Below are 115,343 nucleotides of genomic sequence, written 5' to 3'. Positions count from 1 at the left end.
GCCTGGACCGGGCGTCCCGGGCGGAGCGCGAGGCGCGGGCCCGGGCGCAGCGCCGCCGGGCACGGCTCCGGAACGAGGCCGAGGTCGCCGGCGCCGTCGCGTCCGGCAGTAGGCAGTTGCTCGCCCACGTCGAGGCCTCGCTGGTGCGGGCGGAGGCCGAGCGCTCGGCAGCGGAACGGGCGAAGGGCGAGCGGGAGGGCGAACTCGCCGCGGAGCGGGACCGGGGCCGGGAGCTCAAGAGGGAGTGGGACAAGCTCACCGACTCGGTGCACCGCGGCGAGGTGCTCGGCGCCGAGAAGCGGATGCGGGTCCAGCAGTTGGAGGCGAAGGCCCTGGAGGAGATGGGAGTGGAGCCGGCCGGGCTGATCGGCGAGTACGGGCCCGACCAGCCGGTGCCCCCGTCGCCGCCGGAGGAGGGCGAGGAACTGCCCCAGGACCCGGCCCACCCGCGCAACCAGCCGGCGCCCTTCGTTCGGGCGGAGCAGGAGAAGCGGCTGCGGGCGGCGGAGCGCGCCCATCAGAAGCTGGGCAAGGTGAACCCGCTGGCGCTGGAGGAGTTCGCGGCGCTGGAGGAGCGGCACCAGTTCCTGAGCGAGCAGTTGGAGGACCTGAGGAAAACCCGGACCGATCTGCTCCAAGTGGTGAGGGATGTCGACGAGCGGGTACGCCAGGTCTTCACGGAGGCCTTCCACGACACCGCGCGGGAGTTCGAGGGTGTCTTCTCGCGCCTCTTCCCGGGGGGTGAGGGACGGCTGGTGCTGACCGATCCGTCGGACATGCTGAGCACCGGGGTGGACGTCGAGGCGAGGCCGCCGGGGAAGAAGGTCAAACGGCTCTCGCTGCTCTCCGGCGGCGAGCGTTCGCTGACCGCGGTGGCCATGCTGGTGTCGATCTTCAAAGCGCGGCCCAGCCCGTTCTACGTGATGGACGAGGTGGAGGCGGCACTGGACGACACCAACCTGCAGCGGCTCATCGGGATCATGCGGGAGCTGAAGGAGAGCTCGCAACTGATCGTGATCACCCACCAGAAGCGGACCATGGAGGTGGCGGACGCGCTGTACGGCGTCTCCATGCAGGGTGACGGCGTCTCGAAGGTGATCAGCCAGCGTCTCGGCTGACCCCGTGCCCAGCTTCACCTCTTGAAGGAGATTTCTGAGCCTTTTGTCTTACAACAGGATAGTCTCCAACTGTTGACTTCGAAACTTGAAGGAATAGTCTCGGCAACGTCGTTTTTCACTTCACATGGTGGTGCGCGGTCAGGCGGGCGCCCCGGAGAAGCGACCACCCCCATGCCCGGCACCGCCGCCGGGCCCCGCAGGAGAACACCTTGACGAGTACAGAGCAGGCAAGGCCGGAGCCCCCACGCGGTCGGCCCACCCACCTCACCCATGTCATCTTCATCGCGGCGTCGGCCGCGATGGGCGGCTTCCTCTTCGGCTACGACAGCGCTGTGATCAACGGGGCCGTCGAGGGAGTCCGCGGCAAGTTCTCGGTCGGCTCCGCCACGCTCGGGGCGGTGATCGCCATCGCCCTGCTGGGCGCCGCCCTCGGGGCGATGATCGCCGGCCGGCTGGCCGACCGGATCGGCCGGCCGCGGGTCATGCAGATCGCCGCCCTGTTGTTCGCCGCGAGCGGTCTCGGCTCGATGCTGCCGTTCACCCTGTGGGACCTGGCCTTCTGGCGGGTCCTGGGCGGTGTCGCCATCGGTATGGCCTCGGTGATCGCACCCGCCTACATCGCCGAAGTGGCGCCCCCCGCCTACCGCGGACGGCTCGCCTCCTTCCAGCAGGCCGCGATCGTGCTGGGCATCGCCCTCTCGCAACTGGTCAACTACGCCGTGCTCAACATCGCCGACGGTGACCAGCGCGGGAACCTGCTGGGCATCGAGGCGTGGCAGATCATGCTCGGCATCGAGATCATCCCCGCAGCGATCTACGGCTTCCTGGCCTGGCGGCTCCCCGAGTCGCCGCGCTACCTGGTGGCCCGCGGACGGTTCGAGGAGGCCAGGGCCGTACTCGCCGACGTCGAGGACAAGGGCGTCGACCTGGCCGCCCGGGTGCGCGAGATCAACGAGCGGATGCACAGCGAGCACCGGCCCCGGCTCAAGGACCTGCTCGGAGGCGGCACCGGCCTGCTGCCCATCGTCTGGGTCGGCATCGGACTCTCGGTTTTCCAGCAGCTCGTCGGCATCAACGTGATCTTCTACTACAGCTCCTCGCTGTGGCAGTCGGTCGGCATCGACCCGGAGAGCTCGTTCTTCTACTCGTTCACCACGTCGATCATCAACATCATCGGCACCGTCATCGCGATGGTCTTCGTCGACCGCATCGGCCGCAAGCCGCTCGCGCTGATCGGCTCCACCGGTATGGCCCTCTCGTTGGCGGTCGCCGCCTGGGCGTTCTCCTTCAAGGAGGGGACCGGCGACGACATCAGCCTGCCGGACGCCCAGGGGGCCGTGGCGCTCGTCGCGGCGCACTCGTTCGTGGTGTTCTTCGCCCTCTCCTGGGGTGTCGTCGTCTGGGTGATGCTGGGCGAGATGTTCCCCAACCGGATCCGGGCGGCGGCCCTGGGCGTGGCCGCCTCCGCGCAGTGGATCGCCAACTGGGCCATCACCGTGAGCTTCCCCTCCATGTCGGACTGGAACCTGTCCGGCTCGTACGTGATCTACGCCAGCTTCGCCGCGCTCTCGATCCCGTTCATCCTCAAGTGGGTGCCGGAGACCAAGGGCAAGGCGTTGGAGGAGATGGGCTGACCGACCCCGTTGCCCCTCTCCTCGGTACGCGGCTGCGGCCCGGACTCATCGGACGAGTCCGGGCCGCACCCGTGCCGCCCCGCTGACCCTCTGCCGTACGGTGCTGGCCGATACTGGACGGGTTGTGCCTCCTTCCGAGGGGGCTTCTCGCCCGACAGGACCGGTCGTACGACGGACAAGCCCTGCCCCCGACGCAGGCAACACCGAGGGAAACGATGGAACTCATCCTTGCCGCAGTCATCGCCGTGATCGCGCTCGCCGCGATCGGCGGACTCGTGATCGGCAGCCGGCGGAAGAAGTCGCTGCCACCCGACGCACCGGGGCGGCCCGGCGCCTCGGCGCCGCCGACCGAGCCGCGCGTCGGGGAGGACGCCGACGGAACCCCGGAGTCGCCGGGCCGGGCGCTGGAGGACGTGACGCTGCCCGGCGCCCCCGGGGAGCCGGTGGCCGTCGAACCTGCGCCCGAGCCGGCGGCCCCCGCGCCCGAACTGGAGACCCCCGAACCGGCGGCCGGCCGTCTGGTGCGGCTGCGCTCCCGGCTCTCCCGCTCCCAGAACTCGCTGGGCAAGGGCCTGCTGACCCTGCTGTCCCGGGAGCACCTCGACGAGGAGACCTGGGAGGAGATCGAGGACACCCTGCTCACCGCGGACGTCGGTGTCGCCCCCACTCAGGAACTGGTGGAACGGCTCCGGGAGCGGGTCCGGGTGCTCGGCACCCGCTCCTCCGAGGAACTCCGCACGCTGCTGCGCGAAGAGCTGATCACTCTGGTCGGACCGGACGAGGACCGGCTGGTCCGCACCGAGACCTCCGGTGCGGTGGACCGCCCCGGCGTCGTGCTGGTCGTCGGGGTCAACGGAACCGGCAAGACCACCACCACCGGCAAGCTCGCCCGTGTGCTGGTCGCGAACGGCAAGTCGGTGGTCCTCGGCGCCGCGGACACCTTCCGTGCCGCGGCTGCCGACCAGCTCCAGACCTGGGGCGAGCGGGTCGGTGCCCGCACCGTGCGCGGACCGGAGGCCGGCGATCCGGCCTCGGTGGCCTTCGACGCCGTCAAGGAGGGCACGGCCGAGGGGGCCGACGTGGTGCTGATCGACACCGCCGGCCGTCTGCACACCAAGACGGGGCTGATGGACGAGTTGGGCAAGGTCAAGCGCGTCGTCGAGAAGCAGGGCCCGGTGGACGAGGTCCTGCTGGTCCTGGACGCCACCACCGGGCAGAACGGTCTCGTGCAGGCACGGGTCTTCGCCGAGGTGGTGGACATCACCGGCATCGTGCTGACCAAGCTCGACGGCACCGCCAAGGGCGGCATCGTGGTCGCCGTACAGCGGGAACTGGGCGTTCCGGTGAAGCTCATCGGCCTGGGCGAGGGGGCCGACGATCTCGCGCCGTTCGAGCCCGAGGCCTTCGTGGACGCGCTCATCGGCGAGTGACCGCCGCAGCGGCCGGCCGGCCTCCGTCCGCGGGGCGCGGCCGGCCGGGCCTCCGGGGCCGAGGGAGGGGCCGTCCGGGACGCTGCTGGCACCGCGCCACGGCACGAGGCATGTGGCCGCAGAAGGTCCGCTCCGCCCGCTGACGGCGGCGCCACCTTCCTGCTGAATCCGCGCTCGCCGTCCCGGTCGTGCCGGGCGGCCTCCTCCCGCTGCCCGGCACCCTGCGAGCTGCGGAGCATGCCATGAACCCCGTACCCACCCCCGACCCCCGCGTCTCTCCGCCGAGGCAGACGCCGGTGCCCACGTCGGTGCCGAGGGAGTCACCGTCACCCGCGGCTCCCGGGCCGTCCCCAACGACCTCTCGGTCACCGTCTCCGCCCGGTCCCGGCTCGCCGTCGCCGGCGAGAACGGGCGCGGGAAGACGCTCGACCTCGACCCGACCCGCGTACGGCCGCCCGCGTCCGTACGCGGGCGGCTACAGTGCCTGGCAGCACGCCCGGCGCCGGGAAGTCCACGCTGCTCGCGGTGCTGGCCGGTGCGTCCGCTTCCACGCACGGGCGTGTCCTCACGGCGAGGGAGCGCGCGTCGTCCGGGTGATCCGGGAGACCGCGGTGCGGGACGACGCGGCCACCGCCCAGGAGGTGTACGACCGTCACGTCGGGCGGACGGCGTCCCGGGAGCGGCTTCCCGACGCGGAGGCCGTCCCGCTCGCGACGCCCGGGCTGCTGCTGGCCCCGGACGCCGCGGTCACGCCCGTCGCCCGGATGTCCCAGAGGCAGCAGCGGCGCCTCGACCTGGCGCTGGCCGAGCGGCACGGACTGGTCCTGCTCGACGAGCCGGCCCACCACCTGTCGGCGTCTCTGGCGGACGAGCTGACCGAGGCGCCGGAGCACACGGACGCCGCCGTCGTGGTGGCCACCCCCCGACCGGCAGCCGCTGCGGGACCTCGCCCGCTGGCCGGGCCTGGAGCTGACCGCACCGGCCTCGCCGTAGCGCGACGGTCGGCCCGGTGGGAGGGGGAGGACGCCCACCGGGCCGGCCCGGTGGGCTCACACGGCCAGGCGGTGGCAGACGTAGGCCAGGGTGCCGAGCAGCAAGCGGGCCTGCGGCAGCCGGCCGGCGCACTCGGGAGTCGGCGGGCGCAGCCACTGGACGCGGCCGAGGCCGCCCAGATCCGAGGGCGGCGCGGTGATGTGGTCGCCCCGGCCGAGGCACCGGAGGTCGAGTCCGGCGTCGTCCCACCCCATCCGGTAGAGGAGCCGCGGGAGTTCGGAGGCGGCACCGGGGGCGACGAGGAACCAGGCGCGGTCGTCCGGTGTGACGGCCACCGGACCGAGCGGCAGCCCCATGCGCTCCAGGCGCACGAGCGCCCGGCGCCCGGCCCCGGCCGGTACCTCCAGGACGTCGAAGGTCCGCCCGACCGGCAGCAGCAGCGCCGCGCCCGGCAGTTGGGCCCACACCTCGCAGGCCTCCTCCAGGCCGGCGCCCGCGGGTACCTCCACTCCGGCGTCCAGCGGGTGGGCGCCCGGGGCCGGGCAGACCCGCGACCCGCAGGAGCACTCGACCCGGCCGTCCGTCCGCAACGCGCGGGCGCCCGGCACGACAGCCCAGCCCCAGAGGCCGGTGCACTCGGCCACCGCGGTGCCCTCCGCCGCCCGGCCCCGCCGCTTGGGGCCGTGGTGAGCCAGCCGGTGGTCCCGAAACTCCCGCATGCCGCCGATCGTGAAGCCCATGCCCCCTCCAACGGGTCCCATGCGCCGATGGTTACGACACATTCACGCAGAGCGATGGCCGGTTGCGGAAGTGCGCTGACCGGCGCGTGCCGTCCCTCGGATGCATATCCGGCGCACCCGAGGGCGTGCGGCGAGATTCGTGCGCCCCTTGCGCACCTCGGTTCCTCCGGCGGTGATCGCTCCAAGTCAAGTGAAGCGCCTGTGCTCCGGGTTAAGTTCGTTCACGGGGGTGGCGAATGGTGGCGTTTCCGTGAATCCCCTCGCCGGAGCGGTGATCGTAGGATTACTTTCGGTGCACACAGCAGACGCCGGTCGCGGTCCACGGGTATGCCGGAGGCATGGACTGCCACCGAGGGAGAGTGGGGGCCTACCAGTGGGCGGCAACGGCAGCAGCGGCACATCGGCCGACAGGCGCCCGAACGAGCAGCTCGGCGACTGGTTCGTGCGCAGCGGCTGGTCGAAGGGGGAGCTGGCCCGGCAGGTCAACCGCAGAGCCCGCCAGCTGGGCGCCCACCACGTCAGTACGGACACTTCGCGGGTGCGCCGCTGGCTGGACGGCGAGCAACCCCGGGAGCCGATCCCGCGAATCCTCTCGGAACTCTGCTCCGAGCGGTTCGGCTGCGTGGTCGCGGTCGAGGACCTCGGGCTGCGCTCCGCGCGGCAGGTCGTCTCCAGTACCGGTGTCGACCTCCCCTGGGCGGGACCGCAGACGGTCACCCTGCTCAGCGAGTTCTCCCGGAGCGACCTGATGCTGGGCGGCCGGGGCTACCTCGGGCCCTCGCTGGCCGTCTCGGCCGGTCCGGCGCTCGTCGAGCCGATGCAGCGCTGGCTGGTCCCCCCCGTCGGGGCCCCGGCGAGCCCGGACGGAGGGCCCGCCCCCCCGGCCGAACTGCCCCGCCGGGCCGGGACGGAGCGCCGTGGCGGACTGTCCGGCCCGGAGACGGAGGTGCTGGAGCAGACGACCGTGATGTTCCGCCGGTGGGACGCGCAGTGCGGCGGCGGGCTGCGCCGCAAAGCGGTGGTGGGCCAGTTGCACGAGATCACCGACCTGCTCCAGGAGCGCCACTCCGGGGCCGTCCGCACCCGCCTGTTCTCCGTGACGGCGCAGCTCGCCGAGCTGGCCGGCTGGATGAGCTACGACATCGGCATGCAACCCACCGCGCAGAAGTACTTCGTGCTCGGCCTGCACGCCGCCAAGGAGGCCGGCGACCGGCCGTTCGGTGCCTTCGTGCTCTCCAACATGGCGCGGCAGATGATCCACCTCGGCCGCCCCGACGACGCCCTGGAACTCGTCCACCTCGCCCAGTACGGCAGCCGGGACGGCGCCGGTTCCCGCACTCAGGCCATGCTGTATGCGATGGAGGCCCGGTCGTACGCGAACCTGGGGCAGCCCAAGCAGTGCCACCGGGCGGCGAAGATGGCCGAGGCGGTCTTCTCCGAGACCGACGCCGCGGACCCGGACCCGGACTGGATCGAGTTCTTCTCCGAGGCCGAGCTGAACGCCGAGAACGCCCACTCGTATCGCGATCTCGCCTATTCGGCCGGCCGCAGCCACACCTACGCCTCGCTCGCCCAGCCGGCGATGGAGAAGGCGGTGGCCCTCTTCGAGCAGGAGTGCGCCGCCTCGGTGAGCGGCCACCACCGTTCGTATGCGTTGAACCTGGTCGGCATGGCCACGGTGCACCTCCTCCAGCGCGAACCGGAGCGCTGCGCCGCGCGCACGGTGCAGGCCATGGAGGTCGCCCAGCGGCTGCGCTCGGAGCGGGTCAACACCCGCATCCGCAAGACCGCGGCCAGTGCCGCCCGCGACTTCGGCGAGGTCGCCGAGGTGATCGAGCTCAACGAGCGGCTCGTCGGCGAGCTGCCGGCCTCCGAGGCCGTCGCGGTCTGACCCGCAGCCGCTCCTGTGCAGGGCGTCACCGGGCACTGGACGGGAGAACAAGCGGGCACGCGGTGCCGGGACCTCCGCTTCATCCGGCCGTAACACCCCGGACGTCTTCGTCACGGTGGCGAAACAGTGCGTCGCATCGAAGGAAACCGGGCCCCGGGATTCTGTGGCGCATCCTGCCCCCCACGCAACAGATCCTGCCCGCACGGGTCGTGACTTCGAGGAGACGTCCATTGAATGGCGCGGATACCGCATTCGTATTGATCAGCGCGGCGCTGGTCATGTTGATGACTCCAGGCCTGGCCTTCTTCTACGGTGGAATGGTCCGGGTCAAGAGCGCGCTGAACATGCTGATGATGTGCTTCATCGCACTCGGCGTGTCCACCGTGCTGTACGTCCTGTTCGGCTACTCGCTGACCTTCGGCGATGACATCGGCGGCGTGATCGGCAATCTGGACTACGTCGGGCTCAAGGGCATCACGCCCGAGACCACGACCGGAGAGGACGGCATCCCGGTCCTCGCCTTCGTCCTCTTCCAGATGCTGTTCGCGGTGATCACCCCGGCGCTGATGAGCGGCGCACTGGCCGACCGCGTCAAGTTCAGCGCCTGGACCCTGTTCATCGCCCTCTGGGTCAGCATCGTGTACTTCCCCGTTGCCCACTGGGTCTGGGCCGAGGGCGGCTGGCTCTTCGAGATGGGCGTCATCGACTTCGCCGGCGGCACCGCGGTGCACATCAACGCCGGTATCGGCGCGCTCGCCGCCGTCCTGGTGGTCGGCAAGCGACTCGGGTTCAAGAAGGACCCGATGCGCCCGCACAACCTCCCCCTGGTGATGCTCGGCGCGGCACTGCTGTGGTTCGGCTGGTTCGGCTTCAACGCCGGCTCCGCACTGGCGGCCGACGGCACCGCGGCCAACATGGCCGTGAACACCCAGGTGGCCACCGGCGCGGCCGTGCTCGGCTGGCTGATCTACGAGCGTGTCCGGCACGGCGCCTTCACCACCCTCGGCGCCGCCTCCGGCGCGATCGCCGGCCTGGTCGCCATCACCCCCTCGGGTGCGGCGGTCAACGCCTTCGGCGCGCTGGCCATCGGCCTCGTCGCCGGCCTGGTCTGTTCCTGGGCGGTCAGCCTGAAGTTCAAGCTCAACTACGACGACTCCCTCGACGTCGTCGGCGTCCACCTCGTCGGTGGCGTGATCGGTACCCTGATGGTGGGCTTCCTGGCCACCGAGGGCGCCGGCCTCACGCAGTTCGGGAAGCAGGCGCTCGGCGCCTTCTCGGTGATGGCCTTCACCTTCGTGGTCACCTGGCTCCTCGCGAAGCTGGTGGACATGACCCTCGGCTTCCGCGCCAGCGAGGAGGAGGAGACCGTCGGAGTCGACCAGGCCTTCCACGCGGAGAGCGCCTACGACTTCACCCAGGTCGGCGGTGGAACCCTGACCACCTCCTCCGCATCCGCAACGGCCGCCGAGAACAAGAAGGTTGACGCATGAAGCTCATCACCGCGGTCATCAAGCCGCACCGACTGGACGAAGTGAAGGACGCGCTCCAGGCGTTCGGTGTGCACGGCCTGACCGTCACCGAAGCCAGCGGGTACGGCCGTCAGCGCGGCCACACCGAGGTCTACCGGGGCGCGGAGTACACCGTCGACCTGGTGCCGAAGATCCGCGTGGAGGTGCTCGTCGAGGACGACGACGCCGAACAGCTGCTCGAAGTCGTCGTGAAGGCCGCCCGCACCGGCAAGATCGGCGACGGCAAGGTCTGGAGCATCCCGGTCGACACCGCCGTCCGGGTGCGAACGGGCGAACGCGGCCCGGACGCACTGTAGAGCGAAGCAAGGGAGTTGGGGCCTGCATGGCAACGGAGTCCACCGAGAACCAGGACCCGACCGAATCGGGACCCAGCGGCGCCTACGCGGCGGCCCGCCTGCGCCTCCTCACCGAGGAGGCGCAGGCCGGGCCGCCGCGTAGGGCCGCACTCGCCCGGCTCACCGACGACTGGCTCGCCGGGCTGCTCGGCCGGCACACCGGCGGAGCGGCCCTGGTCGCCGTCGGCGGCTACGGGCGCGGCGAACTCTCGCCGCGCAGCGACCTCGACCTGCTCCTGCTGCACGACGGCAGCCGCAGCAAGGAGCAGCTCGCCGCGCTCGCCGACCGCCTCTGGTACCCGATCTGGGACCAGGGCATAGCCCTGGACCACTCGGTACGCACCCTCGACGAGGCCCGCAGGACCGCCGCCGAGGACCTCAAGGCGCAACTCGGCCTGCTCGACGCCCGGCACGTCGCCGGGGACGCCGGCCTCACCGCACGGCTGCGCACCGAACTGCTCGGCCAGTGGCGCGCCCGCGCCGCCAAGCGCCTGCCCGAACTGCGCGAACTGTGCCAGGAGCGCACCCTGCGGCAGGGCGAACTCCAGTACCTCCTCGAACCCGATCTCAAGGAGGCCGGCGGCGGGCTGCGCGACGCCACCGCGCTGCGGGCGGTGGCCGCCTCCTGGCTCGCCGACGCACCCCGCGAGGGACTGGCGCACGCCCGCTCCGTCCTCCTCGACATCCGCGACGCCCTGCACCTCACCACCGGACGCGCGACCGACCGTCTGGCGCTCCAGGACCAGGACGAGGTGGCCGGCGCCCTCGGACTGCTCGACGCGGACGTCCTGCTCCGGCAGGCCTACGAGGCCGCCCGGACGATCTCCTACGCCGGCGATGTGACCTGGCGCGAGGTCGGCCGGGTCCTCCGGTCCCGATCGGCCCGGCCGCGGCTGCGCGGATTGCTCGGCGGCCGGCCCGCCGCCGGCCCCGAGCGCAGCCCGCTGGCCGACGGCGTGGTGGAGCAGGACGGCGAGGTCGTCCTCGCCCGCTCGGCCCGCCCCGACCGCGACCCCGCCCTGGCGCTGCGGGTGGCCGCCGCGGCGGCCCAGGCGTCCGTACCGCTCGCGCTGTCCACCGCGCGGCAACTCGCCCGCACCAGCGCGCCCCTGCCGGTCCCCTGGCCGGCCGAGGCGCGCGAGCAGTTCGTCACGCTGCTGGGCGCGGGGGAGGCGACCGTCCCGGTATGGGAGGCGCTGGAGGCCGAGGGGTTCATCACCGCGGTGCTGCCCGACTGGGAGCGGGTGCGCTGCCGCCCCCAGCGCAACGCCGTCCACCGGTGGACGGTGGACCGGCACCTGGTCGAGACGGCGGTGCGGGCCGCCGCGTTCACCCGCCGCGTGCACCGCCCCGACCTGCTGCTGGTGGCGGCACTGCTGCACGACATCGGCAAGGGCTGGCCGGGCGACCACTCGGTCGCCGGTGAGGTCATCGCCCGGGACATGGCGGCGAGGATCGGGTTCGACGCCGCGGACGTCGAGGTGGTCGCCACCCTCGTCCGGCACCATCTGCTGCTCGTCGAGACGGCCACCCGCCGCGATCTGGAGGACCCGGCGACCGTCCACGCGGTGGCGAAAGCGGTCGGCGGGCCCGGCACCCTGGAACTGCTGCACGCGCTGACCGAGGCGGACGCCCTCGCGACCGGCCCGGCAGCCTGGTCGTCCTGGCGGGCCGCGCTGGTCGCCGACCTGGTCCGGCGCGTGGCCGCGGAGCTCGCGGGCAAGCCCGCCGCCGAGCCCCGCGGGCACGTGAACACCGTCGAGGAGGAGCGGCTGGCCGTCGAGGCGTGGCGGACCGGCGGACCGGTGCTCGCCCTGCACGCGCAGACCGAATCCGCCGAGAGCGGCGCCGATCCCGAGCCGGGCTCGGAACCGGTCGGCGTGGAACTGCTCATCGCCCTGCCCGACCAGCCCGGGGTGCTGCCGGCCGTCGCCGGCGTACTCGCCCTGCACCGGCTGACGGTCCGTACCGCGGAACTCCGCGGCGCGGACCCGACCGGGGAGGGGAGGGTGCTGCTGCTCAACTGGCGGGTTGCCGCCGAGTACGGCTCCCTGCCGCAGGCCGCCCGGCTGCGCGCGGACCTGGTCCGGGCGCTGGACGGCTCGCTCGACGTCCCGGCCAAGCTCGCCGAGCGTGAGCGCGCCTACCGGGGCCGCCGCGCCGGCCTCACGGCACCGCCGCCCCGGGTCACGGTGGCCCCCTCGGGGTCCGAGCGCGGCACGGTCCTGGAGGTCAGGGCGCAGGACGCCTCCGGACTGCTGCACCGGATCGGCAGGGCGCTGGACCAGGCGGGTGCTGACGTGCGCAGCGCGCACGTCAGCACCCTGGGCGCCAACGCGGTGGACGCCTTCTACGTCACCGGCCCGGACGGTGCCCCGCTGTCCGACGGCACGGCCTCGGAACTGGCGCGCGCCGTCCAGCGATCCCTGGAGGCCTGACGGCAGGCTGACCGCACGCCCGGCGGACAGATACGCTTGGCGCAGCGTGCCTCGACGCCCCTGCTGGGCTTGCGGCGCCCGGCGCTGCTCCGTACGGCGGCGCCGAATCGACCGAAGGGGCCGGACGGCCACCGAACCGGCCGGTCCGGCGCCGGACCGGGGCTCCGGCGGACGCCGCCCGCCGGCCCCGCCGGGACGTCGGGTGATCCAGCCGGGACGTCGGGGCACGCCCGACCGCCGCTTTGCCCGACGACGTGAAGGATCAGCGACCGCCGTGTTCGACACTCTCTCCGATCGCCTCGCAGCGACGTTCAAGAACCTCAGGGGCAAGGGCCGGCTGAGCGAGGCGGACATCGACGCCACGGCGCGCGAGATCCGCGTCGCCCTGCTGGAGGCCGACGTCGCCCTGCCGGTCGTCCGCTCCTTCATCAAGCAGGTGAAGGAGCGCGCCGCCGGCGCCGAGGTGTCCAAGGCGCTCAACCCCGCCCAGCAGGTCATCAAGATCGTGAACGAGGAGCTCGTCGGCATCCTCGGTGGCGAGACCCGCCAACTGCGCTTCGCCAAGCAGCCGCCGACGGTCATCATGCTCGCGGGCCTCCAGGGCGCGGGCAAGACCACCCTCGCCGGCAAGCTCGGCCGGTGGCTCAAGGGCAAGGGCCACGCACCGCTGCTGGTGGCGTGCGACCTCCAGCGTCCGAACGCCGTCAACCAGCTCTCCGTGGTGGCCGAACGGGCCGGGGTGGCGGTCTACGCCCCGGAACCGGGCAACGGCGTCGGCGACCCCGTGCGGGTGGCCCGGGACTCCCTCGACCACGCCAGGACCAAGCAGTACGATGTCGTGATCGTCGACACCGCCGGTCGGCTGGGCATCGATCAGGACATGATGCAGCAGGCCGCCGACATCCGGGACGCGGTCAGCCCGGACGAGGTGCTCTTCGTCGTCGACGCGATGATCGGCCAGGACGCCGTCAACACGGCCGAGGCGTTCCGGGACGGTGTCGGCTTCGACGGCGTGGTGCTCTCCAAGCTGGACGGCGACGCTCGCGGCGGTGCCGCGCTCTCCGTCTCGCAGGTCACCGGCCGGCAGGTGATGTTCGCGTCGAACGGCGAGAAGCTCGACGACTTCGACGCCTTCCACCCGGACCGGATGGCGTCCCGCATCCTCGGCATGGGCGACATGCTCAGCCTGATCGAGAAGGCCGAGCAGACCTTCAGCCAGCAAGAGGCCGAGCAGATGGCCGCGAAGCTGGCGAAGGGCCCGAAGGAGTTCACCCTCGACGACTTCCTCGCCCAGATGGAGCAGGTCCGCAAGATGGGCTCGATCTCCAAGCTGCTCGGCATGATGCCGGGCATGGGCCAGATGAAGGACCAGATCGACAACCTGGACGAGCGGGAGGTGGACCGGACCGCCGCGATCATCAAGTCCATGACCCCCGCCGAACGGCACGACCCCACCCTCCTGAACGGGTCCCGGCGCGCCCGGGTGGCCCGCGGTTCGGGTGTGGACGTCTCCGCGGTCAAGGGGCTGGTCGAGCGCTTCTTCGAGGCCCGCAAGATGATGTCGAGGATGGCACAGGGTGGTGGCATGCCCGGGATGCCGGGCATGCCGGGTTCCGGCGGCGGCCGCAAGAAGGCCAAGCAGCAGAAGCAGGCCAAGGGCAGGCGGCGTTCGGGCAACCCCATGAAGCGCCGTCAGGAGGAGCAGGCCGAGGCCGAGCGCAGGGCCGCCGGCGCGGGCAGCGCCTTCGGGCTCCCGTCCGGCAGCGAGGCCGAGGACCCCGAGAACTTCGAGCTGCCCAAGGAGTTCCGGGACATCCTGCCGCCCAAGCAGTGACCCGTCCCGCCGAGCGGCGGCGGGCCCGGGACGGGGTGCGGCGGCGTGGGGACCCGTGCCCCGCTCGCTCCGCCGCAAAAGGGCCCGTCACGGCGCGGACGGGGCGTCGGTGCCGTCAGCTGCGGGCGATCACGTAGCGGAAGAGGTTCGGCAGCCAGACGCTCCCGTCCGGACGGAGGTGCGGTTGCAGCGCCTCGGCGAGTTCCTTCGCCACCTGGCCCTGGTCGGTGGCCCGCACCGCGGCGTGGAAGAGACCGGTGGAGAGCAGTCCGCGCACGGCGTTGTCGAGGTCGGTGTAGCCGAACGGGCAGGAGACGCGACCGGACCCGTCGAGCCGCAGCCCGGCCCGGCGGGCGAGTTCCTCCAGGTCGTCCCGGCCGCTGGGCCGCCACCCGGTGGGGTCGGCGCGTACCGGTTCGGCCAACCGGGTGCCGACCCGCAGCGCCGTGGTCGCGGCACAGCGCTCGGCCGGCCCCCAGTCGGCCAGGACGACCGGGCTCCCGGGCCGGCTGAGGGCCGCGGCCGCGACGAGGTCCTCCACCTTCGGCCGCCGGCCGAAGGCCGTGACGAGGGTGAACGGGCGCTCCTGCGCCGGGACCCGCTCCGGGCCTCCTCTCACCAGTTCCACCCGCCACGGGTGGGAGCCGCGCTGCGGCTCGGGTTTCAGTCGGCTGCGCGCCAGGTCCAGCCGTGCCTCGTCGCCGTCGAGTCCCACCACCGTCGCGCCGCGGCGGGCGGCGAGCAGCAGCGCGAGGCCCGTCCCGCAGCCGAGCCCGAGCACCCGGCTCTGCGGGCCCGTCTCGACCCGCTCGTACACCGCCTCGTAGAGCGGCACGAGCATCCGCTCCTGGATCTCCGCCCACTCCCGGGCGGATCGTGCGTGGTGTGTCCGGTCCAGTGTGGAAGTCATCTGGGCGCCCCTATCCGCCGGAATGTCGCCTGTTTCCATGCTGTACTGCCGCTGTTCCGGTGCCGGTCCGGTGTTGCTCCGAACGGTTCGGTCGCCGGTGCCGCCCCGGAGCCGGTCCGGCCGCGGGTCGCGGCAGCCGTGCCGGGCGGGCGTGCGGGTCGGCCCGGCACGGGCACGCGCGGGGCCGTGCGCCGGGCCCGCCGGGCCGCGTCCGCTGTGTGCCAGGGAACTGCGTGACGGGTCCCGCGGCCAGAGGCCGTACGGCCTCTTTGGCCGAACCGCCCGATTCACGATTCTGCGGCACGCGGACGTAACATGCGCGCGGTGGCGCCGGCAGTCGGCGCAGGGTCGCGGGGGGTTCGTCGCCGGACGCAGGGGGACGGGCGGGACGGAGCCGCGGTGCGAGACGTGGGAGGTTCTTCGGCCGTCCGGGTGATGGCGCCGGTGCGCGCGGCGCCCGCCGTGACGGACCCGGCCCCGTGGCGGGCGCACCGGCGTGGGTGCGGCGGAGCCGGCGGCGGAATCTGTGGCGGATCGGTGCGGTCGTCTCGGATGCCGGACGGCTGGATCCGGCAGCCGGTCGGCTGCGTCCGAGTTGCCGGGAGGGGGAGAACCGGTCTCCCCGGGTCTTCCGCCGGCTGGGCGCCCGGCGCGGGCGGGTGTCACGTGGGGCGCACGGGGCGCACGGGGAGTGGTGCCGCAGAGTACCCCGCTGATTTGCTCGGGTACGTCTGCCAATGGGGGAGCTGCGGGCCTCCGTCCACAGATCGGCCGACCCGCCCCCGTACGGGGGCGACGGAACGGAACTGACTAGTACGTGCAAAATATTAAAGATGCCCTGGAATCGGAACACCGGCGGCATCCGGCTCGTTGTCACGACGTGAGCACGACACCACCTGTCCTCGCCGCCGAGCTGGCAGCCGCGTGGGCCGACATTCAAAGGCACCACTCCGAGCTGCCGAATCTGGCCGCGCCCGAATCGCTGATCGGGGAGTCGTCGTCCGCCTGCGGCGCCGATCTCTCCTTCGAACGCCTGCTGCACGAGGCCGTCCATGGAGTCGCCGCCGCCCGCGGAATCCGGGACACCTCGCGTGCGGGTCGCTACCACAACCGCCGCTTCCTCAACGTCGCCGAGGAGATGGGGCTGGAGCACCCCGAGGAGCCCCACCCCAGCAGCGGCTTCTCGCTCGTCGTCATGACGGCCGAGGCGCGGCGGCGTTACCGCCCCACCGCCGAGCGGCTGCAGAGAGCCCTCAAGGCCCACCTGGCCGCGACCAGCAGTGAGACCTCGCGCAGTTTCCGCGGGCCGGCCGCCCGGCACGGCTCCTCCGGAGGCGGGGTCCGGGTCAAGGCGGTCTGCGACTGCGGGCGGAACGTCAGAGTCGTCCCCTCGGTGCTCGCGCAGGCTCCGATCATGTGCGGCGCCTGCGGCAAGCAGTTCCGTATCCCGGAGGCCGTGGCGGTCGGCTGAGTGTGGCAGAATGGGCGGCTGTACTCGACAGCCGCCCAGGATCCCTCTCTCCTCCGGCTGACGCGTCCATCGGACACTCGGGTACCACAACCCCACGTGCCATCCCGCCGTGTCCAACCACGTCAAGACCAGGAGACACCACACCAGTGGCAGTCAAGATCAAGCTGAAGCGTCTGGGCAAGATTCGCTCGCCTCACTACCGCATCATCGTCGCCGACTCACGCACCCGTCGTGACGGCCGGGCGATCGAGGAGATCGGTCTGTACCACCCGGTGCAGAACCCCTCCCGCATCGAGGTCGACTCCGAGCGTGTGCAGTACTGGCTGGGTGTCGGCGCGCAGCCGACCGAGCCGGTCGCCGCCATCCTCCGGGTCACCGGTGACTGGCAGCAGTTCAAGGGCCTGCCCGCCCCGGAGCCGATGAAGGTCGCGGAGCCGAAGGCGGACAAGAAGGCGCTCTTCGAGGCCGCGGCCAAGGCCACCGGTGACGAGCCCAAGGGCGAGGCCATCACCCCGAAGGCGAAGAAGGCCGACAAGGCCGACAAGTCTGCCGAGGCCGACGCCTCGGCCGAGTCCACCGAGGCCTGAGGATGCTCGAGGAAGTCCTCGAGCACCTGGTGAAAGGCATCGTCGACCACCCTGAAGAGGTGCAGGTCGAGGCCCGCAACCAGCGCCGCGGACGAGTGCTGGAGGTACGGGTCCATCCCGAGGACCTCGGCAAGGTGATCGGTCGCAACGGCCGGACCGCTCGTTCCCTGCGCACGGTCGTCGGTGCCCTCGGCGGCCGGGGCATCCGCGTCGACCTCGTCGACGTGGACGACGTCCGCTGAGCCGACGGCCGTCGTGAGCGACGAGCCGACCGCAGGACATGCGGCGAGTGCAGTGAACCCGGCACGGGCCGGGGACGGCAGGACCGTCCCCGGCCCGTGCCGCTGCTGCATCCGCACCCGTTCACCGCAGGAGCCGGGCACCACCGCAGGAGCCGGAAAGATTCGGAAGAGGAACACCCGTGCAGCTCGTAGTCGCGCGCATCGGCCGCGCCCACGGCATCAAGGGCGATGTCACCGTCGAGGTCCGGACGGACGAACCGGAGCTGCGGCTCGGTCCCGGTGCCGTCCTGGCCACCGAGCCGGCCGGGTCCGGCCCGCTCACCATCGAGTCCGGCCGGGTGCACAGCGGACGGTTGCTCCTGCGCTTCGAGGGCGTCAAGGACCGCTCCGCCGCCGAGGCGCTGCGAAACACCCTGCTGATCGCCGAGGTGGACCCCACGGAGGTGCCGGACGACCCCGACGAGTACTACGACCACCAGTTGGTGGACCTCGACGTGGTCACCGTCGACGGGGCGGAGCTCGGCCGGGTCTCTGAGGTAGCCCACCTGCCGGCGCAGGACCTGCTGGTCGTCGCCCGGCCGGGCGGCGGTGAACTGCTGATCCCGTTCGTGGCGGAGATCGTTCCGGAGATCGACCTGGAGGCGCAGCGAGCCGTGGTCGACCCGCCGCCCGGGCTGATCGACGAGAGCGAGTCGGTGTGAGGGTCGACGTCGTCACCATCTTCCCCGAGTACCTCGAACCGCTGAACGTCTCCCTGGTCGGCAAGGCGCGCGCCGGCGGACTGCTCGACGTACGGGTGCACGACCTGCGGTCCTGGACGCACGACCGCCACCACACCGTCGACGACAGCCCCTACGGGGGCGGCCCCGGCATGGTGATGAAGCCCGAACCCTGGGGCGAGGCGCTGGACGCGGTACTGGGCCGGCATGCTCCGGAGCCCGCCGGGAGCGGCGGCGCCGTGGAGCCCGACGGGGGCGGCGCCGGCGCAGCGGCCGTCGACGCACCGGTGATCGTCGTCCCGACACCGAGCGGCCGGCCGTTCACCCAGGAACTCGCGGTCGAACTCGCCGCACGGCCCTGGCTGGTCTTCACCCCCGCCCGCTACGAGGGCATCGACCGCAGGGTGGTCGAGGAGTACGCCGGCCGGGCCGACGTCCGCGAGGTCTCCATCGGCGACTACGTGCTCGCCGGTGGCGAGGCCCCGGTGCTGGTGATGGTCGAGGCGATCGCCCGCCTGCTGCCGGGCGTGCTCGGCAACGCCGAGTCGCACCGCGACGACTCCTTCGCCCCGGGCGCCATGGCGGACCTGCTGGAGGGGCCGGTGTTCACCAAGCCACCGGAGTGGCGCGGACGCCCGGTGCCCGAGGTGCTCGTGAGCGGCCACCACGGCAGGATCGCCCGCTGGCGACGCGACGAGGCCCTCGCCCGCACGAGCCGCAACCGGCCCGACCTGATCCGGCGCTGCGATCCGGCCGCGCTCGACAAGCAGGACCGCGCCACCCTGCGGTCCCTGGGCTGGGCCGAGCAGGAGGACGGCCGATTTGGGCGGTCCGGGGACGACGTGGAAGAATAGGCAGCTGTCTCACGCTCGGCGCGCGACCCTGCCACAGGGGGACCGACGCACGCCACTGCGGGGACGTCCCCGACACATCACCGAACACTTCCGCTGATGACCTGTGGCATCGGCGAGGAAAGCAGACCGTCATGTCGCACCTTCTCGACAGCGTCGACTCCGCGTCGATGCGCACCGACATCCCGGCCTTCCGCCCGGGTGACACCGTCAACGTGCACGTGCGCGTCGTCGAGGGCAACCGCTCCCGTGTGCAGCAGTTCAAGGGCGCGGTCATCCGTCGACAGGGCGCCGGTGTCCGGGAGACCTTCACCGTCCGCAAGGTCAGCTTCAGCGTCGGCGTCGAGCGCACCTTCCCCGTGCACACCCCGATCGTCGAGAAGATCGAGCTGGTGACCCGCGGCGACGTCCGCCGCGCGAAGCTGTACTACCTGCGCGACCTGCGAGGCAAGGCCGCCAAGATCAAGGAGAAGCGGGAGAACTGATCCCGCGACACCGACCGGCCGTCCGCCGGGCCGGATAGGATTCCGGTTCGATGGACACCGACGCACAGCCACCGAAGCGCGACCGCGCGCCCGGTCCGGACGAGGACCGCGGCCGCTGGTCGCGTTTCGTGCGCCCCGTGCTGCTGCTCGGCGGTCCCGCCGCCCTGCTGCTGTCGGTGCACCTCTTCGTCGTCCAGCTCTTCGTGATTCCCAGCGGCTCGATGGAGAACACGCTCCAGGTCGGCGACCGGGTGGTCGTCAACAAGCTGGCATACCGGTTCGGCAACCTTCCGGCCCGCGGGGACGTTGTGGTCTTCGACGGGGCGGGCTCGTTCTCGGACCCGTCGGGCGGCGACGGCCCTTCCGGCAACCCGGTCGCCGGCCTGCTGGACATGGTCGGCGCGGTCCTGGGCATGACCCGTTCGGGTGACGACTACGTGAAGCGCGTGATCGGAACCGGCGGGGACAGCATCAGGTGCTGCGACGCACAGGGGAGGATCGAGGTGAACGGTGAGCCGCTCGACGAGGGGTACCTGCACCCCGGTGACGCCGCCTCGGCCGTCGCGTTCGACATCCGGGTCCCCGAGGGGCGGCTGTGGGTGATGGGCGACCACCGTGCGGAGTCCCGCGACTCCCGGGACCTCCTCGGCCGCCCGGGCGGAGGCACGGTTCCGCTGGACCGGGTGATCGGGCGTGCGGACTGGATCGGCTGGCCGACCAGCCGGTGGACGTCGCTTTGGGACGCCCATGGGTAAGCGCGGACGTCCCCGCAAGGACACCTCCCGACCTCCCGCGGCTCCGCCTCCCGGCCGCTCCGGTGACCTCGGCGGGCCGCCTCCCGGTGCGGGCCCCCACGGGCCGCCGCCGGGCCACGGCGACCGGTACCGGCAGCCACCCGCCCCGGGAGGCCACCGTCCTCCGCCTCCCGGCCGCGACGAGTACGGTGCGCCGCCTCCCGGCCGCGAGTCCTCCTACGCGCCGCCTCCCGGCCGTGACCGCCGCAGCGAACCGCCCCCCGGTCATGCCCCGCCGCCTCCCGCCGCCGACCGTCGGGTGCCTCCCCGCGGCGGTGAGCGCCACCGGCCTCCCGGCGGTGGCGGTGAGCGCTACGCGCCGCCCTCCACACTGCGGGGCCCGGGGGAGGGCCGGGCCGACCGCCGACGGGCCGCGCGACGCGTCAAGCGCCGCCGGCGGCTGTCGACGACGAAGGAGATCCCCCTCCTCATCGGTGTGGCGCTGCTGATCGCGCTGGTGCTCAAGACCTTCCTGGTGCAGGCCTTCGTGATCCCCTCCGGCTCGATGGAGCAGACGATCCGGATCGACGACCGGGTGCTGGTGGACAAACTCACCCCCTGGTTCGGCTCGCGGGCCGAACGGGGCGACGTGGTGGTCTTCCGGGACCCGGGCGGCTGGCTCGACGGGGAGAACGTGCCCGCCGCCGAGGACCCGCCGGGGATCAAGCAGGGCAAGAAACTGCTGACCGTCATCGGCCTGCTGCCCTCGGCCGACGAGCAGGACCTGATCAAGCGGGTGGTGGCGCTCGGCGGGGACACCGTCGCCTGCTGCGACGACAACGGCCGGGTCACGGTCAACGGCACCCCGCTCGACGAGCCGTATCTGAACCCCGGGGACGCTCCCTCGCAACTGCCCTTCGAGGTACGGGTGCCCGAGGGCCGCATCTTCGTCCTGGGCGACCACCGGTCGAACTCGGCCGACTCCCGGGCGCACCTGGACGAGGAGGGCCGGGGTACCGTTCCGGAGGAACTCGTGCTCGGCAAAGCGGTGGTCATCGCCTGGCCATACGATCACTGGACCCGGCTGGAGGAGCCGGAGACGTATGCGTCGGTGCCCGACGCCCGTGGCGCGACGCCCACGGGAGCCGCGGACCGGGACAATCGAATCGTGCCGCTCCCGACTCCTGCGGAACTCCCGCTCGTTATGGGAGTGGTGGGCCTGCGCCGTTTCACGGCCGGGCGACAGCGCAGGGTGAGGAGTGGATGTGGGGGATGTGGCGATCGGTGCTCGTTCCGGTTCCGGCGGAGATGAGCCGGTCGACCGGCCGGGGCGGCCCCGGGACGACCGGTCCGGGCGGCCCGGACCGCAGGCGGAGCAGGGCCCGGCCACAGGGCCCGGCTCGGCGGATGGGCCCGATACGGCTGGCGCATCCGGGCAGGCAGGGGAGCGGGAGAAGGGCAGCGGGAACAGCGTGACGGGCAAGAAGCAGCGCTCCTTCTGGAAGGAGCTGCCCCTCCTGATCGGTATCGCACTGGTCCTGGCGCTCATCATCAAGACGTTCCTCCTCCAGGCCTTCTCGATCCCCTCGGACTCGATGCAGAACACCCTCCAGCGGGGGGACCGGGTGCTGGTGGACAAACTCACCCCCTGGTTCGGCGCCACTCCGGAACGCGGCGAGGTGGTCGTCTTCCACGACCCGGGTGGCTGGCTCGACGCCCCCACGGCGTCGGAGAACTTCCTGCAGAAGGGGCTCAGCTTCATCGGGCTGATGCCGTCCGCGACCGACCAGGACCTCATCAAGCGGGTGATCGCCCTGGGCGGTGACACCGTCGAGTGCGCCAGCGGCGAGAACGTCCAGGTCAACGGCGTGGAGCTGGACGAGTCGAGCTACCTCTACCCCGGGAACACCCCGTGCGGGGACCGTGACTTCGGACCGCTGAAGGTGGCCGAAGACCACCTGTGGGTGATGGGCGACCACCGGCAGAACTCGCTGGACTCCCGCTACCACCAGGAGAAGCCGATCACCGACGGTTCCGCCCGCCCGGACGGGAACAGCGGGCTGAACGCCGAGGGTGCCCCGACCGACGGCAGCGTCCCGGTGAGCGGCGTCGTCGGGCGGGCCGTCGTGGTGGCCTGGCCGATCGACCGGTGGAGCACCCTCTCCGTCCCGGACACCTACCAGCAGGAGCTCGCCGCCGCCGCGCCGGCCGCACTCGGCCTGCTCGGTGCGTTGCCGCTCGTCCTGTGGCGTCGCCGGCGGCTGTCGGCCGCCCTCTCCGCCGCGACCGGTGCCGGCTCCGGCGCTCCCGCGTCCGACCGGGACCGACCCGCCGGGGCGTCCCGGGGGTAGGGTGCTGCGGCAGAGCCCGCCGACCCGGGAGAGCCAGTGACCTGCACCGCGATACCCGGCCCCGCCCCGCGGGACCGGCGGTCCGGCAGCCTGCTGTCCTCCGTCGCGGTCGGCCTCGGCTGCGTCCTGTTCTTCGGCGGGTTCGGCTGGGCCGCCGTGCAGTACCAGCCCTTCGCCGTGCCGACGCCCTCGATGGCGCCGACCGTCTCAGCGGGGGACCGGCTGCTCGCACAGCGCGTCGACGGTGCCGCGGTGCGCCGCGGCGACATCGTGGTGTTCGAGGACCGCGACTGGTCCGACCTGCCGGTCCTGAAGCGTGTGGTCGCCGTGGGCGGTGACACCGTCGCCTGCTGCGACCGACGCGGACGGCTGGAGCTGGACGGGGAGCCGGTCCCCGAGCCCTACGTGCGGGGCACGCAGTCCGAAGCGCCGGCCCGCTTCGAAGTCGAGGTGGCGCAGGGCGAGCTGTTCCTGCTCGGCGACCGCAGGAACGGTTCGCTGGACTCGCGGGCCCACCTGGCGGCCGGCGGTACTGGAACGGTCCCCCGGGACGCCGTCCGGGCCCGCGTGGACGCGATCGCATGGCCGCTCGGCCGGGTGGGGCTCGTGGAGCGCCCGCAGGTCTTCGCCGACCTGCCCGGGGGAGTGTCCGCCCCCGGACCGCTGCTGCCCGCGCTGGCCGCCGTGGCCACCGGCGCGCTGCTGATCCTGGGCGGGGCGGTGTGGGGGCCCGTCGCACGGCGCGCCGGACGGCGGCGCCGGAGCTGACGCACAATGGGGGAACGTACGGCTGAAGGGGAACATGCCATGAGCGCGGAGGACCTCGAGAAGTACGAGACCGAGATGGAGCTGAAGCTCTACCGGGAGTACCGCGACGTCGTCGGCTTGTTCAAGTACGTGATCGAGACCGAACGCCGCTTCTACCTGACCAACGACTACGAGATGCAGGTCCACTCCGTCCAGGGCGAGGTGTTCTTCGAGGTCACCATGGCCGATGCCTGGGTCTGGGACATGTACCGGCCGGCTCGCTTCGTCAAGCAGGTGCGGGTGCTGACCTTCAAGGACGTGAACGTGGAGGAGCTCAACAAGAGCGACCTGAACCTGCCCGAGGACTCCGGCTTCAGCGGCTGACCCGCGCGGAGCGCCCCCGGGGGCGCTCGCGCTGCCGTTGCCGTGACCGCTGCCGTGCTCCACCCGGGTGACGGAGCTGTCCACAGACCCCGGCTGTCCACAGTTCGCGAGCAAGATCCACTCTCCTCGGCCGCTGCCGCCACAGTCGGCTGTGGAGGTGGGCAGATGAACGACAGAGAAGCACTGGGACGCTACGGCGAGGATCTCGCCGCCCGACGCCTGCGGCAGCGCGGCATGGCCATCCTGGAGCGCAACTGGCGCTGCCGGGAGGGCGAGATCGACATCGTCGCCCGGCACGCCGACGCCCTCGTGATCTGCGAGGTGAAGACCCGCAGGCCCGGCCCCTACGGCCATCCGGCCGCCGCGCTGACCCCGCGCAAGGCAGCCCGGCTGCGCCGGCTCGCCGCACGGTGGCTCAGCGAGCGTTGGCTGGCCCGCTACGGCCGCATCCCGAGCGGCGGTGTCCGGATCGATCTCGTCGGGGTCGTCCTTCCGCCGCGCGGAGCACCGGTGGTCGAGCACATCCAGGGGGTGGCCTGAGATGGGTTTCGCCCGTACGTGCTCGGTCGCCCTGGTCGGCGTCGAAGGGGTGCCGGTCGAGGTACAGGCCGATCTCGAACCCGGAGTGGCCGGGTTCACCCTGGTGGGGCTCCCGGACAAATCCCTGGTGGAGAGCCGCGACCGGGTCAGGGCGGCTCTGGTGAACTCGGGAGCCGAGTGGCCGCAGAAAAAGCTCACCGTCGGCCTCAGCCCCGCCTCGGTCCCCAAGGGAGGCAGCGGCTTCGACCTCGCTGTGGCCAGCGCGATCCTCGGAGCGGCCGGCCGGGTCGACCCCGCCGGCCTGGCCTCGCTGATGATGATCGGCGAGCTCGGCCTCGACGGCCGTGTCCGTCCCGTACGAGGCGTCCTGCCGGCCGTGCTCGCCGCCGCCGAGGCCGGGTACCGCCAGGTCGTCGTGCCCGAGCAGGCCGTCCCCGAGGCCTCGCTGGTCCCCGAGCTGGGCGTCCTCGGCGTCCGTAGCCTCCGTCAGCTCATCGCCGTGCTGGCGGGGGAGCCGGTCCCCGAGGAGGAGCAGCCGCGCGCGGAGGACTGCCCCGACCTCGCACGGGCCGGGCTCTGGTCCCCGGGCGCCGGTCTCTCGCCCGCGGTACCGACCGGCCGGGCTCCCGACCTGTCCGAGGTCGCCGGGCAGACCATGGCCCGCCGGGCCCTGGAGGTCGCGGCCGCCGGCCGGCACCACCTCTTCCTGAAGGGGCCACCGGGCGCGGGCAAGACCATGCTCGCCGAACGCCTGTCCGGCCTGCTGCCGCCGCTCACCTCGAAGGAGTCCTTGGAGGCCACCGCCGTGCACTCGGTGGCCGGGGCGCTTCCGCCGGGCGAACCGCTGGTCGTCCGGCCCCCGTACTGCGCCCCGCACCACTCGGCGAGCATGGCCTCCCTGGTCGGAGGCGGCTCCGGACTGCCCCGGCCCGGTGCGGTCTCGCTGGCGCACAACGGCGTGCTCTTCCTCGATGAAGCCGCGGAGAGCAGCGCCCGGGTGCTCGACGCCCTGCGTCAGCCGCTGGAATCCGGCCAGGTGGTGGTCGCCAGGGCACAGGGCATGATGCGGATGCCCGCGCGCATCCTGCTCGTCCTGGCAGCCAACCCATGCCCCTGCGGGCGGTACGGCACGATCGCCGGCGGCTGCGAGTGCCGCCCGGCGACGGTCCGGCGCTACCGGGCCAGGCTCTCGGGGCCGCTCCTCGATCGCATCGACCTGCGCATCGAGGTGGAACCGGTGGCGCGGGCCGAACTGCTCGCCGCCGCAGGGCCGTCGGAGTCCACCGCAGTGGTGGCCGCGCGGGTGCTGGCCGCCAGGGAACGGGCCGCGCACCGGTACGCCGACACACCGTGGCACACCAACAGCGAGGTCCCGGGGCACGAGCTGCGGAACAGGTGGGCCCCGGCTCCCGGAGCCCTGCAGCAGGCGGAAGCGGACATGGAGCGCGGCCTGCTCACCGCCCGTGGGCTCGACCGCGTGCTGCGCGTCGCCTGGACGGCGGCCGACCTGAATGGCCGGGACCGTCCCGTGGCCCAGGACGTCGAGTGGGCGCTGCAGATGCGGACGGGCGTCGGCCGGGGAGTCCCGCTCGCCACAGCCGCCACAGCCGCCACAGCCGCCACAGCCGCCACAGCCGCTGGAGCCGCCGGAGCGACGCGGTGACCGGCCGCGAGGCCGGCACCGCTGCGCCGGCCGGCTGCGCGCCCGACGCCTGGGCGCCCGGCCCGTCCGCGGCCGTCGTCGCGGAGGGCACGGCGCCCGCCCGGGCGGGCGGCGAGGAGACGCGGCTCGCCCGGGCTGCCCTGACCCGGGTCGGGGAGCCGGGCGACGCACTCCTCGGTCGCTGGGTCGACGAGTGCGGACCGGTGGAGACCCTGCGGGCGTTGCGCTCCGGGGAAGCACTGCCCGGTGCCGGCCCGGAACGCCGGGAGGGTCTGCGGGCGCGAGCTCTCGCCGCCCGCCCGGAGGAGGACCTCGCCGCGCTCGCCGCCAGCGGAGGGCGCTTCCTCTGCCCCGGCGAGCACGAGTGGCCCGGACAGCTGGACGACCTCGGGCACGCGGGACCGCTGGGGCTCTGGGTGCGCGGTGCGGCCTCGCTGCGGCTGTGCGCGCTGCGCTCCGTGGCCGTGGTCGGCGCTCGCGCCTGCACTCAGTACGGCGCGCACGTCGCCTCGGTGCTCGGATCCGAGCTGGCCGAGCGGGGCTGGTCCGTCGTCTCGGGGGCGGCCTACGGGGTGGACGCCGCCGCTCACCGGGGCGCGCTGGCGGTGGACGGCACCACCATCGGCGTGCTGGCCTGCGGCACCGACCGCGCGTACCCGCCGGGCAACGCCGAGCTGATTTCCCGGATCGCGGACCAGGGGCTGCTGGTGGCGGAACTCCCGCCGGGCCGGCATCCGACGCGCAGCCGGTTCGTGCTGCGCAACCGCGTCATCGCCGCGCTCACCCGGGGCACGGTCGTGGTGGAGGCGGAGCTGCGCAGCGGCTCCCTGGTCACCGCGCGGCGGGCCCAGGAGCTGGGCCGGCAGGTGATGGGGCTGCCGGGCCCGGTCACCTCCCGGCTCTCCGACGGAGTCCACCGGCTCCTGCGCACCGAGGGCCGGCTGGTCACCGACGCCGCCGAGGTGATCGAGTTGGTGGGCAGCATCGGGGAACTCGCCCCGGAGCGCCGGGCTCCGGAACGGATCCGGGACGTACTGCACCCGGCCACCGCCCAGGTGCTGGAGGCGCTCCCGGCGCGCGGCGCGGTCACCCTTGAGTGGCTCGCGCAGGCCGCCGGGGCGACACCCGAGCGCACGCGCGCCCGGCTGCGCGAATTGCAGGCTCTGGGCTTCGTGGAGCGGCATCAGCGCCACTGGCAATTGTCACCTCGTGCACACGGACACCCCGATCAGGTGACCGATCGGTGCTTGACCTGGAGCGATGGAGTGAAAGGGTGAAGGCAGGCACGCAGAACGGCAGATCCAGTCCGTCAGCCGTGCTGGTGGGAGGGCGCGCGCGTACCCCGGCGGGGCGGGCCGAAGAACGTATCTGCGCATGGGCGGGCGCCCGTCCACCGCGCAATGCGACTCACTCGTCACGCTACGCTCGCGAGGTTCTTCCTGCTGACTGATATACCGACCACGGCAGAACGGTTCTAGGTGACGAATGCCCCACCACACGTCCGGGTCTCCCTGCACGGCCACCGCGGTTCCGCCGCAGGCCGCCGCGGCCGAACGCACCGCTGCCCCGGCATCGCTGGACGAGATGTGGCGGTCGTACAAGGACACGGGTGACGACCGGCTGAGGGAACAGCTGATCCTGCACTACTCGCCGCTGGTCAAGTACGTCGCCGGGCGGGTCAGCGTGGGCCTGCCTCCGAACCTCGACCAGTCGGACTTCGTGTCCTCCGGGGTCTTCGGTCTGATCGACGCCATCGAGAAGTTCGACGTGGACCGGTCGATCAAGTTCGAGACCTACGCGATCACCCGGATCCGCGGAGCCATGATCGATGAACTGCGCGCACTCGACTGGATCCCCAGATCGGTGCGCCAGAAGTCGCGAGCCGTCGAGCGTGCCTACACCACGCTGGAGGCCTCGCTGCGCCGCACGCCCTCCGAGGCTGAGGTGGCCGGCGAGATGGGCATCCGGCTGGAGGAGCTGCGCGGGGTGTTCAGCCAGCTCTCGCTGGCGAACGTGGTGGCCTTGGAGGAACTGCTGCACGCGGGCGGTGAGAGCGGCGACCGGCTGAGCCTGATGGACACTCTGGAGGACACCGCCGCCGACAATCCGGTGGAGATCGCCGAGGACCGCGAGCTGCGCAGACTCCTCGCCCGTGCGGTGAACACCCTGCCGAAGAGGGAGAAGACGGTGGTGACGCTCTACTACTACGAGGGGCTGACGCTCGCCGAGATCGGGGAGGTGCTCGGCGTCACCGAGAGCCGGGTCAGCCAGATCCACACGAAATCCGTGCTCCAGCTCAGGGCGAAGCTCGCGGAGCTCGGCCGCTGAATCGTCCCTGCCGCGGACACCGCGCAGAATCCGCTCATGCGTGGTCCGCGCGTCGCGCGCCGACCGCGCGCCCCGCCCAGCCTCCTGCCGACCTGCCCCTGGGCTGCCCGGACCGCCCGGCGCGGAGACCGGCCCCGAGGCCGCTGCCGTGCCGCCCCTGCCCGGCCGCCCGGTCTCGTGGCCCACCGGGCGCCGAAGAGAGACAGGAGGGCGGCCGCGGCCCTGACGCTGCTTCGGCTCAGGCTCTATGGTGGGTTGGTGCCCAGGATTCGAGCGGCCTCCGTGGCCGAGCACCGGACCATGCAACGCGGCGCCCTGCTCGACGCCGCCCGATCGCTGCTGTCCGAGGGGGGAACCGAGGCGCTGACCTTCCCGGCCCTGGCCCAGCGGACCGGGCTGGCCCGCTCCTCCGTCTACGAGTACTTCCGGTCGCGTGCCGCGGTCGTCGAGGAGCTCTGTGCGGTGGACTTCCCGGTCTGGGCCGCCGAGGTTGAGTCGGCCATGGTGGCCGCCCCCGACCCGGAGGCCAGGATCGAGGCCTATGTGCGTCGGCAGCTCGCCCTGGTCGGCGACCGGCGGCACCGCGCGGTGGTGGCCATCTCGGCAGGTGAGCTGGACCAGAACGCCCGCGAGAAGATCCGCGCGGCGCACGGCGGACTGATCGCGATGACGGTCCAGGCGCTGGAGGACCTCGGCCACGAGCAGCCGCGTCTGGCGGCCATGCTCCTACAGGGCGTGGTCGATGCGGCCGTGCGGCGGGTCGAGCTCGGAGCGGCCGAGGAGCCCGAGTGCATCACCCGGGCCGCGGTCGACATGGCCCTCGGCGGCGTCCGCGGTCGCGGACCACGCTGAGCGGGACGCCCCTCTTCGCGCCACCCGCGCCACCCGCGCCCCTCGAACCCTCCGCGCCACCCGAGCCCTCCGCGACGGCCGAGGACCGCCCCCGGCCACGCCCGCCTGCCTGCCGCCCCGCGGACCGTCGCCCACCGACCTCCGTGACCTGCCGGACCGGTACCGGCCCCGGTCCGGCGGTGTGCCGCCCGGGCCCGAAGGGCTGGACGGCTCGCGCTCTGTTTGCGCCGCACACCCGCCGGAGGCGCCGGTGCGCCCACAGGGCCGCCGCGGCCAGGGCGAACGCCGCGGCCGTACTCCGCGGCCCCGCCCTCGGAGCCGCCGTAGCCGCCGTTCTCCGCACGGTCGGGGGACGGGTCGCACCGGGCGGGACCTTCCTCCCGTTCACCACCGATGCGCGCGTGGGGCGGTGCCCGGCTGCGCCCTCCCCGGGAGTGACGGTCCAGGCCGTCGCCTGCGTCGCCGGTACTCCGCCCGGGTGCGTGCCCGGCACCGAACTCCCGCCCGGCACCGGGACACCGTGCACGGGCAGCAGCACCGGTCGCCCGCCGCGCAGGAGCGCCATCGGGTCGAGGTACTCCGCGCCGCGCCGCAGCCCCCAGTGCAGGCAGGCCGCCGGGGCGCAGTGCGAGGGCGTACCGGACGTGACTGCCACCTTCGCCCCGGCGGCAACCCGCTCCCCGACGGGGACGGTCGGGCGCACCGGTTCGTAGCTCACCCGCAGAGGCGGGTCCCCGCTGCCGTCGAGTGCGATCACCAGGACGCCCCGGCCGGCCACCGGCCCGGCGAACACCACGCGCCCGGCCCCGACGGAGCGCACCGGCTGCCCGGCGGGGGCCGGCAGGTCGACGCCCCGATGCCCGGCACCCCACGGCGCGGCCGGCGGGTCGAAGTTCCGTACCGGTTCCCGATCCGGCACGGGCCACGCGAGCAGCAGTGCTGCCAGGAGTGAGAGCCACATGGGCACAGCGTGGACCGGACTGTCGGGTCCCGCGGAAGAGGACCGGAAACAGTGGACAACACGACCGTTGTGGACAACTTCGTCACTCCGGATGGCCGCGCCCGAGCCCGGCCCCGGCCACCCCCGGCCCCGGCCACCCCCGGCCACCCCCGGCCCCACCTCCTCGGCGCTCCGCCGCCGGCGCCCGGGCACCCGCCGCGCCCCCGCCGGAGGGGGACGGCGCCCGCCCGTCCGCCGTCCGCCGTGCCCGCTCCCGCGTACCGTGCGGCCCCCGGCACGAGGGTTCCCGGACCGGCCTCGCGGGTGTCGCGAGCTGCTTCGCGGGTCCCGTACACTTCACAAGGCGACCCGGGTCACCGGGTCGACTTCGCACGCCCCGCCTCCTTCACCGGAAGGCCGCGCAACTCGGTCCCGCGATCCGCACCCGTTCGGGTGATCCGCGGGCACCACGCGTAGGGGCGTCAGGAGCCGAGGCCGTCCGGCCGACGCTGACAACCGAGTACACCGAGGAGAACGGCCATGGCCGTCGTCACGATGCGGGAGCTGCTGGAGAGCGGCGTCCACTTCGGGCACCAGACCCGTCGCTGGAACCCGAAGATGAAGCGCTTCATCTTCACCGAGCGCAATGGCATCTACATCATCGACCTGCTCCAGTCGCTGTCGTACATCGACCGCGCCTACGAGTTCGTCAAGGAGACCGTCGCCCACGGCGGCTCCGTCATGTTCGTCGGCACCAAGAAGCAGGCCCAGGAGGCCATCGCCGAGCAGGCCACCCGCGTGGGCATGCCCTACGTGAACCAGCGCTGGCTGGGCGGCATGCTGACCAACTTCTCCACCGTGCACAAGCGGCTCCAGCGCCTCAAGGAGCTCGAGCAGATCGACTTCGACGATGTGGCCGCCTCCGGCCTCACCAAGAAGGAGCTGCTCGTCCTCTCCCGCGAGAAGGCGAAGCTGGAGAAGACCCTGGGCGGTATCCGCGACATGCAGAAGGTGCCCAGCGCCGTCTGGATCGTGGACACCAAGAAGGAGCACATCGCCGTCGGTGAGGCGCGCAAGCTCCACATCCCGGTGGTCGCCATCCTGGACACGAACTGCGACCCGGACGAGGTCGACTACAAGATCCCGGGCAACGACGACGCGATCCGCTCCGTCACCCTGCTCACCCGTGTGATCGCCGACGGCGTCGCCGAGGGCCTCATCGCCCGCTCCGGTGCCGCCGAGGCGAAGGGTGGCGAAAAGGTCACCGAGCCGCTGCCGGAGTGGGAGCGCGAGCTGCTGGAGCGCAAGGCCGAGGAGGCGGACACTGCCGCCACCGCGACCGACACCCCGGCTGAGCCCGCCGAGGTCGCCGCGGCGGCCCAGGACGCCGAGGCCGTCGAGGCCGAGGCCGTGGCGCCGGCCGAGCCCGGCAAGGTCGCCGAGGCCGGAGCACCGGCCGCGGCCCCCACGGAGGCGCCGGCCGAGCAGGCCTGACGCACCGGAAAACGTCTGAAGGGCGCGACGGCGGGGGCGCGGGGCCACGAGCACCGGCCCCCGTCGTCGCGCCCGCACAATCCGCTCCGATCGACTCAACCTCATCTACTTGAGAGAGACTCACCGACCATGGCGAACTACACCGCCGCTGACGTCAAGAAGCTCCGCGAGCTGACCGGCGCCGGCATGATGGACTGCAAGAAGGCGCTGGACGAGGCCGAGGGCAGTGTCGACAAGGCCGTCGAGGTCCTGCGCGTCAAGGGCCAGAAGGGCGTGGCCAAGCGCGAGTCCCGCACCGCCTCCAACGGCGCCGTCACCTCGCTGATCAGCGAGGACGGCGCCTCCGGCGTGCTGGTCGAGCTGAAGTGCGAGACCGACTTCGTCGCCAAGGGCGACAAGTTCCAGGCCGCCGCCGACGCGATCGCCCAGCACATCGCCGCCACCTCCCCGGCCGACACCGAGGCGCTGCTCGCCTCGGAGATCGACGGCCGGACGGTCCAGGCCTTCGTGGACGAGAAGAACGCCGAGCTCGGCGAGAAGATCGTGCTGGACCGCTTCGCCCAGTTCTCCGGCGGCTTCGTCGCCTCCTACCTGCACCGCACCATGCCCGACCTGCCGCCGCAGGTCGGTGTGCTGGTCGAGCTGGACAAGGCCGACGCCCACACCGCCAAGGACATCGCGCAGCACATCGCTGCGTTCGCGCCGACGTACCTGTCCCGCGAGGACGTCCCGGCCGAGACCGTGGAGAACGAGCGCCGCGTCGCCGAGGCCACCGCGAAGGAGGAGGGCAAGCCCGAGGCGGCCCTCCCCAAGATCGTCGAGGGCCGGGTGAACGGCTTCTTCAAGGAGAACTGCCTCCTGGACCAGGCGTTCGCCAAGGACAACAAGAAGACCGTCCTGAAGGTGCTGGACGAGGCCGGGGTCACGATGAAGCGCTTCGCCCGTTTCCGCGTCGGCGCCTGAGCCGCACCCGTACGCCGTGACGTCCGCGGCGATCCGGGCCCGGCCCCGATAAGGTCGGTCACACGGCAGCTTAATCGAGGAGGCCATTGCCATGAGGAACCGAGAGGATCCGATGGCAGTGGCCTCCTTCGCATGTGCACGAGGAGATCTTCATGAGCAGCAAGGACACCGAACAAGACGCCCCCCGCCGTTTTCTGCTGAAGCTCTCCGGTGAAGCGTTCTCCGGCGGCGGCGGACTCGGGGTCGACCCGGACGTGGTGCACAAGATCGCCCGGGAGATCGCGTCGGTGACCGGGGACGGGGCCGAGGTCGCCGTGGTCATCGGCGGTGGCAACTTCTTCCGGGGTGCCGAGCTCCAGCAGCGCGGCATGGACCGGTCACGTTCCGACTACATGGGCATGTTGGGCACGGTGATGAACTGCCTGGCGCTCCAGGACTTCCTGGAGAAGGAGGGCATCGACTCCCGGGTGCAGACGGCGATCACCATGGGGCAGGTGGCCGAGCCGTACATTCCGCTGCGCGCCATCCGGCACCTGGAGAAGGGACGGGTCGTCATCTTCGGCGCCGGGATGGGCATGCCGTACTTCTCCACCGACACCACGGCGGCCCAGCGGGCCCTGGAGATCCACGCCGAGGCGATGCTGCTCGGCAAGAACGGTGTGGACGGCGTCTACGACGCCGATCCCGCCAAGAACCCGGACGCGGCGAAGTTCGACGCGCTCTCCTACGACGAGGTCATTACCCGCGACCTCAAGGTCGCCGACATGACGGCGATCACCCTGTGCCGTGACAACAAGCTCCCGATCCTGGTCTTCGAGCTGCTCGCCGAGGGCAATATCGCGCGGGCCGTGAAGGGTGAGAAGATCGGCACGCTCGTCGGCAGCCGGCAGTCCCGCGGCTGACGGTCGCGGGCGGCACCCCGGCGGCACGTCCGTACCCGGCAAGCCTGCGGTACGGAAATGGACAAGAGCCTGCCGGTCCGACACCGTGCAGGAAACAATGGCTTTCCCGCTCATTCATCGAACCAGGAGCACGTGGTGATCGAAGAGACCCTCCTCGAAGCCGAGGAGAAGATGGAGAAGGCGGTCGTCGTCGCCAAGGAGGACTTCGCCGCGATCCGCACCGGTCGTGCGCACCCGGCGATGTTCAACAAGATCGTGGCCGACTACTACGGGGCGCCGACGCCGATCAACCAGCTGGCGTCGTTCTCGGTGCCGGAGCCGCGGATGGCCGTGGTGACCCCGTTCGACAAGAGCGCCCTGCGCAACATCGAGCAGGCGATCCGGGACTCCGACCTGGGCGTCAACCCGTCCAACGACGGCGTCCTCATCCGGGTCGTGTTCCCGGAGCTCACCGGAGAGCGCCGCAAGGAGTTCATCAAGGTCGCGAAGGCCAAGAGCGAGGACGCCCGGATCTCGATCCGCAGCGTCCGCCGCAAGGCGAAGGAGACCATCGACAAGGCCGTCAAGGACGGGGAGATCGGTGAGGACGAGGGTCGCCGCGGGGAGAAGGACCTCGACGACACCACCGCGAAGTACGTGGCGCAGGTCGACGAGCTGCTGAAGCACAAGGAAGCAGAGCTGCTGGAGGTCTGAGAAGCCGACGGGAGCACACAGGGTCACAGGTAAGGGCTGCGAATCAGTGAACGACTCATCCTGGGGTGCGACCCCGAGCGCCGGATACTGGGGTCCCCCGGATCGGGGGCCGGCGTCGTCGGCGGGTCCCGCGCACGCCGCGGGTGATACGGCGCAGACTCGGCCCATGCCCATCGTGCCCGACGACGACGGCTTTCGCGACGAGCGCGAGGGCCCGACGCCAGGCTCCGGCCGGCAGGACGCCGGTGCGCGTGCTCCCGGGGCCGGAGCCCCCGCCCCGACGCCCGCTTCCGCCCCGGGGGGCAGGAAGCGGGCGGGACGCGACCTCCGCGCCGCGATTGGGGTGGCTCTGGGCCTCGGCGCGGTCATCATCGCCTCGCTCTTCCTGGTCAAGGAGGCGTTCGTCGGTGTCCTCGTGGTCGCCGTGGTGGTCGGGCTCTGGGAGCTGACCACTCGGCTGGCAGACCGCAAGGGCATCCGTGCGCCGCTGGTCCCGCTCGCCGTGGGCGGCGCGGGGATGGTGATCGCCGGGTATCTCCGGGGCGCGGAGGGCGCCTGGACGGTGATGGCGCTCACCTCGCTCGCGGTTCTCGTCTGGCGGATGACGGAACCACCGGAGGACTACCTCCGCGACGTCACCGCGGGTGTCTTCGCCGCCTTCTACGTGCCCTTCCTCGCCACCTTCGTCGCCCTGATGCTGGCGGCGGACGACGGCGCGTGGCGGGTGGTCGTCTTCCTGGTCCTGACGGTCGTCAGCGACACTGGGGCCTACGCCGTCGGTTGGCGGTTCGGCCGCCGCAAGCTCGCGCCGCGCATCAGCCCGGGGAAGACCCGGGAGGGTTTGCTCGGCGCGGTGGTCTCCGCGATGGCGGCGGGCGTGCTGTGCATGGAGCTGCTGATCGACGGCGGAAGCTGGTGGCAGGGCCTGGTGCTCGGCCTCGCCGTGGCCGTCAGCGCGACCCTCGGCGACCTCGGCGAGTCCATGATCAAGCGGGACCTGGGCATCAAGGACATGGGCTCGCTGCTGCCGGGGCACGGCGGTCTCATGGACCGGCTGGACTCGCTGCTGCCCACCGCGCCCGTCGTCTGGCTGCTCCTGGTCCTCTTCGTCGGCGCCGGCTGACCCGGGCCCGGCACGTGAGCGGGTCTCCGTCCGAGCATCCCGCCCGCCCCGGACGGGCTGCACGGGCTCCACCCGGCCCCCGCCCTCCCGGCGGGATCGGGCACGGTTCCCCGTCTGCCACACTGGACGGACCATGCCTGTACCCGGAGAACTCACATTCGTCGCGCCGCGCGGGGCCAAGAAGCCGCCGCGGCACCTTGCCGACCTCAGCCCCGCCGAGCGCCGTGAGGCGGTGGCGGCGATCGGGGAGAAGCCGTTCCGCGCGAAGCAGCTCTCGCAGCACTACTTCGCCCGCTACGCCCAGGACCCGGAGCAGTGGACGGACATCCCCGCGGCCTCCCGGCAGCGGCTGGCGGACGCGATGCTGCCGGAGCTGATGAAGGTCGTCCGGCACATCTCGTGCGACGAGGACACCACCCGCAAGACGCTGTGGCGGCTGCACGACGGCACCCTCGTCGAGTCGGTGCTGATGCGGTACCCGGACCGGGTGACCATGTGTATCTCCTCGCAGGCCGGGTGCGGGATGAACTGCCCGTTCTGCGCCACCGGCCAGGCCGGCCTGGACCGCAATCTGACCACGGCCGAGATCGTCCACCAGATCGTGGACGGGATGCGGGCGCTGCGCGACGGGGAGGTTCCGGGCGGGCCGGCGCGCCTGTCGAACATCGTGTTCATGGGCATGGGCGAGCCGCTGGCGAACTACAAGCGGGTCCTCGGCGCGATCCGCCGTCTGACCGACCCGGAGCCGGACGGGCTGGGCCTTTCCCAGCGCGGGATCACCGTTTCGACGGTCGGTCTCGTCCCGGCGATGCTCCGGCTGGCGGACGAGGGCCTCAAGTGCCGACTCGCGGTCTCGCTGCACGCACCAGACGACGAACTGCGTGACACCCTCGTCCCGGTCAACACCAGGTGGAGGGTCCGCGAGGTGCTGGACGCCGCGTGGGAGTACGCGGAACGGTCCGGCCGGCGGGTGTCGATCGAGTACGCGCTGATCAAGGACATCAACGACCAGGCCTGGCGCGCCGACCTGCTGGGCCGGCTGCTCAAGGGCAAGCGGGTGCACGTGAACCTGATCCCGCTGAACCCCACGCCGGGTTCGAAGTGGACGGCCTCGCGGCCGGAGGACGAGCGGGAGTTCGTCCGGATGCTCCAGTTCCACGGGGTGCCCGTCACCGTCCGGGACACCCGGGGCCAGGAGATCGACGGCGCCTGCGGCCAGTTGGCCGCAACCGAGCGCTGACCGGAGGCGGTGACCGGCCGGGGGCGGCCCCCGGCTGGTATCGTTCGAACGGATAACCGCATACGTTCCACATCTCGTCCGACAGGGGAGCGCACGCAGCGCTGAGAGTGCAGCACCGTCCGGCTGCAGACCCTCGAACCTCGCCCAGGTCATGCTGGGTAGGAAGTTCGGTACCTCTCGTGTGCTGCTTTCGTGCGCCCGTATCCGAAAGCAGCTCCGATGAAGCGCACCTCACCCACCCTCGCCGCCACCGTGCTCGCCGCCCTGCTGCTCGGCGCCTGCGGGGGGTCGGACGGCTCGGACGCGTCCGGGAAACCGGAGTCCGACACCGTCACCCTGGTCACCCACAACTCCTTCGCCGCGTCCGAGGACGTGCTGGAGCAGTTCACCGAGGAGACCGGCTACCGGGTGGAGGTCCTGCGCGGCGGGGACGCGGGCGCGACGGTCAACCAGGCGATCCTCAGCAAGGGCAACCCGCAGGGCGACCTGCTCTTCGGCATCGACAACACGATGCTGTCCAAGGCGCTCGACGAGGAACTCTTCACCGAGTACCGGGCCGACGGCGTGGACGCGGTGCCCGAGGACCTCCGGCTCGACGACGAGGGCCGGGTCACCCCGATCGACACCGGTGACGTCTGCGTGAACTACGACCGGGCGTACTTCGAGGAACGGGACGTCGAGCCGCCGCAGACGCTGGACGACCTCACCGACCCCGCGTACGAGGACCTGCTGGTCGTCGAGAACGCCGCCACCTCCTCGCCCGGTCTCGCGTTCCTGCTGGCCACCGTCGGCGAGTTCGGCGAGGACGGCTGGCAGGACTACTGGAAGCGGCTCAAGGACAACGGCGTGGCGATGGTCGACGGCTGGGAGCAGGCCTACGACGGCCGGTTCACGGGTTCGGCGTCCGGGGGGAAGAGCGGCGACCGGCCGCTCGTCGTCTCCTACGCCTCCAGCCCGCCCGCCGAGGTGGTGTACGGCGAGGACCAGGAGCCCGCGCAGGCGCCGACCGGGGTCTCCACCGGGACCTGCTTCCGGCAGATCGAGTTCGCCGGGCTGCTCGACGGCGCCGCCAACGCCGAGGGCGGCAGGGCGCTGCTGGACTTCATGATCGGCAGGACGTTCCAGGAGGACATGCCGCTCAACATGTTCGTCAACCCCGTGCTTCCCGACGCCGAGCTGCCCGAGGTGTTCACCGAGTACGGGGAGCAGATCGACGATCCGCACCGCGTCGCACCGGAGCGGATCGCGCAGAACCGGGAGCAGTGGGTCAAGCAGTGGTCCGCGCTGCTGAAGTGAACCCCGGGGCGGAGACGGTCCTCCCGGGAGGCGCCGGGAGCGGAGCGCCGCGCGGGCGGCGATGGTGGCTTACCGAGGGGCGGCCCGCCGCGGTCCGGCGGTCCGCCGCCGTGCGGGCCGCGCTCATGACGCTGCCGCTCCTCTTCTTCGGGCTGTTCTTCGGCTATCCGGTCGCCGCCATCGTCTCCCGAGGGTTGTACGCCGACGGGCGCTGGCAGTTCGCCGGGGCCGCGGAGGTACTGACGGCCCCGGAGACCGGCCAGGTGCTGTGGTTCACGCTCTGGCAGGCGGCGGCGTCCACCCTGCTGACCCTGGCGGTGGCGCTGCCCGGCGCCTACGTCTTCGCGCGTTTCGACTTCCCCGGCAAGCACCTGATGCGCGCGGTGGTCACCGTGCCGTTCGTGCTGCCGACCGTGGTGGTGGGATCGGCCTTCCTCGGCCTGCTCGGCCGCGGCGGCCTGCTGGACGAGACCTGGGGCGTCCGGCTGGACGACGGGGTGTGGGCGATCCTGCTTGCCCACGTGTTCTTCAACTACGCCGTGGTGGTGCGCACCGTGGGCGGCCTGTGGGCGCAGCTCGGCCCGGGGCAGGAGGAGGCCGCGCGGGTGCTGGGAGCGGGGCGGCTGACGGCCTGGCGGCGGATCACCCTGCCCGCCCTCGCGCCCGCGGTCGCCGCCGCCGCCCTGATGGTCTTCCTCTTCACCTTCACCTCCTTCGGCGTCGTGCAGATCCTCGGCGGGGCGCGCTACGCCACGCTGGAGGTGGAGATCTACCGGCAGACCGCCCAGTTCCTCGACCTGCCGACCGCCGCCGTCCTGACCCTGCTCCAGTTCGCCGCGGTGCTCGGGCTGCTCGCGGTGCACGCCTGGACGGTGCGCCGGCGGGAGAGCACGCTGCGGCTGCTCGGCGGGCAGGCACGTCCGCCGCGGCCCCGGGGCCGCGGCCAGTGGGCGCTGCTCTGGTCGCAGCTGCTGGTGATCGCGTTGCTGCTGGTGCTCCCGCTCGCGGTGCTGGTGGAACGCTCGCTGGCCGGTCCCGACGGCTACGGCACGGTGTTCTACCGCGCCCTCCAGTCGCCGCCCGGGATCGACAGCACCTTCGTCGTCGCCCCGGTGACCGCGATCGGCAACTCCCTCGGCTACGCAGCCGTGGCGACCGTGATCGCACTGCTGGTCGGGGGCCTGGCTGCCGCCGCCCTCACCCGGCGCGGCGGAAGGCTGGTGCGCGGTTTCGACGCGCTGCTGATGCTGCCGCTGGGCACCTCGGCCGTCACGGTGGGCTTCGGTTTCCTCGTCGCGCTGGACGAGCCGCCGCTGGACCTGCGCTCGTCCTGGATCCTGGTGCCGCTGGCCCAGGCGCTTGTCGGCGTGCCCTTCGTGGTGCGGACGATGCTGCCGGTGCTGCGTGCGGTCGACGACCGGTTGCGGGAAGCGGCGGCGGTGCTGGGCGCCTCGCCGCTGCGGGCCTGGCGGGAGGTGGACCTGCCGCTGGTGCGGCGGGCGCTGCTGGTCGCGGCGGGCTTCGCCTTCGCCGTTTCGCTCGGCGAGTTCGGCGCGACGGTGTTCATCGCCCGCCCGGACACCCCGACGCTGCCGATCGCGGTGGAGCGCCTGCTCGGGCGGGCGGGAGAGCTGAACTACGGGCAGGCCATGGCGCTCAGCACGGTGCTGATGCTGGTGTGCGCGGTGACCCTGCTGGCCCTGGAACGGGTGCGCACCGACCGATCGGGAGAGTTCTGACCATGGCGTCCCTGGAACTGGAAGGCGTCACCGTGCGCTTCGGGAGGCGAACGGCGCTCGACGCGGTGGATCTGGCGGTCTCCGCCCGGCAGATCGTCTGCGTACTGGGACCGAGCGGCAGCGGCAAGTCCACGCTGCTGCGGGTGGTCGCCGGCCTCCAACGGGCGGACGCGGGCCGGGTGCTGCTCGACGGCCGGGACCAGGCGCACGTGCCCGTGCACCGCCGCGGGCTGGGGTTGATGTTCCAGGACCACCAGCTCTTCCCGCAGCGCGACGTCGGCGGCAACGTCGGCTTCGGCCTGCGCATGCGCGGGACGGGACGGGAGCAGCGGGCCGAGCGGGTGGCCCGGTTGCTGGACCTGGTGGGCCTGCCCGGGGCCGAGCGTCGGGCGGTCTCCGCCCTCTCCGGTGGCGAGCAGCAGCGGGTGGCGCTGGCCAGGGCGCTCGCCCCGGAGCCGGCGCTGCTGATGCTGGACGAGCCGCTCGGGCAGCTCGACCGCCATCTGCGGGAGCGGCTGGTGGTGGAACTGCGCGGACTCTTCGAGCGGTTGGGCACCACAGTGCTGGCGGTCACCCACGACCAGGGCGAGGCCTTCGCGCTGGCGGACCGGGTGGTGGTGATGCGGGACGGCGCGATCGCCCAGACCGGCAGCCCGCTGGAGGTCTGGCAGCGGCCCGCCTCGGAGTTCGTGGCCCGGTTCCTCGGGTTCGACAACGTGGTGCCGGCGGTGGTGCGGGGTGCGGTGGCCGAGTCGCCCTGGGGCCCGGTACCGGTGCCCGAGGGCACGGCCGACGGGGACTGCCGCCTGCTGGTGCGGCCGGCCGGGGTGCGTCTCACGGGCGGGGCGGGCGCCCTGCGCTGCACCGTGCGGACCCGCACGTTCCGCGGTGACCGGGTGGCGCTGGTGCTGGAACCCGTGTCGGGTCCGCCGCTGGAGGCGACCTGCCCGCTGCACACCGCCCCGGACCCGGGGGCGGAGGTGGGGGTGGCGTTCGATCCGGCGGAGGTGGTCCGGCTGCCCGGCGCGGACTGACGCCGTGCCGGGCAGCCGCGTGCCGGGCCGGGTGGGGCGTGCGGTCAGGCGGTGGCCAGGGGCAGCGCGGCGAGCTGGGCAAGGGCCCAGGTCAGCGGGCCGAGCACCGCGGCCAGCGCGGTGAGGCGCAGTGCCACGGAGCCGCGTCGCAGGGATCCCGGCGCCCCCAGCCGCCGCAGCAGGAGGTCGGCCGGGGCGCGTGCCGCGCGGGCGTCGGCGGCGGTGCCGAGCACGGCGGCGCTCGTGCAGACGAGGACCACGAGGCCGCCCAGGACAGTGAGCGGACCGAGGGCCTCGGTGCTGCCGTAGACGTGGAACGCGCAGACGGCGCCGGCCGCCACCGCGCAGAGCACGCCGAGCGGGCGGCCCAGGCGAGGAGCCTCCTCCTGAAGCGCCCGGCCGCCGAGCAGCCGGGCCGCTCCCGGCCGGCCCGCGGCCAGCAGCCTGCCAGCGAAGTGCATCAGGGCGGGACCCGCCAGCGTCAGCCCGAGGCCGACCAGGATCCAGCCCGCCGCGATGCCCGCAGGCAGGCCCTCGGCCGCTCCGGGAAGCGGCATCTGTGCCGCTTCCCGGCCGCTGAACGCCTCCAGTGCCAAGCCGAAGGCGATGAGCGCGGCCCCCCAGGGCAGCCCGTGCGAGGGATGCGTCCCGGACGGGCGCGACGGTTCGCCGGGCGCGGACCCGGGCTGCGGGGGACGCGGACGGAGCGCCACCGCGCTCGCCGCGGACGCGGCCACCGGCAGCACCAGCAGCAGGGTCAGTGCGGCGGGCACGGGCATCTCGCGGTCGGCGGCCACGAGTTCGTTCGCGGCGCCGTCGAAGGGGAGTCCGGTGAGATCGCCCCGCAGGTGGAGGTGGACGAGCAGGGCCAGCGCGCTGCCGAGCAGACAGGCGACCGCCGTGGAGACCGCAGCGAGCGCCGGAAGGCTGGGCGAGTCGGCGCCGGCGGCGTCCAACGCGGACCGCGCACCCGGGTCCGGGTGGGAGCGTGCCACGGTGACGGCGTAGTGCACCACCGCGGCCAGTGGGACCAGGCACCACAGGAGGCGCACGGCCGAGGCGCCGGCGCGGTCGGGGTACTGCAGGGCGTGGCTGAGGGCGGCGAGCAGCAGGAAACCGACACAGCCCGCGGCGGCCGCGAGCAGCAGGCGCCGGAACAGGGCCTTCGGCCGCGAACCGCGGATCAGGCGGAGAGCGAGCACGCGGCACGGTCCTTGGAGTCGTCGGTGCCGTTGCCGCCTCCGGGCGCGTCGGCCTGTGCGGTGCCCTCCGCTACCTCGGGGCCCGCGCCGCCCTGGTGCGGCGGGGCGGCCGGGGTGAGCAGGCCGTCGGCGAGTCGGTAGTCGCGGTCCGCGGACACCGTGCCGGCCTGTTCGGTACCGGCTCCGGCGCCGGGCTCGGGCCCGGTGAGCAGCACCGCGATGCCGTGCGAGCGGGCCGCGCTGGTCAGGGTGCGCAGCACCTGGGTGCGGTCCGCGCGGTGCAGCGGCGCGGCCGGTTCGTCGGCGAGGACCACGGCCGGGGCGTGCACCAGGGAGCGGGCGACGGCGACGCGCTGGCGGGTGGCGATGTCCAGGGCGCGGGGCCGGTGCCGGGCGCAGTCGGCGATGTCGAGGCGTTCGAGCCACTCGTACGCGGCGCGCTTGGCGGTGCGGTGCCGTACCCCTGCCAGCAGCAGCGGCAGGGCGGCGTTCTCCCACGCCGTCAGCTCGGGGAGGAGCTCGGGTCTGCTGCCGACCCAGCCGAAGCGGTCCCGGCGCAGGCGCTCCCGGTCGCGTCCCGGCAGTGCTGCCAGGACGCGACCCTCGCACGCCACCTCTCCGCTCTCCGCGGGCAGCCGGCCGGACAGGCAGGCCAGCAGGGTGCTCTTGCCACTGCCGCGGGGTCCGGTGACGGTGACGAGCTCGCCGGCTCCGACGCGGAGGGCCACGTCCCGCAGGGCGGGCGAGCCGTCGTACGAATACTGCAGTCCATGTGCCCGCAGCACGTCGTCGTTCTCGGGCGGGGCCACTTCGGCGGACACTGCTCACCTCCGGCTCGTGCCTCTCCCGTCGGGGTGAACGAGCGGCGGGAGTACTGGTCAGTGCACGGTACGCACGGCGGTCGGCCGACGGGGGGACCGGCCGGGCGGCGCGGCGCAGGTTGCTCCCTTCGGGTGGCGCTCCGCCGCCCGCCGTCCTTGCCGCTCCCCGCCGCTCCCGCCGCCGTCCCGCAGCCCGGGGCATCCGCGGAGCGGGCGGTTAGGGTGGGTGTCTCACCCATCGGACAACGGAGCAGGAGGGCGCCAAGTGACCACCGAGCTGCGTCGGCTGCGCAACTACATCGACGGCGAGTTCCGGGACGCCGCGGACGGGCGGACCACGGAGGTGGTCGACCCGACGACCGGCGAGACCTACGCCCGGGCGGCACTGTCCGGACCGACGGACGTCGACGCCGCCATGGCCGCCGCCGCGGCCGCCTTCCCGGCCTGGCGTGACGCCACTCCGGCGACCCGCCAGCTGGCTGTCCTGAAGATCGCCGACGCGCTGGAGAAGCACGCCGACGAACTCCTGGCCGTCGAGTGCAAGGACACCGGCAAGCCGCTGGAGCTGACCCGGCAGGAGGAACTGCCGATGATGCTCGACCAGATCCGCTTCTTCGCCGGTGCCGCCCGGATGCTGGAGGGGAAGTCGGCCGGCGAGTACATGGAGGGACTGACCTCCTTCGTACGCCGCGAACCGGTCGGGGTCTGCGCCCAGGTGGCGCCCTGGAACTACCCGATGATGATGGCGGTCTGGAAGTTCGCCCCGGCTCTCGCGGCGGGCAACACCGTCGTGCTCAAGCCCTCCGACACGACCCCCGCCTCGACGGTGCACATGGCGGAGCTGATGGGGCAGATCCTGCCCAAGGGGGTCTTCAACGTGGTCTGCGGCGACCGCGACACGGGTCGGCTGATGGTCGAGCACTCCACGCCGGCGATGGCGTCGATCACCGGCTCGGTACGGGCGGGCACCGAGGTCGCCACCGCCGCTGCCAAGGACGTCAAGCGCGTCCACCTGGAGCTGGGCGGCAAGGCGCCGGTGCTCGTCTTCGGGGACGCCGACCTCACCGCGGCGGCGGAGGGCATCAAGGACGCCGGGTTCTTCAACGCCGGGCAGGACTGCACCGCGGCCACCCGGGTGCTGGTCGACGAGCGGGTCCACGACGAGTTCGTCGCCGCACTGGCGAAGGCCGCCTCCCAGGTGCGCACGGGCGATCCGAGCGACGAGGACTGCGCCTACGGCCCGCTGAACAGTGCCGCGCACCTGGAGAGGGTCCAGGGCTTCATCGACCGGCTGCCCGCGCACGCCAAGGTGGAGACCGGCGGCGAACGGGTCGGGGAGAAGGGCTACTTCTTCGCTCCCACCGTGGTCTCCTGCCTCCGGCAGGACGACGAGATCATCCAGAACGAGGTCTTCGGCCCCGTCATCACGGTGCAGCGCTTCTCCGGCGAGGCCCAGGCCGTCGAGCGGGCGAACGACATCGACTACGCGCTGGCCTCCTCGGTGTGGACCAAGGACCACGCCCGGGCGATGCGGCTCTCCAAGGCGCTGGACTTCGGCTGCGTGTGGATCAACACCCACATCCCGCTCGTCGCGGAGATGCCGCACGGCGGCTTCAAGCGCTCGGGATACGGGAAGGACCTCTCCGCCTACGGCTTCGAGGACTACACCCGGGTGAAGCACGTGATGACGGCGCTCTGAGCCGGCTCCCCCGGCCGGGCCCGCGGGCCCGGCCGGGGGAGCGGCCGGTCCGGTCGTCACCGGGCCGGCCGCCGGGCGGGTTCAGGGCGACTGCCAGGCCGCCAGGTGCGCCGCGATCTCCGCGTTCAGCTCGGCCTTCTTCGCCTCCGGCATGAAGGAGGCCTCCACGGCGTTGCCGGCGAGGGTGGCCACGCCGGCGGCGTCCAGTTCCAGCAGACGTGCGGCGATCGCGTACTCGGTGTTCAGGTCGGTGCCGAACATCGGCGGGTCGTCGCTGTTGATCGTGACGGGGACCCCGGCCTCCACCAAGCGCCGCAGCGGGTGCTCGTCCAGGGTACGGACGGCCCGGGTGGCGATGTTCGAGGTCGGGCACACCTCCAGCGGGATGCGCTGCTCCGCGAGGTGGCGGAGCAGTTCCGTATCCTGCGCCGCGCTGATGCCGTGCCCGATGCGCTCGGCGCGCAGCGCGGTGAGGGCGTCCCGGACGGTCTCCGGACCGGTCGTCTCCCCCGCGTGCGGCACGCTGTGCAGCCCTTCGGCGAGCGCCCGGTCGAAGTACGGCTTGAACTGCGGCCGCGGGACCCCGATCTCCGGTCCGCCGAGTCCGAACGAGACGAGCCCCTCCGGGCGCAACGTGCAGGCGATCCGGGCGGTCTCCTCGGCCGCGGCCAGCCCGGCCTCGCCGGGGATGTCGAAGCACCAGCGCAGTGTGACGCCCAGTTCCGACTCGGCGGCCCGGCGGGCGTCCTCGATGGCCTCGACGAACGCGACGTCTGGGATGCCGCGGCTGGTCGAGCTGTACGGCGTGACGGTCAGCTCCGCGTAGCGGATGTTCTGCCCCGCCATCTCCCGGGCGACCTCGTAGGTGAGCAGCCGTACGTCCTCGGCGTCCGTGATCAGGTCCACCACGGACAGGTAGACCTCGATGAAGTGGCCGAAGTCCTGGAAGGTGAAGTACTCCGCGAGCGTGTCGGGGTCCGCGGGGACCCGGCTCGCGGGATGGCGGGCGGCGAGTTCGGCGACGATCCGCGGCGACGCGGAACCGACGTGGTGGACGTGCAGTTCGGCCTTCGGCAGGCCGGCGATGAATTCGGTGAGATCGGGAAGCGCGGACAACGGGGACCTCCGGTAGCGGGTGCCTCGCCATGGTATGCGGGCGCCTCGATCGCCCGCATACCATGCCGGGGAGCAACGATCATGGAGGGGTACATGTCAGAGCAACACCCGCGTCCGGAGGGGGCGGAGCCGAAGGGCCCGCCCGGACCGGGAGTGCCGCCCGTGCCGCCCGCTCCCGCCGACGTGCCCGGCCCGACACCGATGCCCTCCCCGTACCCCGGCCCACCCACGGGCCCGTACGCGCGGGGCGGCCCGTACACCACGGGCGGCCCGTACGCCGGGCCCGCTCCGTATCCGCACGGGCCGCACCCGCACCTCCCGCACCTCCCGCACCCCCCGTACGTGTCGCCCTACGGCGCCGGAGCTCCGCACGCCGGTCCGGTGCCGCCTGCGTACGGCTGGCGGCCGTACCCGCCGCCCCCGACCACCAGCCGGATCTGCACGACCGCGATGGTCCTCGGCGTCGTCGCGACGGTCCTCACCCTCACCGGGTGGGGTGCGCTCCTGGGCATCCTCATCGGTCCGGTCGCCCTCGGGACGGGTCTGACGGCACGCCGCCGGGTGGCCCGAGGCGAGGCCCACGGGGGGAGTTCGGCCACCGTCGGTTTCGTGCTGGGCATCATCGCGACCGTCGTCTCCGCCGTTCTCGTCGCGCTGCTGATCACGGTGATCGTGCACGAGACGGGGGAGGACCGCGACGGCCCGGCCCGGGTGGGGTACGACTACAACGCCCGCCCGGCGCTGTAGTCGTACCCCACCCGGGCCGGGCTGCCCCCGGTGTCCGCCCCGCCCCGCGCGTCACCGTCCGGCGCGTGCGCCCCGGGCCCCGCGCCGGGGCGCGTGGGAGCGGGGCGGAGAAAACCACCCGGGAGTGGCGTAAGGACGTCGGGCCACCCGCCTCTCCTCCCGTGACCGAACAGTCGCGACGCGCGGGCGGCCTCGACCGGGCCGCCCTCCAGGAGGCAATGACCATGAGCGGCAACGCGGGGGCCGAACGAGCGGTGGACTGGCTGGCCTCGGGGACGGAGGATCCGGCGGCCTGCCGCCGGGAGTGGGAGCAGAGCCCGCTCGGCGTGGCCCTGCTGCCCGCCGGACGGCTGTGGGACGTGCTCATCCTCACCGGTGAACTCGGCTACCCCACGCTGGACGTGCTCACCTGCTGCCTGGAACGGCCGGGCCCGGTGCTCGCCGACTTCGGGGAGTCCCGGATCGGGTTCCTCGTACCGCCCGGCACCGCCTCCCGCTGGTTGGGCACCGGAGTGCGCGGCGCCGGCCGCGGCACCTGGGTCGTGGTGCCCTCCCCGGGGCGGCGGACGGGCGGTGTGCGCTGGCTGATCCCGCCCGACGGCTCGGGCACGCTCACCGATCCGGCCGTACTGGAGATGGCGATGCACGAGGCCGCCGCCCGGCTCGCCGGGGAGGACGGCTGAGCAGGGCCACGGCCGCCGCCAGCAGCGCCCCTGCCAGGCACCAACTCGCCACCACGTCCAGCGGCCAGTGGTGACCGCACCGGACGAGTCCCGCACCGGTGGCGGTGACCAGCAGCACCGAGGTGGACCTCAGCGCCCACCGCACGGGCCGCCGGTACCGGCCGCGGGCGTACGGCAGCAGCAGGTGGGCGGCGGCGCCGTAGGCGAGGACCGCGGTGGCGGCGTGTCCGGAGGGGTAGTACCCGCCGCCCCCGAAGGGACCGGGACGGTCCACCAGCGCCTTGCAGAGCAGTACCGGGAGCGGGAGTGCCGCCGTCGCCGCACCGAGCACCAGGACCGGGCGCCACCGGCCGGTGCGCAGCACTCCGAGCACGGCCGCCGCGGCCAGGACCGGCAGTGCCACCCCCAGGCCGCCGAGGTCCGCGAGGAGTTCCGCCACCCCGCCCGCGGCGCCCGCGGGCTGCCGCCACCGGGCGGAGAGGCTCTCGTCGAGTTCCCGCAGCCGGCCGCCGGCCACGATCTGCCGGGTGAGTACCGCGAAGAGGAGGAGCAGCGCGCATACCGCGCCCGCTCTCGCACGGGCCGGGGCGCGGAGGACCGGCCGTCCGGGGCCAGGGGGGACGGCTCCCGGACGGCCGGCGGCACCGGTCACCGCACGTCCCGGGGGGTGTGGGACGGACGGCGCCCCGATCGCCGGGGAGCGCGCGCGAGAACCCGGCCCCTCCGGCGGGCCGCCGTCGCGGGCCGGCCGCCCCGCGTGTGCGGGCGAGCGGTGGCGGTGCGGGACTCCCGGTGCATTCGTCCGCACCCTACGCGGCGTCGGGAGGCGCGCGGGGGGCTGCTCACGGCACACCCATGCCCCCCGCACAGCACCTTCACCCGCGGAACCCCCGCCCCTGGAACGCGGCGGGCCGGACCGGAGGGCGCGGTGCCGGGTGCCGCTCGGGCCGGCCCTCGCACGTCGCGGGCCGGCCCTCGTGCGTCGCGGCGGTCACGCCTGTTCGGCGAGCGCGTTCTCCAGCACGTCCAGGCCCTCGTTGAGCAGGTCCTCGCCGATCACCAGCGGCGGCAGGAAGCGCATCACGTTGCCGTAGGTCCCGGTGGTCAGCACCAGCAGGCCCGCCCGGTGGCATGCCGCGGCCAGTGCGGCGGTTCGCTCGGGGGCCGGGTCCTTCGTGCCGGGCTCGACCAGTTCGATGGCGAGCATCGCCCCCCGCCCGCGGACGTCGCCGATGAGCCCGTACTGCTCGGCGAGCTTCTCCAGCCGCGGCTTCATCAGCTCCTCGATGCGCCGGGCCCGGGCGCAGAGGTCCAGCTCGCGCATGGTCTCGATCGCACCCAGCGCCGCCGCGCAGGCCACCGGGTTGCCGCCGTACGTGCCGCCGAGGCCCCCGGAGTGCGCCGCGTCCATCATCTCGGCGCGGCCGGTCACCGCGGCCAGCGGCAGGCCGCCGGCGATGCCCTTCGCGGTGGTGATGAGGTCCGGCACCAGGTCCTCGTCCTCGCAGGCGAACCACTGCCCGGTCCGGCAGAACCCGGACTGGATCTCGTCGGCGACGAAGACGATGCCGTTGTCGCGGGCGAACTCGGCGATCCTGGGCAGGAAGCCCTTGGCGGGCTCGATGAAGCCGCCCTCGCCCAGCACCGGCTCGATCACGATCGCCGCGACGTTCTCCGCGCCGACCTGCTTGCCGATCTGGTCGATCGCCTGGGCCGCGGCCTCCTCCGCGCAGTTCTCCGGGCCGGTCAGCCAGCGGTAGGGGTAGGCCACCGGCACCCGGTAGATCTCCGGGGCGAACGGGCCGAAGCCGTGCTTGTACGGCATGTTCTTGGAGGTGAGGGCCATCGTCAGGTTGGTGCGGCCGTGGTAGCCGTGGTCGAAGACCACCACGGCCTGCCGCTTGGTGTACGTCCGGGCGATCTTGACGGCGTTCTCCACCGCCTCCGCACCGGAGTTGAACAGTGCCGACTTCTTGGCGTGGTCGCCCGGAGTGAGCCTCGCCAGCTCCTCGGCCACCTCCACGTACCCCTCGTAGGGCGCCACCATGAAGCAGGTGTGGGTGAATTCCGAGAGCTGCGCCGAGGCCCGACGGACCACGGCCTCCGCGCTGTTGCCGACGCTGGTCACGGCGATCCCCGAGCCGAAGTCGATCAGGGCGTTGCCGTCCACGTCCTCCAGGATCCCGCCGCCGGCCCGCTTGGCGTAGACGGGCAGGACGTTGCCCACCCCGTCGGCCACCGCGGCCTGCTTCCTGGCGTGCAGCTCCTGCGACGCGGGGCCCGGGATCGCGGTGACGAGGCGCCGCTCCTGGGGGAGGCCGGGGCCTCCGGACATGGCAGACATCGGGGTCGTAGAGGTCATCGCGCTCTCCTCGGGAGGAAACGGGGGTGTGCTCGCTCCTCGCAGGCTAGGGGCAGCCAAGGGGGTGGGACATGCACCGGTGCGGAGAAGTGGCCGTGTCGTGTTGGCCGCGGCGGACAAGCGACCGTCCGCGGGCGGCGGCGCCGTCCCCCGCCGGTCAGTCGGCCCGCCCCGGACGCGCGCCAACTGACCGGCGGGGGGACTAGATTGAACCCGCCACGCGGTGGAATGCACAGGTTGGACAGTGTTCGGGCAGGGAGCAGGGGCGGCGGATGAGCGCGCACGAGGACTGGCGGAGCAAGCAGGCGGCGGTGCCGAGGCAGACCACCGCCCCGGTGCCGCCGATGCCCGGGGAGCCGCCGACCGCGGCGGCTCCGCTGGTGGCCTGGCTGCGGGAGCCGCGTCCCGAGGCGCCTCCCGGCATCTGGCGGCAGGGGCACCGGCCCAAGCCGGACGAGCCGCCGGAGGAGGTACCCGAGCGGCAGCTCCTCGGCGGTGCCGCGCTGACGTTCGCCGTCGCGCTGCTGGTCTGGTCGCTGGTCATGAACGGCTACCTGCCGTTCATGGGCTGGATCTACGCCGTGCTGCCCCCCGCCTGGTACAGCGGGGACTCCCGGTTCGTCGTCACGGTGGTCAACTACGGCGTCTACGCCGTACTGCTGGTCCCGCTACTGTGGATCGCGGGCCATTTCGGGCGCTGGCGCCGGGTCTGGGACCGGCACGCCCCGGAGGGCGCCCGGCGCCGGCTGTGGGCGGCCACCGGCTGGTCGGCCCCGCTGCGGGCCCACCGCCGGGCACTCGCCGCGCTGTTGGGGGCCGCGCTGGTGTGGGGGCTGTGCTTCAGCGAGGGCGGCTGGCGGTTCTGGCTCGACCCGCTCCTGTGGGTCACCCCGGAGAGCTGGCGCACCCCGGTCGAGACCGGCGGCTACGTCGCCGCGTACAACACCTACTACGTGCTGTTCACCGCGGTCCTGCTGCTGGCCGCGGCCCGGATCGGTCGCTGGCGGCAGGTGCTGCGGCGCGGACCGGGGCCGCAGCAGCCCGCCGCGCAGGAGTGGACGCCGATGCCCGAGCGGCCGGCCGAGCGCCTCGACGAGTGGCCGGAGCTGCGGGCCGCCGGCGAGACCGCCGCTGCGGACCGGCTGACCGCGGCGGTCCGCTCGGGGGCTGCGGGCGACCTGGACTACGTCCGCATCGAGGGGGTGTGGCGCACCGTGCGCTCGCACCCGGCGGGCGTGCGCCGGTTCGCGGGTGTCGCGCTCGACGAGGGTCCGGCCGCCTTCACCCACCCCTCCGGGGCCCGGGACCTCTCGGTGCGCACGGCACCGCACGACCTGCTCACCGGGCAGGTCCGTGTCGGCCTCGCGCTGGACGATCCGCGCAACCCCTACCGGCACCGCGGGTGCCGGCTTGCGCTCGACCCCGAAACCCTGGGCACCTCGCTGCTGGCCGTCGGCCCGCCGGGCTGCGGCAAGACGGCCCGGATCGTCCGCCCCGCCGTGGAGGCCCTCTGCCTGCGCGCGCTGGCCGGGCAGGCCGCCGTGGTCGCGGTGGGGGCGGCCGGCGCCGGTCTCGGCGCCGACGACGCCTTCGACGTGGTGATCCGGCTCGGTGACCCGCGTTCGCGGCACGACCTCGACCTGTACGGCGGCACCACCGACCCGGACGAAGCGGCGGTCCTGCTCGCCGAGGCGCTGCTCGGCGCGGAGGCGGGCAGCGCGAGCGACCCCCGGGCCGCGGCCACCGCCCTCGCGCAGCTCCTCGGCCCGCACCGGGCGGCGTACGGACGGTTCCCCTCCGTACGGGAGCTGCGCGAGCTGCTGGACGGCTCACCGGTGGCGCTGGCCGGGTTGCGGGAAGCGCTGGACACCGCGGGGGAGTTCGGACAGCAGCGCGAACTGACGGTGCGGGAGCGGCAGTCGGCCCGCCCCGGGGACATCGGGGGGCTGCTCGCCGACCGGCTGTCGTTGCTCACCCGGCCCGCCTTCGCCGACTTCTTCGGCGGTGCGGCCGAGACCGGTCACCGCGCCGGGGCCGGGAGCGGCCCCGGCGGCGACGGCCGCACCGGGCCGCGCCCGTTCTCGCTGCGCGATCTCGCGCACCCGCTCCGGGTGCGGATCGACCTCCCCGCCCGGGGGCACGCGGAGGCCTGCCGCGTCCTCACCCGGCTGGTGCTGGCGCAGTTCGCCGCGGCCGCCGTCGGACGGGAGGACCGCTCGCTGTTCACCTGCCTCGTCCTCGACGACGCCTCGCACGCGGTCACCGCCGAAGCGGTGCGCGGGCTGCGGCAGTTGCGCTCGGTCAACGCCGGCGCCGTGCTCACCCTGCGCAGTCTCGACGACGTGCCCGAGCGGTTGCGCAGCCCGCTGCTCGGCACCGTGGGCTGCAAGGTCGTCTTCTCCGGCGTGACCACCTGGGACGGCGAGGTGTTCGCCCGGGCCTGGGGCGAGGACTGGGTGGAGACCGAGGACGTCACGCGGAACCCGGACCACTCCGGTGGCGGCCTCAAGCGGGTCCTGCGGGGGGTGCGCACCCTGTTCACCGGCGTGCGGGCGACCACCGAGTCGGTCACCGTGCGGACGGTGCAGCGGGCCAGGTGGTCTTCCTCGGAGCTCGCGCACAAGGTGCCGCCGGGCCACGCGGTGTTCTCGGTCACCTCCGTCCGCGGCCGGTCCGGGCCCCCGGTGCTCGCCCGGCTCGGTGAGCAGTAGCGGCCGGTGGTCCGCAGGGCGGCGGCTCCGGCGCGGTGCCCCGGAGAGGGAAGGGCGCCGGGCCGTCCCCCGGTGCGGGGCAGTTGTACGCTGAGTACCAGGGCCCGTCGGTCCGCACTACGGTACGGCCCAAGAACCCCTGCACCGTCCGCCAGAAGGCAGGCAACGACCGAGCCATGCAGCCCACCCTCGCTTCACTCGTGCAGCACTCCTCGCTGAAGCTGTCCGTACTCGCGGGAGAGGGCCGCCTCTCCGTGCCAGTGCGCTGGGCGCAGGTAAGCGAGCTGGCCGACCCGGTGCCCTACCTGGACGGCGGTGAGCTGCTGCTGGTCACCGCGCTGAAGCTGGACGCCGAGGACCCGGAGGCGATGCGCCGCTACCTGGGTCGGCTCTCCGGCGCCGGGGTGGTCGGCCTGGGGTTCGCGGCCGGGGTGAACTACGAGCGGGTACCGAAGGCGCTGGTGGACGCGGCGCGCGCGGTGGACTTCCCGCTTCTGGAGGTGCCCCGGCGCACCCCGTTCATCGCGATCACCAAGGCCGTCTCGGCTGCGATCGCCGCCGAGCAGTACCGCTCCGTCACGGCCGGGTTCGAGGCCCAGCGGGAGCTGACCCGCGCGGCGCTCTCCGCGGAGGGCCCCACGGCACTCCTCGCCCGGCTCGCCGCGCACGTGTCCGGCTGGGCGGCCCTCTACGACGTCTCGGGCGCCCTCGTCGCCGCCGCCCCGCACTGGGCGCAGCGCAGGGCGGGACGGATCACCGGGGACGTCAGGCGGCTGCGCGATCGCCCCGCCCCCGCGAGCGCGGTGCTCAGCGGGGTCGAGTCCGACCGGGTGGAGTTGCAGACGATCGGCACCGGCCGCCGGGTCCGCGCGGTCCTCGCCGTGGGCACCGACGCTCCGCTGGGCACCGCGGAGCGGTACGCCGCCAACTCCGCGACCGCGCTCCTCACCCTCACCACCGAGCGGTCCCGGGCCCTCCAGGAGGCCGAGCAGCGGCTCGGCGCCGCGGTGCTGCGGATGCTGGTCTCCGGCGAGGCGGAACACGCCCGCGCGGTGGCCGGCAACCTCTACGGGACGCTGCTGGACATACCGCTGCGGGTGCTGGTGGCGGAGGCGGTCCCGCAGGCCGCGCCCGCCGACCCCGGGCCCCTCGAACTCCTCGCCGACGCCGTCGAGTCCGGTGCCGCACGCAGCGGGGAGTCGGTCCTCGTGGTGCCGGACAGTACCCGGCTCGTGGTGCTCGCCGCGGACGGCGGCGCTGCCGTGGCGTCCTGCGCCGAGTACGTCCGCGGGCTGGGCGAGGAACTCGCGGTCGGGGTCTCCGCCCCGACGGGCATATCCGCCGCGGCGACCGCGTTCAAACAAGCCGACCAGGCGCTGTCCGTCGCCCGCCGCCGGGGCGCTGCGCTGGTGGAGCACGAGGACATGGCCGCCGGTTCGGTGCTTCCGCTGCTCGCCGAGGACGCCGTCCGGGCGTTCGCCGACGGGATGCTGCGGCCGCTGCACGAGCACGACGCGAGCGGCCGCGGCGACCTCGTCGCCTCGCTGCGGGCCTGGCTCTCCCGCCACGGGCAGTGGGACGCCGCCGCGGCCGAGCTGGGCGTGCACCGGCACACCCTGCGGTACCGGATGCGCCGGGTGGAGGAGATCCTCGGACGTTCGCTGGACGACCCGGACGTCCGGATGGAGCTGTGGCTCTCCCTCAAGGCCACCCATGTGCCCCGGGTGACAGCCGGGCCCTGACGGGAGCGGGGGCTCCACCGGCCGGTGACGGCGACCCGCGGCCGCCGTCACCGTCGTACGCCCGGAACGCCGTCAGGCTGTGCAGTACTGCGCCTCCTTGCCGATCGAGCGGTACATGCAGTCGGCGTTCTCCAGCAGGAGCAGGACGGCGTCGCGGTTGCGCCGCGTCTCGCGCGCGATGACGCTGCCCGGCGGGTAGAAGCCGTCCGGGTGCCCGGACGGCGGGTACATCTCGAAGGTGTAGGAGAAGATGCGTTGGTCGCCCCACATCCAGTCGCCCACCGAGCCGTCGGTGACGTAGAGGTCGCTGGACTGCTGCGGCGCGTACCCGTTGCTGTCGGCGAGCAGGCTGCCGATCGCGGCGTGGGCGTCCCGGTCGTCGCGGGTCAGGCCGGGAGCGGTGTCGGAGTAGGTGTAGCCGTAGGGCCAGAGCACGAGTTCGCCGTACGTGTGGAAGTCGATGTGCGCGGCGATCTGCTGCTCGCCGCCGACCACCCGGCTGCGCACGAAGTCGGCGACCACCCCGGTCTCCGGGGCGGACTCGCCGGAGCTGCCGCGGTAGGTCTGGCTGCCGGGCGAACCGGAGGAGCCGCCGCAGCAGCCCCAGCGGTAGTCGAAGTTGCGGTTCAGGTCGGTGCCGACCGACGAACTGCCCGCGTTCGGCTGGCGGTTCTTGCGCCACATGCGGAAGGTGCCGGAGTCCTGGTCGTAGACCTTGCCGTCCGGGTTGACCGTGGGGATGACCCAGACCTCGCGCTCGTCCAGCATCCGGGTCACCCGGCTGTCGCTTCCGTAGCCCGAGGTGAACTCCCGCATCAGGTAGAGCGCCATCTCGGTCGTCAGGTGCTCCCGGGCGTGCATGTTGTGCGTGAACAGCACCTCGGGCTTGTCCCGGTCGCTCCGGACGTCGGAGCTGATCTTCACCGCCAGGATGTCGCGGCCCTGGTGGCTGCGGCCGATCACCTGCCGGCTCACCAGCTCCGGGTGGTCGCGGACGAGCGCGTCGACCTCCCCCGTCACCTCGGCATAGCTGTGGTAGTCGGACGGCGCCGCCGCCGCGACCTCGCCGCCGCGCTCGGCGGGGGTGCGCAGCGCCGTCGTCCGGTAGCCCCGCTCGTGCAGGGTGTCGAGCGCGGCGGCGTCCGCGGTGACGAGGACCGAGCGTGCGCGGACCTCGTCCACGGCCACGCCCAGGGCGGCCAGCGCGGAGCGCTGCTCCCTGGTTTCGATGCCGGTGACCTCGTACTGCCGCAACCGCTCGTCGGCGGTGGGCGCCTCCCGGTCGGCCGCCGGTGCGGCCGCGGGCGGGGAGGCGGTGGCCTGTGCGCCGAGCGGCAGCGCCAGCGCGAGGGTGAGGAGGACGGCTGCGGAGGTGGTCCGCCGGCCGCGGGACGTTGTGCGCATCGCATCTCCTGGGGTGTCCAGTTCGAGACGGGTGGGGGTTGCGCGTGCGGCGACATCGTTCCGCAGCGCCGTGAGGCCGGCAAGAAGGTATTCGGACGTTCCCGAGGCCGGTACCGCCGTTCGTGCCGGTCCTCGCGGCCGGCCCGCGTGCCCGGGCGACGGTCCGTCCGCCGGTGCCCGGCGCTCGGTACCGGCGGGTCGGCCGCCCGTTCGAAACGCCTGCCGAAGCGGAGCGGCGGCCGCGGGGAGTGCGCCGCGTCGGACAAGAGGCCGGAGGTGACGATGCCCCTACGGTGGGCAGCAGGCAGCATCTCCACGACCCTTCGGAAGGCCGGTACCCGCAGTGACCTCACCGACTGCAGCGTCTTCGTCGACCCCCGCGTCCTCGTTCTGGCTCGCCGGCCGCGCGGCAACCGGCGACGACACCCTCGACGTCTCCTCACCCTGGGACGGCCGGATCGTCGGCCGTGCCGCCGTGCCGACCGACGAGCAGGTGGAGGAGGCGGTGGCCGCCGCGGCGGCGGTGGCCGACGCGTTCGCCGCCACACCGGCGCACGTCCGGGCCGCGGCGCTGGACCACGTGGTGCGCCGCCTGGGAGAACGCACCGAGGAGATCGCCGCGCTCATCTCCGCGGAGAACGGCAAGCCGATGAAGTGGGCCCGCGGCGAGGTCGGACGCTGCGTCTCGGTCTTCCGCTGGGCCGCCGACGAGGCGCGCCGCTTCAACGGGGGCGAGGTCCAGCGGCTCGACTCCGACGCGGGCGGCGCCGGTCGCCTCGCGCTGATCCGCCGCTTCCCGATCGGGCCCGTCCTCGGGATCGCGCCGTTCAACTTCCCGCTCAACCTGTGCGCCCACAAGGTCGCCCCGGCGCTGGCCGCCGGCACCCCGATCATCCTCAAGCCGGCCCCGGCCACTCCGCTCTCCGCGTTGCTGCTCGGTGAACTGCTCGCCGAGACGGACCTGCCGGACGGAGCCTGGTCGGTGCTGCCGGTCGCGAACGACCGGATGCCCGCCCTCGTCCAGGACGAGCGGCTGCCGATCATCTCCTTCACGGGCTCGGCCCCGGTCGGCTGGTCGATCCTCGACTCGGTGCCCCGCAAGCGGGTCACGCTGGAGCTGGGCGGCAACGGCGCGGCCGTGGTGCTCGCCGACTACGCCTCCGGGGCCGACCTCGACTGGGCGGCCCAGCGCATCGCCACCTTCTCCAACTACCAGGGCGGCCAGTCCTGCATCTCGGTCCAGCGGGTGATCGCCGACACCACCGTCTACGACCGGCTGCTGCCGAAGGTGGTCGCCGCCGTCGAGGCGCTGAACACCGGGGACCCGGCCCTCGACACCACCGACGTCGGCCCGCTGGTGAGCGAGGACGCCGCCCGGCGGGTCGAGACCTGGGTCGACGAGGCGGTCACGGCGGGGGCGACGCTGTGCACCGGTGGCAAGCGCGACGGCGCGACCTACGCCCCGACCGTGCTGGAGAACGTCCCCGCCGACACCAGGCTGGGCTGCGAGGAGGTCTTCGGTCCGGTGGTGTCCTTCGTCCGGGTCGAGGGCGAGGAGGCCGCGCTCGCCGCTGCCAACGACTCGCAGTACGGGCTCCAGGCGGGCCTGTTCACCCACGACGTCCAGGCCGCCTTCCGGGCCCACCGGGCGCTGGAGGTCGGCGGCGTGGTCGTCGGCGACGTGCCGTCCTACCGCGCTGACCAGATGCCGTACGGCGGTGTCAAGCAGTCCGGCGTCGGCCGTGAGGGCGTCCGGTACGCGATGGAGGACTACACCTACGAGCGGGTGATGGTCCTGACCGGCCTGGAGCTCTGACGGACCTGGAGCTCTGAGCGGGAGCGTCTCCGCCCCGGGTACCCGGGGCGGAGACGCTCCCGCTCAGTCGAGGACGGCGACGGCCTCCACCTCGACCAGGTAGTCGGGCGAGGCCAGGGCTGCGGCGCCCAGACCGGTGAGCGGCGGGAGCGCGGTGGTCCCCAGCTTCGCCGCCGCGCGGGCGATCCCCTCCTGGCACAGGGGCATCTTGTCCGGCGTCCAGTCGGTGAGGTGGACGTTCAGTTTCGCCACGTCGTCGAAGGACGCGCCGACGGCGGCCAGGGCGGTGCCGACGTTGAGGTAGCACTGCTCGATCTGGGCGGCGAGGTCGCCCGGCCCGACCGTGTTCCCCTCCGCGTCGGTGGCGACCTGCCCGGCGAGGAAGACCAGCCTCGATCCGGTGGCGACCGACACCTGCCGGTAGAGGTCGGTCTTCGCCAGTCCGTCGGGGTTCACCAGGGTGATGGGCATGCCGGCTCCTTGCTGGGAGAGCTCGCGCGCGGGTCGGAACCAGGGGTTCGCGTCCCCCGCCGGAGCGCTCGTGGTCACTTGTGGTTACTGGAGAACCGTAGGAGAGTGTGCGCTGACATGGAAGAACGCACTTTTCAGTGACTGGGGAACCTCATGGTGACCAAGCAGGTCGACGGCTCGCAGGACGAGGCGGATCTGATGCGCGCGGACTCCCTGGCCCGGGAGATCTTCTCGGACCTCGCCAACAAGTGGGCGTTCCTGCTCGTCGAGTCCATCGGCGACCGCACCGTGCGCTTCAGCGTGCTGCGGGACGAGGTGGCGGGGATCAGCCACAAGATGCTCACCCAGAACCTGCGGATGCTGGAGCGCAACGGCCTGGTCGAGCGGACGGTGCACCCCACCGTGCCGCCGCGGGTCGAGTACGCGCTGACCGAACCGGGCCGCGCTCTCCGGGCCGTCGTCGACGGCATGTGCGGATGGACCCACCGGTACATCGGCAGCATCGAGGAAGCCCGCCACCGCTTCGACACCTGAGCGACCCGCGCGCCGCGCCCGTCACGCGCGGCCCGTCCGCCCTTGCCCACGGCCCGTGTTCCCCCGCCCGCGGGCCGGGAAGGAGTGCCGCCGCGGCGTCCCGGGGGGCGTACCCTCGTCCGGTGGATCCCGACCGCGCCCCCGAACGCCTCCGTCCGGCCGCCCCGACCACTCCCCGTGCCCCGGCGCCGCGGGACCGACCCACGGTCCGGGTGCTGCTGCTCGACCCGGACGAGCGCGTGCTGCTCTTCCGCGGTCACCGCGAGACCACCGGGGAACCCTTCTGGTTCTCGGTGGGCGGCGGCACGGAGCCCGGAGAGGCGCCGGAGGAGACGGCTCTGCGGGAGCTGCGGGAGGAGACCGGGCTGACCGGCGCCGTGCTCGGCCCGGAGGTGTGGCGGCGGGACCGGATCGTGCCCTGGCGGGGCGCCCCCCACCTGTTCCGGGAGCGGTACTATCTCGCCAGGACGGAGTGCACCGCCGTCGACACCTCCGGCTTCACCGAGGAGGAGCGGCGCACCGTCACGGCCCACCGCTGGTGGAGCCGGGCCGCGCTCGCCCGGACCGCCGAGCATCTGGCACCGCCCGACCTGGCGGAGCGGCTCGCCGCACTGCTGGACCACGGGCCGCCGCAGGAGCCGATCCGGCTGCCCCGCTGACGCTCCCCGCCGCCCGCCGCCCCGGTCCGCCGCCGTCCGGACTCGGCCGCACCCGTCCGGAGCCCGGCCCGTCCGTTTCCCGCCCCGGTCCGCACCCGTACGGGTACCGGTCCGGGCGCCGGGCGGCATGGATCGGGCAGAACGGGTACCCACGGACGAGTGGTACCGGTCGGTAGCTCCGGCCGGGAGGACCGAACCCGACGACGAGCGGCGAGGTGAGCACCATGTCCGCGGCACCCGACGGATCCGGCGACTCCGCCCGCGGCGCGCCCCAGGTCTCCGAGCGCGAGGCGCGGGACGTGGCGGAGGCGGCACGCGAGCAGGACTGGCGGAAGCCCAGCTTCGCGAAGGAACTGTTCCTCGGTGACTTCCGACTCGACCTGATCCACCCCCATCCGGAGCCCGAACCGGAGGACGTGCGCCGGGGCGAGGAGTTCCTGGTCCGGCTCCGGGAGTTCTGCGAGAAGCGGATCGACGGCGCGCGGATCGAGCGGGAGGCCCGGATTCCCGACGAGGTCGTCACCGGACTGCGCGAGCTGGGCGCGCTGGGGATGAAGATCGGCACCCGGTACGGCGGCCTCGGCCTCGGCCAGCTCTACTACAACCGCGCCCTGGCACTGGTCGGCTCGGCGAGTCCGGCCGTCGGAGCCCTGCTCTCCGCCCACCAGTCGATCGGCGTGCCCCAGCCGGTGAAGGCGTTCGGGACGCAGGAGCAGAAGGACCGGTACCTGCCGCGCTGCGCGCGCCACGACATCTCCGCCTTCCTGCTCACCGAGCCGGACGTCGGCTCCGACCCGGCGCGGCTGGCCACCACCGCCGAACCGGACGGGGACGACTACCTGCTCGATGGCGTCAAACTGTGGACCACCAACGGCGTGGTCGCGGACCTCCTCGTGGTGATGGCCCGGGTACCGCGCTCCGAGGGGCACCCGGGCGGGGTGAGCGCCTTCGTCGTCGAGGCGGACTCGGAGGGCGTCACGGTGGAGAACCGGAACGCCTTCATGGGACTGCGCGGCATCGAGAACGGGGTCACCCGCTTCCACCGGGTCCGGGTACCCGCGGCCGACCGGATCGGCCCGGAGGGTGCCGGACTGAAGATCGCCCTGACCACGCTGAACACCGGCCGGCTCTCGCTGCCCGCGCTCTGCGTCGGCGCCGGGAAGTGGTGCCTGAAGATCGCCAGGGAGTGGGGCGGCGAACGGGTGCAGTGGGGGCGTCCGGTGGCGGAGCACGAGGCCGTCGGCGCGAAGATGTCTTTCATCGCCGCGACCACGTTCGCGATGGAGGCCGTGCTGGACCTCTCCTCGCAGATGGCGGACGAGGAGCGCAACGACATCCGCATCGAGGCGGCGCTGGCCAAGCTGCACGGTTCCGAGATGGCCTGGCTGATCGCCGACGAACTGGTCCAGATCCGCGGAGGCCGGGGCTTCGAGACCGCCGAGTCGCTCGCGGCCCGCGGCGAACGCGGCGTCCCCGTCGAGCAGATGCTGCGCGACCTGCGGATCAACCGGGTCTTCGAGGGGTCGACGGAGATCATGCACCTGCTGATCGCCCGGGAGGCGGTGGACGCGCACCTCTCCGTCGCCGGGGATCTGATCGACCCGGAGAAGGCGCTGCCGGACAAGGCCAGGGCCGGGGTGAGGGCCGGCGGCTTCTACGCCCGCTGGCTGCCGAAACTCGTCGCCGGGACGGGGCAGCTCCCCCACGGCTACGGGGACTTCGCCCAGTTGGCGCCGCACCTGCGGTACGTCGAGCGGCACGCCAGGAAGCTGGCAAGGGCGACCTTCTACGCGATGTCGCGCTGGCAGGGGAAGATGGAGACGAAGCAGGGCTTCCTCGGCCGGATCGTGGACATCGGCGCCGAGCTGTTCGCGATGAGCGCGGCCTGCGTCCGGGCGGAGAAACTGAGCCGGGAGGGCGCGCACGGGCGCGCCGCGCGCCAGTTGGCCGACGCGTACTGCCGGCAGGCGCAGCTCCGCGTGGACGAGCTGTTCGGGCGCCTGTGGCGGAACACCGACGACCTCGACCGGAAGGTGGTCCGCGGCATCCTGGAGGGTGCCTACACCTGGCTGGAGGAGGGCGTCGTCGACCCGTCCGGCGAGGGACCGTGGATCGCCGAGGCGCCGCCGGGCCCGTCCCGGAGCGAGAACCTGCACCGTCCCGTCCCCTGACCCGCTTCCCCGCCGCCCGTCCGGTGCCGGACGGGCGGCGGGCGTGCGGGAGGCGGGCGGACGGCGCACCGGGGCACCCCGCGCCGGAGCCGCGACCGGACGGGCAACAATGGACCCATGACCGACTCCCTCGCTGACCCGCATACCACCTTCCCGGCGGCCGACAGCACCCACGACGGCCCCCGGGACATCGTCATTCTGGGGTCCACCGGCTCCATCGGCACGCAGGCCGTCGACGTGGTGCTGAACAACCCCGGACGCTTCCGGGTGACCGGGCTGTCCGCCGCGGGCGGCCGGGTCGAGCAGCTCGCCGGGCAGGCGCACCGGCTCCAGGTGCGCACCGTCGCCGTCGCCCGGGAGGACCGGGCCAACGCGCTCCGCCAGGCACTGCGCGCGCAGTACGGGGTCCGGGAGCCCATCCCCGAGGTGCTGGCCGGTCCGGACGCGGCGACGGAGCTGGCGGCGTCGCCGTGCCACACCGTGCTCAACGGCATCACCGGCTCCATCGGGCTGCGGCCCACGCTGGCCGCCCTGGAGTCCGGCCGGGTACTGGCCCTGGCCAACAAGGAGTCGCTGATCGTCGGCGGTCCGCTGGTGCGGGCGGTGGCCGCCCCCGGGCAGATCGTCCCGGTGGACTCCGAGCACTCCGCCCTCTTCCAGGCGCTGATGGGCGGGGCCCGGCACGAGGTGCGCACGCTGCTGGTCACCGCGTCCGGCGGCCCGTTCCGCGGACGCACGCGGGCCCAGCTCGCCGACGTGACCCCGAAGCAGGCGCTGGCCCACCCCACCTGGGAGATGGGTCCGGTCATCACCGTCAACTCGGCGACACTGGTGAACAAGGGGCTGGAGGTCATCGAGGCGCACCTGCTCTACGACGTGCCCTTCGAGCGGATCGAGGTGGTCGTCCACCCGCAGTCGGCCATCCACTCGATGGTGGAGTTCACGGACGGCTCGACCCTCGCCCAGTGCGGGCCCCCCGACATGCGGCTGCCGATCGCCCTCGGGCTCGGCTGGCCCGAAAGGGTGCCCCAGGCGGGCCCGGTCTTCGACTGGAGGAAGGCGATGAGCTGGGACTTCTTCCCGCTCGACGGGGACGCCTTCCCTGCCGTGCCGCTCGCCTGCGAGGTCGGCGCCAGGGGCGGCACCGCGCCGGCCGTCTACAACGCGGCGAACGAGGAGTGCGTGGATGCCTTCCTGACCGGACGGCTGCCATTCACCGGCATCGTGGATACGGTTGCCGCTGTGGTCGAGGAGCACACCGACACGTCCGGATCCGCGGTGACCCTGGAGGCGGTCCTCGACGCAGAGACCTGGGCGCGGAGACGCGCCCGTGAGCTGGCGTCGTCGGGCGCCACGAACGGCACAGCGGAGGCCCGCGCATGACGGCACTGATGACGATCCTCGGCATAGTCGTCTTCGCGTTCGGCCTGCTGTTCTCGATCGCCTGGCACGAGCTCGGCCACCTCTCCACCGCGAAGCTCTTCGGCATCCGCGTCCCGCAGTACATGGTGGGCTTCGGCCCGACGATCTGGTCCCGGAAGAAGGGGGAGACGGAGTACGGGATCAAGGGCGTCCCGCTCGGCGGCTACATCCGCATGATCGGCATGTTCCCGCCCGGGGACGACGGCAAGCTCCGTCAACGTTCCACCTCCCCCTTCCGGGGGATGATCGAGGACGCCAGGGCGGCCGCCTACGAGGAGCTCCAGCCGGGCGACGAGAAGCGGCTGTTCTACACCCGCAGGCCGTGGAAGCGCGTCATCGTGATGTTCGCCGGCCCGTTCATGAACCTGATCCTGGCCGTGGTGATCTTCCTCGGCGTGCTGATGAGCTTCGGCATCAACACCCAGACGACCACCGTGGCCAGCGTCTCGGACTGCGTCATCCCGGCGAGCGCGTCGAGCGACAAGTGCCCGGCGGGCGCGCCCGACTCGCCCGCCAAGGCGGCGGGCCTGCGGGCCGGCGACCGGATCGTCGCCTTCGACGGCGAGCCGATCGAGGAGTGGAGCGCGCTCCAGACGCAGATCCGCGAGGCACCGCAGACGGTGACGGTCACCGTCGAGCGGGACGGCCGCCGTCTCGACCTGACCGCCGAGCCGATCCAGAACAAGGTGCTCAGGACCGACGGCGACGGCGCCTACGTCGAGGGCGAGTACGTCGACGCCGGGTTCCTGGGCTTCGCCCCCGCCTCCGGAGTCGTCCAGCAGTCCTTCCCGCAGGCGGTCGACCGGATGGGCGGGATCATGGAGAACGGCTTCCGGGCGCTCGTCGCCCTGCCGTCCAAGATCCCGGACCTGTGGGACGCGGCGTTCACCGGCGGCGAGCGCAAGGACGACTCGCCGGTCGGCGTGGTCGGCGCGGCCCGGGTGGGCGGCGAGATCGTCACCCTGGACATCCCGGCGTCGCAGCGGGTGGCGACCATGCTCTTCCTGGTGGCCGGCTTCAACCTCTCGCTGTTCCTGTTCAACATGCTCCCGCTGCTCCCGCTGGACGGCGGCCACATCGCCGGTGCCCTGTGGGAGTCGCTGCGCCGCGGCCTGGCCAAGCTCTTCCGGCGGCCCGACCCGGGGCCGTTCGACGTGGCGAAGCTGATGCCGGTGGCCTACGTGGTCGCGGGGGTGTTCATCTGCTTCACCCTGCTGGTGCTCGTCGCCGATGTGGTGAATCCCGTAAAACTGGTCGGTTAGCGCCTCGGCCGCAGGTGGTGTCCGGCGTGTCGTCCCGCCGGGCACCACCCGCGGTGCGGCGGGCGCGCCCCGGCGAGCGGGCGGGGTGTCCGCGGTGCCCCTCGGGTGGCGTAATCTCGGGTGCCGGAGCCCGCTGATCTCGGGACCGAGAACCACACCATGGGGTTGCGCCAGATGACAGCCATTGCGCTGGGAATGCCGTCCGTACCGATCAAGCTCGCCGAGCGGCGCGTCAGCCGCCAGATCCAGGTCGGTAACGTGGCCGTGGGCGGCGACGCCCCGGTCTCCGTCCAGTCGATGACCACCACCCGTACGTCCGACATCGGTGCCACGCTGCAGCAGATCGCCGAGCTGACCGCCTCCGGCTGCCAGATCGTCCGGGTCGCCTGCCCGACGCAGGACGACGCCGACGCGCTCGCGGTGATCGCCCGCAAGTCGCAGATCCCGGTCATCGCGGACATCCACTTCCAGCCGAAGTACGTCTTCGCCGCCATCGACGCGGGCTGCGCCGCCGTCCGGGTCAACCCGGGCAACATCAAGCAGTTCGACGACAAGGTCAAGGAGATCGCGGACGCGGCCAACGCCGCTCGCACCCCGATCCGGATCGGGGTCAACGCCGGCTCCCTCGACAAGCGGCTGCTGCGCAAGTACGGCCGGGCCACCCCCGAGGCGCTGGTGGAGTCGGCGCTGTGGGAGTGCTCGCTCTTCGAGGAGCACGGCTTCCGCGACATCAAGATCTCGGTCAAGCACAACGACCCGGTCGTGATGGTCAACGCCTACCGCCAGCTGGCCGCCCAGTGCGACTACCCGTTGCACCTCGGCGTCACGGAGGCGGGACCGGCCTTCCAGGGCACCATCAAGTCCTCGGTGGCCTTCGGCGCGCTGCTCTCCGAGGGCATCGGGGACACCATCCGGGTCTCGCTCTCCGCCCCGCCGGTGGAGGAGGTCAAGGTCGGCAACCAGATCCTGGAGTCGCTCGGCCTGCGCGAGCGCGGCCTGGAGATCGTCTCCTGCCCGTCCTGCGGCCGCGCCCAGGTGGACGTCTACAAGCTGGCCGAGGAGGTCACCGCCGGCCTGACCGGGATGGAGGTCCCGCTGCGGGTCGCCGTCATGGGCTGCGTGGTGAACGGGCCCGGCGAGGCCCGCGAGGCCGACCTCGGCGTCGCCTCCGGCAACGGCAAGGGGCAGATCTTCGTGAAGGGCGAGGTCATCAAGACCGTCCCGGAGTCGAAGATCGTCGAGACGCTGATCGAGGAGGCGATGAAGATCGCCGAGCAGATGGCGGACGACGGCGTGTTGTCCGGCGAACCCGAGATCTCCGTCGGCTGACCGGCCTCCCGGGTGTGCGGCAGCACTCGGCGGTATGGTGCGGAGAAGGAACGCTGTACTCCCCACCCGTCTCCGGGCCGACACGACAGGGCATCACCGCACGTGCTGACGACGACCACCACCCGGGCCCTCGGACCAAGTGATCTGGACGAGGCGCTCGCTGTCCTGCACCGCGACCCGGTCGCCAACGCCTTCGTCACCGCCCGGGTGCAGGATTCGGGCCTCGACCCGTGGCGCCTGGGCGGCGAGATGTGGGGCTGGTTCCGGGACGGCCGCCTCGGCGCACTCTGCTACGCCGGAGCCAACCTGGTCCTCATCGGGGCCGGTCCGGAGGCGGTGCACGCCTTCGCCGAGCGTGCCCGCCGGCAGGGACGGCGCTGCTCCTCCATCGTCGGCCCCGCCGGGCCGACGGACCAGCTCTGGGAACTGCTCGCACCGCACTGGGGCCCGGCCCGCGAGGTGCGCCGCAACCAGCCGCTGATGGTCACCGGCACGCCCGCCGCCGACGTCCCCGCCGATCCGCTGGTCCGCCGGGTCCGCAAGGACGAACTGGAGCGGGTGATGCCCGCCTCCGTCGCGATGTTCACCGAGGAGGTGGGCATCTCGCCGCTGGCCGGTGACGGCGGACTCGTCTACCAGGCCAGGGTCGCCGAACTCGTCGGTTCCGGCCGTGCGTTCGCCCGCTTCGAGGACGACCGGGTGATCTTCAAGGCCGAGATCGGGGCGGTGACCGCGCGCGCCTGCCAGATCCAGGGCGTCTGGGTGGCCCCGGACCGCCGCGGCGAACGGCTCTCCGAGGGTGGCATGGCCGCGGTGCTGCGCTACGCGCTCAACGAGTTCTCGCCGGTGGCCAGCCTCTACGTCAACGACTTCAACACCGCTGCCCGCGCCTCCTACCGACGGGTCGGCTTCCGCGAGACCGGCGCCTTCATGAGCGTGCTCTTCTGACCCCAGTGGCGCCGGACCGGGACGCGGCCTCCCCCGTACGCGGCCCCCGGCGGCCTCCCTCCACCGGTGACGTGCCGCGGGACGCCGTCGCCCAGTAGGGTTCGCCCATGCAGATGGACGTCGTGGTCGGCCCCCTGGACCTGGCCGCCCGGGTGGACGAGGCACTCGCCGTGCAGGCCCTGGCCTTCGGACTCACGGACGACGAGATCGAGGTGCGTCGCCCGTTGGTGCTGCGCCACCTCGCCGTCCCCGGGGCCCGGGCGCTGGGCGCCACCACTCCGGCCGGCCGTCTCGTCGGCTTCGGCTACGGACTGCCCAGCGATCCCGCGCACTGGTGGTCGACCGTCGTCGCACCGTGCCTGCGCCGGGAGGGCCACGAGGACTGGCTCCGCGACTCCTTCGTCATCACCGAACTGCACGTCCACCCGGCGTTCCACCGGCGCGGCATCGGCCGCCGGCTGATCACCACGCTCACCGCCGGCACCGACCGCCCGCGGTCGCTGCTGTCCGCGGTGGACACCGAGAGTCCCGCCCGGCGGCTCTACGCCGGCCTCGGCTACGCCGACCTGGCGCGCGGGGTGCTCTTCCCCAGCGCGCCCAGCCCCTACGCCGTGATGGGGGCGCCGCTGCCGCTGCGCCGCCCGACGGCATAGGCTTTCTCTTTTCCACCGTTACGGTCCGCAACCAGGAGAACCACCATGGCAGCCCGAGTCCAGCGCCTGTCCCGCTCGATGCTCAAGACGCTGCGCGACGACCCGGCCGACGCCGAGACGCTCAGCCACAAACTGCTGGTCCGCGCCGGCTACGTCCGGCGCACCGCGGCGGGTGTCTGGAGCTGGCTGCCGCTCGGCAAGCAGGTGCTGGAGAACGTCTCGCGGATCGTCCGCGAGGAGATGGACGCCATCGGTGCCCAGGAGGTCCTGCTGCCGGCGCTGCTGCCCAAGGAGCCCTACGAGGCCTCCGGCCGCTACGAGGAGTACGGCGACCTGCTCTTCCGGCTCCGGGACCGCAAGGGCGCCGAGTACCTGCTCGGACCCACGCACGAGGAGATCTTCACCCTGCTGGTCAAGGACCAGTGCACGTCGTACAAGGACCTGCCGGTGATGATCTACCAGATCCAGACCAAGTACCGCGACGAGGCCCGCCCCCGGTCCGGCATCCTGCGCGGACGCGAGTTCCAGATGAAGGACTCCTACTCCTTCGACGTGACCGACGAGGGTCTCGCCGGGTCGTACGCCCTCCACCGCGAGGCGTACACCCGCATCTTCAGCCGCCTGGGCCTGGACTACCGCATCGTCTCGGCGGTCTCCGGCTCGATGGGTGGTTCCGCGTCCGAGGAGTTCCTCGCGCCCGCCGAGGCCGGTGAGGACACCTTCGCCGACTGCCCCGCGTGCGGCTTCGCCGCCAACACCGAGGCCGTCGGGACCACCGTCGAGCCCGGCCCGACCGAGCACCACCCGGCGGTCGAGGAACTCGACACCCCCGACACTCCGACCATCGAGACGCTGGCCGCGCACCTCGGCGTCCCCGCCTCCGCCACTCTGAAGAACCTCCTGGTGAAGGTGGACGGCGAGATCGTCGCCGTCGGAGTGCCCGGCGACCGCGAGGTGGACCTCGGCAAGCTCGGCGAGCACCTGGCCCCGGCCGCCGTCGAGCTGGCCACCGCCGAGGACTTCACCGACCGGTCCGATCTCGTCCGCGGTTACGTCGGCCCGCAGGGCCTCAACATCCGCTACCTCGCCGACCCGCGGGTCGCCCCCGGCACGTCCTGGATCACCGGCGCGAACAAGGACGGCAAGCACGTCCGCAACGTGGTCTGCGGCCGGGACTTCGAGGTCGACGCGTACGTGGACACCGTCGTCGTCGAGGCGGGCGACCCCTGCCCGAACTGCGGCGCCGGACTGCACCTCGACCGGGCGATCGAGATCGGCCACATCTTCCAGCTCGGCCGCAAGTACGCCGACACCTTCCAGCTGGACGTCCTGGGCCGGGACGGCAAGCCCGCCCGGGTCACGATGGGCTCGTACGGCATCGGCGTGTCCCGCGCGGTGGCGGCACTGGCCGAGCAGAGTGCTGACGGGCAGGGGCTGTGCTGGCCCGCCGAGGTCGCCCCGGCCGACGTCCACGTCGTCGCGGCGGGCAAGGCCGCCCAGATCGAGCTCGCCGTGGAGATCGGCGACAAGCTCGGTGCCGCCGGGGTGCGGGTGCTCGTCGACGACCGCGCCGGGGTCTCGCCCGGGGTGAAGTTCACCGACGCCGAGCTGATCGGCGTGCCGAAGATCCTGGTCGTCGGCCGCGGTGCCGCCCAGGGGCTGGTCGAGATCAAGGACCGCCGCAGCGGCGAGCGCGAGGAACTGCCCGTCGAGGAGGCGCTGGCCCGCTTCACCGGCTGACGCGCCAGGCGCACCCCCGGACCGGCCCGGGGGCACGCGTCTGCGGTCCCGCACCCGGTCCGTATCGAGCCGCCGTGTGCGCCCGTGCCGCCGGGGCTACAGCCAGCCGGCGAACTCCAGCAGGATCTCGCCGTCCTCGTGCTCGCCGGACCGCAGGTGCCGCACCCCCGATTCCACGGCGCGGAACCGTGACCAGCGGCGCAGCCGCTCCGGATCGACGTCCAGCGCGTCCGCGAGCTTGGCGACCCGGCGCCGGGCCGCAGCCGGGGCACCGGGCGAGGCGACCAGGTCGTGCAGCCGGTCCCGTGCCGACCGGGCCAGGTCGAACGAGGGGTCGCCGACCAGCGGGTCCGGCCCCACGGCCAGCCAGGGCGTCCGCTTGTCCTCCGGCCCGGCCCCCGGGCCGGAGGAGAGCACCGCCCCCTGGCGGAACTCGCCGTGCAGCAGCACCTGCGGGTGCTCGTCCGCCAGCAGCTCGGCGCGGTCCGCCAGCGCCTCGTCCACCAGCGGACGGACCGCCTCCGGAGCGTCCTCGCGCAGCATTCGCGCGGCCCGTCCGGTGTGCTCGGCCACCGTGGTGAACCGGTGCGCGCCCGGGGGGACCCACAACCGGCGTAGCGCGGAGACGGCCTCCAGGGTCGCCTTCGGCTCGGACAGCGAACGCAGCGACACCTCGCCGTGCAGCCGCTCCAGCAGCAGCGCGCCCGTCTCCGGTGCCGCGCCCAGCAGCCGCACGGCGCCCAGCCCGTCCCAGGCGGTCAGCGCGGCGGCCTCGGCGGCGGCCTCGGGCCCGCCGCCGGGCCGCAGTTTCAGGGCGACGGGGGTGCCGTCCTCCCGTCGGGCCAGCAGCACCGCGCTGTTCCGGCCCCCGGGGACCGCGGTCCGCTCGACGGTGAGGTCCCACGCGGAGACCATCCGCGCGACCAGCAAGGGGAGTTCCGTCAGCCAGGGGTCGTCCGCGCCCCGGGCGCGCACCAGTCGCTGCGGGGTTTCGAAGTGCGGGGCGGAGACCATTCCTGCGGGCTGCCTTTCGTCGGTCGGGGAGCCCCCGGGGCGGACCGGAGTGCCCGGACCCGTGCCCGCCACCGGCCAGCGGGAGCGGCACGGGCCGGGGCAGCGCGGCTACCGCGCCTCCGGGCCGCGTTCGGCGAGCCCAGGGAAGGCTACGCCCGTCCCGCGCCAGCGCGCGGACCGCACCGCGGCCTCCCGCAGCGCGGCGGCGGCCTCCCGGCGCCGGTCACCGGAGGCGGCCCGCACCAGGTCGGCGTACACGCCCGCGACGCGTTCCTCCAGCTCGACCGCCAGCCGGACCGCCGCGGCGCTGTTCGCCACCTCGAACGGCAGCCGGTACCCGGCGGGCGCCGCCGGCGGCTCACCGCCGAGGTCGCGCACCGTCTGTCGCAGCGCGTCCCGCCGGGCGCGGTGCGCGTCGTGGGCCTCCCGGGCCTCGGCCCGGCGCTCCTCGCCGATCCGGCCGCCGACCACCCCGTACCCGTACACCGCGGCGTGCTCCGCGCCGAGTGCCGCCCGGGCCGCGTCCAGCGCGCTCCGCTCCGGGCCTCCGGTCGACTCCGCCATCGTCAGGACTCCTCGGTCGTGAGTTCGGTGAGCAGGTAGGAGTGGACGCTGCCGGCCGCGGCCAGCGAAGCCAGCAGCCGGGCCGCCTCGGGCGGCGCGTCGACGAGTGCGGCGGTGCGTGCGTCCGCGAGGCCCCGCTCGGCGGCGGCCAGTTCCGCCAGCGCTTCCTTCGGCGTGTGGCCGACACCCGGCGCCAGGCCCTCGGCCGGGCTGGTGACGGCCTCCGGGGACGCGGTGGCGCCGGAGGGCGCCGCGGATCCCGTGCCGGGGCTCGCGACGGTCCCGCCGACCGCGTCGCGGTGGGCGGACACGTTCCGGCGGAGCGGCAGCAGCGGTTCGTCCAGCGCGGGGTGCGCCGCGACCACGGCGTCGTAGCGGGCCAGCAGGCCTGAGCTCTCCCGTGCCGTCCGCTGGGCGAGCGCGCGGACGGCGGCCTCCCGCGCCGACCGGCTGCCCGCAGCCCCGGGGTCGCCCCCGGAGCAGCCGGTGAGCAGCGCCGCGGCGCCCACCGAAGCTGCCAGCAGGCTTCGCCTGCGCGGGTTGAGTGGCACAGATCACTCCACGGAGTAAGGATCAGCAGGTGAGGGCGGTGTCGGAACAAGTGATCACCATTTGGTGAGACTACCTGGCAGCGGAGCGGGTACCCGTGGGCCGTCCCCGGCACGCCGGGCGAGGCACCCGTGCGGCCCCGGGAGCCCCGGACTGCCGCTGGTCCGGTCAGCGCCGCTCCGCACAGGCGCTAGGCTTTGCCGGACACCCCTGAGACATGCTGTCTTCCGCCCCAGTCCCCTACAACAGCACACGCGGCCGAGGAGTCATCCGGATGAGCACCACCCAGATCGAGAGGCTGCGCGGGCTGGTCGAGCCGCTCGTTTCCGAGCGGGGACTGGACCTGGAGGAGCTTCTGGTGACCCCCGCCGGTAAGCGCCGGGTCCTGCGGATCGTCGTGGACTCCGACGAGGGCGTCCAGCTCGACACCTGTGCGGAGCTCAGCCGCATCCTCTCCGCCGAGTTGGACGGGAGCGACGTGATGGGCGGCCTGCCGTACGTGCTGGAGGTCACCTCGCCTGGCGCCGACCGGCCGCTGACCGAGCGCCGCCACTACCGCCGCGCCCTGGGGCGCCTGGTACGGGCGCAGTTGCACGAGGGCGGCGAACTCACCGCGCGGATCAACGGCGTCGACGAGAGCGGACTGGACGTCGAGGTGCCCGGGGTCAAGGGCCGCAGGCCCACCTCCCGGCGACTGGCCTTCGAGGAGATCGCCAAGGCCCGCGTCGAGCTGGAGTTCAAGCCCCGGGACCGGGACGGGCACGCTGCGCAGGACGAGAACACCGAGCGGGAAGAGGAGGCGTAGGCGTGGACATCGACATGAGCGCTCTGCGGGGTCTGGTCAGGGAGAAGGAGATCTCCTTCGGTCTGCTGGTCGAGGCGATCGAGTCGGCCCTCCTCATCGCCTACCACCGGACCGAGGGCAGCCGCCGACAGGCGCGCGTCGCGCTGGACCGGGAGACCGGGCACGTGACGGTCTGGGCCAAGGAGGACGCGGGCGCCGGAGGCGAGTTGGCGGAGGGCCAGGAGCCCAGGGAGTTCGACGACACGCCTTCCGGTTTCGGCCGGATCGCCTCGACCACGGCCAAGCAGGTCATCCTCCAGCGGCTGCGCGACGCCGAGGAGGAGATCACCCTCGGCGAGTACGCCGGCCGCGAGGGTGACATCGTCACCGGGGTCGTGCAGCAGGGCCGGGACCCCAAGAGCGTACTGGTGGACATCGGCAGGCTGGAGGCCATCCTGCCGCCGCAGGAGCAGGTACCGGGGGAGGACTACAGCCACGGCACCCGGCTGCGCACCTACGTGGTCCGGGTCGCCAAGGGAGTCCGCGGCCCCTCGGTGACGCTTTCCCGCACCCACCCGAACCTGGTGCGCAAGCTCTTCTCGCTGGAGGTGCCGGAGATCGCCGACGGGTCCGTCGAGATCTCGGCCATCGCACGGGAGGCGGGGCACCGCACCAAGATGGCGGTGCGCTCGACCCGGTCCGGGCTGAACGCCAAGGGCGCCTGTATCGGCCCGATGGGCGGGCGGGTCCGCAACGTGATGGCGGAGCTGCACGGCGAGAAGATCGACATCGTGGACTGGTCGGACGACCCGGCCGAGTTGGTGGCCAGCGCGCTGTCGCCGGCACGGGTCAGCAAGGTCGAGATCGTGGACCTTGCGGCCAGGAGTGCCCGGGTCACCGTGCCCGACTACCAGCTCTCGCTGGCCATCGGCAAGGAGGGCCAGAACGCCCGGCTCGCCGCCCGGCTGACCGGCTGGCGCATCGACATCCGTCCCGACAACCCGACCGGCGCCGACGAGGCCGACGCCCCGGACGCCGGCGCCCGCGCGGCGGAGTGACCTGGAACCCTCGCGGGTGTCCGCCGGGGCGGGAGCTCCGCCGGGGCGTGCACGGAACGGGCCGGGAGAACGCCCGAACGGGCCGCGGGGCGTGGGTGCGGCTCCGCCTCCGGGCGGTGCACCCGCCCTCCGGGCCGAGCGGCCCCCTTCGTTTCGGTAATCGCGCTCTCACCCCCTGCGGGGAAGGTCGGCGCAGGGAGGTAGACTGAGAAGTGTCTGGCCGGACGCATGGCCGAGGCTGCCCGGAGCGCACCTGTGTGGGTTGCCGGGTGCGGTCGGACAAGGCTGATCTACTGCGTGTGGTGAGGGTCGGTGGTCAATGCACCCCCGATCTTCGCGGTACGCTGCCCGGCCGGGGTGCTTATCTGCACCCGGTCCCAGCCTGCCTGGACCTGGCGGTCCGCCGCCGGGCGTTTCCCAGGGCCTTCCGTGTCAAGGGAGGCCGGGAGCCGCTCGACACCGCGGAACTCCGCCGGTACGTGGATCAGGCGACACCGTAAGACGACCCGCACGAAGTCACGTGCGGGGAGTGGTACCTCGCGAGTCGGAAGTAGGTCGAGATTGCGATGAGCACTCGATGAGTACGCGATGAGTACGCCCATGTACAAGTAGCGAAGGTCCGGCGGACGACCACCCCGGACCGTAGAAGGAGCGAAGTGGCTAAGGTCCGGGTATACGAGCTCGCCAAAGAGCTTGGAGTGGAAAGCAAGGTCGTCATGGCCAAGCTCCAAGACCTCGGTGAATTCGTCCGTTCGGCGTCCTCGACCATCGAGGCGCCGGTCGTTCGTAAACTGACCGACGCGTTCGACGCGGGCAGTGGCGCCGGTGGCGCCAAGAAGTCCGCGGCGAAGCCTGCGGCCCCCAAGCCGGGTGCCGCAGCCCCCAAGCCGGGAGCCCCCAAGCCGGGAGCCCCCGCCCCCAAGCCCGGCGCCTCGGCGCCGAAGCCGGGCGGCGCCGCCCCGAAGCCGGGGGCGCCCGCGCCCAAGCCGGCTGCCGAGCCCGCCGCCCCGGCGAGTGAGCCCGCCGGCGGCGAGACGCCGAAGAGCGAGCCCGCGAAGAGCGAGCCCGCCCGCAACGAGGGCCCCAAGCCCGGTGGCACGGCTCCGAAGCCGTCCCCGGCCAAGCCCGGCCCGACGAAGCCGGAGTTCACCGCACCGCCGCCCGGCCCGGCGGCCCCGCGCCCCGGTGCCGCGAAGCCCGGTGGCGGTGCCCCCAAGCCGGGCGGTCCCAAGCCCGGTGGCGCCAAGCCCGGCGGCGCACGGCCGTCCGGCCCGCGTCCCGGCAACAACCCCTTCACTTCCGGTGGTTCCACCGGTATGGCCCGCCCGCAGTCGTCCCGTCCCGGCGGTGCCGCCAAGCCCGGAGCCCGTCCCGGCCCCGGCGCGCAGGGCGGCCCCACCGGCGGTCCCCGCCCGCAGGCACCTGGCGGCGGTCGCGCCACCCCGGGCAACATGCCCCGTCCGCAGGGCGGCGGCGGTGCCGCGCCGGGCGGTCCCCGTCCCGGTGGCGGCGGTGGCAGCCGTCCCAACCCCGGCATGATGCCGCAGCGTCCAGCTGCCGGCCCCCGGCCCGGTCCGGGCCGCGGCGGTCCCGGCGCCGGCGGCGGTCGTCCCGGCGGCGCGGGCCGTCCGGGCGGCGGCGGTCGTCCCGGCGGCGGTGGCGGCGGTTTCGCCGGTCGTCCGGCCGGTCCCGGCGGCGGTGGCGGCGGTTTCGCCGGCCGTCCCGGTGGCGGCCGTCCCGGTTTCGCGGGTCGTCCCGGCGGCCCCGGTGGCCGCGGCGGCACCCAGGGCGCGTTCGGCCGCCCCGGCGGTCCGGCGCGTCGCGGCCGCAAGTCGAAGCGGCAGCGCCGTCAGGAGTACGAGGCCATGCAGGCCCCGTCGGTCGGCGGCGTGATGCTGCCGCGCGGCAAGGGCGAGATGGTCCGGCTGTCGCGCGGTGCCTCGCTCACCGACTTCGCGGAGAAGATCAACGCCAACCCGGCGTCCCTGGTCCAGGTGATGTTCAACCTGGGCGAGATGGTCACCGCGACCCAGTCGGTTCCGGACGAGACACTCACGCTCCTCGGTGAGGAGATGAACTACGTCGTCCAGATCGTCAGCCCGGAGGAGGAGGACCGGGAACTCCTGGAGTCCTTCGACATCGAGTTCGGCGAGGACGAGGGCGGCGAGGAAGCACTCGTCTCCCGTCCGCCGGTGGTCACCGTCATGGGTCACGTCGACCACGGCAAGACCCGCCTGCTGGACGCGATCCGCAAGACGAACGTGATCGAGGGCGAAGCCGGAGGCATCACCCAGCACATCGGTGCCTACCAGGCCAAGACCGAGGTCAACGGTGAAGAGCGCAAGATCACCTTCATCGACACCCCCGGTCACGAGGCGTTTACCGCCATGCGTGCCCGCGGTGCCAAGTCGACGGACATCGCGATCCTGGTGGTCGCGGCGAACGACGGCGTGATGCCGCAGACGGTCGAGGCGCTGAACCACGCCAAGGCGGCCGGCGTGCCGATCGTGGTCGCGGTCAACAAGATCGACGTTCCCGGAGCGGACCCGACCAAGGTGCGGGCCCAGCTCACCGAGTACGGTCTCGTCGCCGAGGAGTTCGGCGGCGACACCATGTTCGTGGACGTCGCGGCCAAGCCGGGCACCAACATCGAGGGGCTGCTGGAGGCCGTCGTCCTCACCGCCGACGCCTCGCTGGACCTGCGCGCCAACCCGGGCCAGTACGCCCAGGGCATCGCGATCGAGGCCCACCTGGACCGCGGACGCGGTGCGGTGGCCACCGTCCTGGTGCAGCGCGGCACACTGCGGGTCGGGGACACGATGGTCGTGGGTGACGCCTACGGCCGGGTGCGCGCCATGCTCGACGACAAGGGCGCCAACATCGAGGAAGCCGGCCCCTCCACTCCGGCTCTGGTGCTCGGTATGACCAACGTGCCCGGCGCGGGTGACAACTTCCTGGTGGTGGACGAGGACCGCACGGCACGCCAGATCGCCGAGAAGCGTGCCGCCCGGGAGCGCAACGCCGCGTTCGCCAAGCGCACCCGCCGGGTGTCGCTGGAGGATCTGGACAAGGTGCTCAAGGCCGGCCAGGTCGAGCAGCTCAACCTCATCATCAAGGGCGACGCCTCCGGTTCGGTCGAGGCGCTGGAGTCCTCGCTGCTGCAGCTGGACGTCGGCGAAGAGGTCGACATCCGGGTGCTGCACCGCGGCGTCGGTGCGGTGACCGAGTCGGACATCAACCTGGCGTCCGGTTCGGACGCGATCGTGATCGGCTTCAACGTCCGCGCCGAGGGGCGCGCCACGCAGATGGCCGACCGCGAGGGCGTCGACGTCCGGTACTACTCGGTCATCTACCAGGCGATCGAGGAGATCGAGGCAGCGCTCAAGGGCATGCTCAAGCCCGAGTACGAGGAGATCGAGCTCGGCACGGCGGAGATCCGCGAGATCTTCCGCTCGTCCAAGCTCGGCAACATCGCCGGTGTGCTCGTGCGCTCCGGGGAGGTCAGGCGCAACACCAAGGCCCGGCTCCTCCGTGACGGCAAGGTGGTCGCGGAGAACCTCAACATCTCGGGTCTGCGCCGGTTCAAGGACGACGTCACCGAGATCCGTGACGGCTTCGAGGGCGGTATCAACCTCGGCAGCTTCAACGACATCAAGATCGACGACGTCATCGCCACCTACGAGATGCGGGAGAAGCCGCGCGGCTGATCCGGCGAGCACGTGGCAACCGGTCTGGGCCGGTCGTCGGGGCGCCTGCGCTCCGACGACCGGCCCAGGCCACGTGGCACCCTCGCCGCACGGTCCGGCAGCCACAGCGCGTCGATCGACGCAGGCCGGGGCGTGTACCGTGCGAGGAGTCACGTGCGAGGACCCACCGGTGCCGGGCACCGCGCGGAGAATCCAGCAGCACGCACCACCCCCGAGGCCTCCCGGGTCGGCTCTGACCCGTACCGCATGCATGTAGGGACCCTGTCCTTCGACCTCCTGCTCGGCGACGTCCACTCGCTCAAGCAGAAGCGGTCCGTCGTCCGCCCGATCGTCGCCGAGCTGCACCGCAGGTTCGCGGCGAGCGTGGCCGAGGTCGGCGATCAGAACCTCCACCGGCGGGCCCGGATCGGCGTCGCCGTGGTGTCCGGGGACGCCTCGCACGTCCGCGACGTCCTGGACCGGTGCGAGCGGCTGGTGGCCGCCCGCCCCGAGGCGGAGCTGCTGTCGGCAGGACGCCGGCTCCACCGTGACGACGATGAGTAGTCTCCACCCCACACCACCCCGTCCAAGAGGAAGAGTGAGCACATGACCGACACCGCGCGGGCACGCAAGCTGGCTGACCGCATCCGGGTCGTCGTCGCGGAGACACTCCAGCGGCGGATCAAGGACCCGCGGCTCGGCTATGTGACGATCACCGACACCCGGGTCACCGGCGACCTGCGGGAGGCGACCGTCTTCTACACCGTCTACGGCGACGAGGAGGAGCGGGCCGCCTCCGCCGCGGCGCTGGAGTCCGCCAAGGGCGTCCTGCGCAGCGAGGTGGGGCGCCAGACCGGGGTGCGGTTCACCCCGTCGCTGGAGTTCGTCCCGGACGCGCTGCCGGAGAACGCCCGCCAGCTCGACGACCTCCTCGCCCGGGCCAAGGCCTCCGACGAGGAGGTCCGGCAGGTCTCCTCCGGAGCGACCTACGCCGGGGACGCGGACCCGTACCGCAAGCCCGCCGAGGACGAGGACGAGGACGCCTGACCCGTGGCACAGCAGCAGGACGCCGGCCGTCGGCCCGGCAAACGACAGGGCGGTGGCCCGGACGGCCTGGTCGTGGTCGACAAGCCGGCCGGGTTTACCTCGCACGACGTGGTCGCCAAGATGCGCGGCATCGCCCGCACCCGCAAGGTCGGGCACGCCGGCACCCTGGACCCGATGGCCACCGGGGTCCTGGTGCTCGGCCTCGGCAGGGGCACCAAGCTCCTCGGCCACCTCGCACTGACCGAGAAGGAGTACGTCGCCACGATCCGGCTCGGCCAGACCACCGTGACCGACGACGCGGAGGGGGAGTTCACCGGCTCCACCCCGGTCGGCGCACTCGGCCGGGAGGCGGTCGAGGCGGCCCTCGACACCCAGCGGGGCGAGATCCACCAGGTGCCGTCCAAGGTCAGCGCCGTCAAGGTGGACGGCAAGCGCTCCTACGCACGCGTGCGGGAGGGCGAGGAGTTCGAGCTGGCCGCCCGCCCGGTGACCGTCTCGGACTTCCGTCTGCACGACGCCACCCCCGGCACTGCCGAGGACGGCACTCCCGTCTTGGACCTGCTCGTCTCGCTCACCTGCTCCTCCGGCACCTACGTGCGGGCCATCGCGCGGGACCTGGGCGCGGAACTGGCGGTCGGCGGGCACCTCACGGCGCTGCGCCGCACCCGGGTCGGCCCGTACGGGGTCACCGCGGCCCGGACCCTGGAGCAGCTCCAGGAGTCGCTGGAGCCGATGCCGCTCGGTGAGGCCGCCGCCCGGGCCTTTCCGCGCTGGGACGTGGACGCACGGCTCGCGAAGCTGCTCGGCAACGGCGTACGGGTCGATACGCCCGTGCTGCCGGCCGGTCCGGTCGCGGTCTTCGGCCCGGGTGGGGACTTCCTCGTCCTGGTCGAGTCCGACCGCGGACGGGCGCGGAGCCTCGCCGTCTTCGTCTGAGCCGTCCCGCCGACCCTCTCGCCGTCCTGCCGCACGGAGGGGCCTCGGTGGAGCCCCGCCTCCCCGGTGGCGGAGTTCACCCCTTCGGCCGAGCGCTCGGAGCGAAGGACGGCGCGCTCGGGGGCGCGTTGGCCGCAGGCACTGGCACCGCCGCCCCGCCCCCGCCTACCGTCAGGAGCCTCTATCAGGAGGTTCGGCAATGACGGCAGACGCGGACTCCGCGCTCGTGCGGATCTGCGACCTGGCCGGGCGCCCCAGGGGCACCGGCTTCGCCGCCGACGCCGCGGGCACCCTGGTCACCAGCCACGAGGCGGTGGACGGACTGCGCCGCCTGCTGCTGCGCACCCCCGACGGGCACACCCGGCTGGCGGAGGACGACGACATCACCCCGCTGCCGGAGTACAACCTGGCCCTGGTCCGCTCGGGGGCGCTCGGCATGGCCGCACGGCTCCTCGCCCCTGCGCCGCTGCCGGGCACCGAGGTGCGGGTCCTGGCCGGCCACTGGCGCCGCACGTGCCTCACCGGCACCTGCGACGCCACGTACACCTCGGTGGACGGCTTCCAGCCGGTGGAGGACGCACTCCAGCTCCCGCTCCCCGAGGAGGCGCTGGCCCCGCTCCGCCTGAACCCGGCCGCCACCGGCTCCCCGGTGCTCGACGCGGAGACCGGCGCCGTGCTCGGTGTCCTGTGCACCGCGATGCACAACGGCGTGCCGGGCACGGGCCTGGCGGTACCCGTCCGGGGGCCGCTGCACCCCGCCCCGCTGCGGGACCTCGCCGCCCGCAACGGCGCCGACGTCCCCGGGTTCGGCGGCGACCTCAACCCGGCCGGCGTCCTCGCGCTGACCCGGGCGGCCATCGCCGCGGACCCGCCCCCGGCCGCACCGCCGGGCCGGACCCGCCGACCGGAGACGGACGCGGAGTTCCACCGCTTCGCCGAGGGCTCCACCTGCGTACTGGCGCTCGTCGGGCAGCCCGGCACCGGGCGCACCACCGAACTCGCCGGGCTCGTCGCCGACCGTCCTTCCGCCCAACCCGCCCTGTGGCTGCGCGGGGCCGACCTGCGCGCCACCGACCGCGGCCTGCGGGACGCCGTCGGCCGGAAACTCGCCCGGGCAGCGGCGCTGCTCGCCGCGGAGCACGCGGCACGCGCAGACGCCGGCACCGCGGCACAGCTCCGCGCCGAGGAGGGCGCCCCCGACCCGGACCTCGCCGCCCGGATCGCGCGGGACGCGGGCCGCCCCCTCCTCCTGGTCCTCGACGCACCCGAGGAGATGCCCCCGGCGCTCGTGCAGGGCCTGCGCCGCTGGGCCGCCGGCTCCGCCGGCTGGCTCTGCGCCTCCGGGGCCCGGCTCGCGCTGGCCTGCCGTCCCGAATTCTGGGAGCAGACCGGCGCGCACTTCCCCGCCGACCTGCTCCACCGGCCCGCCGCGGCCCCGCCGTCCTGGCGGGCCCTGCCGGCCTGCGTACGCCTGGACGATCTCCCCGGAGGCCACCCGCTGACCCTGCGGATGCGGGCGCTGCTGCCCGACTGCGGTCCGGACACCGACCGCGCGGAGATCTTTGCCGGCTGGCTGGACCGCGCCGCCTGCCGCATCGCCGGACGCGTGGCCGCCCACCGTGCCCGGCAGCCCTCCGGCCCGGCCGCCCCCACCGGGAACGAGCTGCGGAGACTGGCGACGCGGGCCGCCGGCCGACTGCACCGGGCCGCACGCAGCTGTCTGGGGCCCGGTCACGGCGTCCTCGACGGAGAAGCCTTCGAGGACGCCTTCCCCGCCGCGGGCGGCTGGCGGGCCGCGGTGCTCGCGGAAGGCGTCCTCGTGCCGTCCGGTACGGGCCACCGCTTCGCCGACGAGGAGTTCGGCGAGTGGGCCCAGGGCTGGCACCTGGATGTCGATGCCGCACTGGACGCACTCGTGCACCGCCGGCTGCCCGAGGACCCGCACCCGGTGCCGCACCACCGGATCGGCACGGTGGTGCACGGCCTGCTGCTCCTCGGCCGGACGGCGGGCCCGGACGCGCTGCTCGACCGGCTCCACCCGCTGGTCACCCCGGCCGTCCGGACGACCGCCGCTCCGGGGCCGGCCGCGGAAGCCGCCTGGTGGGCGTCCCACCTGCTCGGCGAGGCCCTCCTCGCGCTGCCGGACGCCACCGCCTGCATGCCGCTGCTGCGCAGACTCGCCGCCCGCCTGGTGTGCGCCGCGGGGGCGGCCGACCTGGCGGACGCCGGGCGGTCCCCGGCGGACGGGGGAAGCGGGCCACGGCAGCTCACCGCGTCGCCGGAGCGCCTCCGCCCCCGGCCGGGCGCCGGCGCCCCGGCGCCCGGCCGGGCGCCGCAGCCGGTGCCGGACGCGTGCCCGCCGCGGAGCGTCGGACACCCCCTGGGCCCCTCGTTCTGGACCCGGCTGCCGCTGCCCGTCGCCCACCGCTGCGAGCTGTTGCGCCAGCTCCTGACCGTCGACCCGGCCGGGGCCGAACCGGGGGAGCGGTTCCTGGACGCCGCGGCCGGACTGCTCGCCGCCGCCCCCCGGGAGGTCCAGCCCTTCGTCTGCCGCTGGTTCGACGACACCCGACCGCTGCGGATGCCGGGAGCGACGGTCGACACGGCCGCCCAGGCGCTCCTGCACACCCACCGCGCTCTCGCGACCGACGCGCTGCTGGAGTCGCTCCGGGAGGCGGACCACCCGCGGGCGGAGGAACTGCTCGGCGAACTCGCCGCGGACACCCCCGCTGCGCTCGGCACCGCGGTCGAACGCTGGTCCCGGGACGGCCGCGCGGAGGTGCGCGCGGCAGCCGCCTGCTCCGCCCTGCTGCTCGCCGCCGGGCCCCGGCAGCGCGCCGAACCGGAACTCGTCCGGGCCCTCGCCGGACTGCCGGTGAGCGTGCCCACCGCCCATTCCGCCGCCCGTCTGGTGCGCGACTTCGCGGCTGCCCGTCCCGCGGCGGCCCGGTGGCCGCTGACGGAGCTGGTGCACCGGCTCCTCGTCCGACCGCCCGCGGGCCCCGCCCTGCTCCGGCTGCTGGCTCCCCCTCATCCGGACGCGGAGGAAGGGGCCCTCATCGCGCGGGCGCCCGATCCGCGGGCCGATGTCCGGGGCGCCGAGCCGGGCGGATGGCTGGCGCTGCTTCTCGGGCCCGAGCGGCGGGAGATCGGTCCGCCCGGTGGGTCCTCCCTGGACACGGCCGCCCGGCGGCCATCCGCAGCGTGGGACGGCGGTGGGCCCGGCAGGCACCGGGCCCCGGTGGAGCTCGCCCCGCGCTGAACCTCCCCGAGCGCCGCGCCCCGAGCCCGGCGACCGTACCGGAGCGCGGCGACCGTACCGGAGCGCGGCGGGCGCGGCCGGGGCGCGCCGGGCGGGCAAGCGGCTCCCGACGCGGGCACGGTGCTTCGCGCATGACACCCTGGGACCGGCAGGAATCCAATCGCATGCAGCGAGGAGCGGGCACAGTGCAGCGCTGGCGTGGCTTGTCGGACATCCCCGAGGACCGGGGACGCAGCGTCGTCACCATCGGCTCGTACGACGGCGTCCACCGGGGACATCAGCTGATCATCGGGCGGACGGTGGAACGCGCCCGGGAGCTGGACGTTCCCGCCGTCGTCGTCACCTTCGACCCGCATCCCAGCGAGGTGGTGCGGCCCGGCAGCCACCCGCCCCTGCTGGCGCCCCATCCCCGCCGGGCCGCGCTGATGGCGGAACTCGGCGTGGACGCGGTGCTGGTGCTGCCGTTCACCCAGGAGTTCTCCACACTCTCGCCCGACGACTTCGTGGTGAAGGTCCTCGTCGACCGCCTGCACGCGTGCAGCGTGATCGAGGGGCCCAACTTCCGGTTCGGGCACCGCGCGGCGGGCGACGTCGCGGTCCTCACCGAGCTGGGCCGGACCCACGACTTCGACGTCAGGGTGGTGGACCTCTTCGAGCACGGCAACGCGGGCGGCGGGGAGCCCTTCTCCTCGACGCTGGTGCGGCGGCTGGTGGCCGAGGGGGACGTGGCCGGGGCCGCCGAGGTCCTCGGCCGTCCCCACCGGGTGGAGGGCGTGGTCGTCCGGGGGGCGCAGCGCGGCCGGGAACTGGGCTTCCCCACGGCCAACGTGGAGACCCTCCCGCACACCGCGATCCCCGCGGACGGTGTCTACGCGGGGTGGCTGAGCGTGCCGGCCCCCGACGGCGAGCCGATGCCCGCGGCTGTCTCGGTCGGCACCAACCCGCAGTTCGACGGCGTCGAGCGGACGGTCGAGGCGTACGCCGTCGACCGCGTGGGGCTGGACCTCTACGGTATGCATGCCGCGGTGGACTTCCACGCGCGGCTGCGCGGTCAGGAACGCTTCGACACGCTGGACGCGCTGCTCGACCGGATGGCCGTCGACGTACAGATCTGCCGGGAGCTGCTCGCCGTCCCCGTCCGCGAGGGCTGACCCCCGCCTCACCGTCCCGCGTCCGGCGCGTCCCCCGAGAGGGACGCGCCGTCAGTGCTGCGGTGGCCCCGGCGGATACGGCGGGCCGCCGCCCTGTCCCGGGTGTTGCGGCGGCGCCGCGTACCCGGGCTGCTGGGGAGCCGCGCCTCCCCAGTGCCCGTGGTGCGGCGGCTGCGCTGCTCCGCCCTGCCCCGGGAGCGGCGGCGCCATCTGCGGAGGCGGGCCGCCCGCCGGGCCCTGGGTCCACAGGCCCTGCGCCTGCTGGTGCCGGGCGATGTCCTCGGCGATGAGCGCGGACAGGTCGAAGTAGGCGTCCCGTGTCCTGGGCCGCATCAGGTCCAGATCCACCTCGGCCCCGGCGGAGAGGTGTTCGTCGAAGGGCACCACCACGACGTCGCGGCAGCGCGTCCTGAAGTGGCCCACGATGTCGTCGACCTTGATCATCTTTCCGGTCTCCCGCACTCCGGAGATCACCGTCACGCTGCGCTGCACCAGGTCGCCGTAACCGTGCGCGGACAGCCAGTCCAGCGTGGTGCTGGCGCTGCTGGCGCCGTCCACCGAGGGCGTCGAGACCACGATCAACTGGTCGGCCAGGTCGAGCACTCCGCGCATCGCGGAGTACAGCAGCCCGGTGCCGGAGTCGGTGAGCACGAGCGGGTACTGCTTGCCGAGGACGTCTATCACCCGGCGGTAGTCCTCGTCGTTGAACGTGGTCGAGACGGCCGGGTCGACGTCGTTGGCGAGGATCTCCAGACCGGAGGGCGCCTGCGAGGTGAACCGGCGGATGTCCATGTAGCTGTGCAGGTGCGGGATGGCGGTGACCAGGTCCCGGATGGTCGCACCGGTCTCCCGGCGCACCCGGCGCCCGAGCGTGCCCGCGTCCGGGTTGGCGTCGATCGCGATGACCTTGTCCTGCCGCTCGGTGGCCAGCGTCGCCCCCAGCGCGGTCGTCGTGGTGGTCTTGCCCACGCCGCCCTTGAGGCTGATCACGGCGATGCGGTAGCAGGAGAGCACCGGCGTCCGGATCAGTTGCAGCTTGCGGAGCCGCTCCGCCTCCTCCTTCTTGGCGCCCAGCCGGAACCGGGAGCCGCCGCGTCCGGTGCTCTGCGGGCGGGGCCTGCGCTTCTGGTTCAGCAGCCGGTCCGAGGACAGCTCCACCGAGGCGGTGTAGCCCAGCGAACCCGGCTGGGCGTAGGCCTGACGCGGATCGGGCATGCCCTGCCCCGCCCCGGGTGCGGCCGGAACCTGCTGGTCCGCTCCGCCGCCCGGGTACTGCGGCGGATACGGCTGCTGGACTCCGGGCTGCTGGGGAGGGATGTGGTGGCCCGGGGGCTGCTGCGGCTGTTGGTGGTAGGGGTGCTGCTGGGACTCCGGCTCGGGGGCGGGCGGGGCCGGGCGGGGCCGGCCGGCCCCGCCCGGCACGGTGTGCGGTCCGCTGGCGCCCTGCGGCGCCTGGGCGGGCGGACAGCCGTAGCCCTGACCCGGAGCCGGGCTCTGAGCGGCGCGAGGAGTCTGCTGCCCCTGCGGTGCCTGCTGCCCCTGCGCGGGTTGGGCGGGCTGCGGTGCCTGCGGGGGCGTTGTGGGGCCTGCGGCGTGTGGAGCGGTGCGGTCGACCGGGGGAGGGAAGCCGTAGCCTCCCGCTGCCTGCTGCTGCTGCGGCGGGGCGGGCGGCGCCGGCGGCACCGGCGGGGCCTGCGCGGGCCGCGGCGGCACCACGGGCCCGCCGACCCCTCCCGGTTGCGGCTGGCCGGCGCCGGCCAGGGGGAAGTCCCCACCGGAGCCGTAGCCGGACCCGGGGCCGGAGCCGGGGCCGTGCCCGGTGGGCGCTGCCGTGGCTCCGGGGGCAGACGGGTGCCCGCTCGGCTGCCCCGCGGACGGGGCGGCGGGACCCTCGTGCGGACGGCGACCCTCCGGCTCGCCCCCCGGAGCGGGGCCGGAGTCGGCGGGAGCGGGCCCCGCAGGTCCGAAGCCGACGGGGGACGCGGTGTGGTCCGGCCAGGGGGCGCCGCTCGTCGAAGGCTCCGCCGCCCGGTACTGCGGCGGCAGCGGCGGCAGATTCGCCGGAGGCCCGGACGTCGTCCAGGGGGCGGCCCCGCCGGAGGACGGACCGCCCGGCGGCGGGGTGCCCGGCGCCGATGCGTCCGCGGCTTCCCCGCCGCCCCGCCCAGGCCAGGGCCAGGCGTCGGGCGCGGCGGCCGAGGGGGCGGCGGCCGCCGCGTCCCGCTGCGCGTGCTTGCGGCGCAGCGCGTCGGTCGGGATGCGGACGGTGTGCGGGCTCCGCGACTCCACGACCTCCGGTTCGCCCTGAACGCTCCACCCGTTCGGCTCGGGCGCCCGAGCCGGGGACGTCGCTGCCGCCGCGGGCGGCGGCGGGGCCACGTCCGTGTCGTCCGCGGGAGTCCCCGGTACGGGACCGCTCTGCTTGGCTTCATCCGATCGGGTGGTTTCGGAGGCGAGGCCCACGTCGGACTGCTCCTGCACGCCTTCCTGCGCCGACGTGAAGGCCTCCGCGGGCCGCTCGCCTCCGACTGCGGGCCGTCCGACGGGCTCCGGGACGCCGGACCGGCCGCCGTCCTCGTCCGCACCGCCCGGGTGTGTGCCCGTGCCGCCGCGGTCCGGGCTCCCGCCCCTCGCGGCGCTGCCGTCGCCGGGGGCCGCGGAGTGCGAGCCGTCGGCGGCGTCCGCTCCGGCAGGTTCCGCCGCGTGGGGTGCCGCGCCCGCCGCGGCGTTCGACGGCTCGCCCTGGCCCGGGCCGGGCCCGTCCTCCGGGCCCGCTGCCTCGGCGTCCGCCGCCACCGGTTCCGCGGGTCCGGTCAGTGCGGGCGGGGCCGACGGGAAGTGCCCCGGGGGAGGGGGCGGGGCACCGAAGGGGCCGCCGCCCCCGGCGTCATCGCGGCCCACGGTGCCGCCGGAAGCGGCGGAACCGCGGGTGTACCAGGCCGGAGGCGTGTAGTCGATGGTGAACTCGCCCGTGTGCTCCTGCTCGGAGTCGGGCTCACTGCCGGGGACGGTTCCGTCGCCGCGGATCTCGTCCCGGTCGTTGTTCACAATGCCCTCCCGCAAGAATGGTCCGCTCACCCCGGCTGCCGCGCACCGTCGGAAGACCCCGCGTGCGGTGCGCGACGCGCGCGACCCAGCCTAAGGGCCACAGCCCGGGCAGCGTCAGTCCGGCCCGGAACCAGGGCCACGCCCCGCGCGGGCCCCGGGCCGCCGGAGGGCGAACCGCACGGCGGGTACCGGACACCGGGAGCCGGGCGACGCGCGACGGACGGCAGGCATAGTGGGGGCGGCACTCGCTCGGATCCCCTCACCCACCGGAGAACGACGTCGTGACGCCTTCCGCCCGTCCCACCCGCCACCTGCTCGTGTTGGCCCTCGCCGTGCTGTGCGCGGCGGCCTGCGGCAGCACCGAAAGCACCGACAAGGCGGCCGACGCCGGCGGCAGCGGGGCCGAAAGCCTCGTCAGGGAGGCCAACGAGGTCATGCGGACGACGGCCTTCCGGGCCAGCGGCCCGACCACCGTCGTCAGGGGCGGTGTGCAGCGGACGAGTTGGGACCCGGACAAGGGGCTGAGAATCGTGACGAGCGGTACCGCCGAGGGTGAGATGTACTGCAAGGACGGCATGAGCTACCTGAGCGCCTCGCTCCTCGCCGCCTCGCTCAACGACTCGGGGCAGGACGTGCGGGTTCCCGAGGACCTTGCCGACGCGTACGTGTCCACCGAGACCGGCGGCCGCTGCGACGCGCTGTTCAGGATCTCCGAGAGCGCCGAGCGGCTCCCGGAGAAGGACACCGAGGTGGACGGCACGCCCGCCAAGGCGGTCACCGTCGGCGACAGCCGCACCGAGGACGTCTACTACATCGCCGCCTCGGGCACCCCGTACCTGCTCAAGAGGGAGTCCGCCCGCGACGGCCGCAACAGCCCCACCATGTACGAGGACTTCGGCGGCAGCCAGGACATCGCCATGCCGCCGTCCGAACGGATCGTCCCGATGGACGAGTTCCAGCAGGGGATCGCCGCCGGCTGACTCCGGTTCCGGCAGCGGCCCGGACCGCCGCGTCCGCCCCGGGGGCCGGGCCGTGCTCCGGGGCCGGCCGGACCCCGGCCACCCGTGCGACGCTCCCGCGGACGTCAGTCCAGCCGGCGAGCGACACCGAGCAGGCCGGACTCCGCGTCCGTGGGCTGGATCATCGTGAACTGTCGGCCGCCGGGGGCGCACCACAGGGTGACGCCCTCGCCCAGCGAGGGCAGCGCCGCCACCTCCCGTTCGGACAGCGACAGCAGACGCCCCACCTGCCCGGCCTCCTGCGGCGACACCCGCTGGACCCCCGCCAGCGCCGCCCCGCGCAGCAGGCGCGGCGCCGCCGGACTCAGATACGGCAGCAGGGTCAGCACCGACTGCCACGGACCCGAGCTGACGCGTCCGCGGGGCGGCTTCATCCCGCAGTCCCGGACGACGACGACCGGACTCGAGACCGTCGGGCCCAGCGGCGGGACCCGGCCCACCTCGTGCACCGACATCGCGCCCGCCTCGCCCCCGACCGCCTGCACCAGGTTCAGCCACGCCTGCGGGCGCCCCGTCTCCACTGCGATCCTGGCTCCGGTCGCGGCAAGCCGGAGGGCGAGCACCTGCGCAGTCCACAACCCGCCGATCAGCGCCACGTCGTACGCGCGGGGGTGGTGGAAACCCAGCACCGCCGCACGGCCGTCGGGGTCCGTTCCCGCCACCACGCCGTCGTCCCCCACCGGGAGCGCGAGAGCGCCGAGTTGCTCGACGGCCACCACATGCCGGCCCGTGCCCGGTCCGCGTACCATCAGCGGGCCCCTCCCAGCGGCATCGTGGCCAGGACACCCGGCACCTGCTCCCGGTCCAGCCGGATCAGGGACACCTTCACTCCGCGCGCCATCCGTTCCAGTTCCCTCCGCAGAGCGGTGAGTTCGTCCGCGCTGCCGCCGGTGATCCGCAGATGTCCGGCAAGGTGAGCGGTCTGCCGGTCCGCAGCGCTCAGCGTCAGACTGAACACCGTGGCCAGCGAGGGCAGCGAGCTGAGCAGCGCCGCCAACTGCGGCAGCGGCGCACCGCCCGCACCGAGCTGCGGCCAGCGTCCGACCGCGTAGACCGTCTGCCACCGGTCATCACAGCGCCACGCACGGGAGGACTCCGCCGTCCGCTGCGCCGGGGCCGAATCCGGCTGGCTCGACTGGGCCGTGACCAGCGGGTCGGCCACGGCCGAGGTGGCCAGGCTCGCCACCAGTTCCTGCTCGGTCAGTACCGCGGAGCGGAACCCCGCCCCGGTGAGCCGGCTCGCGAGCTGGTCCGCCACCCGCACAAGGCAGCGCTGCACCCCCTCGACGCCCCCGCCCCGGGCCTGGACGGCGTCCCGGCACAGCTCCGGATCGAGCTTGAGCGCCACCCACGTCAACCGGACGGCCGGAGCCCCCGAGGCGGCCTGAAGAGGCCGGTAGCTGGTCGCGGCCACCGACCCCTTCGGCAGCGTCGGAGCGGGGGCGGGCTGGGTGTGCTGCACGACCTGCACCGACTCCAGCCGGATACCGTCCACATGGAGTGCGTCGTGCAGCAGCGACAACGGCAGCGAGCGTTCGATGCGGTCGGGGCGCAGCGCCGCGGCGCCCGGCTCCACCCGTAGCACCGCGGTCAGGAACGTGCCGTCCCCGACCATCCCCACCGAGCGGCGCGTCCGGTCGACGTACGTGCGGCTGCGCAGCGCGGGAGCGCACTCGACCGCGGGTGCCAACCCGGCGTCCACCGAGGCGTCCAGCACCGGGCCGGCCTGGCGGAGCCGACCGCGCAGGGCCAGCACGCTGCGCAACCAGTCCGGGAACGACCGCTTGCGCCGCCGGGCGACCGCCAGCACCACCAGCGCCGCCGCCACCGCCCCGGCGGGGACGAGCAGCACCCGGTCCACCACCCAGGCCACCAGCAGCAGCGCCAGCGCCACCTCGACCAATACCAGCTGTTGCAGTCGGAACGGCCCGAAGCGGCCCGCCCCGGTCTCCCGGTGCAGCACCACGCCGGCGCCCGGACCGGCGGACGGCGTCGCGGATGCGTCCCCGCCCCCGGCGCCCCGGCGGTCTGCTCCGGTACCGGTCTCGCCGCCACGTGCACGGGTAGCGGTCCCCATACGCGCTCAAGCCCCCTTGTGTCCGCGTTCGCCGCCGGAAGGCAGGGCGATCGACGGGCGCTCACCCTACCCGAGCACCGTCCGCCCGCCCCCTGCGGGCACAACGGACCCGGGCCGCCCGCCTGTCGGCGGCACCGCATACCCTTTCGGAGCCGAGCCACGGGGAAGGCCCGGCGCAGGCAGCCCACGGGGAGGGCGGGTACCGATGGCATCCAGGCGTGACGAGCTCAACGCCTACACCTTTGCGAAGAAGCGCACCGTCGCCTCCTTCCTGCAACCCTCGCCCAGCGGTTCCGAGGAGGGCGCGCCGCGGCTGCTGCGCGGCTTCCTGCCCGGTGTCGTCGTCGGTGCCCTCGTCCTCGCCGGGTTCGGGGCCTGGGGTATGTTCAAGCCGCAGGCACCGAAGGGATGGGACGAGCCCGAGAAGAGGGTCATCGTCGCCTCCGACTCCACCACCCGCTACGTGGTCCTCAGGACGGGCAAGGGCAAGAAGGTGCAACTGCACCCGGTGCTCAACCTCGCCTCCGCCCGGTTGCTCCTCGACCCCGACCAGTACGCCGTGGTCAAGGTCGCGGAGAAGGAGCTCGACAACGGGAGCATCCCGCACGGCCCCACCATCGGCATCCCGTACGCACCGGACCGTCTGCCCGGCGCCGAGGAGGCGGGTCGTGCCAAGCGCTGGGCCGTCTGCGAGCGCCCCGGCCCCGGCGGCGAGACCGAGCGCGCCACTCTCGTACTCGCCGACCGGGACGCCGGGCGCACCGACGACGACGACCGGCTGCGCGGAGGCGAGGTGATGTACGTCGAGGACGACGAGGGCGCGCAGTACCTCGTCGGCGCGGACGGCACCAAGTACGCCATCGGCGAGGAGGACCGGGGCGACCAGGAGGCGGACGAGCGCCGCCTCCTGGTGCGGCTGCTCACCAGCGGCGAGCCGCAGCAGGTGTCCGACGAGTGGCTGGGCACGCTCCGGGACGGCTCACCGCTGACCTTCCCGGAGGTCGAGGGCACCGTCGGTGAACCGGCCGGCGTAGCCGGGCTCCCGGAAGCGGCCGACCGAATCGGCACGGTGCTGGCGGCATCCACCGGCAAGGGCAGGCAGCAGTACCTCGTCGAAGCGGGCCGGGTCGTGCCCGTCAGCGACTTCACCGCCCACCTGCTGCTGAACAGCCCGCAGACGGCCGAACTCGCCCAGGGCGGCGAGGCCCGCAAGGTGGGCGCCTCCTCGATCACCGACCCCGCCGAGGCGCGGGCGGACGCCGCCGAGGACTGGCCGACCCGCCAAGCCGTGCAGGCCAACACCGCGTCCCGCGGCACCGTGTGCAGCGTGCTGCGCACGGTGCACACCGGCGGCGGTGCGAAGGGCGGCACCACCCTCTCCACCTGGGCCGGCGACGACTACCCGGTCCCCGTGCCGGTGGGCACCACCAGCGCCTACGTCACGCCGGGTTCGGGGGTGCTGTTCCGGCAGTACCAGGGCACCGACACCAAGACGGGCGGCGTCTTCCTCGTCACCGACACCGGACTCCGGTACGCCGTCCAGTCGAACACCGACAGCGGCGCGGCCGAGAACGCGGCGCAGGCCGGCGGCGAACCGAGCGAGGAGGAGCGCGCCGAGGTGAACACCGCGCAGATCCGGCTCGGGTACGAGAGCGTCGAGCCCGTCCCCGTCCCGGCGCACTGGGCCCAGTTCCTCTCCAAGGGCCCCCGGCTGGACACCACCGGCGCCAAGCAGCCCCAGGGGTCCTGATGGCGAAGCGCGTCCCCGCCCTCGTCCTCGCCGCGCTCGTCTGCGCGGTCGCCGTCGGCCCCGCGCCCGGCGCCCCGGACACCACGGGAACCGCGGGCGCCGACAGTACGGTCCGGCCCGCCGCCCTGCCTGCGGCGACCGGCCGGTGCGAGTACCCCGCGAAGCCCGTCCTCGGGCGGCCGTGGGCACTGCAACGGGTGCAGCTCGACCGTCTCTGGGAGGTCACCAGGGGCGAGGGTGTCCGAGTCGCCGTCGTCGACAGCGGGGTGGACGTGGAGAACCCGCAGCTCGAACCCGCGGTGGACGTCGGCGCGGGCGCGGACCTGCGCTCGGACGAGGAACGCGAGCAGGACGTGCCGGAGGGCCCGACCACCGACCTGGTCGGCCACGGCACCAAGGTGGCGGGCATCATCGCCGCCCGTCCCTCCGCGGACACCGGCTTCGTCGGCCTGGCGCCGGAGGCCATCGTCGTCCCCGTCCGCCAGACGGACGGAGCGGGCAAGGCCCTGGCCCTGGCCGACTCCGTCGACCACGCCGTCGACCAGGATGTCGACGTCATCAACATCTCCTCCGACACCGAGGGCGCCCTGGGGCCGGGGACGCGGCTGCACGCCGCCGTGCAAAGGGCGCTGGACGCGGACATCGTCGTCGTGGCGTCGGCCGGCAACGACGGAGCGGACGGCAGGTCCCGGAAGACCTACCCCGCCTCCTACGACGGCGTCCTGGCGGTCGCCGCCTCGGACCGCAACAACGAGCGCGCGCGGTTCTCCCAGTCCGGCGACTTCGTGGGCATCGCCGCCCCCGGCGTGGACATCGTCTCCACGGTCCCCGGCGGCGGACACTGCCTCGACAACGGCACCAGCTTCGCCGCCCCGTACGTGGCGGGGGTCGCGGCACTCCTGCGCGCGAAGCACCCCGACTGGACGCGGCAGGAGATCGTCGCCCAGATCCAGCACACCGCCGAACGCGCCGTCAGTGGCCGGGACCGCCACATCGGCTGGGGCGTCGTCGACCCGGTGCGCGCCCTGACCGAGGACGCCGAACCGGTGCAGCAGCCCTCCGCCCGCGACGGGGTGCGCAAGGCACCCGAACCGGAACCGGCGGCCCTGCACCTGGGCGAGACCTACGCCGAACGCAACGAGCGCATCGGCACCTACGTACTGCTCGCGGGCGCTGTGCTGGTGAGCATGCTGACCGGTGCCTCCCTCGTCCACCGGGACTGGCGGCGCCGACGCCACCCGGGCGGGTGAGGAGGCGACCACGTGCGGTGAGTCACCCTGCCGGGTTCGCGGTTGGAACCGACCGCGCGTGTGCATAGAGTGACCGGGGCAGAGAGGACGCCACTGACGACGTGGGGGACACGGGGCCATGGGGAACGAGCGCGACCCCGGCGACAGCCGCCCGGGCACGGGCGACCTGTCGGTCGAGGACGAGAAACCGGCGGGCTTCGGCACCACGTCGAGGAACTCCTGGTGCACCTGCGGACCTCGCCCGCGGGCGAGGTCCGGGACCAGACCCTCACCCGCGACGCCTACGGAGGCGCCGCCTTCGGCGCGGCGGACAGCCTGCACGGCCACGTACCGGCGCGCCCACGGCCGCATGGAGACTTTCGCCCAGCTCTTCGGGGAGCAGATCGAGGCGGTGGGCGTCGCCGTGCAGGTGACCCGGCACGGCTACGACGGGGTCGAGGCCGACCAACTCGCCCGGCTGCGGGCGATCAGCGCCAACACCCAGCAGCACTACGCGGCACCCGACGCGCCCAGCAAGAGCAGCGACCAGCAGGGCACCGGGACCGACAGGGACGTCACGTACGAGAACCGGGGGAACGGGAGCGGTGGAGAGCGGAGAGTTCGAGGGAAGAACGCACGAGGAGCTGCGCGCGATGGTCTCCGACGCCTGCCCGGAGCACCTGTCCGGCAGGGGAAGCGCCCTCTTCGACGCGGGCAGCGACATCCTGGGCATCGGGCAGGACCTGATGCGCTACCTCGAACGCGTCGGATGGGGCGGTGAGGGGGCCGAAAGCTTCCGCGCCTGGGGCGCGCAGTTCGCGCGCGAAGCCGTCCGCCTCGGCACCCACGGCATGGGACTCGGCGAAGGCATGGTGAACGCGGGGCAGGGCCTCGCCGAGGTCAAGGCCGCGATGCCCGAACCGTCCGTCTCCGCCCCCTTCGGCCCCCGGTCCGCCCTCCGACGCTCGGCCCCGGCGAGAGCGGCCGCCAGGAGGCCCTCCACCAGATCGCACGCCTCGACTCCTACCACCGCGTCGCGGCGGCAGAACCGCGCGCTCAGGAAGAGTCCGACTTCAACCCGTTGGGCCAACGGCATCTGCCCGGCGAACAGCCTGGCGGTTCCTTGCCCGACACCGCTGCTTCCGCCGTCATGACGGGCACACCACGAGCAACCGGCGAAGACGTCGGGAGCGCCAGGGGCGGTGGCGAGGAGCACCGCCCGGACCGACGCCACGTCCCACCACCGGAGGGCGAGAGGCAGAAGGCGCGAGGAACGGGCCCTCGCGGGGCAACGGCTCGTTTCGCGGCGCTGTGGGCAATGGAGTGTCGGGCGGTCACGTACGTCCGATCAGCAACGCCCCTCGTCCCTCCCACATGCCGCGTGGCTTGGTGGCCGGTGACGGCGAACAGGGACAGCCGGGCCGGTCGCTGTACGGAGGGCAGGGCGCCGCTGGTGCCGGCGCTCCGACGTCGGGTGGAGCGAGCAGCGGACGTCGCTGCACGTCTCAGCCAGGCGCGATCGCGGGCACGCCTGCCATACGCAGCTCGGCCCGCAGTGAGTTCACACGGGGCGGCTCGGGTCTTCCCGTCCGCGAGATGGACTCTGGCAGCGGTCCGCCCAGTAGGCCCGGGACGGCCAACCGGGTCTCGGAAGAGCGGCGCAGGGGCGACAGGCGACCGGACTACCTCGAGGAGGACGAGGCAACGTGGGCGGCGCGCTCACGGAACAGCGTTCCCCCTGTCGCGGACTGATCAGGGAAAAGCAGAGATGCAAGGAGCTCCCGTGCCCACTTCGACGCGACACCCACCGTGTCGCCCGTACAGCTTTCTGACTGCCCTTGCTGTTGCTCTGTCCTCTCTCGGGCTCTTCGCTCCACCCGCCGCTGCTGAATCGACGCGGGACTTGCAGTGGTACCCCGACGCCATGAGAGCCCCGGAGATGTGGGGCGTCAGCATGGGAGAGGGCGTGACTGTCGCGGTCATCGATTCGGGAGTCGACCCGTCACTTCCGGAATTGCGCGGCCAAGTTCTCGACGAAGCGGACTTCTCCGAGGCTTCGGGCGATGTGCACATCGACAAGACCGGTCACGGGACCACCATGGCGGCTCTGATCGCCGGAACCGGTGCAGCAGGCGGAATCAAGGGTTTGGCGCCGAAGGCTCGGGTTCTGCCGGTGCGCAACTTCGAGACCGAGTGGTCCTTCGGCGAACAGAAGTCCCTTGCACGGGGGATTCGATACGCTTTGGAGCAGAGTGCTCAGGTGATCAACGTGTCTCAGGGATCAGTCGTCCCGGACGATGCCTCCGACGAGGTTCAGGAGGCCGTTGACGAAGCCAATCGGCAAGGGGCCCTGATCTTTGCCAGCTCCGGCAACGAAGGCGACAACGGAAACAACCGCGCCTTCCCCGCCGGCCTTCCCGGGGTGGTGGCCGTGGGAGCCACGGGCGAGGACGGCAAGGTCACCGACTTCTCCTCCTACGGCCCGCACCTCTCCCTCACGGCTCCAGGAAGCGACATGGCGATTCGCTGCGACCGCAACACGACCACCTGCGAGTCCCGCGGCGGTACGAGCGGCGCCTCCGCCCTCGCCTCCGCCTCCGCCGCGCTGATCCGGTCCGCGCACCCTGACTGGACGGCCAACCAGGTGCTGCGGGCGCTGATCGAGACCACGAGCCGGTCGGAGGCGAACCCGGGCGACCCGCCGAGCAAGTACATCGGCTACGGGGCCGTCCGACCGCGGGCGGTGCTGGTCGACCTGCTCCTCGGTGCGGGCGGTACGTCCTGCACCGGCGCAGGCAGGCGCCCCGTGGCTGGGCCGAGGCCACCCGCGCCGGTCTCGACGGCGGGCGCATGGAGACCGCCACCTGCATGTCCGCGGTACTGAACACGCACTACCGCCCTACGGAAAGGAACGCCACCGATGGCAACAGAACAAGAGAAGGACGAGCTCTACGCCCTCGACATCTCCGATGTCGAATGGCAGAGCGCGCCGGACAGCCCTGCCGAGGAGCGTGTCGAGATCGCCTACCTCCCCGGCGGGGGAGTGGCCATGCGCAATTCCGCCGACCCCGACACCGTCCTGCGCTACACGGAAGCCGAGTGGCGGGCGTTCGTTCTCGGCGCTCGGGACGGGGAGTTCGACATCACTCCTTGAGGGGAATCGACCGGCGGCCTGCTCGCCGTTCCGGCTGAGCAGGCCCGCTCTCCCGAGCCGCATCGCCGCGTGTTCCTCCTGCAAAGGAGTGGCGTGGTGCATACCGATGGACGCCCGTCACCGTCGTGGGGAGGCGCGGAGCGGAGCAATAGACCATTGCACCGCGGGCGGAAGGCCGTCATGCTGTCGGAGTCACCGGCCGGGGGGCCGGTTCGTGTCCGGTGCAACTACCGGGATGCGGCGGAGGGTTCCGCTCCACTACCTTGCAGTCGGAACAGCTTTGTCATGCGGCTAGAGTGACCAGGTACGCCGCGTGTTACGGGGACGGCTCAGGCCAGGGGGACTGGATGCTGGACGACGGCAACGGGGGGCTTTACGCCCCCGCAGCCGGTGCGAAGGACTTCAAACGAGCAGCGGAGACTCTCAAGGCCTTCAAGAAGCGGGTCGACGCCATCCTGGAGAATCTCGAGAACTCGGAGGCGTCCCGGACCCGGATCAGCCGCCACGAGGTCGCCCGTGATTCCTTCGGCACGGGTTTCGGCGAGGCCCAGGACCTGCACCTCCAGTACGCGCAGGTGCACAGCCAACTGACCCGGCTGTCGAAGACGTTCGGAGACCAGATCGAGGCGATGGGGATCGCCGTCCAAGGCGCGGACATCGGCTTCGACAACCTTGAGGACGACCTGCGCGAGCGCTTCTGGTCGATCCAGAAGCAGACGAAGGACGGCTACGAGCCCCGGCCGGCCGGCGACTCCGACAAGGAGCGCAGCGGGGACGCCACGGGCGCAGACATCCGGCTGGAATAGGAGCCCAACGCATGGCAGAGAGCGAGGGACGACCGGAGGTGCCGGATGCTGCACCGCAGCTTGCCGTCACGGATGTGCGGCGGGTCGTCTCGTCCATCGTGCCCCTCGGCACGGGGGACGGGAACCTCGGCCGGACGAACTTCGAGAACCGCAGGCTGAACGAGATGGTCGCCATGGTGGAGAACGCCAAACCGGCCGACCTGGAGGCTGCTGCGGATGCCCTGTGGCGGGCCGCCGGAGACATCGACGACATCGGTGAGGACATCAAGAAGTACGCCGAACGGGTGGACTGGGAGGGCGATACCGCCGACGCGTTCCGCCGCTGGGCAACCGACCTGGCGAAGAACACCCTGCAACTGGGGGAGTACACCAGCACCGCCGGGATGCAGCTCAAGGCAGCGGCGATGGGCCTCGCCTCGGTCAAGAGCGGAATGCCGCCGCGCGACCCCACGGAGGGCCTCGGTTTCGGAGTGCTCCTGAGTGAGGTTCCGACGCCCGCGCAGGTCGACGGGAACCCGGCGTACGAGGCCGCGAAGGAGCAGGCCGCCTCGAAGCGGGAGGAGGGCCGTCAGGAGGCGATCATCCAGATGAACAAGCTCAGCTCCTACTACCAGGTCTCGCGCGACACCATGGCAGCCCAGAAGCCCCCCACCTTCGCCCCCATGCCCGACGTTGGTGTGCCTTCCGCAAATGACACGGTGCGTGACTCCGTGATCCTGAGCCCCTCGGGCGGTCCGCCGCCAGTCGAGCGGGTGGCTCGTTCGGGGCCGGAGGGAGCGGGCCACGTGACCGCGCCGGAAGGCGTTTCGGCGTCCTCTGTCCAGCCTGCTGACAGCGTCGTTCGCACTGAGATGAACAGCGCCACCTCCTCGGTACTGAACTCCGCCGATTCCGGTCCTCGCAACGGCCCAGGAGAAAGTGGGGCCGGCGTGGCAACCGGGGGTTCCTCGGCGCCGACAGCGCTGCCGGCGGGCCCTGCTTCTCTGCTCCGTCCCGGGGGGCGGAACGCCGCAGTCCAGGGGGGACGCCCAATGGTTTCGGGAGCCTCGGCAACCGGGAGCATCGATCCACGCGGCATTGCCGGTGGGAGTGCTCCCGGAGCCGCTGGCCGCCAGGGGGCCTCGGGTATTCCTGCGCGCAGCGGCCGGACCGAAGGCATCTTCGGCGGCACGTCCAGTCGAGCTGGGGAGGGCCCGGTCGGCGGGCGAGGTGCTGGTTCCGGGCACCCGATGACGAGCCGGGGGCCGGTTGGGCCCGTTTCGGATGGTGCCGGAAACAACGCCGGGCGTCGCGTCGCGTTCGATCGAAGTGGCGTCGTCGGCAATTCCGGCTCGGCCTCCTCCGCCGGTGGCAGGGGCAGAGGTGAGTTCACCCCTGGTGGCACTGGGCTGGCCCGAGGAGCGCCCGTCAACACCGACACGTCACGCCGGGCCGGTGCCACCGGGATTGGCGCTCGGAGGCCCGGAGCCAAGGAATCCACTCCGGACGAATCCAGGCGCCCCGACTACCTGGTCGAAGAAGCGGAGACGTGGAAGGACCGCCGGAACACGGCCCCACCCGTGGTCGACTGATGCGAATGAGTGCACGGATGAGAACAGGAATACGAGCGATGTCGGCGACGGTGTCGGTCTCGGCTGCGCGTCGCGGCCTTGCCTGCGTGGTGGCGGTCCTCGCGGCAAGTGTGCTGGGTCTCGCCTCGGCGGGGCCGGCATCAGCCGAGGACATCAGCGCCCAGCAGTGGTATCTCGAGCCCATGGAGGCCGCGGAGATGAGGTCGGTGAGCACAGGGGAGGGTGTCACGGTCGCAGTGCTCGACTCGGGGGTGAACCCGTCGACCGCGACGCTTGAAGGGCGGGTGCTCTCTGGGCAGGATGTCACTGACGCCTCCGGCGGCGCGCACGATGACTACACGGGCCATGGGACCACCATGGCGGAGTTGATCGCAGGTTCCGGGGCCGAGGGCGGAGTGCAGGGATTGGCACCGGGGGTGAAGATTCTCCCCATCCGGACCGCGGTTGAGGGGATTCCCGGCGTGGAGGACAAGGACACGCTCTACAAAGCGCTGCGGGTCGCGGCGGACAGTGACGCCCAGATCATCAGCATGTCAGTCGCCGGGTACCCCTACTCGAAGCTCGAGGATGCGGTGGGATACGCCGCCTCCAAAGGCAAGCTGATGTTCGCCGGTGCCGGAAACGACGGGGAGAGCGGAGAGACCACCGGTTATCCGGCCTCCTACGATCAGGTGGCCGGCGTGGCAGCGTTGGACAAGTCGAGCGTCGGCGCCGATTACACGCAGGCTGGCGACATCACCCTGGCTGCTCCCGGCTCGGCCATCCCCGGATGGTGCAACAGCAGTCTGTCGAGTTACTGCGTCGAGGACGGCACCAGCAACGCCACGGCTATCGCATCGGCTTCGGCGGCTCTCATCTGGTCCATGCACCCGGAGTGGACGGCGAACCAGGTGCTGCGGGTGATGATCGACACCGCTGGGCGCCCGGAGGGGGAGTTGCCGAGCAAATACGTCGGCTACGGAGCGGTGCGGCCCGGCATGGTGCTCCTGAAGGGCGAGGGGAACCCGGGGGACCCGGACCAGCATCCGCTGCTGGCTGCCGATCCGACGGCGGCGCCCTCGCCGAAGGAGTCGGAGAGGGCTCCCGAGGCGGAAGCCGCCGCCGGGTCGGACGACCCCGGTGACGATGCGGCGGCGGGGGCTCCGGACGAGGCGGAGGACGCGTTCCCGGTGGTGGCGACCGTTGCCGTCGGGGTCGCCGTGGTCCTCGTCGTTGCCGCAGCGGGGTACGTCCTGGTACGGCGCCGCCGTGGCTGAGATCGAGCGGGCGGCCTCGGGTGCCGCCTGCTCACGCACGAAACACCGTCAGCTCTGAAGGAGGGGCATTATGGCCGAGGGAAGCAACCCCGGTGCCGGGTTCAAGTCGGAGGAACAGAACCTCAAGGACCTGATCCGCGAGGTCGGCGAGATGCAGACGACCCTGCAGGGCAGGATCAGCAGGCTCAACGCCGCGGTGGACGCGATCGAGGGCGGCTGGAAGGGCTCGGCACACGGTGCCTACGACCACTTGCAGCGGAACGCGAACGAGTACGCGCGCAAGCTGCAGAACCGCCTGCGGTTCATGCAGGAAGCGCTGGAGATGAGCAAGGACGGCTTCACCGCGAACGAGGTGGAGCAGATGGAGAACTTCAAGAAGACCGCGGGGCAGAGCCCGATCAGCGACTTCGTTGCCACGACGCCGAGCGTCAAGTAAGCGGTAGGGGAAATCACCATGACCATTCAGATCACGTACGGCACGGTCACGTCGGCCGCCGGTGACATCCGCAAGGCCGGCGAGGACATCGGCACCCAGTTGGAGACGCTGCACGGCAAGGTGAAGAGCGTCGTGGCGCAGTGGGACGGTGAGGCCCAGGAGGCGTTCAACGTCAAGCAGCGCGGTTGGGAGGAAGAGGTCCGGGGCCTGAAGACCACGCTGACGGCGATCGCCAACGCACTGGACAACGCGACGGCCGGCTACCAGGGCACCGACAGGAAGGCGGCGCAGCGCTTCGACTTCTGAGGCCGCTCCCCTTCCCGGCGCTCGGGCGAGGCGGCCCGGCCCGCCTGCCGCTCCCGCATCCCTCGTAGCGCCGGAGGCCCGTGGACACCGCAAGGTGTCATGGGCCGTCCGGCGCGTCCCGGGTGCCCACTCCGCGTCCGCGGCGCCTCCGCCGTGCCCCGCCTCCGACTCCGCCGCTGGGGTCAGGCCGTCTCGTCGGGGAGCCAGCCGAGCTGGACGAGTGGGGCGCCGCGCTTGCGGGACGCGAAGACGCCCCGGCCGGTCGGCATCGGGCGGGCGCGGACGTTGCCGATCAGGTCGCCCTCCATCGGGTCGCCGTCCAGTACGACGCCCTGGGCACCGAGTTCCTTGATCCGCTGCATGAACGGCTCGTAGAACGAGCGGGAGGCTCCGGAGGCGTTGCGGGCGATGATGAACCGCACGCCGATGTCCCGGGCGAACGGCAGGTGCTCGGTCAGTACGGCGAGCGGGTTGCCGTGGGAGTTGGCCACCAGTTCGTAGTCGTCGACGATGATGAAGATCTGCGGCCCGGACCACCAGCTCCGGTCGCGCAGTTGCCGCGGGGTGACGTCGTCCGGCGGGGTCCGCTTCTCCATGAGGTCCTGGAGCGCCGACATGTGGGTGTCCATGGCGTTGGACATGGCCGCGTAGACGATGAGGTGCGACTCGGGGATGGCGCTGAGCAGCGACCGACGGTAGTCGGCGACCACGATCCGGGCCTCCTCGGGGGAGTACCGCTCGGTGATCTGCTTCGCCAGCAGCCGCAGCAGCGCGGACTTGCCGGACTCGCTGTCGCCGAAGACGAGGAAGAACGGATCGGTCTCGAAGTCCACGAAGACCGGTTCCAGGGCGGTCTCGTCGATCCCGAAGGCCACTCCGCGCTCCGGGTGGGAGTCACCCCGTGGGAGCTGCTCGGCGGCCAGTTCGCGGGGGAGTAGGCGCACCCGGGGGGCCGGCGCGTGCGGGCAGGCCTCGCCGACGCGTGCGACCATGGCCGCGGTGCCGTCCGAGAGGTCCTCGTCGGAGCTGCTGCCGTCGATGCGCGGCAGGGCGGCCATGAAGTGCAGCTTCTCGGGCGTCTGGCCGCGGCCGGGGGCTCCGGCGGGCACGTTGGCAGCCACCTTGCGGTCGAACTCGGAGTCCATGGTGTCTCCCAGGCGCAGTTCGAGCCGGTTCATCAGCTGGTCCTTGAGCGCGGGACGCATGTCCATGCTGCGGGAGACGGTCGCGACGATGTGGATGCCGTAGCCCAAGCCGCGTCCCGCCATGTCGGTGACGACGTCCTGGAGCATCTCGTACTCCTGCTTGAAGTTCCCCCAGCCGTCGATGACCAGGAAGACGTCGCCGAAGGGCTGGTCGGTGATCTCCTTGCGGGTGCGCCGACGCCGGTAGGTGCCGATCGAGTCGAGGCCGTGGGCGCGGAAGTACTCCTCCCTGCGCACCAGGATGCCCGCGACCTCCGCCACCGTGCGGCGGACCCGCTCGGGATCGAGCCGGGACGCGATGTCGCCCACGTGCGGCAGTCCGGCGACGGCCGCGAGTCCGCCGCCGCCGAAGTCCAGCCCGTAGAACTGCACCTCGGCCGGGGTGTGGGTGAGTGCGAAGGCGGAGACAAGGGTCCGCAGCAGTGTCGACTTGCCGGACTGCGGCCCGCCGATGATCAGCATGTGGCCCGCGGCGCCCGAGAAGTCCCGTACCAGGACCTCGCGTCGCTGCTCGAAGGGCTTGTCGACGAGGCCGAGCGGGACGCGGAGACGACCGGTGCCGGCGAAGTCCGGCGCGGTGGGCCCGTGCCCCTCGACCGCGGTCAGGCCCGGGAGCAGCTCGTCCAGCGGCGGTGCGGAGTCCAGCGGGGGCAGCCAGACCTGGTGGGCGGGGGTGCCCTGGCCCTCCAGCCGCCGGACCACGACGTCGAGCACGGTGTCGGCCAGCGCGTCGTCCTCGGCGGGTGCGGTGCGGCCGGGGTCCGGCCGGTTCTCGGTGTAGACGGCGGGGACCGGTGCGGCGGTGAACACCACTGGGCGGCGGCGCAGTTCCCGGCTGCCACTGCTCGGCCGCGCGGTGCCCCGGCGGTATACGCCGGAGACGTAGGCGGCTTTGAAGCGGTCCATCTCCTCGGTGCCGTGCTTGAGGTAACCGGACCCGGGGACGGACGGCAGGTGGTAGGCGTCCGGGACGCCGAGCGCGGTGCGTGATTCGGACGCGGAGAAGGTGCGCAGGCCGATCCGGTACGACAGGTAGGTTTCCAGGCCGCGCAGCCGCCCCTCCTCGAGGCGCTGGGAGGCGAGCAGCAGGTGCACGCCCAGCGAACGCCCGATCCGTCCGATCTGGATGAACATCTCGATGAAGTCCGGCTTTGCGGTGAGGAGTTCGCTGAACTCGTCGATCACGATCACCAGGGACGCAATCGGGTCGAGCGGCGCGCCGGCGGCCCGGGCCTTCTCGTAGTCGTGGATGTTTGCGTAGTTGCCGGCGGCCCGCAGCATCTCCTGCCGGCGGTTCAGCTCGCCTCGGATGGAGTCGCCCATCCGGTCCACCAGGGTCAGGTCGTCGGCCAGGTTGGTGATCACCGCGGACACGTGCGGCATCTGGGACATCCCGGTGAAGGTGGCGCCGCCCTTGAAGTCGGCCAGGACGAAGTTCAGGGTCTCCGAGGAGTGCGTGACGGCGAGCCCCAGCACCAGTGTCCGCAGCAGTTCGGACTTGCCGGACCCGGTCGCGCCGACGCAGAGCCCGTGCGGACCCATGCCGTCCTGGGCGGCCTCCTTGAGGTCCAGCATGATCGGCTGGCCCTCCTCGCCGACGCCGATCGGAACGCGCAGCCGGTCGGACTGCGACCGCAGCCGCCAGGTGCGTGCGACGTCCACCGAGGCGGCGTCCCCCAGCCCGAGCAGCTCAGTGAACTCCAGGTTGGCCAGCAGCGGTTCGTCCTCGTCCCCGCCGACGCCCATCCGCAGCGGGGCGAGTTGCCGGGCCAGTGCCTCCGCGGTCTCGAAGGCCAGTCCGTCGGGCTCGCCCTCGTAGACCATGCCCCGGCCGGACTCCAGTCGCAGTTCGCCCGGCCCCACCACGACGGAGAGACCGCCGCGCTGCTCCCCCAGCTCACCGGGGACGATCTCGATCACGGTGACGCCCTGGATGCCCTCGGGGGAGGCGAGGAGGGACGTGGGCCCGACCGTCGAGCCGTCGAGCACCACCACCACGTGCGGCTGGTCCAGCAGCGGGCGGCCCTCCGGCGCGAACCGGGGCCGACCGTCCAGGCGGGCGCGCAGCAGCTCCTCCAGCTCGGCGGGCTCCTCGCCGATCAGCCGCTTGGTCCCGGCGCCGTCAGCGGTGCCCGTCACCTGCACGTGCGGCAGCCACTTCGCCCACTCCCAGCGTGCCGCGGCCCGTTCGCCGCCCGCTCCCACCGCGAGGACCAGGTCGTCCGGCGAGTGCAGCGAGACCAGTTGCGCGACGACTGCCCGGGCGCAGTCGTGCACCTGCTCGGGCCTGCCGGAGACCGTCAGGTGGTAGAAGGCCCGCAGCGAGACCGCCATCGGCAGCCCGTCCAGCGTGCTGTGCGTGGCGATGAAGCGTTGCATGGCACCGCCGGTCAGCGGCTCCAGCTCGTCCACCGGTGCGGTCTCCGGTGCCACCAGCGGAGTGTTGAGCTGCTGCGCCCCCAGGCCGAGCCGGACCTGGGCGAAGTCCGGGTCGCCGGGGCGGCGTTCCCACACCCGGCTGCTCTCGGCCACCAGCGACCACAACTGGTCCGGCGCCGGGTGGAGGTAGAACTGCGCGTCGCGCTGCTTGCGCGCCGTCCGCCGCACGGAGTGCCTGGTCTGGGCGAGATACTTGAGGTAGTCGCGGCGGGTCTGCGCCATCTGCCCGAGTGTGCCTCTGCGAAACCGCACGATCAGCGCGATGATCATGGCGAACGTCGACATCATCATGATGACGCCCATGATCCGCATGAAGGGGGCGGGCGAGATGAAGAAGAACACCATGGAGCCGCCCATGCCGAGCATGGGCACGATCTGCATCAGCACGCCCTCCTGGGGACCGCGCGGGAGTTCCGGCGGGGACTCCAGGTGCAGCTCCTCACCGGGCACTTCCGGGGGCAGCGCGCGCGGCGGGCGTTTGACGACGATCTGACTCACGAGCCCACCAATCCCTCAGGGGGGCGGAGAGGTCCCCGGCCGGTGCCCCCGTGGCGAACGGCCCCCCTCCGCGCGGGGCGATCCTACTTGCCCCGCCCGCGACGCCCGCCCGATAGGGTGTCCGACGGCCCGGGCGCCCGTGTGCGCACCAGCGAACGAGGGGGACGAGAGAGTTGAGCACGTCAGCAGCGGCCGCACCCGGCCACTCGCCCGCGCTGGCCACGGGCGGGTCCGACACCGGTTTCGTCCGGCTGACCGTCGCCGCGCCCGACCGCAGGATCGACGTGGCGCTCCCCGAGGACGTCCCTGTCGCCACGCTCCTGCCGGAGGTGCAGCGGCTGAGCGTCCGCTCCCCGGAGGAAGGCGCCCCGGTCGGCCACCATGTGGTGCGGACGGACGGGACGGTGCTGGACGCCTCCCGCTCGCTGCTGGCCCAACAGGTACTGGACGGCGAGGTGCTGAGCCTGCGCCCGTTCTCGGAGTCGCTGCCGCCCGCGGTGTTCGACGACGTCTCGGACGCGGTCGCCGCCGCGGTGACCCGGGACCGCACCCTGTGGAACGACCGGATGATGCGCACCAGCGGCCTGGTCGGCGGTGTGACGGTCCTCGCGCTGATGGGGGTCCTGTTGTGGTTCGCCGACCCGGTGGGCCACGACATGCACGGCCTGCCCGGGATCGTGGCCGCCGTCACGGCCGTGCTGCTGCTCGCCCTCGCACCGGTTCGGGCCCGGATCTACGACGACAGCGGGGCCGCCACCGCGCTCGGCCTCGCCGCCCTCCCGCACGCGATGATCGCCGGCAGCGGGTTGCTCCCGCTCCAGGAGGGGCACGGGGTGGGACGGCTCCAGTTCCTGCTGGCCTGCGTGGCCCTGCTGGTGGCCGCGTCCGCGCTGGTCGCCTCGCTGCCCGGGTCCGACAGCGCCTTCATCGCGGCCGCGGTCGCCGGAGGGGCCGGCACCCTGGCCACCTTCGTGGTGGTGCTCGGCGACTTCGACGCCCTCTCCGGTGCCGCCGTGAGCGTGCCGGTGGCGCTGGGCGCGGTGGCCTTCCTGCCCGGGCTGTCCTCCCGCTTCGCCCGGCTGCCGATCGGCTACGCGCCACCCCGCCCCGGCCAGGACACCGCGGGCGCCGGGGACGGACTCGGCGACGACCCGTTCGCCCCGGTCGAGCCGGGCCCCGTCGACGCGGAGCGCATCGCCGTGCGCGCCCGCCGCGGCCACGAGGTCCTCCTCGGTCTGGTCGGCGGCTTCTCCGCGGTGGTGGTCGCCGCCGCGGCGGTGCTGGGGTTCGCCGGGAACGGCTGGGCGCAGGCGCTCGCGCTGGCCGCGGGACTCGCGATGCTGATGCGCGCCCGTCTCTTCCGCTACACCGCCCAGGTGTCCTGCGCTGTGGTCGCCGGCCTGGGTGCGATCGTGTTCCTGGTGCTCGGAGTGGCGCTGGGCACCGCACCGGGCGAAGCCGGGACCCTGGACGTCCGGACGCTGTGGGTGGCAGCGGCCCTCGCCGCCGGAGCCGCCGCGCTCATCGCGATCGGCCTGACCGTCCCGCGCACCGGCGTGACCCCGTTCTGGGGGCGCCTCCTCGACCTCACCGAGGGCTTGGTCCTGCTGTCGCTCACTCCGTTGGCGCTGGCGGTCCTGGACGTCTACTCCGCGGCCCGGTCGATGACCAGCGGCTGAGCTGGTGTAGTCTGCCCGGTGGCCGTTTGTGTACGCACCTGCCGGATCAACCGGCTCCATCCAGTCGACGCCAGCCCACGGCGAACCGGGCCGGTCGACTGCGGAGCCGCTGGAGGAAGCGCCCAGCGGACCCCGCCGTCCGAGTCACGGAAGCTCCCCTGAGAACAAGACCAGGGGCACTCGGCGGCTCCGCCCATCAGGGCCGGAAAACCCGAAGGAGTACGCGTGTCCTCTCTCGACGCAGCGACCAAGAAGCAGATCATGACGGATTTCGCCACCAAGGAGGGCGACACCGGCTCCCCCGAGGTCCAGGTGGCGCTGCTCTCCCGTCGGATCTCCGACCTGACGGAGCACCTCAAGCTCCACAAGCACGACCACCACTCCCGCCGTGGTCTGCTGCTGCTCGTCGGCCAGCGCCGTCGGCTGCTGCAGTACCTCGCGCGCAAGGACATCCAGCGCTTCCGTGCGCTGGTCGAGCGTCTCGGCATCCGCCGCGGTGCCGCTGGCGCCCGCTGAGCTCTGACGGAGGGGGCGGCTCCCGGACACGGGACCGCTCCCTTCGTCGTACCGCGTGCGGCGCAGAAACTTTGTAGTCTGGGCCCGCAAGAGAAAGCACGCGGCGGGGCGCGCCCGCTCGACGTCGGTCCTCGGTAGTGGCCCCCGGACAGGACACCGTTCCGGGAGCTTCGATCGAAGACCGGCCCGCACCGGGAGCGCTCCACCGAACAGACGGTTCGCCGCCACACGGGCGGCGAACGCAGACGAGGAGATATCCCTGGTGGAGAACGAGACCCACTACGCCGAGGCCGTCATCGACAACGGCACCTTCGGCACCCGCACCATCCGCTTCGAGACCGGCCGCCTTGCCAAGCAGGCCGCCGGATCGGCGGTCGCGTACCTGGACGACGAGACGATGGTCCTCTCGGCCACCACCGCGTCCAAGCACCCCAAGGAGCAGCTGGACTTCTTCCCGCTGACCGTGGACGTCGAAGAGCGCATGTACGCCATCGGCAAGATCCCCGGTTCCTTCTTCCGCCGCGAGGGGCGCCCCTCCGAGGACGCCATCCTCACCTGCCGGCTGATCGACCGCCCGCTGCGCCCCACCTTCAAGAAGGGGCTGCGCAACGAGGTCCAGATCGTGGAGACCATCGAGGCGCTCAACCCCGACCACCTCTATGACGTGGTCGCCATCAACGCGGCGTCCTGCTCCACTCAGCTCTCCGGCCTGCCCTTCTCCGGGCCGATCGGCGGCACCCGGGTGGCGCTCATCAACGGCCAGTGGGTCGCGTTCCCGACCCACACCGAGCTGGAGGACGCCGTCTTCGACATGGTCGTCGCCGGCCGCATGCTCCCCGACGGCGACGTCGCGATCATGATGGTCGAAGCCGAGGCCACCCAGAAGACCGTCGAGCTGGTCAAGGGCGGTGTCGAGGCGCCGACCGAGGAGGTCGTCGCCGCCGGCCTGGAGGCCGCGAAGCCGTTCATCCGTATCCTCTGCAAGGCGCAGTCGGACCTGGCCGCCAAGGCGGCCAAGCCGGTCGCCGACTTCCCGGTGTTCCTGGACCACCAGGACGACGTCCTCGACGCGCTGGGCAACGCCGTCCGCGACGAGCTGGCCCAGGCGCTCACCATCGCCGCCAAGCAGGAGCGCGAGACGGAGCTGGACCGCGTCAAGGCGCTCGCCGCCGAGAAGCTGCTCCCGCAGTTCGAGGGCCGCGAGAAGGAGATCTCCGCCGCGTACCGCACCCTGACCAAGCAACTGGTCCGGGAGCGCGTGATCAAGGAGAAGACCCGGATCGACGGTCGCGGGCTGACCGACATCCGCACCCTGGCCGCCGAGGTCGAGGCGATCCCGCGGGTGCACGGCTCGGCGCTCTTCGAGCGCGGCGAGACCCAGATCCTGGGCGTCACCACGCTGAACATGTTGCGCCTGGAGCAGATGCTCGACACCCTCTCGCCGGTGACGCGCAAGCGCTACATGCACAACTACATCTTCCCGCCGTACTCCACCGGCGAGACCGGCCGCGTCGGCACTCCCAAGCGCCGCGAGATCGGCCACGGCGCGCTCGCCGAGCGGGCGATCCTCCCGGTCCTGCCGACCCGCGAGGAGTTCCCCTACGCGATCCGCCAGGTCTCCGAGGCGCTGGGCTCCAACGGCTCCACCTCGATGGGCTCGGTCTGCGCCTCGACCATGTCGCTGCTGAACGCCGGTGTGCCGCTGAAGGCTGCCGTCGCCGGTATCGCGATGGGCCTCATCTCCCAGGAGATCGAGGGCGAGACGCACTACGTCACGCTCACCGACATCCTCGGTGCGGAGGACGCCTTCGGCGACATGGACTTCAAGGTCGCCGGCACCCGTGACTTCGTGACGGCCCTTCAGCTCGACACGAAGCTCGACGGCATCCCGGCCTCGGTGCTCGCCGCCGCACTGAAGCAGGCGCGCGACGCCCGGCTGCACATCCTCGACGTGATGGCCGAGGCGATCGACGTTCCGGACGAGATGTCCCCGAACGCGCCGCGCATCATCACGGTGAAGATCCCGGTGGACAAGATCGGCGAGGTCATCGGCCCCAAGGGCAAGATGATCAACCAGATCCAGGAGGACACCGGCGCCGACATCACGATCGAGGACGACGGCACCATCTACATCGGTGCCGCCGACGGCCCGGCCGCCGAGGCCGCCCGTGCGACCATCAACGGCATCGCCAACCCGACGATGCCCGAGGTCGGCGAACGCTACCTGGGCACGGTCGTCAAGACGACCACCTTCGGCGCCTTCGTCTCGCTGCTGCCCGGCAAGGACGGGCTGCTGCACATCTCGCAGATCCGCAAGCTCGCCGGCGGCAAGCGCGTGGAGAACGTCGAGGACGTCCTCGGCGTCGGCCAGAAGGTCCAGGTCGAGATCGCCGAGATCGACCAGCGCGGCAAGCTCTCGCTGATCCCCGTCCTGGAGGACGAGGCGGCGGAGGGCGGCGACTCCGAGGAGAAGGACGACGCCGACCAGTGACGCGCGACGCCCGTCCGACGGCCCGCCCCTCCGCTTCGGAGGTGCGGGCCGTCGCCCGTACCCGGCCGCGCACGGCCACTCTGATCGAGGGCGAGAACGGCGTCGGCACGGTCCGTCGTACGGTCCTCCCCGGGGGGCTGCGCGTCGTGACCGAAACCCTGCCCTCCGTGCGCTCGGCCACCTTCGGTATCTGGGCGCACGTCGGCTCCCGGGACGAGCCCCCGGCACTCGGCGGCGCCACGCACTATCTGGAGCACCTGCTCTTCAAAGGCACCCGCAGGCGCAGCGCCCTGGACATCTCCGCCGCGCTGGACGCGGTCGGCGGTGAGATGAACGCCTTCACCGCCAAGGAGTTCACCTGCTACTACGCCCGCGTGCTGGACACCGACCTGCCGCTCGCCATCGACGTCGTCAGCGACATGCTCACCGGTTCGGTGCTCCGTGCGGAGGACGTGGAAGCCGAGCGGGGCGTGATCCTCGAAGAGATCGCCATGACGGAGGACGACCCGGGCGACTGCGTGCACGATCTCTTCGCGCAGACCGTGTTCGGCGACACCCCGCTGGGGCGCCCGGTCCTGGGAACCGTGGAGACGGTGGAGTCCCTCGACCGGGATCGCATCGCCCGCTTCCACCGGCGGCACTACGATCCGACGCACCTGGTGGTGGCCGCGGCCGGCAACATCGACCACACGCAGGTGGTCCGCCTGGTGGAGGAGGCCTTCTCCCGGGCGGGGGCCCTGGACGCCGTCGACGCCGAGCCGGTGTCGCCGCGCGGGGGCAGCCGACGGCTCCGGCCCGGCGGCCGGGTGGAGCTCCTGGACCGCCGCACCGAGCAGGCGCACCTCGTGCTCGGCATGCCCGGCTTCGCCCGGAACGACGAGCGCCGGTGGGCACTGGGGGTGCTCAACGCCGCGCTCGGCGGCGGCATGAGCTCCCGGCTCTTTCAGGAAGTCCGCGAGAAGCGTGGACTGGCCTACTCGGTGTACTCCTCCACCTCCGGCTTCGCCGACTGCGGCCTCTTCGGCGTCTACGCCGGCTGCCGGCCGGGGCAGATCGACGACGTGCTGAAGATCTGCCGGGACGAGCTGGCGCAGGTCGCCGAGCACGGCCTCACCGACGAGGAGCTGCACCGCGCCGTCGGCCAGCTCTCCGGCTCCACGGTGCTGGGCCTGGAGGACAGCGGCGCCCTGATGCACCGGATCGGCAAGAGCGAGATCTGCTGGGGCAGCCACCTGTCCACCGACCGCATGCTCGCGAAAATCGCCGCGGTGACTCCCGACGAGGTCAGGGAGGCCGCGGCCGTGGTGCTGGGCCGCGCGCCCTCACTGGCGGTGATCGGTCCGCTGACCGAGCGGCAGTCCGCCCGGCTGCAGGACTCCGTGGCCTGACACCTCGTGTCAGTGCCCGGCAGAATGGAACGACATCCCGGGGCGCCGAGCTGCGGGCACGGCTTCCCGCCCGCGACAGGAGAGACACGATGAGCACGGAGAACACGGGGCGCAGGCTGCGCGTGGCAGTGATCGGCGCCCACGGGCGGATGGGTTCCGAGGCGGTCAGGGCCGTGACGGCCGCCGAGGACCTGGAGCTGGTCGCCGCGCTCGGCCGGGAGGACAGCCTGGACCGGCTGACCGAGGCGAAGGCCGAGGTCGCGGTCGAGCTGACCCACCCGGACTCCGTGCTCGCGAACCTGGAGTTCTGCGTCCGGCACGGCATCCACGGCGTGGTCGGCACCACCGGCTGGACGGACGAGCGGCTGGGCGCCCTGCGCGGGCTGCTCGGCGGCTCGCCGGAGACAGGGGTGCTGATCGCGCCCAACTTCGGCATCGGCGCCGTGCTCAGCATGCGCTTCGCCCGCGAGGCGGCCCGGTTCTTCGAGTCCGTCGAAGTCGTCGAACTGCACCACCCGAACAAGGCGGACGCCCCCAGCGGCACCGCCGTGCGCACCGCACGACTCGTCGCGGAGGCCCGCCGGGAGGCGGGCTGCGCCGTGCAGCCCGACGCCACGAGCAGCGGTCTGGACGGCGCCCGGGGCGCGGACGTCGACGGGGTCCCGGTGCACGCCGTCCGGCTGCGCGGGCTGGTCGCCCACCAGGAGGTGCTGTTCGGTGGCGAGGGCGAGATGATGACGATCCGGCACGACTCGATGAACCGCTCGTCCTTCATGCCGGGCGTCCTGCTGGCGGTCCGCCGCGTTGTGGACACGCCCGGGCTGACGTTCGGCCTGGAGCACTTCCTCGACCTGGACGGCTAGGCCCTCATGCGAGCAAAGCTCACGTACTTCGCTCTGGCCACCGTGCTGGTGGTCTACTTCGTGCTGGTCGGCAGCCGCGGCGTGCTGCTCATCCGTCAGGGCACCGCGGTCACGATCCCCTTCGGGGTGGCCGTGCTGGTGCTGCCCTTCATCGGCGCCTGGTTCCTGTGGCACAGCACCCGCTTCGCCTGGCAGGCGGGCAGACTCGGGTCCGAGCTGGAGGCCGAGGGCGGCCTTCCGGTGGACGAGCTGGAGCGCACCCCCAGCGGACGCGTCGACCGGGACTCCGCGGACGCGGTGTTCGCCGCGCGGGAGGCGGAGACGCAGGCGCATCCGGACGACTGGCGGAGCTGGTTCCGGCTCGCGGTCGCCTACCACGACGCCCGCGACACACCCCGCGCGCGCAAGGCGATGCAGCACGCGATCCGGTTGCGCAAGGTGGCACCCCCCGTTTCCCGTGGGACGGGCAGAGGGGGGACCGGGACCACCGGAGCTCAGGCCCGGTAGTCGGCCGCCCAGGCCTCCAGCACGTCCGCGGCCCGGTCGAAGGCCTCCGGCTTGGCGAGGAAGTCGGCGTTGTGATCAGTGACGAGCGCCCGCAGCGGTTCTCCCTGCTTGAGGTCCACCGTCAGCGCCTGGCCCTGGACCGTCCTCGGCAGTCCGAGCCAGCGGACCGGTTGCTGGGCCGTGCGGACCGCGGCGATCTCGGACCAGGGCAGCGTGCGCGTGTGGAACACCCCGACCCGGCGCAGGCCGTGCGAACTGACCCAGAGCCCGACCCGCAGCAGCCGGAGCGCGAAGCCGATCGCGACGCCGGCCGAGGTGATGCAGAGTCCGGCGCCGCCCAGCGTCCCGGCCACCGCGATGACCACAGCGGAGATGAGCAGGTAGGAGGCGAGCAGCAGGAGCAGGGCCGCGCCGGCGACCCGCCAGGGGCCCGGCCGGTAGGGGCGCCGCCAGTAGCCCGGATCAGTGTGCGGGAGCGGCGTCTCCGCGGGATCGTCGGTCGTGCTCAGCTCTCGGTCGGCCGTCAGAAAGGTCAGGGGCACGGCTGGGTCCTCGCTCGCGGTCCGTCTCGGGGGCAGGACGGGGGCCGGGCACGCGCACCGGGCATTGAAGCCCGGCAGCGCGGCGCCGGAGTCCTGTGACGGGTGAGGCTATCGGGGGAGCGGGACAGTGGCCACCTCCGGGGGCGCGGTTCGGCGCGCCCGGAGTCCTCAGCGGCTCTCGGAGGCTTCCTGCTCCGGGTCGCCGTGGTCGACCTCCAGCGCGGGCATGCCCAGCAGGAGGGAGCCGGCCAGGCCGGCGACGAGCACGAGCCCGAGCAGGGTGCGGCCGAGGATCTGCGGCAGCGAGGCCTGTTCGGGCGGCGGCGGGGCGACATCGCTGCGGAACCGGTCGGCCTCGGCGACGAAGGCGAACGGAACGGGCTCTCCGCGGCGGGACATGGGGCGATTCCTTCTCTCATCGGGGTATCTGCGCATCTGCCCGTACAGACGGTCGGGGAGGGGCGGAAGTTGCCGTTTCCGGAAATTTTCTGCGCGCGGTTCCGGAAACCGCGCGACCGCCCGGAGCGCAACTGCCCGGAACCGCCCGCCGCCCCGTCGTGGGCCACCGGACATGTCCGACCGGGGCCGTAGGCTGTGCCGTGCCGTTGACCGCAGTACCTGGAAGGACCCGCCGGTGACCGACACCCCCCGCTTCCGAAGCGACATGACCGTCGAACTGGTCAAGCACAGCGCCGGCGACACCGACGTCCTGTGGGCTGCCCGGGTGTCCACCGCCGGCGAGCAGTCGCTGGAGGAGCTGGAGAAGGACCCGGAGCGCTCCAAGGGGCTGATCAACTACCTCATGCGGGACCGCCACGGCAGCCCGTTCGAGCACAATTCCATGACCTTCTTCATCAGCGCGCCGCTGTTCGTGTTCCGGGAGTTCCACCGACACCGGGTGGGATGGTCGTACAACGAGGAGAGCGGTCGCTACCGCCGCCTCGAACCGGTCTTCTACGTCCCCGACGAGTCGCGAAAGCTGGTCCAGCGGGGTCGCCCGGGCAAGTACGAGTTCGTCGAGGGCACCGAGGAGCAGCAGAAGCTCGTCGGAGAGGTCATGCGGGGGTCCTACGAGCGGTCTTTCTCGGCCTACCAGGACATGCTGGAGGCCGGAGTGGCGCGCGAGGTCGCCAGGGCCACTCTTCCGGTGGGTCTTTATTCCTCCATGTACGCCACCTGCAACGCTCGGTCGCTCATGCACTTCCTGGGCCTGCGGACCCAGCACGAGAACGCGGTCGTGCCCTCGTTCCCGCAGCGTGAGATCGAGATGGTGGGCCAGTCGATGGAGGCCGCCTGGGCGGAACTGATGCCGCTCACGCACGCCGCCTTCAACACGAACGGGCGCGTCGCACCGTAGCCGCCCGTTGTGTCCGGATTGCGACATTTCAAGAAGTTCATCTAGGCTGATTCCACGGACCCGGCGCTGCGTGAACCCCCGAGCAGGCAGCGCCGGGCTCCGATTCCGACCTGCCCCGAGGGGACACCTGGCGGGAAGCTACGAGTAGCGTGGTACCCATGGCTCCGACCTCCACACCGCAGACGCCCTTCGGGCGGGTCCTGACCGCGATGGTCACGCCGTTCACTGCGGACGGCGAACTCGATCTCGACGGCGCTCAGCGCCTTGCCGCCCACCTGGTGGACGCCGGCAACGACGGTCTGATCATCAACGGCACCACGGGCGAGTCCCCGACCACCAGCGACGCGGAAAAAGCCGACCTGGTCCGGGCCGTGGCCGAGGCCGTGGGAGACCGGGCGCATGTGGTCGCCGGAGCCGGCACCAACGACACCCGGCACAGCCTGGCGCTGGCCCGGGCCGCGGAGCAGGCCGGGGCCAACGGCTTGCTGGCGGTCACGCCGTACTACAACAAGCCGCCGCAGGAGGGCCTCCTCCGGCACTTCACGGCCATCGCGGACGCCACCGAACTCCCGGTGATGCTCTACGACATCCCGGGCCGCTCCGGTGTCCCCATCAACACCGAGACCATCGTCCGTCTCGCCGAGCACCCGCGCATCGTCGCGAACAAGGACGCCAAGGGCGACCTCGGGCGCGCGAGCTGGGCCATCGCGGCCAGCGGTCTGGCCTGGTACTCCGGCGACGACATGCTCAACCTGCCACTGCTCTCGGTCGGCGCGGTCGGCTTCGTCTCGGTCGTCGGCCACGTGGTCACCCCGGAGCTGCGGGTCATGCTCGACGCCCACCTCAACGGCGACGTCAGCAAGGCCACCGAGATCCACCAGAAGCTCCTGCCGGTTTTCACCGGGATGTTCCGCACCCAGGGCGTCATCACCTGCAAGGCCGCGCTGACCCGGCAGGGCCTGCCCGCCGGTCCGCTCCGGCTGCCGCTCGTCGAACTCAGCGAGGAGGAGACCCTGCAACTGCGGCGCGACCTCGCCGCGGGCGGGGTCCAGCTCTGAGCACTGCTCACTTCGCAACTTCATACGCACCAACAACTGCAAGTGCACAACAGTCGCACACGCCACGTGCCCTTGGGGCCCGTGGCGTGTGTGGTGAGGAGAGTCCTTTGAGTCATCCACATCCCGAGCTCGGCCGCCCGCCGAAGCTCGCCAAGGGCGGCCTCCGGGTCACCCCGCTCGGCGGCCTGGGCGAGATCGGCCGCAACATGACCGTCTTCGAGTACGACGGCCGGCTCCTGATCGTCGACTGCGGAGTGCTCTTCCCCGAGGAGGAGCAGCCCGGCATCGACCTGATCCTGCCGGACTTCACCTCGATCCGGGACCGGCTCGACGACATCGACGGCATCGTGCTCACGCACGGGCACGAGGACCACATCGGTGGCGTTCCCTTCCTGCTCCGCGAAAAGCCCGACATCCCGCTCATCGGTTCCAAGCTGACGCTCGCGCTGATCGAGGCGAAGCTCCAGGAGCATCGCATCCGGCCCTACACGCTGGAGGTCAAGGAAGGGCATCACGAACGGATCGGCCCCTTCGCCTGCGAGTTCGTCTCGGTGAACCACTCGATTCCGGACGCCCTGGCCGTCGCGATCCGGACCCCGGCCGGCATGGTGGTGCACACCGGCGACTTCAAGATGGACCAGCTGCCGCTCGACGGCCGGCTGACCGACCTCCGGGCGTTCTCCCGGCTCGGCGAGGAGGGCATCGACCTGCTGCTCTCCGACTCGACGAACTCCGAGGTCCCCGGCTTCGTACCGCCCGAGCGGGACATCGCGCAGGTGCTGCGGCAGGTCTTCGCCGGCGCGCAGAAGCGCATCATCGTGGCGAGCTTCGCCAGCCATGTGCACCGCATCCAGCAGATCCTCGACGCGGCACACGAGAACGGGCGCCGGGTGGCGTTCGTCGGCCGATCCATGGTGCGCAACATGGGCATCGCCCGGGACCTGGGCTATCTGAAGGTGCCCGGCGGCCTGGTGGTCGACGTCAAGACGCTCGACGACCTGCCGGACAGCGAGGTCGTCCTGGTGTGCACCGGTTCGCAGGGCGAGCCGATGGCGGCGCTGTCCCGGATGGCGAACCGCGACCACCAGATCCGTATCGTCCCGGGGGACACCGTGATCCTGGCGTCCTCGCTGATCCCGGGGAACGAGAACGCGGTGTACCGGGTCATCAACGGCCTCACCCGCTGGGGCGCCAACGTGGTGCACAAGGGGAACGCCAAGGTGCATGTCTCCGGGCACGCCTCGGCCGGGGAGCTGCTGTACTTCTACAACATCTGCCGGCCCCGGAACCTGATGCCGGTGCACGGCGAGTGGCGGCATCTGCGGGCCAACGCCGAACTGGGCGCGCAGACCGGGGTGCCCCGGGAGCGAGTGGTCATCGCCGAGGACGGTGTGGTGGTGGACCTGGTCAACGGAAAGGCGAACATCGTCGGCAAGGTGCAGGCGGGTTACGTCTACGTCGACGGCCTCTCGGTGGGCGACGTCACCGAGAACGCGCTCAAGGACCGGCGCATCCTCGGGGACGAGGGCATCATCTCCATCTTCGTGGTGGTGGACAGCAGCAGCGGGAAGATCGTCGGAGGGCCGCACATCCAGGCCCGCGGCTCGGGAATCGACGACGCCGACTTCAGCGCCGTGCTCCCCAAGCTGGACGAGGCGCTGGGCAGGGCGGCCCAGGACGGTGTCGCCGAGGTCAACCAGCTCCAGCAACTGGTGCGCCGGACGATGGGCAAGTGGGTCTCCGACACCTACCGCCGCCGACCGATGATCCTGCCGGTCGTCGTCGAGGTCTGACGGGTGGGGCCGACCCCGCCGAGGGGAGCCGGGTACCCGGATTTGCATCCGGGCGCCCGGCTCCAGTAAGTTGATGGTTCCACCCCAGGGAAAGCAGCCGCTCACGCGTGCGCGCCGGACCGGGGGATGGAAATCCGGGCTCAGGAAACCTGATAAAGTCTGGACACGCCGAAAGGCGAAGGGAGTTCCGACTCCCACCGGAACGAACTCGCCGGAAACGGCCGGGGGAAAGTCTGGTAAAGTCGGGGACACACCGAAGGGAAGCGCCCGGAGGAGCCTGGGAGGGTTTCGAAGGAAGCGTCCGTTCTTTGAGAACTCAACAGCGTGCCAAAAGTCAACGCCAGATATGTTGATACCCCGTCCGGGGGTGGGTGATTGTGGTTGTCATGGTTGCCTGCCTGTGGATGTGGTTTCTTTGAGTATTGATGAACACAGCGAGGACGCAGTGGATGCGGGGCTTATTCCGGCTTCGTGTTCCGCTCCCTGTGGTGTCTTCATTTTGAAGCATTCATGGAGAGTTTGATCCTGGCTCAGGACGAACGCTGGCGGCGTGCTTAACACATGCAAGTCGAACGATGAAGC

Annotated in this window: 95 protein-coding genes, 1 rRNA gene and 1 pseudogene (1 of these 97 running past the window's edge); 78 read left to right on the top strand and 19 right to left on the bottom strand. The window is 72.9% G+C overall.

Annotated elements, in window-relative coordinates:
* The 3 genes and pseudogenes from smc to ftsY form a co-directional block, all read left to right on the top strand.
* Nucleotides 1-1,118 carry the end of a chromosome segregation protein SMC gene (smc, locus tag H300_RS0102540; protein WP_028426163.1) on the top strand. The gene continues 2,464 nt to the left of window position 1, outside the view, so only the last 1,118 of its 3,582 coding nucleotides appear in the window; its start codon lies beyond the left edge, outside the window; the stop codon is at nt 1,116-1,118.
* Between the two features lie 200 nt (nt 1,119-1,318).
* Nucleotides 1,319-2,752 (top strand): annotated as a pseudogene (locus H300_RS0102535) (sugar porter family MFS transporter); the annotation flags it as partial.
* Nucleotides 2,753-2,967: 215 nt separating this feature from the next.
* On the top strand, nt 2,968-4,182 hold the full coding sequence (gene ftsY, locus H300_RS0102530; RefSeq protein ID WP_028426161.1) for a signal recognition particle-docking protein FtsY: 1,215 nt from the start codon (nt 2,968-2,970) through the stop codon (nt 4,180-4,182).
* 1,049 nt (nt 4,183-5,231) lie between these two features.
* On the opposite strand, the gene H300_RS0102525 is transcribed toward ftsY, so the two are convergent.
* Nucleotides 5,232-5,915, bottom strand: coding sequence for a bifunctional DNA primase/polymerase (locus tag H300_RS0102525; protein ID WP_028426160.1), 684 nt, complete (start codon nt 5,913-5,915; stop codon nt 5,232-5,234).
* Nucleotides 5,916-6,288: 373 nt separating this feature from the next.
* On the opposite strand from H300_RS0102525, the gene nsdA reads away from it, so the two are divergent.
* The 5 genes from nsdA to ffh all read left to right on the top strand — a co-directional run bounded on the left by nsdA (nt 6,289) and on the right by ffh (nt 13,942).
* Nucleotides 6,289-7,806 carry a transcriptional repressor NsdA gene (nsdA, locus tag H300_RS0102520; protein ID WP_028426159.1) on the top strand — a complete coding sequence of 506 codons (1,518 nt, stop codon included), beginning with the start codon at nt 6,289-6,291 and terminating at the stop codon, nt 7,804-7,806.
* A 230-nt stretch (nt 7,807-8,036) separates the two neighbouring features.
* Nucleotides 8,037-9,296 (top strand): ammonium transporter, encoded by a 1,260-nt coding sequence (locus tag H300_RS0102515; RefSeq protein WP_028426158.1) that lies wholly within the window; start codon nt 8,037-8,039, stop codon nt 9,294-9,296.
* Nucleotides 9,293-9,631 carry a P-II family nitrogen regulator gene (locus H300_RS0102510; protein WP_028426157.1) on the top strand — a complete coding sequence of 113 codons (339 nt, stop codon included), beginning with the start codon at nt 9,293-9,295 and terminating at the stop codon, nt 9,629-9,631. The genes H300_RS0102515 and H300_RS0102510 overlap by 4 nt, the downstream gene beginning before the upstream one ends.
* A gap of 26 nt (nt 9,632-9,657) precedes the next feature.
* The gene (locus tag H300_RS0102505) at nt 9,658-12,108 is read left to right on the top strand and encodes a [protein-PII] uridylyltransferase (protein WP_028426156.1); all 2,451 of its coding nucleotides are present in this window, start codon (nt 9,658-9,660) and stop codon (nt 12,106-12,108) included.
* A gap of 274 nt (nt 12,109-12,382) precedes the next feature.
* A complete protein-coding gene (gene ffh / locus H300_RS0102500; RefSeq protein ID WP_028426155.1) occupies nt 12,383-13,942 on the top strand; it encodes a signal recognition particle protein in 1,560 nt (519 codons plus the stop codon).
* Nucleotides 13,943-14,057: 115 nt separating this feature from the next.
* Here ffh and H300_RS0102495 read toward each other — a convergent pair whose 3' ends face one another.
* Nucleotides 14,058-14,852 carry a class I SAM-dependent methyltransferase gene (locus H300_RS0102495; RefSeq protein ID WP_051269361.1) on the bottom strand — a complete coding sequence of 265 codons (795 nt, stop codon included), beginning with the start codon at nt 14,850-14,852 and terminating at the stop codon, nt 14,058-14,060.
* An 880-nt stretch (nt 14,853-15,732) separates the two neighbouring features.
* Here H300_RS0102495 and H300_RS0102490 point away from each other — a divergent pair.
* The 16 genes from H300_RS0102490 (at nt 15,733) to H300_RS0102415 (ending at nt 28,806) form a co-directional block, all read left to right on the top strand.
* On the top strand, nt 15,733-16,323 hold the full coding sequence (locus H300_RS0102490) for a hypothetical protein (protein ID WP_028426153.1): 591 nt from the start codon (nt 15,733-15,735) through the stop codon (nt 16,321-16,323).
* A 146-nt stretch (nt 16,324-16,469) separates the two neighbouring features.
* Nucleotides 16,470-16,910 carry a 30S ribosomal protein S16 gene (gene rpsP, locus H300_RS0102485; protein WP_028426152.1) on the top strand — a complete coding sequence of 147 codons (441 nt, stop codon included), beginning with the start codon at nt 16,470-16,472 and terminating at the stop codon, nt 16,908-16,910.
* A 2-nt stretch (nt 16,911-16,912) separates the two neighbouring features.
* Nucleotides 16,913-17,152, top strand: a complete 240-nt coding sequence (locus H300_RS0102480; RefSeq protein WP_028426151.1) for an RNA-binding protein — start codon at nt 16,913-16,915, stop codon at nt 17,150-17,152.
* Between the two features lie 179 nt (nt 17,153-17,331).
* Complete coding sequence (gene rimM / locus H300_RS0102475; RefSeq protein ID WP_028426150.1) at nt 17,332-17,853, top strand: ribosome maturation factor RimM; 522 nt, start codon at nt 17,332-17,334, stop codon at nt 17,851-17,853.
* Complete coding sequence (gene trmD / locus H300_RS0102470) at nt 17,850-18,725, top strand: tRNA (guanosine(37)-N1)-methyltransferase TrmD (RefSeq protein WP_028426149.1); 876 nt, start codon at nt 17,850-17,852, stop codon at nt 18,723-18,725. The genes rimM and trmD overlap by 4 nt, the downstream gene beginning before the upstream one ends.
* Before the next feature lie 131 nt (nt 18,726-18,856).
* On the top strand, nt 18,857-19,207 hold the full coding sequence (rplS, locus tag H300_RS0102465; RefSeq protein WP_028426148.1) for a 50S ribosomal protein L19: 351 nt from the start codon (nt 18,857-18,859) through the stop codon (nt 19,205-19,207).
* A gap of 50 nt (nt 19,208-19,257) precedes the next feature.
* Nucleotides 19,258-19,962, top strand: a complete 705-nt coding sequence (lepB, locus tag H300_RS24610; RefSeq protein ID WP_028426147.1) for a signal peptidase I — start codon at nt 19,258-19,260, stop codon at nt 19,960-19,962.
* A gap of 298 nt (nt 19,963-20,260) precedes the next feature.
* Nucleotides 20,261-21,253, top strand: coding sequence for a signal peptidase I (gene lepB, locus H300_RS29730; RefSeq protein ID WP_486583490.1), 993 nt, complete (start codon nt 20,261-20,263; stop codon nt 21,251-21,253).
* Nucleotides 21,216-22,292 carry a signal peptidase I gene (gene lepB / locus H300_RS24605; protein ID WP_078515666.1) on the top strand — a complete coding sequence of 359 codons (1,077 nt, stop codon included), beginning with the start codon at nt 21,216-21,218 and terminating at the stop codon, nt 22,290-22,292. Before lepB (H300_RS29730) ends, lepB (H300_RS24605) begins: the two co-directional genes overlap by 38 nt.
* A 36-nt stretch (nt 22,293-22,328) precedes the next feature.
* Entirely contained in the window at nt 22,329-23,060 is a 732-nt protein-coding gene (gene lepB, locus H300_RS0102445) for a signal peptidase I (protein WP_486583488.1), read from the top strand.
* Between the two features lie 39 nt (nt 23,061-23,099).
* Nucleotides 23,100-23,423 carry a DUF2469 domain-containing protein gene (locus tag H300_RS0102440; protein WP_028426144.1) on the top strand — a complete coding sequence of 108 codons (324 nt, stop codon included), beginning with the start codon at nt 23,100-23,102 and terminating at the stop codon, nt 23,421-23,423.
* Between the two features lie 165 nt (nt 23,424-23,588).
* Entirely contained in the window at nt 23,589-23,963 is a 375-nt protein-coding gene (locus H300_RS0102435; RefSeq protein ID WP_028426143.1) for a YraN family protein, read from the top strand.
* A gap of 1 nt (nt 23,964) precedes the next feature.
* On the top strand, nt 23,965-25,626 hold the full coding sequence (locus H300_RS24600; protein WP_051269359.1) for a YifB family Mg chelatase-like AAA ATPase: 1,662 nt from the start codon (nt 23,965-23,967) through the stop codon (nt 25,624-25,626).
* Complete coding sequence (gene dprA, locus H300_RS24595) at nt 25,623-26,903, top strand: DNA-processing protein DprA (RefSeq protein WP_078515665.1); 1,281 nt, start codon at nt 25,623-25,625, stop codon at nt 26,901-26,903. Before H300_RS24600 ends, dprA begins: the two co-directional genes overlap by 4 nt.
* 208 nt (nt 26,904-27,111) lie before the next feature.
* Nucleotides 27,112-27,954 (top strand): RNA polymerase sigma factor WhiG, encoded by an 843-nt coding sequence (whiG, locus tag H300_RS0102420; RefSeq protein ID WP_028426142.1) that lies wholly within the window; start codon nt 27,112-27,114, stop codon nt 27,952-27,954.
* A gap of 282 nt (nt 27,955-28,236) precedes the next feature.
* Entirely contained in the window at nt 28,237-28,806 is a 570-nt protein-coding gene (locus H300_RS0102415; RefSeq protein ID WP_028426141.1) for a TetR/AcrR family transcriptional regulator, read from the top strand.
* On the opposite strand, the gene H300_RS32080 is transcribed toward H300_RS0102415, so the two are convergent.
* Nucleotides 28,748-29,767 carry a M23 family metallopeptidase gene (locus tag H300_RS32080; RefSeq protein WP_028426140.1) on the bottom strand — a complete coding sequence of 340 codons (1,020 nt, stop codon included), beginning with the start codon at nt 29,765-29,767 and terminating at the stop codon, nt 28,748-28,750. The two genes, H300_RS0102415 and H300_RS32080, sit on opposite strands and share 59 nt — an antisense overlap.
* Before the next feature lie 519 nt (nt 29,768-30,286).
* Between H300_RS32080 and rpsB the strand changes: the two genes are divergently transcribed.
* The 9 genes from rpsB to H300_RS0102365 all read left to right on the top strand — a co-directional run bounded on the left by rpsB (nt 30,287) and on the right by H300_RS0102365 (nt 40,230).
* A complete protein-coding gene (rpsB, locus tag H300_RS0102405; RefSeq protein WP_028426139.1) occupies nt 30,287-31,240 on the top strand; it encodes a 30S ribosomal protein S2 in 954 nt (317 codons plus the stop codon).
* A 129-nt stretch (nt 31,241-31,369) separates the two neighbouring features.
* A complete protein-coding gene (gene tsf / locus H300_RS0102400; RefSeq protein WP_028426138.1) occupies nt 31,370-32,203 on the top strand; it encodes a translation elongation factor Ts in 834 nt (277 codons plus the stop codon).
* 152 nt (nt 32,204-32,355) lie between these two features.
* Entirely contained in the window at nt 32,356-33,105 is a 750-nt protein-coding gene (gene pyrH, locus H300_RS0102395) for a UMP kinase (RefSeq protein ID WP_028426137.1), read from the top strand.
* Between the two features lie 135 nt (nt 33,106-33,240).
* Nucleotides 33,241-33,798, top strand: coding sequence for a ribosome recycling factor (frr, locus tag H300_RS0102390; protein WP_028426136.1), 558 nt, complete (start codon nt 33,241-33,243; stop codon nt 33,796-33,798).
* Between the two features lie 46 nt (nt 33,799-33,844).
* A complete protein-coding gene (locus H300_RS0102385; protein ID WP_028426135.1) occupies nt 33,845-34,921 on the top strand; it encodes a phosphatidate cytidylyltransferase in 1,077 nt (358 codons plus the stop codon).
* A 133-nt stretch (nt 34,922-35,054) separates the two neighbouring features.
* Entirely contained in the window at nt 35,055-36,161 is a 1,107-nt protein-coding gene (rlmN, locus tag H300_RS0102380; RefSeq protein ID WP_028426134.1) for a dual-specificity RNA methyltransferase RlmN, read from the top strand.
* A gap of 219 nt (nt 36,162-36,380) precedes the next feature.
* Nucleotides 36,381-37,457 (top strand): thiamine ABC transporter substrate-binding protein, encoded by a 1,077-nt coding sequence (locus tag H300_RS0102375; protein ID WP_028426133.1) that lies wholly within the window; start codon nt 36,381-36,383, stop codon nt 37,455-37,457.
* Between the two features lie 125 nt (nt 37,458-37,582).
* Nucleotides 37,583-39,196, top strand: coding sequence for an ABC transporter permease (locus H300_RS0102370; RefSeq protein ID WP_037978978.1), 1,614 nt, complete (start codon nt 37,583-37,585; stop codon nt 39,194-39,196).
* A gap of 2 nt (nt 39,197-39,198) precedes the next feature.
* Nucleotides 39,199-40,230: an ABC transporter ATP-binding protein gene (locus H300_RS0102365; RefSeq protein WP_028426131.1), complete on the top strand. Its 1,032-nt coding sequence runs from the start codon at nt 39,199-39,201 to the stop codon at nt 40,228-40,230.
* Nucleotides 40,231-40,274: 44 nt separating this feature from the next.
* On the opposite strand, the gene H300_RS0102360 is transcribed toward H300_RS0102365, so the two are convergent.
* Both H300_RS0102360 and H300_RS0102355 read right to left on the bottom strand, forming a co-directional pair.
* Nucleotides 40,275-41,432: a hypothetical protein gene (locus tag H300_RS0102360; protein ID WP_028426130.1), complete on the bottom strand. Its 1,158-nt coding sequence runs from the start codon at nt 41,430-41,432 to the stop codon at nt 40,275-40,277.
* Nucleotides 41,414-42,253 (bottom strand): ATP-binding cassette domain-containing protein, encoded by an 840-nt coding sequence (locus H300_RS0102355; protein ID WP_037978932.1) that lies wholly within the window; start codon nt 42,251-42,253, stop codon nt 41,414-41,416. Before H300_RS0102355 ends, H300_RS0102360 begins: the two co-directional genes overlap by 19 nt.
* A gap of 265 nt (nt 42,254-42,518) precedes the next feature.
* Here H300_RS0102355 and H300_RS0102350 point away from each other — a divergent pair, with 265 nt between their 5' ends.
* Nucleotides 42,519-43,952 carry a gamma-aminobutyraldehyde dehydrogenase gene (locus tag H300_RS0102350; protein WP_028426128.1) on the top strand — a complete coding sequence of 478 codons (1,434 nt, stop codon included), beginning with the start codon at nt 42,519-42,521 and terminating at the stop codon, nt 43,950-43,952.
* Nucleotides 43,953-44,033: 81 nt separating this feature from the next.
* Here H300_RS0102350 and H300_RS0102345 read toward each other — a convergent pair whose 3' ends face one another.
* The gene (locus H300_RS0102345; protein WP_028426127.1) at nt 44,034-45,068 is read right to left on the bottom strand and encodes an adenosine deaminase; all 1,035 of its coding nucleotides are present in this window, start codon (nt 45,066-45,068) and stop codon (nt 44,034-44,036) included.
* Nucleotides 45,069-45,161: 93 nt separating this feature from the next.
* Here H300_RS0102345 and H300_RS29080 point away from each other — a divergent pair, with 93 nt between their 5' ends.
* Together H300_RS29080 and H300_RS0102335 are read left to right on the top strand one after the other, a co-directional pair.
* Entirely contained in the window at nt 45,162-45,815 is a 654-nt protein-coding gene (locus H300_RS29080; RefSeq protein ID WP_158678307.1) for a DUF4190 domain-containing protein, read from the top strand.
* Nucleotides 45,816-46,039: 224 nt separating this feature from the next.
* A complete protein-coding gene (locus tag H300_RS0102335; protein ID WP_037978975.1) occupies nt 46,040-46,498 on the top strand; it encodes a hypothetical protein in 459 nt (152 codons plus the stop codon).
* On the opposite strand, the gene H300_RS0102330 is transcribed toward H300_RS0102335, so the two are convergent.
* Both H300_RS0102330 and gabT read right to left on the bottom strand, forming a co-directional pair.
* Nucleotides 46,428-47,150, bottom strand: a complete 723-nt coding sequence (locus tag H300_RS0102330; RefSeq protein WP_028426125.1) for a phosphatase PAP2 family protein — start codon at nt 47,148-47,150, stop codon at nt 46,428-46,430. The genes H300_RS0102335 and H300_RS0102330 overlap by 71 nt on opposite strands.
* Nucleotides 47,151-47,489: 339 nt before the next feature.
* The gene (gabT, locus tag H300_RS0102325; protein ID WP_028426124.1) at nt 47,490-48,842 is read right to left on the bottom strand and encodes a 4-aminobutyrate--2-oxoglutarate transaminase; all 1,353 of its coding nucleotides are present in this window, start codon (nt 48,840-48,842) and stop codon (nt 47,490-47,492) included.
* 290 nt (nt 48,843-49,132) lie between these two features.
* On the opposite strand from gabT, the gene H300_RS0102320 reads away from it, so the two are divergent.
* Both H300_RS0102320 and H300_RS0102315 read left to right on the top strand, forming a co-directional pair.
* The gene (locus tag H300_RS0102320) at nt 49,133-51,571 is read left to right on the top strand and encodes an ATP-binding protein (protein WP_486583478.1); all 2,439 of its coding nucleotides are present in this window, start codon (nt 49,133-49,135) and stop codon (nt 51,569-51,571) included.
* A gap of 176 nt (nt 51,572-51,747) precedes the next feature.
* A complete protein-coding gene (locus H300_RS0102315; RefSeq protein WP_028426122.1) occupies nt 51,748-53,313 on the top strand; it encodes a PucR family transcriptional regulator in 1,566 nt (521 codons plus the stop codon).
* A 72-nt stretch (nt 53,314-53,385) separates the two neighbouring features.
* Here the strand turns inward: H300_RS0102315 and H300_RS0102310 are convergent, their stop codons facing one another.
* A complete protein-coding gene (locus H300_RS0102310; RefSeq protein WP_028426121.1) occupies nt 53,386-54,717 on the bottom strand; it encodes a M14 family metallopeptidase in 1,332 nt (443 codons plus the stop codon).
* A 343-nt stretch (nt 54,718-55,060) separates the two neighbouring features.
* Between H300_RS0102310 and H300_RS0102305 the strand changes: the two genes are divergently transcribed.
* A complete protein-coding gene (locus H300_RS0102305) occupies nt 55,061-56,533 on the top strand; it encodes an aldehyde dehydrogenase family protein (protein WP_028426120.1) in 1,473 nt (490 codons plus the stop codon).
* Nucleotides 56,534-56,596: 63 nt separating this feature from the next.
* Here H300_RS0102305 and H300_RS0102300 read toward each other — a convergent pair whose 3' ends face one another.
* Nucleotides 56,597-57,004, bottom strand: coding sequence for a RidA family protein (locus H300_RS0102300; RefSeq protein ID WP_028426119.1), 408 nt, complete (start codon nt 57,002-57,004; stop codon nt 56,597-56,599).
* A 153-nt stretch (nt 57,005-57,157) separates the two neighbouring features.
* Here H300_RS0102300 and H300_RS0102295 point away from each other — a divergent pair, with 153 nt between their 5' ends.
* The 9 genes from H300_RS0102295 to H300_RS0102255 all read left to right on the top strand — a co-directional run bounded on the left by H300_RS0102295 (nt 57,158) and on the right by H300_RS0102255 (nt 67,722).
* Nucleotides 57,158-57,538, top strand: coding sequence for a winged helix-turn-helix transcriptional regulator (locus tag H300_RS0102295; RefSeq protein ID WP_028426118.1), 381 nt, complete (start codon nt 57,158-57,160; stop codon nt 57,536-57,538).
* Between the two features lie 122 nt (nt 57,539-57,660).
* Nucleotides 57,661-58,197 carry an NUDIX domain-containing protein gene (locus H300_RS29720; RefSeq protein ID WP_106966647.1) on the top strand — a complete coding sequence of 179 codons (537 nt, stop codon included), beginning with the start codon at nt 57,661-57,663 and terminating at the stop codon, nt 58,195-58,197.
* 224 nt (nt 58,198-58,421) lie between these two features.
* A complete protein-coding gene (locus H300_RS0102285) occupies nt 58,422-60,368 on the top strand; it encodes an acyl-CoA dehydrogenase family protein (protein ID WP_028426116.1) in 1,947 nt (648 codons plus the stop codon).
* Between the two features lie 117 nt (nt 60,369-60,485).
* Entirely contained in the window at nt 60,486-61,751 is a 1,266-nt protein-coding gene (dxr, locus tag H300_RS0102280) for a 1-deoxy-D-xylulose-5-phosphate reductoisomerase (RefSeq protein ID WP_028426115.1), read from the top strand.
* The gene (locus H300_RS0102275; protein WP_028426114.1) at nt 61,748-63,052 is read left to right on the top strand and encodes a site-2 protease family protein; all 1,305 of its coding nucleotides are present in this window, start codon (nt 61,748-61,750) and stop codon (nt 63,050-63,052) included. Before dxr ends, H300_RS0102275 begins: the two co-directional genes overlap by 4 nt.
* 174 nt (nt 63,053-63,226) lie before the next feature.
* The gene (gene ispG / locus H300_RS0102270) at nt 63,227-64,381 is read left to right on the top strand and encodes a flavodoxin-dependent (E)-4-hydroxy-3-methylbut-2-enyl-diphosphate synthase (RefSeq protein ID WP_028426113.1); all 1,155 of its coding nucleotides are present in this window, start codon (nt 63,227-63,229) and stop codon (nt 64,379-64,381) included.
* A 102-nt stretch (nt 64,382-64,483) separates the two neighbouring features.
* Nucleotides 64,484-65,329, top strand: a complete 846-nt coding sequence (locus H300_RS0102265; RefSeq protein ID WP_028426112.1) for a GNAT family N-acetyltransferase — start codon at nt 64,484-64,486, stop codon at nt 65,327-65,329.
* 107 nt (nt 65,330-65,436) lie between these two features.
* Complete coding sequence (locus H300_RS0102260; protein WP_028426111.1) at nt 65,437-65,982, top strand: GNAT family N-acetyltransferase; 546 nt, start codon at nt 65,437-65,439, stop codon at nt 65,980-65,982.
* Nucleotides 65,983-66,027: 45 nt separating this feature from the next.
* A complete protein-coding gene (locus tag H300_RS0102255; RefSeq protein ID WP_028426110.1) occupies nt 66,028-67,722 on the top strand; it encodes a proline--tRNA ligase in 1,695 nt (564 codons plus the stop codon).
* A gap of 96 nt (nt 67,723-67,818) precedes the next feature.
* Here the strand turns inward: H300_RS0102255 and H300_RS0102250 are convergent, their stop codons facing one another.
* The 3 genes from H300_RS0102250 to H300_RS0102240 all read right to left on the bottom strand — a co-directional run bounded on the left by H300_RS0102250 (nt 67,819) and on the right by H300_RS0102240 (nt 69,851).
* Nucleotides 67,819-68,736 (bottom strand): aminoglycoside phosphotransferase family protein, encoded by a 918-nt coding sequence (locus H300_RS0102250; RefSeq protein ID WP_028426109.1) that lies wholly within the window; start codon nt 68,734-68,736, stop codon nt 67,819-67,821.
* A gap of 108 nt (nt 68,737-68,844) precedes the next feature.
* Nucleotides 68,845-69,300: a ferritin-like domain-containing protein gene (locus H300_RS0102245; protein ID WP_028426108.1), complete on the bottom strand. Its 456-nt coding sequence runs from the start codon at nt 69,298-69,300 to the stop codon at nt 68,845-68,847.
* A gap of 2 nt (nt 69,301-69,302) precedes the next feature.
* Nucleotides 69,303-69,851 (bottom strand): hypothetical protein, encoded by a 549-nt coding sequence (locus H300_RS0102240; protein ID WP_028426107.1) that lies wholly within the window; start codon nt 69,849-69,851, stop codon nt 69,303-69,305.
* A gap of 272 nt (nt 69,852-70,123) precedes the next feature.
* Here H300_RS0102240 and rimP point away from each other — a divergent pair, with 272 nt between their 5' ends.
* The 9 genes from rimP to H300_RS0102200 all read left to right on the top strand — a co-directional run bounded on the left by rimP (nt 70,124) and on the right by H300_RS0102200 (nt 81,773).
* Complete coding sequence (gene rimP, locus H300_RS0102235; RefSeq protein WP_028426106.1) at nt 70,124-70,654, top strand: ribosome maturation factor RimP; 531 nt, start codon at nt 70,124-70,126, stop codon at nt 70,652-70,654.
* Between the two features lie 2 nt (nt 70,655-70,656).
* Nucleotides 70,657-71,691: a transcription termination factor NusA gene (gene nusA / locus H300_RS24585; RefSeq protein ID WP_037978928.1), complete on the top strand. Its 1,035-nt coding sequence runs from the start codon at nt 70,657-70,659 to the stop codon at nt 71,689-71,691.
* A gap of 212 nt (nt 71,692-71,903) precedes the next feature.
* On the top strand, nt 71,904-72,191 hold the full coding sequence (locus H300_RS29715) for a YlxR family protein (protein WP_078515663.1): 288 nt from the start codon (nt 71,904-71,906) through the stop codon (nt 72,189-72,191).
* Between the two features lie 156 nt (nt 72,192-72,347).
* Nucleotides 72,348-75,398: a translation initiation factor IF-2 gene (gene infB, locus H300_RS0102225; RefSeq protein ID WP_028426105.1), complete on the top strand. Its 3,051-nt coding sequence runs from the start codon at nt 72,348-72,350 to the stop codon at nt 75,396-75,398.
* Between the two features lie 246 nt (nt 75,399-75,644).
* Complete coding sequence (locus tag H300_RS0102220) at nt 75,645-75,941, top strand: DUF503 domain-containing protein (protein ID WP_028426104.1); 297 nt, start codon at nt 75,645-75,647, stop codon at nt 75,939-75,941.
* Between the two features lie 42 nt (nt 75,942-75,983).
* Entirely contained in the window at nt 75,984-76,424 is a 441-nt protein-coding gene (rbfA, locus tag H300_RS0102215) for a 30S ribosome-binding factor RbfA (protein ID WP_028426103.1), read from the top strand.
* 3 nt (nt 76,425-76,427) lie between these two features.
* A complete protein-coding gene (gene truB, locus H300_RS0102210) occupies nt 76,428-77,360 on the top strand; it encodes a tRNA pseudouridine(55) synthase TruB (RefSeq protein WP_051269354.1) in 933 nt (310 codons plus the stop codon).
* 199 nt (nt 77,361-77,559) lie between these two features.
* Nucleotides 77,560-80,622 carry a trypsin-like peptidase domain-containing protein gene (locus H300_RS24580; protein ID WP_051269352.1) on the top strand — a complete coding sequence of 1,021 codons (3,063 nt, stop codon included), beginning with the start codon at nt 77,560-77,562 and terminating at the stop codon, nt 80,620-80,622.
* A gap of 185 nt (nt 80,623-80,807) precedes the next feature.
* A complete protein-coding gene (locus H300_RS0102200) occupies nt 80,808-81,773 on the top strand; it encodes a bifunctional riboflavin kinase/FAD synthetase (RefSeq protein WP_028426101.1) in 966 nt (321 codons plus the stop codon).
* 51 nt (nt 81,774-81,824) lie between these two features.
* On the opposite strand, the gene H300_RS31715 is transcribed toward H300_RS0102200, so the two are convergent.
* The gene (locus H300_RS31715) at nt 81,825-84,821 is read right to left on the bottom strand and encodes an SCO5717 family growth-regulating ATPase (RefSeq protein WP_051269349.1); all 2,997 of its coding nucleotides are present in this window, start codon (nt 84,819-84,821) and stop codon (nt 81,825-81,827) included.
* A gap of 281 nt (nt 84,822-85,102) precedes the next feature.
* Between H300_RS31715 and H300_RS0102190 the strand changes: the two genes are divergently transcribed.
* Nucleotides 85,103-85,801: a hypothetical protein gene (locus H300_RS0102190; protein WP_028426100.1), complete on the top strand. Its 699-nt coding sequence runs from the start codon at nt 85,103-85,105 to the stop codon at nt 85,799-85,801.
* Nucleotides 85,802-85,905: 104 nt separating this feature from the next.
* Here H300_RS0102190 and H300_RS0102185 read toward each other — a convergent pair whose 3' ends face one another.
* Together H300_RS0102185 and eccE are read right to left on the bottom strand one after the other, a co-directional pair.
* The gene (locus H300_RS0102185) at nt 85,906-86,589 is read right to left on the bottom strand and encodes a hypothetical protein (protein ID WP_037978925.1); all 684 of its coding nucleotides are present in this window, start codon (nt 86,587-86,589) and stop codon (nt 85,906-85,908) included.
* On the bottom strand, nt 86,589-87,917 hold the full coding sequence (eccE, locus tag H300_RS0102180) for a type VII secretion protein EccE (protein ID WP_078515661.1): 1,329 nt from the start codon (nt 87,915-87,917) through the stop codon (nt 86,589-86,591). Before eccE ends, H300_RS0102185 begins: the two co-directional genes overlap by 1 nt.
* Before the next feature lie 205 nt (nt 87,918-88,122).
* Here eccE and eccB point away from each other — a divergent pair, with 205 nt between their 5' ends.
* The 10 genes from eccB to H300_RS0102125 all read left to right on the top strand — a co-directional run bounded on the left by eccB (nt 88,123) and on the right by H300_RS0102125 (nt 98,425).
* Nucleotides 88,123-89,667, top strand: coding sequence for a type VII secretion protein EccB (gene eccB / locus H300_RS0102175; protein ID WP_028426098.1), 1,545 nt, complete (start codon nt 88,123-88,125; stop codon nt 89,665-89,667).
* Entirely contained in the window at nt 89,667-90,917 is a 1,251-nt protein-coding gene (gene mycP, locus H300_RS24570) for a type VII secretion-associated serine protease mycosin (RefSeq protein WP_078515660.1), read from the top strand. Before eccB ends, mycP begins: the two co-directional genes overlap by 1 nt.
* A gap of 584 nt (nt 90,918-91,501) precedes the next feature.
* The gene (locus H300_RS0102160) at nt 91,502-92,050 is read left to right on the top strand and encodes a hypothetical protein (protein WP_028426097.1); all 549 of its coding nucleotides are present in this window, start codon (nt 91,502-91,504) and stop codon (nt 92,048-92,050) included.
* A 629-nt stretch (nt 92,051-92,679) separates the two neighbouring features.
* On the top strand, nt 92,680-93,780 hold the full coding sequence (locus tag H300_RS31360) for a S8 family serine peptidase (RefSeq protein ID WP_158678306.1): 1,101 nt from the start codon (nt 92,680-92,682) through the stop codon (nt 93,778-93,780).
* 36 nt (nt 93,781-93,816) lie between these two features.
* Entirely contained in the window at nt 93,817-94,050 is a 234-nt protein-coding gene (locus H300_RS0102150; protein WP_028426096.1) for a DUF397 domain-containing protein, read from the top strand.
* A gap of 296 nt (nt 94,051-94,346) precedes the next feature.
* Nucleotides 94,347-94,856, top strand: a complete 510-nt coding sequence (locus H300_RS24555; RefSeq protein WP_486583471.1) for a hypothetical protein — start codon at nt 94,347-94,349, stop codon at nt 94,854-94,856.
* 11 nt (nt 94,857-94,867) lie between these two features.
* Nucleotides 94,868-96,427, top strand: coding sequence for a hypothetical protein (locus H300_RS0102140; RefSeq protein WP_028426095.1), 1,560 nt, complete (start codon nt 94,868-94,870; stop codon nt 96,425-96,427).
* Between the two features lie 38 nt (nt 96,428-96,465).
* A complete protein-coding gene (locus tag H300_RS0102135) occupies nt 96,466-97,683 on the top strand; it encodes a S8 family serine peptidase (protein WP_037978919.1) in 1,218 nt (405 codons plus the stop codon).
* Nucleotides 97,684-97,753: 70 nt separating this feature from the next.
* Nucleotides 97,754-98,119, top strand: coding sequence for a WXG100 family type VII secretion target (locus tag H300_RS24550; RefSeq protein ID WP_051269346.1), 366 nt, complete (start codon nt 97,754-97,756; stop codon nt 98,117-98,119).
* Nucleotides 98,120-98,137: 18 nt separating this feature from the next.
* Nucleotides 98,138-98,425, top strand: a complete 288-nt coding sequence (locus tag H300_RS0102125; protein WP_051269344.1) for a WXG100 family type VII secretion target — start codon at nt 98,138-98,140, stop codon at nt 98,423-98,425.
* 182 nt (nt 98,426-98,607) lie between these two features.
* Here the strand turns inward: H300_RS0102125 and H300_RS0102120 are convergent, their stop codons facing one another.
* Entirely contained in the window at nt 98,608-102,567 is a 3,960-nt protein-coding gene (locus tag H300_RS0102120; protein WP_028426092.1) for a type VII secretion protein EccC, read from the bottom strand.
* A 173-nt stretch (nt 102,568-102,740) separates the two neighbouring features.
* On the opposite strand from H300_RS0102120, the gene eccD reads away from it, so the two are divergent.
* From eccD to H300_RS24545, 6 genes are all read left to right on the top strand, one after another.
* On the top strand, nt 102,741-104,246 hold the full coding sequence (gene eccD, locus H300_RS0102115) for a type VII secretion integral membrane protein EccD (protein ID WP_051269341.1): 1,506 nt from the start codon (nt 102,741-102,743) through the stop codon (nt 104,244-104,246).
* A 225-nt stretch (nt 104,247-104,471) separates the two neighbouring features.
* Complete coding sequence (gene rpsO, locus H300_RS0102110) at nt 104,472-104,762, top strand: 30S ribosomal protein S15 (RefSeq protein ID WP_028426090.1); 291 nt, start codon at nt 104,472-104,474, stop codon at nt 104,760-104,762.
* A 262-nt stretch (nt 104,763-105,024) separates the two neighbouring features.
* Nucleotides 105,025-107,253 carry a polyribonucleotide nucleotidyltransferase gene (locus tag H300_RS0102105; protein ID WP_028426089.1) on the top strand — a complete coding sequence of 743 codons (2,229 nt, stop codon included), beginning with the start codon at nt 105,025-105,027 and terminating at the stop codon, nt 107,251-107,253.
* Nucleotides 107,250-108,641: a M16 family metallopeptidase gene (locus H300_RS0102100; protein WP_028426088.1), complete on the top strand. Its 1,392-nt coding sequence runs from the start codon at nt 107,250-107,252 to the stop codon at nt 108,639-108,641. The genes H300_RS0102105 and H300_RS0102100 overlap by 4 nt, the downstream gene beginning before the upstream one ends.
* An 89-nt stretch (nt 108,642-108,730) precedes the next feature.
* Nucleotides 108,731-109,504 (top strand): 4-hydroxy-tetrahydrodipicolinate reductase, encoded by a 774-nt coding sequence (dapB, locus tag H300_RS0102095; protein WP_028426087.1) that lies wholly within the window; start codon nt 108,731-108,733, stop codon nt 109,502-109,504.
* Between the two features lie 6 nt (nt 109,505-109,510).
* Nucleotides 109,511-110,011, top strand: a complete 501-nt coding sequence (locus H300_RS24545) for a hypothetical protein (protein ID WP_051269339.1) — start codon at nt 109,511-109,513, stop codon at nt 110,009-110,011.
* Here H300_RS24545 and H300_RS0102085 read toward each other — a convergent pair.
* Both H300_RS0102085 and H300_RS0102080 read right to left on the bottom strand, forming a co-directional pair.
* Entirely contained in the window at nt 109,999-110,553 is a 555-nt protein-coding gene (locus H300_RS0102085) for a PH domain-containing protein (RefSeq protein ID WP_028426086.1), read from the bottom strand. The genes H300_RS24545 and H300_RS0102085 overlap by 13 nt on opposite strands.
* Before the next feature lie 168 nt (nt 110,554-110,721).
* Entirely contained in the window at nt 110,722-110,952 is a 231-nt protein-coding gene (locus H300_RS0102080; protein ID WP_028426085.1) for a hypothetical protein, read from the bottom strand.
* 265 nt (nt 110,953-111,217) lie between these two features.
* Here H300_RS0102080 and thyX point away from each other — a divergent pair, with 265 nt between their 5' ends.
* The 4 genes from thyX to H300_RS0102060 form a co-directional block, all read left to right on the top strand.
* A complete protein-coding gene (thyX, locus tag H300_RS0102075) occupies nt 111,218-111,910 on the top strand; it encodes an FAD-dependent thymidylate synthase (RefSeq protein WP_051269413.1) in 693 nt (230 codons plus the stop codon).
* A 158-nt stretch (nt 111,911-112,068) separates the two neighbouring features.
* Nucleotides 112,069-112,968, top strand: a complete 900-nt coding sequence (gene dapA / locus H300_RS0102070; RefSeq protein WP_028426083.1) for a 4-hydroxy-tetrahydrodipicolinate synthase — start codon at nt 112,069-112,071, stop codon at nt 112,966-112,968.
* 107 nt (nt 112,969-113,075) lie between these two features.
* Nucleotides 113,076-114,761 (top strand): ribonuclease J, encoded by a 1,686-nt coding sequence (locus tag H300_RS0102065; protein ID WP_028426082.1) that lies wholly within the window; start codon nt 113,076-113,078, stop codon nt 114,759-114,761.
* A 507-nt stretch (nt 114,762-115,268) separates the two neighbouring features.
* Nucleotides 115,269-115,343: ribosomal RNA gene (locus H300_RS0102060) — 16S ribosomal RNA — on the top strand; the annotation flags it as partial.

This window comes from Streptomyces sp. TAA040 (assembly GCF_000424845.1).
This window is presented reverse-complemented; position numbering and strand designations above follow the sequence as displayed.

Bases quoted from the DNA above. Each gene is read 5' to 3' on its own strand.
- H300_RS24550 (WP_051269346.1), top strand. From the start codon at position 97,754: ATGGCCGAGGGAAGCAACCCCGGTGCCGGGTTCAAGTCGGAGGAACAG.
- H300_RS0102480 (WP_028426151.1), top strand. From the start codon at position 16,913: ATGCTCGAGGAAGTCCTCGAGCACCTGGTGAAAGGCATCGTCGACCAC.
- thyX (WP_051269413.1), top strand. From the start codon at position 111,218: ATGACCGTCGAACTGGTCAAGCACAGCGCCGGCGACACCGACGTCCTG.
- H300_RS0102320 (WP_486583478.1), top strand. From the start codon at position 49,133: ATGAGCGCGCACGAGGACTGGCGGAGCAAGCAGGCGGCGGTGCCGAGG.
- H300_RS0102125 (WP_051269344.1), top strand. From the start codon at position 98,138: ATGACCATTCAGATCACGTACGGCACGGTCACGTCGGCCGCCGGTGAC.
- rplS (WP_028426148.1), top strand. From the start codon at position 18,857: ATGTCGCACCTTCTCGACAGCGTCGACTCCGCGTCGATGCGCACCGAC.
- pyrH (WP_028426137.1), top strand. From the start codon at position 32,356: ATGAGCAGCAAGGACACCGAACAAGACGCCCCCCGCCGTTTTCTGCTG.
- H300_RS0102185 (WP_037978925.1), bottom strand. From the start codon at position 86,589: ATGGTACGCGGACCGGGCACGGGCCGGCATGTGGTGGCCGTCGAGCAA.
- H300_RS0102365 (WP_028426131.1), top strand. From the start codon at position 39,199: ATGGCGTCCCTGGAACTGGAAGGCGTCACCGTGCGCTTCGGGAGGCGA.
- H300_RS0102285 (WP_028426116.1), top strand. From the start codon at position 58,422: ATGTCCGCGGCACCCGACGGATCCGGCGACTCCGCCCGCGGCGCGCCC.
- rbfA (WP_028426103.1), top strand. From the start codon at position 75,984: ATGACCGACACCGCGCGGGCACGCAAGCTGGCTGACCGCATCCGGGTC.
- whiG (WP_028426142.1), top strand. From the start codon at position 27,112: ATGCCCCACCACACGTCCGGGTCTCCCTGCACGGCCACCGCGGTTCCG.
- H300_RS0102310 (WP_028426121.1), bottom strand. From the start codon at position 54,717: ATGCGCACAACGTCCCGCGGCCGGCGGACCACCTCCGCAGCCGTCCTC.
- H300_RS0102295 (WP_028426118.1), top strand. From the start codon at position 57,158: ATGGTGACCAAGCAGGTCGACGGCTCGCAGGACGAGGCGGATCTGATG.
- H300_RS0102525 (WP_028426160.1), bottom strand. From the start codon at position 5,915: ATGGGCTTCACGATCGGCGGCATGCGGGAGTTTCGGGACCACCGGCTG.
- H300_RS24580 (WP_051269352.1), top strand. From the start codon at position 77,560: ATGACGGCAGACGCGGACTCCGCGCTCGTGCGGATCTGCGACCTGGCC.
- rimP (WP_028426106.1), top strand. From the start codon at position 70,124: ATGAGCACCACCCAGATCGAGAGGCTGCGCGGGCTGGTCGAGCCGCTC.
- H300_RS0102260 (WP_028426111.1), top strand. From the start codon at position 65,437: ATGCAGATGGACGTCGTGGTCGGCCCCCTGGACCTGGCCGCCCGGGTG.
- H300_RS24600 (WP_051269359.1), top strand. From the start codon at position 23,965: ATGGGTTTCGCCCGTACGTGCTCGGTCGCCCTGGTCGGCGTCGAAGGG.
- H300_RS0102495 (WP_051269361.1), bottom strand. From the start codon at position 14,852: ATGACTTCCACACTGGACCGGACACACCACGCACGATCCGCCCGGGAG.
- dapB (WP_028426087.1), top strand. From the start codon at position 108,731: ATGAGCACGGAGAACACGGGGCGCAGGCTGCGCGTGGCAGTGATCGGC.
- H300_RS0102315 (WP_028426122.1), top strand. From the start codon at position 51,748: ATGCAGCCCACCCTCGCTTCACTCGTGCAGCACTCCTCGCTGAAGCTG.
- lepB (WP_028426147.1), top strand. From the start codon at position 19,258: ATGGACACCGACGCACAGCCACCGAAGCGCGACCGCGCGCCCGGTCCG.
- H300_RS0102505 (WP_028426156.1), top strand. From the start codon at position 9,658: ATGGCAACGGAGTCCACCGAGAACCAGGACCCGACCGAATCGGGACCC.
- H300_RS0102510 (WP_028426157.1), top strand. From the start codon at position 9,293: ATGAAGCTCATCACCGCGGTCATCAAGCCGCACCGACTGGACGAAGTG.
- H300_RS0102255 (WP_028426110.1), top strand. From the start codon at position 66,028: ATGGCAGCCCGAGTCCAGCGCCTGTCCCGCTCGATGCTCAAGACGCTG.
- rlmN (WP_028426134.1), top strand. From the start codon at position 35,055: ATGCCTGTACCCGGAGAACTCACATTCGTCGCGCCGCGCGGGGCCAAG.
- eccB (WP_028426098.1), top strand. From the start codon at position 88,123: ATGGCATCCAGGCGTGACGAGCTCAACGCCTACACCTTTGCGAAGAAG.
- rpsB (WP_028426139.1), top strand. From the start codon at position 30,287: ATGGCCGTCGTCACGATGCGGGAGCTGCTGGAGAGCGGCGTCCACTTC.
- H300_RS0102245 (WP_028426108.1), bottom strand. From the start codon at position 69,300: ATGGCGGAGTCGACCGGAGGCCCGGAGCGGAGCGCGCTGGACGCGGCC.
- H300_RS32080 (WP_028426140.1), bottom strand. From the start codon at position 29,767: ATGTGGCTCTCACTCCTGGCAGCACTGCTGCTCGCGTGGCCCGTGCCG.
- H300_RS0102370 (WP_037978978.1), top strand. From the start codon at position 37,583: ATGACGCTGCCGCTCCTCTTCTTCGGGCTGTTCTTCGGCTATCCGGTC.
- H300_RS24545 (WP_051269339.1), top strand. From the start codon at position 109,511: ATGCGAGCAAAGCTCACGTACTTCGCTCTGGCCACCGTGCTGGTGGTC.
- H300_RS0102135 (WP_037978919.1), top strand. From the start codon at position 96,466: ATGTCGGCGACGGTGTCGGTCTCGGCTGCGCGTCGCGGCCTTGCCTGC.
- H300_RS0102140 (WP_028426095.1), top strand. From the start codon at position 94,868: ATGGCAGAGAGCGAGGGACGACCGGAGGTGCCGGATGCTGCACCGCAG.
- H300_RS0102375 (WP_028426133.1), top strand. From the start codon at position 36,381: ATGAAGCGCACCTCACCCACCCTCGCCGCCACCGTGCTCGCCGCCCTG.
- H300_RS0102080 (WP_028426085.1), bottom strand. From the start codon at position 110,952: ATGTCCCGCCGCGGAGAGCCCGTTCCGTTCGCCTTCGTCGCCGAGGCC.
- H300_RS0102150 (WP_028426096.1), top strand. From the start codon at position 93,817: ATGGCAACAGAACAAGAGAAGGACGAGCTCTACGCCCTCGACATCTCC.
- H300_RS0102220 (WP_028426104.1), top strand. From the start codon at position 75,645: ATGCATGTAGGGACCCTGTCCTTCGACCTCCTGCTCGGCGACGTCCAC.
- mycP (WP_078515660.1), top strand. From the start codon at position 89,667: ATGGCGAAGCGCGTCCCCGCCCTCGTCCTCGCCGCGCTCGTCTGCGCG.
- dxr (WP_028426115.1), top strand. From the start codon at position 60,486: ATGACCGACTCCCTCGCTGACCCGCATACCACCTTCCCGGCGGCCGAC.
- H300_RS0102250 (WP_028426109.1), bottom strand. From the start codon at position 68,736: ATGGTCTCCGCCCCGCACTTCGAAACCCCGCAGCGACTGGTGCGCGCC.
- H300_RS0102435 (WP_028426143.1), top strand. From the start codon at position 23,589: ATGAACGACAGAGAAGCACTGGGACGCTACGGCGAGGATCTCGCCGCC.
- ispG (WP_028426113.1), top strand. From the start codon at position 63,227: ATGACAGCCATTGCGCTGGGAATGCCGTCCGTACCGATCAAGCTCGCC.
- dapA (WP_028426083.1), top strand. From the start codon at position 112,069: ATGGCTCCGACCTCCACACCGCAGACGCCCTTCGGGCGGGTCCTGACC.
- H300_RS0102300 (WP_028426119.1), bottom strand. From the start codon at position 57,004: ATGCCCATCACCCTGGTGAACCCCGACGGACTGGCGAAGACCGACCTC.
- gabT (WP_028426124.1), bottom strand. From the start codon at position 48,842: ATGTCTGCCATGTCCGGAGGCCCCGGCCTCCCCCAGGAGCGGCGCCTC.
- eccE (WP_078515661.1), bottom strand. From the start codon at position 87,917: ATGGGGACCGCTACCCGTGCACGTGGCGGCGAGACCGGTACCGGAGCA.
- H300_RS0102335 (WP_037978975.1), top strand. From the start codon at position 46,040: ATGAGCGGCAACGCGGGGGCCGAACGAGCGGTGGACTGGCTGGCCTCG.
- H300_RS0102440 (WP_028426144.1), top strand. From the start codon at position 23,100: ATGAGCGCGGAGGACCTCGAGAAGTACGAGACCGAGATGGAGCTGAAG.
- H300_RS0102275 (WP_028426114.1), top strand. From the start codon at position 61,748: ATGACGGCACTGATGACGATCCTCGGCATAGTCGTCTTCGCGTTCGGC.
- H300_RS29080 (WP_158678307.1), top strand. From the start codon at position 45,162: ATGTCAGAGCAACACCCGCGTCCGGAGGGGGCGGAGCCGAAGGGCCCG.
- tsf (WP_028426138.1), top strand. From the start codon at position 31,370: ATGGCGAACTACACCGCCGCTGACGTCAAGAAGCTCCGCGAGCTGACC.
- ftsY (WP_028426161.1), top strand. From the start codon at position 2,968: ATGGAACTCATCCTTGCCGCAGTCATCGCCGTGATCGCGCTCGCCGCG.